Raw genomic sequence first — 112,748 nt, forward strand, 5'->3', positions numbered from 1 at the left:
ACTTCGGCCTGCGCTGGGAGGCCGCTGGCCCCGCCCCGCTGGGCGCCCGTCTGCGCCACGCGCAAGCCGCCGACCGCCGCGTGCAAGCCCTGCCCCGCGCCGAGCCGACGCTGCTGCTGGCCGTCGTCGGCGCCCATCTGCAAGGCCTGCCCCTGCATGGCCAGTTGCTGGCCCGCGGCGCCCGGCTGCAAGCCCGCACGCAGACCGCGCCGCGCTACCGCCTGCATGCCCTGCCCGGCACGGTGCCGCCCAAGCCCGGCCTGGCACGCGTGGCCGATGCGGCCAGCGGCCACGCCATCGAGGTCGAGGTCTACGAGCTGCCGCAGGCCAGCATCGGCTCGCTGCWGGCGCTGATCCCGCCGCCGCTCGGCCTGGGCAGCCTGGAGCTGGCCGACGGCCGCTGGGTCAAGGGCTTCATCTGCGAAGGCGCCGCGCTGCTAGGCGCGCCCGACATCAGCCACCACGGCGGCTGGCGTGCCTTCCTCGCGGCCTCCAAATGATGAACCCGCGCCACTTCGACGACCCGGCCGTGCTGGCCGAACTAGCCGCCGTGTTCGAGGTCTACGAGCAGGCGCTGATGAGCAACGACGTGGCCGCGCTCAATGCCTTCTTCTGGCAGGACGAGCGCACCACGCGGTACGGCATTGCCGACCGGCAATGGGGCATCGCCGAGCTGGCGGCCTACCGCGCCGCCACGCCCGCGCCCAATTTCACGCGGCGGCTGGAGCACCTGCGCCTGCACGCCTTCGGGCCCGACATGGCGGTGGCGCAGGTGGAGTTCGTGCGCAGCGACACGCCGCTGCGCGGCTTCCAGACGCAGACCTGGGTGCGCCTGCCCGAAGGCTGGCGCATCGTCTCGGCGCACGTCAGCATGATTCCTTTCCCCGTGGCGGCCCCGTGAGCAGCACCGCCGCGCCCGAGGCCGCCAGCCTGACCGACCAGGCCTATGCGCGGCTCAAGCAGATGATCTTCGACTTCCAGCTGATGCCCGGCGACCGCGTCTCCGAGACCGAGCTGGCGCAGCGCGTGGCCGTCAGCCGCACGCCGCTGCGCGCCGCGCTGCAGCGGCTGGAGCGCGAGGGCTTCCTGAACCTGCTGCCGCGCCTGGGCTGGCAGGTGGCACCGCTCGATTTCGACGTCATGGACGAGCTCTACGACCTGCGCACGCTGATCGAGTGCGAGGCCGCACGCCACCTGGCCGAAAGCGAACAGCGGCCCGAACTGGGCCCGCTGGCCGACACCTGGCTGCTGCCCCCGGCCGAGCGCCTCGATGACGCGGCCCAGGTGGGCCTGCTGGACGAGCGCTTTCACGCGCTGCTGGTGCTGGGCAGCGGCAACCGCGAGATGGCCCGCGTGCACAAGGAGATCACCGAGCGCATCCGCATCATCCGGCGCCTGGACTTCACCAAGCCGGCGCGCATAGACGCCACCTACGACGAGCACGCCCGCATCCTGCGCGCCATCACGCGGCGGCGCACCGACGAAGCCCAGCGCCTGCTGCGCGCCCACATCCAACAGAGCAAGCTGGAAGTGCGGCACATCACGCTGGACATGCTCTACCGCGCGCGAAGGGATGCCTGATGCAGACCCACCGCCCGGTGCCTCATTTCAAGAGTCTTCCCAACCATCCACAGAGGAACTTCACCATGAGAACGACCACGCGCCTGCTTTGCACCACCGTTGCCGCCCTCGCCACCGGCACAGCCTCAGCCGCCGACTGGAGCGACACCTCCATCGGCTACCGCTACGGCACCAAGTTCGGGGAGCCCTTCGGCACCAACGACATCCACAAGAGCATCGTGAACCTCAACCACGTCAGCGGCTACAGCTACGGCAGCAACTTCTTCAACGCCGACCTGCTGCTGTCCGACAAGAAGGACCCGTCCAGCCCCAACTCGGGCAGCGGCGCCAGCGAGGTCTACATCGTCTATCGCCACACGCTGGACCTGTCCAAGGTCACCGACAGCAAGTTCGCCTTCGGGCCGGTGCGCGGCATGGGCGTCACCCTCGGCTTCGATGCCAACGTCAAGGTCGACGCCGGCTACAACTCGCGCAAGCAGATGCTGGTGCTGGGCCCGACGTTCATGATGGACGTGCCCGGCTTCCTCAACGTCAGCCTGCTGCTGCTGAAGGAGAGCAACGCGCCCTACAACAAGTTCAGCAGCACCGCGACGCCGCGCTTCAACTACAAGACCCACATGATGCTGACGGCCGCCTGGGGCATCCCGCTGGGCAAGCTGCCGCTGGCCTTCGAGGGCTTTGCCAACTACATCGCCAGCAAAGGCACGAACGAGTTCGGTGGCTCGACCGGGCCCGAGTTCAACTTCGACGGCCAGGTCATGCTCGACGTCGGCGCCGCCACCGGCGCGACGCCGAACAAGTTCAAGGTGGGTCTGGAATATCAGTACTGGCGCAACAAGTTCGGCAATCCGTACAAGGGTCCGGCCGGTAGCGGCGCGTTTGCCAAGACGCCGATGATCAGAGCCGAATATCACTTCTAAACCCCTCGCCCAGTCTCGCCCCGCTGAACACGGGCGAGCCTGGTCGGTCCCCGAGGGGACGGCGATGTTTGCGGCATTGAGCCGCAAGCACATCGCCCTAGCGGGCCGGCTTGGGAGCGGCCCGGCGCTCGGCCCGAAGACCAACGATTGCCAACCGACGTATGTCCAGACTTGAGCTGATCGGCATCACGAAGCAGTACCCGGGCGTTCGCGCCAACGACGACATCCATCTCAAGGTGGCGCCGGGGCAGATCCACGCCATCCTGGGTGAGAACGGCGCGGGCAAGTCGACGCTGATGAAGATCATCTACGGCGCCACGCGGCCGGATGCCGGGCAGATGGCCTGGAACGGCCGCGAGGTCGCGGTGGCCAGCCCCGCGCAGGCGCGGGCGCTGGGCATCAGCATGGTCTACCAGCACTTCTCGCTGTTCGACACGCTGACCGCCGCCGAGAACATCTGGCTGGGGCTGGACAAGGCGCTGTCGCTGGCCGAGGTGGCCGAGCAGACGCGCGCGGTGTCGGCGGAGTACGGCCTGCCCGTGGACCCGTCGCGGCCGGTGCACACGCTCAGCGTCGGCGAGCGCCAGCGCGTCGAGATCGTGCGCGCGCTGCTGACGCGGCCGCAACTGCTGATCCTGGACGAGCCCACCTCGGTGCTGACGCCGCAGGCCGTGGAGCGACTGTTCGTGACGCTGCGCCAGCTCAGCAGCGAGGGCTGCGCCATCCTCTACATCAGCCACAAGCTGCACGAGATCCGCTCGCTGTGCCATCACTGCACAGTGCTGCGCGGCGGCCGCGTGGTGGGCGAGGTCGACCCGCGGCAGGAGAGCAATGCCAGCCTGTCGCGGCTGATGATCGGCGCCGACGCGCCGGTGCTGACGCAGCGCGAGGGCCGCCCCGGCGCGTCGGTGTTGCGCGTGGGCAGCCTGGGTCTGGCCCAGCTGGACCCCTTTGGCGTCACGCTGAAGAACATCGGCTTCGACGTCTGCGCGGGCGAGATCGTCGGCGTGGCCGGCGTGTCGGGGAACGGCCAGCAGGAGCTGCTCGCGGCGCTGTCGGGCGAGGACCCGCGCGCGGCGGCCGGCAGCATCCGCCTTTTCGATCGGGACATCGCCCAGGCCCCGCCGGCCCGGCGCCGAGCTGCGGGGCTGCACTTTGTGCCCGAGGAGAGGCTGGGCCGAGGCGCGGTGCCGACGCTGTCGCTGGCCATGAACACGCTGCTGACGCGCACCGAGGCGGTCGGCCGGGGTGGCTGGCTGCGCCTCGGCGACGCGCGCCGGCTGGCGGCGAAGTTGATCGAGGGCTTTCGCGTCAAGGCCTCGGGGCCGGACGCGATGGCGCGCACGCTGTCGGGCGGCAACCTGCAGAAGTTCATCGTCGGCCGTGAGATCGATGCGCAGCCCAAGCTGCTCATCATTGCCCAGCCGACCTGGGGTGTGGACGTGGGCGCGGCCGCGCAGATCCGCGGCGAGCTGCTGCGGCTGCGCAACCAGGGCTGCGCGCTGCTGGTGTTCAGCGAGGAGCTGGACGAGCTGTTCGAGATCTGCGACCGGCTGCTGGTCATCGCCGACGGCCGGCTGTCGCCCTCGGTGCCCATCGCTGCGGCCACGCGCGAGCAGATCGGCGAATGGATGTCGGGGCTGTGGCCCAGCGCCGATACCGCCCCGGAGGTCAGCGATGTTCAAGGTTGAGCCGCGCACGCAAACCTCCATGCTGCTGGCCGTGGCGGCGCCGCTGCTGGCGCTGGCCATCACGGTGCTGATCGGCGTCGTGCTGTTCACCGCGCTGGGCAAGGACCCGCTGCAGGCGCTGCGCCTGTTCTTCGTCGAGCCGCTGAAGAACGGCCGGGCGCTGTCGGAGCTGAGCGTCAAGGCCGTGCCACTGGCGCTGATCGCGCTGGGCCTGGCGGTGTGCTTTCGCGCCAACATCTGGAACATCGGTGCCGAGGGCCAGTTCGTGCTCGGCGCTCTGGGTGCTGGCTGGGTGGCCATGCAGGCGGGGCCGGACACGTCGGCCTGGTTCGTCGTGCCGGTGCTGCTGGGCGGCGTGGCCGGCGGCATGCTGTGGGCCGGCRTCGTSGCGCTGCTGCGCGACCGCTTCAACRCSAACGAGATCCTGGTCAGTCTGATGCTGGTCTACGTGGCCGGCTTGCTGCTGAACTACCTCGTCTACGGGCCCTGGAAGGACCCGAACGGCTACAACTTCCCGCAGACCCTGCTGTTCGCGCCGGGAACGCGCCTGCCGCGCCTGGTGGCGGGGCTGCGCATGAATGCGGGCGTCGTCATCGCGCTGGTCGCGGTCGTGGCCTTTGCGATCTTCCAGTTCCGCACCTACCGGGGCTATGCATTGACCGTGGGCGGCATCGCGCCGGCGGCCGCGCGCTATGCCGGCTTTTCGTCGCGCAGCGCGCTGTGGACGGCACTGCTGCTGTCCGGCGGCATGGCCGGCCTGGCGGGCGCCTTCGAGGTGGCCGGGCCGCTGGGGCAGCTGACGCCCTACGTGCCGGTGGGCTACGGCTTCGCGGCCATCATCGTTGCCTTCGTCGGCCGGCTGCACCCGGTGGGCATCGTCTTCTCGGCGGTGCTGATGAGCATGTTCTACATCGGCGGCGAGCTGGCGCAGAGCCGCATGGGTCTGCCCAAGGCGTTGACCAGCGTGTTCCAGGGCTTGCTGTTGTTCACGCTGCTGGCCTGCGACCACGGGCTGCAATACCGCATGCGCTGGGTGGCGGCATCCAAGGAAAAGGCCAAGGCGCGCGCGGGAGCACCGGCATGAACGAAATTGCCTTGCTCATTGCCGCAACGCTGAGCGCCGGCACGGTGCTTGCGATTGCCGGGTTAGGTCTCTTGATCAACGAGCGCGCCGGCATCGTCAACCTCGGCGCCGAGGGCCTGATGCTGGTGGCGGCCATCGCCGGCTACGCGACGGCGGTGCACAGCGGCTCGGACCTGCTCGGCTTTGCGGCCGGCATGGCGGCTGGCGTCGTGCTGGCGCTGTTCCTGGGCCTGCTGGTGATCTGGCTCAACACCAACCCCTATGCCACTGGGCTGGCGCTGAGCCTTTTTGGCGCCGGCTTCTCGGCCTTCGTGGGCATCGAGTACACGCAGCAGCGGCTCTCGGAGCGCGGGCACTGGGCCGTCCCGGGCCTGGCCGACCTGCCGGTGCTGGGCAAGGCGCTGTTCGAGCACCACCCGGTGGTCTACCTGGCCATGGCGCTGGCCGTGGCGCTGCACTTCTTCCTGTACCGCACGCGGGCCGGCCTGGTGCTGCGCGCGGTGGGTGAGTCGCCCGAGTCGGCCCATGCGCTGGGCTACCCGGTGCGCAAGATCCGCCTCGCGGCGGTGGCGGCCGGTGGCGCGCTGTGCGGCCTGGCGGGTGCCTATCTGTCGCTGGTCTACACACCGCTGTGGGTGGAGGGCATGGTGGCCGGCAAGGGCTGGATCGCGCTGGCGCTGACCACCTTCGCCACCTGGCGGCCGGCCCGCGTGCTGCTGGGCGCCTACCTGTTCGGCGGCGTCACGATGCTGCAGTTCCATCTGCAGAGCGAAGGCATAGACATCTCCAGCCACTGGCTCAGCATGCTGCCCTACCTGTCAACCATCGTCGTGCTGGTGCTGATCTCGCGCAACCCGGCGTGGATCAAGGCCAACATGCCCGCGTCACTCGGCAAGCCCTTCAAGCCCGGTCACTAACCCCACCCGTCCACCTCCAGGAGAACGCATGAAATCTCTCGCCAACCGCCGGACCTTCGCACTGGCCGCGCTCGCTGCGGCCGCCGCACTCACCGCCTGCTCGAAGAAGGAAGAGGCTCCCGCCGCCGCGCCGGCCGCCTCGGCCGCCGCCAAGCCCGAGCCGCTGAAGATCGCCTTCGCCTACGTCGGCCCGGTCGGTGACGGCGGCTGGACGTTCGCCCACGACAACGCCCGCAAGGCGCTGGAGAAGGAATTCGGCGACAAGATCGCGACCAGCTTCGTCGAGAAGGTGCCCGAGGCGGCCGACGCCGAGCGGGTCTTCAACGACATGGTGGGCCAGGGCAACAAGCTGGTCTTCGGCACCACCTTCGGCTACATGGAGCCCATGCTCAAGGTCGCCGCCGAACACAAGGACGTGAAGTTCGAGCACGCCACCGGCTACAAGACGGCCGAGAACCTGCGCACCTACGACAGCCGCACCTACGAGGGCGCCTACCTGGCCGGCGTCATCGCCGGGGCCATGACCAAGACCAACACCATCGGCGTGGTCGGCTCCATCCCCATCCCCGAAGTCATCCGCAACATCAACAGCTTCACGCTGGGCGCGCAGAGCGTGAACCCCAAGATCAAGACCAAGGTGGTCTGGGTCAACGAGTGGTTCGACCCGCCGAAGGAAACCGAGGCCGCCGTCGCGCTGATCAACGGTGGCGCCGACGTGCTGATGCAGAACACCGACTCCGCCGCCGTGCTCAAGACCGCCGAAGAAAAGGGCAAGCGCGCCTTCGGCTGGGACTCCGACATGAAGGCCTACGGCCCCAAGGCCCACCTGGGCTCGGCCGTCATCAACTGGGCGCCGTACTACATCAAGGCCACGCGCGACGCGCTGGACGGCAAGTGGGCCACCGGCAAGGCCTGGTGGGGCGTCAAGGAAGGCGCCATCGACCTGGTGTCCATCGCCGACGACGTGCCGGCCGAGACCAAGGCCAAGGTCGAGCAGATCAAGGCCGGGTTGAAGGACGGTAGCTTCGCTATCTGGAAGGGGCCACTGGTCGACAACACGGGCAAGGAAGTGCTGGCCAAGGACGCCATCGCCGATGACGGCTTCCTGGGCGGCATCAAGTTCTTCGTCAAGGGCGTCGAAGGAAAGGTCCCGGGAGCCAAGTGATGCTCTGACAGGGGAGACTGAGCGCATGACTGAAATTGCTTTTGATCGCATCGAGCGCTCAGCTCTCCCGGGCCTGCTCGCCCGCATGCCCAAGGCCGAGCTGCACATCCACATCGAGGGCTCCCTGGAGCCCGAGCTGATCTTCGCGCTGGCCGAGCGCAATGGCATCCCCCTGCCCTATGCCAGCGTCGAGGCGCTGCGGGCGGCCTATGCCTTCACCGACCTGCAGACCTTTCTCGACATCTACTACGCCGGGGCCAGCGTGCTGCTGCAGGAGCAGGACTTCTACGACATGGCCTGGGCCTACTTCGAGAAGGCGGCGCGCGACCACATCGTCCATGCCGAGCTGTTCTTCGACCCGCAGACGCACACCGCGCGCGGCGTGGCCATCGGCACCGTCATCCAGGGCCTGTCGCGTGCCTGCGCCGACGCGGGCGAAAAGCTCGGCATCAGCGGCGCATTGATCCTGTGCTTTCTGCGCCACCTCAGCGAGGAAGACGCCTTCACCACGCTGGAGGCAGCCCTGCCCTGGCGCGCCCACTTCATCGGCGTCGGGCTGGACAGCTCCGAGCGCGGCCACCCGCCCGCCAAGTTCGAGCGTGTGTTTGCGCGCTGCGCCGAACTGGGCCTGCACCGCGTGGCCCATGCCGGCGAGGAAGGGCCGCCCGCCTACATCGAGGAGGCGCTGGACCTGCTGAAGGTGGAGCGCATCGACCACGGTGTGCGCGCCATCGAGAGCCCGGCGCTGATGCAGCGCCTGGCTGCTGAGCGCATGCCGCTGACGGTCTGCCCGTTGTCCAACGTCAAGCTCTGCGTGGTGCCCAACCTGGCCGAGCACCCGCTGCCGCAGATGCTGGCCGCCGGCCTGGCCGTGACCATCAACTCGGACGACCCGGCCTACTTCGGCGGCTATCTGAACGAGAACCTGCTGGCGCTGTTCGAGGCCCAGCCGCGGTGGGGCGCGCGCGAGGCCTGGCAGCTCGCGCGCAACAGCCTGGACGCGAGCTTTGCGCCGCCGCAGGCCCGGGCCGCCTGGGTCGCGGCGCTGGATTCAGAGTTCCAGCGCGCAGCCTCGCAGTCAGCGTCGATGTAGGACCCAACCACGTCCTACGGGCGGCGGCGTCCGATGGCGCATGCCAACCAGAATTTCACACTCGCAGCATGCGCTTCGAGGACTACTACCAAGTCATGCAGTTGGACGCCGCTGCCGATGCCGCTGCGATCAAGCAGGCCTACCGGCGCCTGGTGCGCCTGCACCACCCGGATCTGAACGCGGCGCCAGAGGCCCACGCCGCGATGACCCAGGTCAACGAGGCCTACGAGGTGCTGTCCGACCCCAAGCGCCGGGCGGCCTATGACAACGTGCGCCGCCGCGAACTTGAACGACGCGCTGCCAGCCAAGCCAGTGCAGACCTGGCCAGCGACTGGAAGCAGGGTTTCGACTTCGACGGCGAGCCCACGCCGGGGCGCACGGGCGAGGCCTTCAGCGACTTCTTCACCCACATGTTCGGCCGTGCCGCCAAGCCCGACCCTGCCGACGCAAAGCCTGCGCGCGGCTCGGATGAGCACGTCAAACTGGTGATCGACGCTGCGGATGCGGTCGACGGCGCCGTGCGCGCCGTGACGGTGCGCACCCTGGCACCTGACGAGAAGGGGCACAGGGCCGTCACGCTGCGGCAGATCCAGGTGCAGATTCCCAAGGGCATACGCGCGGGCCAGCACCTGCGCTTGGCGGGCCAAGGCTCTGCCGGGCGCGGCGGCGCGGCCACCGGCGACCTCTATGTCGAGATCCAGTTCAAGCAGGCTGGCATCGGCCAGACGCCAAGCCGCGACGTGCATGAGCGCCTGCCGCTCGCTCCCTGGGAGGCGGCCCTGGGCGCCGAGGTGACCACCTCCACGCCCGCCGGCCAGGTGAGCGTGACCGTGCCGCCGGACACGCCGCATGRCAAGCGCCTGCGCCTGCGCGGGCAAGGGCTGAGCGGTGAGCCCGCTGGAGACATGGTGCTGCAGGTCGAGGTGGTGCTGCCACCGTCGACGCTGCCGGGTGCTCGCACGGCCTACCAGGCGATGGCCGAGATCGTCGGCAAGGCCTTCGAGCCGCGTAGCAGCGGGGCATGACCATGGCCGACGAACCCGTTCTGCTGGGCCTCGTGATCGACGAGCAGGGCTTGAGCCTGGAGGAGCTGGCCTGCGCCTGCGGTGTCGATGCGGATTGGCTGCAGCAGCGCCTGGATGCCGGGCTGCTGGTCCGCAGCGGCGGTGAGGCCGCCGAGCGCAGGTTCTCCAGCCCTCACTTGAGCCGCGCGCGGCGCATCCTGGCGGTGGAACGGGACTTCGACGCCAACCCTGAATTGGCGGCCTTCGTGGCGGACCTCATCGAAGAACTGCAGAAGCTCAGGTCGCAGCGCTAGAGACTCGCGCTGCCGGACTGTCCCAGGAATCGGCGCAGCGCAGGCAGGAAGACCTCTTCACCTTCGGCATGGGCCACATGGCCGGCGAAGGGAATGCCGAGGAAATGCGCGTCCTTGAGCGTCTCGCGCAGCTCGACCGCGTCTTGCAGAGCGGTGAGATGGTCGTCGTCGCCGCGTACCACCAGCACCGGCGCCGTGATGTCGGCCACGCGGTCGTCTGGGTGGCCGGACGGCGAATCGTCGAGCCAGCCCTGCACGAGCGCCTTCGTCAGCCGCTCGAAATCCGGCTCAGGATTGAGGCTCTGATAGGCGTCGTAGGTATCGGGGAACTTGTTGCGCCAACTCTCTGCGGTGACCTTCTGAAGGATCTCTCGGGACGACACCAGGTTCTTGTGGTGCCAGGTCGCGCCGATAACGACGATACGGTCCACCTTCACGCGGCGTGAAGCGCCCAACCGCAGCGCAACGATGCCGCCGTCGCTGAATCCCAGCAGTGTGCAGCGTTCGACACCCATCGCCAGCAGCACCTGCTCCACGTCCTCTTCGACGCGCTGATAGGTCCATGGCGACGAGCCCAGCGTCGATGCGCCGTGGCCGCGGCTGTCGATGCCAATGACCCGCCAGCCGTTGAGTGCAGGCAGCAAGGCGTTGAAGTCCTCGATGTTGCCGAACCCGCCGTGCAGCAGCACCAGCACAGGCGCGTCAGCGGGGCCGATGCTCTCTGCGTAGATGCGCGCACCGGCAACGTCGATGCGGCGGCCGCGTTGATGGCCGAAAGCCGTCATGCTCAGCCGGCCGGGCGCCCCAGGTGTCCGCGAACCTCGTCCGCTTCATCGCCCACCGCGGCCACCGCAATCCGCAGCTGCTCCTCTGTAACGCCGAGTGAGTCGCACCAGCTGCGCACGTCGTGCTCTTCGGTGATGCTGATGCGGTTGCAGGGCATCGTCAGTTCGTCGGGCATGGGAGTCCTCCGGGTCAAGCGGTGATGTTGAACACTGCCGGCAGATTGCCGTCGCAGCACCGCGGTCGTTGTAGGACGACGTGCTGGTTACAGCGCGTCATCGCTTTCTAGGGGGTTTTCTTGCAGGCTTGATGCGCAGCTCTGCCCACACCGGCGCGTGGTCGCTTGGCTCGTCCTTGCCGCGCTCCTCGCGGTCCACGCCGGCGGCCACCACCTCCAGCGCCGCGCTGGCGAGGATGTGGTCGATGCGCAGCCCCGCGTCGCGATCCCAGCGCCGGCGGCGGTAGTCCCAGAAGGTGAAAGGCGGCTTATGCGGATGTGTGGCCAGCAGCGCGTCCGCCCAACCCTGCGCCAGCACATCGGCAAAGGCCTGCCGCGCAGCGGGCTGCAGCAGCGCGTTGTCGCGCCAGGTGTCGGGCTTGTAGATATCGGCGTCGGTCGGCACGACGTTCCAGTCGCCCATCAACACGACCGGCGCGCCAGTGGCCCACAGCGCGGCGGCGCGCTGGCGCAGGCGCTCGAACCAGCGCAGCTTGTAATCGAACTTCGGCCCGGGCTGCGGGTTGCCATTGGGCAGGTAGAGGCCCGCGAAGAGCACGCCGCCGATGGCGGCTTCGACGTAGCGCGCCTCTTTGTCCCTGGCGTCGCCGGGCAGCACGGTTGCAACAGGCAGCATCGCCATGTCACGCGCCAGCAGCGCGACGCCATTCCAGGTCCTCTGCCCCACCACGAGCGACTCGTAGCCCGCCTTGCGCAGCACGTCGGCAGGGAAGGCCTCAGTGGTCGCCTTCAGTTCCTGAAGCGCAACAACGTCAGGCCGGGTGCGGCGCAGCCAGTCCACGAGCAGGTCGAGCCGCTTGACGACGTTGTTGATGTTCCAGGTGGCGACCTTCACCGCTCCAGCCTAGGCGGCTGGCGGCCTGCCGCCTGTCAGCCGGCAGGATGCAACGACGTCAGGCCGGCTCGCCCGAAAGCACGCGCTTGAGCGGCGCGCCGCTGACGGTCTCGTGCCCCAGCAGCATCTCGGCCAGCGTGCTCAGGCGGTCGCGCTTGTCTTCCAGCACGCGGCGGCATTCGGCCTGCGCGCTTTCCAGCAGCGCGCGGGCTTCGTCCAGCAGCGATTTCTGCACGTCGGGCCCGATCAGCTCGCGCGGCACGCCGGCCATGCTGAGCAGGCCGAAGGTCTTGCCGAAACCGTAAGAGCCGATCATGGACGTGGCCAGTTCGGAGGCGCGCTTGAGGTCGTCCGCCGCGCCGGAGGAGGCGTTGCCGAAGGCCATCATTTCGGCCTCGCGGCCGGCCAGCATCATGGCCAGGCGTGAACGCAGCTCGCGCTCGCCGTACAGCGGCTCCTCGTGGTTGCGCGCCACATAGGTCACACCCAAAGCCGGGCCGCGCGGCTCGATGCTGACGCGCTCGACGCTGCCGGCCTCCAGCACATGGGCCACCAGCGCGTGGCCGGACTCATGGAAGGCGATGCGGCGCAGCGTCTCGGGCGTGATCAGGTCCTTGGTGTTGGTCACCTCGCCGCCGAGCTGGTGGGTCTCCAGCGACTGGTAGACGCGCTCCTCGCTGACCACTGCCTCGCCGGCCTCGGCCGCGTAGGCGGCGGCGCGGTTCACACAGTTGGCGATGTCGGCGGGTGACATGCCCGAGGCGGTGCGGGCAATCGATGGCAAGTCCATGCCGGCGCCTGCCTTTACCTGGCCGAGGTAGAGGCCGAACAGCTGCTGGCGCTCGGGCGTGGTGGGCAGCGAGGTGCGCACGATGAGGTCGAAGCGGCCCGGGCGGCGCATGGCGATGTCGACGTTGTCGACATGGTTGGTGGCGCCGATGACGACGACGTTCTCCAGCGCCGAGAAGCCGTCCATCTCCACCAGCAGGCGGTTGATGATGCGGTTCTGCTCCTGCTCGCCGCCGCCGGGTGAGTCCTTGCCGCTGCTGCGGCGGCCGATGCCGTCGATCTCGTCGATGAAGATGATGCAGGGCGCGGCGTCGCGGGCGCGCTTGAAGAGCTCCTTCACCTTGCCGATGCCGGCGCCGTAGAACATGGAGCTGAAGTAGGAGCCGTCCACGCTGATGAAGCTGGCGCCGCATTCACCGGCCAGGGCCTTGGCGAGCAGGGTCTTGCCGGTGCCGGGCGGGCCGTCCAGCAGCACGCCGCGCGGGGCCTTGGCGCCGACGGCGGCGTATTGCTTGGGGTCCTTCATGAAGGCGGCCACGCGCTTGAGGGCCTTCTTGGCTTCGTCGGCACCGATGACGTCGTCGAAGCGGGTCTTGGGTTTGTCGGCCAGGCGCGTGCGCGGGCCGATGGGGCCGCGCATCTGCACGTAGAGCAGCAGGCCGACGATGAGCAGGATGCCCAGCAGCGGCGACGCCACCGTAGCCGCCTTGTCCAGCGACTGGCTCCAGCGCTGGCCGGTGGTGCGGGCGTCGACGTCGATGTCGGTCAGCGCAAAGCCCTGGGCCACGCTCAGCTCGCCCAGGCGGGACGCGATCTCGCTCTTGCAGGTGAGGCCGCAGTCGATGAGGTGGGTGGAGAAGTGGCGGCCACCGCGGTCGGTGTAGAGCACCAGGCGGCCCTCGATGCCGACGGCCGCGACCTCGCGGGCCTGCACGGCGCGCTCGAACTCCGACGCTTCGCGCGGGTTGGCCAGCCACTGCTCGGGCGCGCGCTCGAACACCTGGGCGGTGGCGCTGCGGCGCGCCTGCACCTCGGTGGCGGTGCGCGTCTGAAGCAGGTCCAGCGCGAGCAGCGCCAGCAGCAGCAGGGCGGCGAGGCCCGCGATGATGAGTTTCTGGCGCAGATCGGGGCGGGGGGTCTTGCTGGCGCTGTCCATGGGCGGTGGGCTGGGAGTCGGGAGTGCGTCCGGATCATTGATGGACGCGCCGCTCACGCCTAGTGCGAATGAAGCACTTGGGCCCGGTGCCGGGCCGTGCTTACAAGAAGCGCCGCCCTAGCGAGGAAAAATTCCGTGTGTCCTACTTCGGCGCCACGCGCCAGATCTCGCCCGTCACGTCGTCGTCCACCAGCAGAGAGCCGTCGTCCTGCACCACCACCGCGCTCGGGCGGCCCCAGACCTCCTGGTCGCTGACGACGAAGCCGGTCATGAAGTCCTGGTAGCGGCCCGTCGGCAAACCGTCCTTCATGAACACGCGCACGACCTTGGAGCCAGTGCGGGTGTGTCGGTTCCAGGAGCCGTGCAGCGCCAGGAACAGCTCGCCGTCGTAGGCCGCCGGGAAGGCCGCTCGCGCACCGGCCGGGGCGGCGTACATGACCATGCCGAGCGGCGCCGAGTGCGCGGTGATGAGCAGGTCGGGCGCCGTCACCTTGTCCTTGAGGTCGGGCCGCAGGCCCTTCAGGCGCGGGTCTTCGTTGGCGCCGATGTAGTACCAGGGCCAGCCGTAGAAGGCGCCGGGCTTCACGCGCGTGAGGTAGTCGGGCGGCAGGTTGTCGCCCAGCAGGTCGCGCTCGTTGACGCTGCAGATCAGGTCGCCCGTGCGCGGGTGCAGGTACATGCCGACGCAGTTGCGCAGGCCGGTGGCGAAGGTGCGCTTGTTCTTCCCGTCAGCGTCGAAGGCGATGACCAGCGCATGATCCAGCTCGTCGCCCCAGGCCGAGCCGACGCCCTGCTTCGCTTCCCACTGCGAGACGGGTTCGGGCGGCGCGGCCGGCATGCCGTCGGCGATGTTGGTGGCGGAGCCGATGGACAGGAACATCGTCTTGCCATCCGCCGAGAACACCAGCGTGCGGGACGAATGCGCGCCGACGGCGGCGGTCAGCTTGGGCACCACGACCTCGGGCTCGGCCGTGGCCACCAGGTCGCCGTTCTTGTACGGGTAGCGGACGATGGCGTTGACGAAGGCGACGTAGAGGTATTGCGGGTTGGGGCCTTGCGGCCAGAAGGCCATGCCGAAGGGCCGGTCCATGCCGGCGGCAAAGGTGCTGACCTCGGTGGCCGTCTCGCCGTTGGCCGAGCGGAACACCTTGACCAGGCGCTTGGGCGTGGACGAGATGAAGATGTCGCCGTTGGGTGCCTTGACCATCACTCGGCCACGGTCCGGGTCTTTGGCCCACAGATTGGCCTTGAAGCCCTCGGGGACGGCCGGCAGCTGGCCTTCCGGGCGCGGCACGGTGCGCGGGCCGTTGCTGGCGCTCTCCGTGGCGTAGGGCTTGTCCAGGTCCGCCGCCTTCAGCTCATGGATGCGGCCGGGCGCGTCCTCGGTCCAGCTGCCGGGTGCGCCACGCGTGTCGCTGGCGGCCGCAGCGGGCGCAACCGCCGCGCTCGGCTTGGCCTGGCCCGTCTGGGCGGCCAGGTAGCTGACCAGCGCCGCACGCTGCGTCTTGTCCGGCACGCTGATGGGCATGGAGGTGCCCGGTGCGAACAGGGCCGGGTCGCGCAGGAAGCGGTCCAGTTCGGCGGCAGTCCACACCTTGTTGGACGCCCCCAACTTCGCCAGCGCAGCGGTGTAGCCGAAGCCCGTTACGCCGCCGACCTTGCGGCCCAGCACGTTGAACAGGCCCGGCCCCATCAGCGCGCGCTGGTCCGGCGAGACCGTGTGGCACATCGCGCAATTGCTGTCGAAATAGCGCTTGCCGATGGCGGCCGTGTCGGCAATCGCCGGCAGCGCCGCGAAGGCAGGCAGGAGCAACGCAAGGGCGCGCAGTGAGAACGGCATGGGAATCCTGCTCCGAGAAAGGTCGGCGCAGTTTAGGAACGCCAAGGCCGCCCACGGCGGGGCGGCCCCGAACTCTCAGCAGGATGAGCGCTGGATCAGCGCGGCGCGACCGGCACGGTCGGTTCGGCTGCGGTCGCAACGACGGCGCCGGGTTGCGGCAGGGCCAGCCGGTTGTCCACGCCACGCACGCCCTGGGGTGCACCGGCCAGCACCGTGGCGCGGGCCTTGGCGGCGGCGTCGGGGGCGGGGCCGTCCAGGCGCACGATGCCGTCGTCGGTGTGCACCTCGATGCGCGCGGCGCTCAGGGCCGGGTCAACGGCCAGCGCGGCTTTCACCTTGGTGGTGATGCCGGCATCGGCAACGGCGGTGCCGACCCCGTTGACCGCGTTGCGCGAGGCGTCCGCGGCGGCGTTCTGCGAGTCGATGACGGTCTGTTCGGCCTGGGTGCCGGCGTCCTTGACATTGGCGACGGCATGGTCGAGCTGGGTGCCGACCGAGCGCGGGTCCTGCATCGCCACCACCGCCACCATGGCGATGGCCGCACCGGCGCCCAGCGTCAGCAGCCAGGGCAGCACGCGGCTCCTCGGCCTGGGTTCGACCACCACCACCTTGTGCGGCCGGGGCGCGGTGTCGGCCACGCGCAGGCTGCCATCCGGGTTCAGCAGCGAACGGGGGACAGGCTTCTTGGCAAAGATGTTCATGGCAATCTCCTCATGAGTCGAGCGCTCACGCGCGGGTCAGCCTTGTCGGTGGGGTGTGCTGTTCGACCAGTGCAGCGCTCCATCGAGATCTGTTGCTGCAACTCTCGCCGCGATGTGGCAATCGCCGCATCGGCTGCCGTGCTGCGCTTGTGTCGGACGGCGCCGACTCATTTCAATCACCATCCGCACAAATACAGACGGCCCCTTGCGGGGCCGTCAGCGGCGGGGCGGGACGTCTGGCTTAGCGACCGATGTTAAGCGGCGCCATCATTTGGGCGCGCGACTGGCTCGCGATGCGGCGCTCCAGGTCAGCGTGGTCAATGGCATCGGATAGGAAGCGCTCATCAGCTTCGGCGGCGGTGTCCGTCGTCAGCACGTTGCGCAGGGTGTGAATGAAGTTCTGGATCAAGCTCATGATCGGAGGGTTGGGCTCGTGGCCCGGTGTTTGGGGGTAAACCCTATTATCAGGGTAAATACCAATCAACCCAAGCTGCCGCGCTTTGCGGCTTGCGACTTCCCGCACGCAATCAGCGTTGCAGGTCACGGCGGAGGCCGGTCGTCGGCGGGCGGTTCAAACGCTCAGCTGTTTTCCAGCGCCAGCCCGGCCTGCGTCCAGGCGTCGACGCCGCCACGCAGCACCCGCGCCTGGTGGCCCCTCGCCTTCAGCCACTGCGCGGCGCGCGCGGCGGAGACGTCATTGGGGCAGGCRCAGTAGGTGACGAACTCGGCCTCGGCCGGCCACCCGGCCAGCGCGGCATCGTCCAGGGCGCCCAGGTCGAGATGGCGGGCGCCCGGGATGCGGCTGGCCGGAGGCCCGCCACGCACGTCGACGAAGACGATGTCGCAGCCCTGCTGCCGCAAGGCGATCACGTCGGCGGGGCCCAGGCGCTCCAGGCGGCCCAGTTCGCGACGGACCCGCGCGCGCCGCCACAGCCGCCAGGCCAGATAAGCGGCGACGGCCGCCACGCCCAGCGCGACGGCCGCACCGCCTAACCGGCTCAGTTCACGCAGCAGCGCGCCGATCTGCGCATGGAAGACCCGGCCCGCCGCCAGGCCTGCGGCGGCCCAGAGCGCCGAGCCGAGCAGGTTCCAGGTCAGGAAGCGCCCCGCCGTCATGCCCAGGGCGCCTGCCAGCGGCGGCGCCACCATGGACAGCCCCGGCACGAACTTGGCGATCAGCAGCGTCAGCGCGCCACGGCGGGCAAAGCTGATCTCGTTCTGGCGCACGCAGCTGTCCGGCGAGATGGAGATGCGGCACAGCGCCGCCAGCACGCGCCGCCCCAGGCGCCGGCCGGCCCAGAACCACATCACATTGGCCACCATCGCGGCGCCGGTCACGGCGGCAAAGGCGCGCAGCGCAAAGCCGTCCCGCGACGCCGACTCCGCGCCTAGCAGCAGCAGCAGCGGCGTGGACGGCAGCGGCGCGCCGAGCTGGTGCAGCAGCACGGCAGCGGCGACGGCGAACAGGCCGTGGCGGGTGAAGAGTTCGGTGAGTAGGTCCATGGCGATCAGGCACGCGAGGATAGTCGGCCAGCCTTGCCCTCGCTTCCGTCGGCCCATCGTGATGTAGTTGATTACATTACGCCTCCATGCCCGCCGATCTCTGGAGCCAGTTCGACGCCGCGCCGCTCACGCTGACGCTGCGCGTGGCCGCCGTCGCGACCTTGCTCGCGCTGCTGCTGGGCGTGGCCCTGGGCTGGGTGTTCGCCCGCACGCGGCTGCCGGGGCGCGGCCTGCTGGAGGCCGTCTGCATGCTGCCGCTGGTGCTGCCGCCCACGGTGCTGGGCTACGGCATCCTGGTGCTGATGGGCCGGCGCAGCGCCTTAGGAGCCTGGCTGCGCGAGCACTTCGATTACACGGTCATCTTCAACTGGCATGGCGCCGTCATCGCCTCCACGCTGGTGGCCCTGCCGCTGGTGCTGAAGGGCGCCAGCAGCGCGTTCAGCCAGGTGGACCGCAACCTGGAGGCCGCCGCGCGCACTCTGCGCCAGTCGCGCTGGAGCACCTTTGTGCGCGTGACGCTGCCGCTGGCCTGGCCCGGCATCCTGGCCGGCACGCTGCTGGCCTTTGCCCGCGCCATGGGCGAGTTCGGCGCCTCGCTGATGGTGGCCGGCTCGATTCCCGGGCAGACGCAGACCGCCTCCATGGCCATCTACGACGCGGTGCAAGCCGGCCGTGACGACCTGGCGCTGATGCTCGCCCTCATCGTCTCGGCCGTGTCGGTCGCCATCCTCGTGCTGTCCAACCGTTTTCTGCAACGCTCACCGCCATGAAACGCCTGCTGCTCGCGCTCTCCGTCGCCCTGCCCTTGCTGGCCTCTGCCCAGCAACTGACCGTTTCGGCCGCCGCCAGCCTGACGGACGCCTTCAAGGAAATCGGGCCGCGCTTCGAGGCCAGCAAGCCCGGGGCCACCGTGCGCTTCAACTTCGCCGCCTCGGGCGTGCTGCTGCAGCAGATCACCCAGGGCGCGCCGGTGGACGTGTTCGCCAGCGCCGACCAGGAAACGATGAATCGCGGCGCCGAACAGAAGCTCATCGCGGCCGACACGCGGCGCGACTTTGCGAGCAACACGCTGGTGCTGGTCACACCGCCCGGCAGCCCGGTCAAGAGCGTGCGCGACCTGGCGCTGGCGGACGTGAAGCGCATCGCCATCGGCAAGGTCGCCTCCGTGCCCGTGGGCCGCTACACCCAGCAGGCGCTGGAGAGCACGCAGCTGTGGGCGCCGCTGCAAGCCAAACTTGTCTTCGCCGACAACGTGCGCCAGGTGCTGGACTACGTGTCGCGCGGCGAGGTCGAGGCCGGCTTCGTCTACCGCACCGACGCCGAGCTGGCCAAGGGCAAGGTCGTCATCGCCATGACTGTGGGCGGGCACGCGCCGGTCACTTACCCGGCCGCCGTGGTGGCGGACAGCAGGCGGGCAGCCCTGGCGCGCGACTTCGTGAGCTTTCTCGGCAGCACCGAGGCGCAGACCATCCTCGCCAAGTACGGCTTCGCTAAACCTTGATCGACGTCTCACTACAACTCTCCGTTAGCGACGCCCGCAGTCGCTTCGACCTCGACATCGCCTTCGCCACCGACGCGCCCTTCGTCGCGCTCTACGGCCCGTCGGGCGCCGGCAAGTCGCTGACGCTGCAGGCCATGGCCGGGCTGCTGCCGGTGCGCGAGGGCCATGTGAGGCTGAACGGCCGGGCGCTGCTGGACACCGCCGCCGGCATCGACCTGCCACCCGAGGCGCGCGGTGTCGGCTATCTGTTTCAGCACTACGCCCTCTTCCCCCACCTCAGCGTGCGCGACAACATCGCCTTCGGGCTGACGAGCTGGCGCCGCCGACTCAAGGCCGACGACGCCGCGCGCGTGGATGAGGTGATCGAATCCTTCGGCCTGACCGCCATGGCGCGCAGCAAACCCGCCACGCTCTCGGGCGGCCAGCAGCAGCGCGTGGCTTTGGCGCGGGCCCTGGCCTGCAACCCGCAGGTGCTGCTGCTGGACGAGCCCTTCGCCGCGCTGCACAGCGCGCTGCGCCGCGAACTGCGCACCGAGCTGCAGCGCGTGCTGGCGCAATGGGGCATCCCGGCCGTCATGGTCAGCCACGATGCCGACGACGTGCTGGCGCTGGCCGACGAGGTCGTGTTGATCGACGGCGGCCAGGTCAGCCAGCAGCTGCGGGCCGACGCCCCCGAACTGCGCGCGCGGCTGACATGAGTAGTGCCGACCATCCGCTGCTGCAAGGCGAGCTGCGCCTGGCCGGCCGGCTGGACGGCCGCTTCTTCGACCTGCTGGCCGCGCTGGACCTGACCGGCTCGCTGCAAAAGGCCGCCAAGGCCGCCGGCTACAGCTACAAGGGCGCCTGGCTGGTGCTGGACGCGGCCACCGCGCTGACGCATGCGCCGCTGGTCGACAAGGCCACCGGCGGCAGCGGCGGCGGCGGCACGCGGCTGACGGCCGAGGGCGAGGCCTTGCTGGCTGCCTGGCGCGAGCTGGCGGCACGGCACGCCGCCTTCCTGCATGAACAGGCCGCCTGGCTGGCCACGCAACCGGCGCTCGATGCGCTGCTGAAAAGGATGAGCATGAAAACCACCGCCCGCAACCAGTTCCTCGGCCGCATCTCGACGATTAACCCCGGCCCGGCGACGACGACGGTGCGCGTCGCGCTGGACGGCGGCCAGGAGGTCACTGCCTCGCTGACGACCGAGGCCGCGCAGGAGCTCCAGGTGAAGACCGACCAGGAGGCGCTGGCCCTGGTGAAGTCCAGCGAGGTCGTGCTGGTGACGGACTTCGGCGGCTATCGGCTTTCGGCCCGCAACCAGCTGGCCGGCACGGTGTCGCGCGTGGAACGCGGCGCGGTGTCGTCGCTGATCGGGTTGACGTTGCCTGGGGGCACGGTCGTGACGGCCAGCGTGACGAACGATGCGGTCGACGGGCTGGGGCTTGCCGTGGGCCAGCAGGCCACTGCGACCTTCAAGGCCTACGCCGTCATGCTGGCCGTCAGAGATTGAGGTCGCTCAGGCTCGGATGGTCGTCCGGCCTTCGGCCCAGCGGCCAGAAAAACAGCCGCGCCGATTCGGCAATCGGCAGGTCGTTGATGCTCGCAAAGCGCCGCCGCATCAGGCCCTCGTCGGTGAACTCCCAGTTCTCATTGCCGTAGCTGCGGTACCAGTGGCCTGAGTCGTCGTGCCACTCGTAGGCGAAGCGCACGGCGATTCGATTGCCACCGAAAGCCCACAGCTCCTTGATGAGCCGGTAGTCCAGCTCACGCGCCCACTTGCGAGTGAGCAAGCCATGCACCTGCTCGCGGCCGACCGGGAACTCGGCGCGGTTGCGCCAGACCGTGTCGTCCGTGTAGACGCCAACGACGCGGTCCGGGTCGCGGCTGTTCCAGGCGTCTTCGGCCATGCGCACCTTCTGCACGGCGCTTTCGTGCGTGAACGGTGGAAGCGGCGGCTTCATGGTCAGTACGTCTTGTAGGGCAGGAACTTGCCGCTCATGACGATGCTGACGCGGTCGCCCATCGGGTTGGCCTCGCGCTGCAGGTCCATCTTGAAGTCGATGGCGCTCATGATGCCGTCGCCGAACTCTTCATGGATCAGCTCCTTGAAGGTCGTGCCGTAGACGCTGATCAGCTCGTAGAAGCGGTAGATCAGCGGGTCGGTCGGCACGCTGGTCGGCAGGCTGCCCTTGTAGGGCACGACCTTGAGCCACTGCGTCTCACACTCGGTCAGGTCGAAGAACTTGGCCAGCTTGGCGGCCTGCTCGTCGTTGAAGGTCATCTGGCCAAGACAGCCGGCGGTGACCCATTCCTTGCTGAGGCCGATGTCGGCGGCGATGTCGGCCCACTTGATGCCTTTGGCAACCTTGGTGGCAATGATCTTTTCGGTGACTTCGAGGCGGCTCATGCGGTGCTCCTGTGAATGGCGGGGTGGGTGTCGAGGGAAAGGATTTCGGCGGTCTGCGCGAGACCGGGCCGCACCTCCGGCGGGTGCTCGGGCGCGCGGCCGTGGGAGAGGGTTGCGCTGCGCTCGACGAGGAAGTCGACGAGGTGGTTGCGGATGCGGTAGTACTGCGGGTCGTGGTGCAGCGAAGCGCGTTGGCGGTCACGGCTCATGGTGTTGACGACGATCTCCGCCACGCGCGCCTGCGGGCCGTTGGCCATCAGCAGGATGCGGTCGGCCAGCAGGATGGCTTCGTCCACGTCGTGCGTGATCATGAAGACGGTCTGGCGCGTGGCGGCGCAGATCTTCAGCAGCTCGTCCTGGATGGTGCCGCGCGTCAACGCATCGAGCGCGCCGAAGGGCTCGTCCAGCAGCAGCATGCGCGGCTCGATGGCGAAGGCGCGGGCGATGCCCACGCGCTGCTTCATGCCGCCGGAGAGCTGGCTGGGCTTCTTGTCCAGCGCGGGCGTCAGGCCCACGAGGGCAACGTATTTCTCGACCTGCGCATCGACCTCGGCGCGGCCCCAGCTTGGCCACTTGCTGCGCACCGCGAAGGCGATGTTCTGCCGCACCGTCAGCCAGGGCATCAGCGCATGGCCCTGGAAGACGACACCGCGCTCCAGCCCCGGCGCATTCACCTCGCGCTGGGCCATGAAGACGTGACCGTCGCTGGCCTGCTCCAGCCCGGCCAGCACGTTGAGGATGGTCGTCTTGCCGCAGCCGCTGTGGCCGATGATGCAGACGAACTCGCCCTCGGTCAGCGTGAAGTTGACGTTATCGAAGACGGTCGCGTCGCCATAGCGCTTGCCCAGGCCCTGCACCTGGACGAGTTCAGTCGGCATAGGTCACCGCCTTTTGGGCGCGGGCAAACAGCAGGTCCAGCGCCATGCCCACGAGGCCGATGACGAGGATGGCGAAGATGACGTTGGGCAGGCTCAGGTTGTTCCACTCGTTCCAGACGAAGTAGCCAATGCCCGTGCCGCCCACCAGCATCTCGGCCGCGACGATGACCAGCCAGGCGATGCCCATGCTGATGCGCATGCCCGTCAGGATGGTGGGCGCCGCCGCCGGCAGGATGACCTCGAAGGCGCGGCGCAGCGGGCTCACTTCCAGCGTGCGCGCCACGTTCAGCCACTCGCGCCGCACGCCGGCCACACCGAAGGCCGTGTTGATCAACATGGGCCACAGGCTGCAGATGAAGATGACGAAGATGCCGCTCGCGGCCGAATCCTTGATCGTGTAGAGCGCCAGCGGCATCCAGGCCAGCGGCGAGATGGGCTTCAAGACCTGGATGAACGGGTCCAGCGCGCGGTGGATGAGCGGGCTCATGCCGATGACGAAGCCCAGCGGGATGGCCACCAGCGCCGCGAGCAGATATCCCAGGCCCACGCGGCCCAGCGAATAGGCCAGCTGCAGGCCGATGCCCTTGTCGTTGGGGCCACGGTCGTAGAAGGGTTCGGCCAGGTGATGCAGCACCGTGCGGCCCATCTGCGCCAGCGTCGGGAAGCCGCTCTTCGCGGCCACCGGCGTCGCGTCCACCGGCTTGCCCATCAGCTTGGCGTATTCGATCTGCTCGGGCGTCATGGCCGCCGTGGGTGCCGCGACCGGGCCGCTACCCAGCGTGGCGAGATGCCACAGGCCGAGCAGGCAGCCCAGCAGCAGCAGCGACAGCAGGCCGGCGCGGAAAGCGAGCGAGGGCTTCATGTGCGCTTGATGGCGAAGCTGTTGACGTAGGCATCCGCCTTGGCCGGGTCGAACTCCTTGCCCATGACTTTGAACTTCGGATAGCCGCCGGTCTTGTCCTCGGGCACGGCCTGGTCGAGCGCCTTCATCTGCTTGCGCGCATCGGTCAGCAGGAACACCTTCTCGGCGATCTGCTTGTAGTTCACGTCGCCCTTCAGATAGCCCCAGCGCTTCATCTGCGACAGGATCCACACCGCCATGCTCTGCCAGGGCATGGGGTCGAAGTCGGCGCGGTCGGGCACGACCTTGACGTTGCCCAGGCCGTCGGCGAACTTGCCCGTCAGCACCTGGGCAATGACGGTCTCGGGCTGGTTCAGATAGGCCTGCGGCGCGATGACCTTGGCGATCAGTTCGCGGTTCTTGGCTTCGCGCGCCATCGCCGCAGCGGTCAGCACCGCGCGGTAGAGGGCGATGAAGGTGTTGGGGTTCTTCTGGATGAACTCCGTGCTCGTGCCGAAGGCGCAGCAGGGGTGGCCGTTCCACAGCTCCTTGGTGAGCAGGTGGATGAAGCCCACTTCCTCGTAGACCGCGCGCTGGTTGAAGGGGTCGGGGCCGAGGAAGCCGTCGATGTTGCCGGCGCGCAGGTTGGCCACCATCTCGGGCGGCGGCACCACGCGGATCTGGATGTCGCGGTCCGGGTCCAGCCCTGCTTCCGCCACGTAGTAGCGCAGCAGGAAGTTGTGCATCGAATACTCGAAGGGCACGGCGAACTTGAAGCCCTTCCACGTCGCCGGGTCGCGCTTGTCCTTGTGCTTCACGCTCAGCGTGATGGCTTGGCCGTTGGTGTTCTGGATGGTGGCCACGTTCATGGCCGTGGCCGGTGCACCCAGGCCCAGGCTGATGGCCAGCGGCATCGGCGACAGGAAGTGCGTGGCGTCGTACTCCTTGTTGATCATCTTGTCGCGGATGAGCGCCCAGCCCGCCGTCTTGACGACCTCCACGTTCAGCCCCTGTTTGGCATAGAAGCCGAGCGGGTGGGCCATGATCAGCGGCGTGGCGCAGGTGATGGGGATGAAGCCGATCTTGAGGTCCTTCTTCTCCAGCGCGCCCTGGGTGCCCTGCGCCATCGCCTGCAGCGACGCGACCGGCAGCACGCTGGAGATGGCGGCCATCGCCGTGTTGCGGCCCACGGCCTTCAGGAAGCGGCGGCGCAGCGCGTCCTGCGGGAACAACGCCTTGACGAGCGCGGCCTCGACGAAGCTGGCCGACTCGGCCTCGAAGTCGGCGGTCTCGCTGCGGGTCCGCAGTTCGGCAGCGGCGTGGTCGGCCGCGCTGGCGTGCTGGCCGCAGGCGCAGTGCATCAGCAAAGGCCGGTCGGCGTCGTAGGGATCRTGGGTCATCGAGTGCTCCTCAGGATGGGAGCGACTCTAGGAACGCGCACGTCGTCGCGGAATCGTGGTGGGCGGCGAGTTTTTGTAGGGCTGGAACTACCAGGGAAAACCTGGGTCTGCAGCGGTTGGCGGCAGCGGGGCGAGAGCCAGCGCCGCTGGCATCATCAGCCGTCAACGGAAGGCGAAACGGGTGGCAGAGAACTTGTAAGTGCGCGCCGCCGGCACACGATTTAGGGCCAATGTCGCGCACTGGCAAGCTCGTCAAGCGTCATAGCCTCTTGCAGCCGGTGCCTAACCATTCATCGCAGCGGACGCCTTCGGCGCCCGCTGAATTCGTTGGCCGCAGAGGAGATACCAACCTTGGGGCTGAAATCCGACTTCGACGAAGTCCTATCTGTTTGGCGAACCGCCCCATGGAGAGTTCGCCTGTGGCTGGGCCTTTCCCTTTTCCTAGCCTCTGGTTCAATAGCCTCGCTATCGGAGACCGTCGCAAAATGGAAGGGATTTATCCTGTCTGGAGTCGAATTCTATAGAGCCATAGTTGTGAGCCCAATGATTGGATTTTTTCTAAAGTATATAAACTATCAGATACCGACACAGTTGGCAGATGCCTTTGTTCTGGCCTCTCTATTCTTGTCTGCAAACCTTAAGGTCGCGTTTCACAATGCTGGCAGTTCGAGAGGCAAAGCGGAAGCAATTGCGGGCACGATTGTGCTCGTTCTGATTTCTTTGGCGATTGCTCTTTGGTCTTCGGGCCCTAACACCGCCAGGCATCTGCTAACGCTCGTGATGTCTTTTATCGTGTTTTCGTCGCTAAGATTCAATAAAATTGGTGGAGCAACAAGAATACTTTGGTTCACCTATATTTTGAGTCCGCTACTACTAGTTGGGATTGCCGCGAGCATAAACGCGGGACTGAAATAAATCACCCACTGCGGCTAACCCCTCGCTCAAGGGGCCACCAGCGGCAGGCCACCAAGCCCGGGCCGGTGGTACGCTGTACATTTTTGCCGACCCAGGCCTAGCGTCCTGCCGCTGGCGGCCCCCTTAGCTCGAACGGCTAGGCCTCACGGGAAACCAATCTCCACACAAATCAACTATGGGTCTTAAAGCTGACGTAGATGAGGTAGTAAGCGCATGGGAGCGGGCCCCTTGGCGCGTGAGGCTCTATATCGGGATTTCGCTCTTGCTGGCGTCTACCTCGATTGCGTCCCTATCGGAATCCATTTTTAAGTGGAAGGGATTCATACTCGATGGAGTGAACCTCTACCGATCGTTCATCTCGATCCCATCCCAAGATTTGATTGCATTTCTCCTGGAACGGTCCCTCCCCCAACGCGTGGTCGATTTGCTGCTCCTTGCAGTGCTCTTGGCGGCGGCAAGCATTCGTGTCGCGTTGTTTCATCCGAAGGGCTCTAACGGTCGGAAGGCGGAAATCGCTGCGGTGGTATCGCTCGGCGGTGCCATGATCACGCTCATTGCGAGCAACGGGAATGGATTTGGCGTTTGGATGGCGGGAATTTTGCTCGCCGCATCATTTCTGATGAACGCCAGTTTTCATATTCGCCTTGGCGGCGCGCCGGCGCTTCTCTGGTTTGTGTATTTACTTGTGCCATTCGCGCTGGTCGGGGTTCTTGGGGCATTTCACGCTGGGCTTGCCCGCTAGTCGCAAGTGAGGCCAAACCGATCTCGATCGGACGTCCCTCGGCGAGCCTCGGTCCGCCGCACAGCTTCAACGTCAAGCATCCACGCCTCTGGACCGCGCGCTGTCCATGGGCGCAACGACCGGGCAGCTTCATTGCCTCGCAACTTGTCGACCCAGCGCTACCTCGTTCGTCGTGAAAGGGCCCGGCCGATGCGGCCGGTCAAACCCAGGAGCGCTGAATGACCCAGTACCTGATCTCCTTCAACGACGGCGCCATGAGCCACATCCCGGAAGCCGACTTCCCGGCCGTGGGCAAAGCCGCCGCCACTGCCGTGCTCGAAGCCATCGACGCCGGCGTCTTCATCTTCGGCGGCGGGCTGCTGGAGCCGCCCACCACGACCATCGTGGCGACCGACGGCCGCATCACCCAAGGCCCCAACCCGGCCTACCGGGACTTCATCGGCGGATTCACCATCGTTGACGTGCCCGACCGGGACGCCGCCCACCACTGGGCGGCGAAAATCGCCGCCGCCTGCCGCTGCGCGCAGGACGTGCGCGAGTTCATGCCGCTGCCGCCGGAGGTGGCGGCGCGCGTGAGCAAGGCTTGAACGCGCGCGCCCTCAGGGCGCCGCAATGCCGTCGATGCGGTCCAGGCGGACGACGATGCGGCCGTATTGCTGGTTGCGCAGTTCCACCCAGCGCCCCGGCTCGATGCGCGTCACGGCGCCCGAAATCGCCTGCCCGTTGACATAGAGCGTGATGCCGCGCTTGTCCTGCAGCGCCGCGTTGAGCGCCTGCTCGATGCCTTGCACGGCATCCGTCGCATGGGCCAGGCCCGAAGTGAAGGCGCAAGCGACGACGAGTGCGGCCAGCACGCGGCGGACGGAGGATGCGCTGAACGGAGGTGAAGGCATGACGACGATCTCCTGAATGAACGGCATCGCACTGTGCCCGCGACCCGTCACGCGGTGATTTCAGGCGGGAGAGCAATTTGTTTCGTTTGTTCATGCCGCCGCCGCAGGCGGGCCGAGCGACGCCGCGGCTATGCGCCACGCACTTGGGGCCGATCGGTCGACCCATATCCGCCGCTAACACAACCGTGAGGCGGCAAACGCGCTCCAGCGCTGCCAGCCCGGCAACTGCAGAACTATTCGACGCTGGCGCCACGACCGACAACGCTCTAGGTTGTCGGTTCCGGCTTGCCGGGCTACGCTGCGTTGGGCAGTACGCACTCGGACACAGGCACGGGGGAGTTCCACGCATGGACAAGACGACCGGTGGCACGCGCAGGCAGACGATTCTGGTGGTGGACGACACGCCGGACAACCTGGCCCTGATGTCGGGCCTGCTCAAGGACACCTACAGGGTGCGCCTGGCCAACAGCGGTGAGAAGGCACTGCAGTTCGCGCGCGACGCCGAGCCGCCGGACCTGATCCTGCTCGACATCATGATGCCGGTGATGGACGGCTATGCGGTCTGCCAGGAGCTGAAGGCCGACGCGGCATTGCGCGACATCCCGGTGATCTTCCTGACCGCGTTGAGCGAAACGGTGGACGAGGAGTTCGGCCTGCGGCTGGGCGCGGTGGACTTCATCACCAAGCCCGTCAACCCGCCCATTGTGCAGGCGCGCGTCGAGACTCATCTCAATCTCAAGCGCGCGGCTGATTTCCTCAAGGACAAGAATAGTTTCCTGGAGGAAGAGGTCGCCCGGCGCACGCGCGAGCTGACGGCCATCCAGGACGTGACCATCCTGGCCATGGCCTCGATGGCCGAGACGCGCGACAACGAGACCGGCAACCACATCCGCCGCACCCAGCACTATGTGAAGCTGCTGGCCGAGCAGCTGCGCAGCCATCCGCGTTTCGCCGCGGTGCTGACGGACAGCTTCATCGMCACGCTGTTCAAGTCGGCGCCGCTGCACGACATCGGCAAGGTCGGCATCCCCGACCGCATCCTGCTCAAGCCGGGCCGCTTCGAGCCGCATGAGTTCGAGATCATGAAGACCCACTGCAAGCTGGGCCGCGATGCCATCCAGCAGGCCGAGGACAGGCTGGGCCTGAAGGTGGACTTCCTGACGGTGGCCAAGGAGATCGCCTACAGCCACCAGGAGAAATGGGATGGCTCGGGCTACCCCGAAGGCTTGTCCGGCGAGGACATCCCGGTGTCCGCGCGGCTGATGGCCGTGGCCGACGTGTACGACGCGCTGATCAGCCGGCGCGTCTACAAGGAGGGCATGCCGCACGAGAAGGCCGTGCAGATCATCATCGACGGCCGCGGCCAGCATTTCGACCCGGACATGGTGGATGCCTTCCTGGCCGTGCTCGACAAGTTCCAGGCCGTGGCGCGGCGCTATTTCGATAGCGACGACGATCTGCATGCCAAGGCGCAGGTGCTCAGCCCCTTCCAGAGCCCCTAGCCCATGACGGCGCGGCCCGGCTTCAGCACGGATCGGTCACGGCATCTGGGCGTGCTGGCCGCCCTGCTGCTGCTGGCGCTGCTGGCGGGTTGGGCTGCCGCGTTTGTCGACGCGCGCGCCGGCGCGGACAGGCAGCTGACGCTGCTGCAGATCGAGGCCCGCCGCAAGAGCATCGAGGTCATGTCCGGCACGCTCAACGGCAACCTGATGGGGGCCATCACGCTGCTGGGGCTGACGGACCCGGGCATGAAGCGCGAAGCACGCAGCGTCGTCGTCGAGACGGACCCGTTCCTGCGCGCCGAGCTGGGCGAAGTGGGCCGCGCCTTCGGGGCCAACGGCGTCTTCGTGGTGGCGCAGGACGGCGTGATCCGCTCCTCCTGGGACTGGGGCAACAAGCCCTCGACCGGGCTGGACGTCAAGTTCCGGCCCTATTTCAAGACGGCGATGGCGGGCAGGACCAGCGTGTATGCCGCGGTCAGCGTGAGCCAGGGGGAGCGCTCGCTGTATTTCTCGGCACCCGTGACGGGCATGGACGCACCGACGCCGCTGGGCGTCGTCGTGGCCCGCACCGATCTCGCCCGTGTCGACGCGCTGCTGCAAGGCGAGTTCCAAGAGGCGCTGCTGCTGTCGCCCCAGCAGGTGGTGTTCGCCAGCAAGCGGTCGCAGTGGGTCGGCAGCCTGGCCGCAGAGGCGAGCCCGGAGCGCCTGACGGCCATTCGCGAACTCAAGCAGTTCGGCACGCTGTTCGACCGCCGCGATCCCAAGGTCTTGCCGCTTGCGACCAGCAATGGCTTCCAGACCTGGGAGCACCGGCGCCATGCGGTGGCCTCGGCCGAGGTCGACTGGAACGACCCCGCCGGCGCCTGGACCCTGGTGCTGATGGAGGACCTGGAAGCCGGCGCGCCGGCCTCGCGGGCCCTGGCCGTCGGCGCGCTCGTTGCTGCGCTGGTGCTGCTGCTGGGCTGGATGGGCTACCGCCTGTGGCGGGGCCGGCAAAAGCAGCTGCGGGCCAACGCCCAGCTGCGCGAGTTCGCGGCCCAGCAGGAGGCCACGGCGGCCTTCCGGGCCGAACTGTCCCGGCTGGCCGCACGCCTGCAGCGTTGCGAGCAGTTGCCCGAGCTGGCCTCGGTCTTCCTGCTGTCTGCGCGCGAGATGCTGGGGGCCATGCAGGGCGCCCTGTATGCCGCCAGCCTGGGCGAGTCGCCCCGCCTGCTGCTGCTGGGCTCCGCAGCCGCCGGCGAGGCGCCACCGCGGGCGCTGGAACTGGGCCAGGGGCTGCTGGGCCAATGCGCCCTGGACCGGCAGCGGCGCGTGCTGGACACGCCGCCACCGGGACCGTGGCGGCTGCGCTCGGGGCTGGGCAACACCCTGCCCGGCGCGCTGGTGCTGGCACCGCTGGTGCTGAACGACGAACTGGTGGGCGTGGTCGAGCTGGCGCTGCTGCAACCGCCCGACGAAGCGCTGCTGGCCCGGCTGGACGATGTGCTGGCCCTGCTGATCAACAGCCTGGAAATCCTGCGGCGCAGCAAGAATGCGTCGCCGACCCAGCCCGAAGATCGCGAGGGTCGCGAGACAACCGTGGAGGTGGGTGAGTGACGATTGGCTTGCAACTGTTGGAAGGCCGCACGCTGCGAGCCAAGCTGCTGCTCGGGTTCGCCGTGCTCATCGGCCTGGCACTGGCCCTGGGGTTGAGCGACCTGCTGACGCAGCGGGCGCTGCTGCGCCAGATCGACCAGCTCTACGAGCAGGACCTGCTGGGCGTGTCCAGCGCCAAAGATGCGCAGGCCGACTACATCACCATGGGCCGCGAGCTGCGCCAGGCGCTGATTGCCGAGACGCCCGAGGACCGCGACGCTGCGGTGCGCAATGTCGTCGAGCAGGACATCAAGCTGCGCCGCGAGGTGGCGGAGCTGCGCCCGCGCGTGTTCCGCACCGACAACCAGGCGCGCCTGAGCCGCTTCGAAGAGACCTACGCCATCTACAAGGGCAATGTGGACCAGGCCCTGGGCCTGCTCGGCCGCGGTGACGTGGCCAAGGCCAGGACCCTGGTCGCATCGCATGAGTTCCAGTCAGCGGGCGAAGCCGTGCGCACCCGCATGGACAGCGTCGTGCAGGCCCAGGAGCGCGGCGCCTACCTGAGCACCGAGGAGGCACGGCAGCTGGCCGCCAAGGCGCGCCAATACACGCTGGTGCTGCTGATCGGTGGCCTGGCGCTGGGCGGGGTGGTCTCCTGGCTGGTGGCGGCGTCCATCCGGCGCCCCAATCAGCGGGTGCGCCACGCAGTCGAGCAGTTGGCCCAGGGCAACCTGGCCATCGCTGTGCCGCATCAGGATTTCAGCAACGAGCTGGGCGAGCTGGCGCGCTCGGTGCAGGTGCTGCAGCAGGTGGCGCAGCAGATGGAAGGCCAGAACTGGCTGAAGAGTCATCTGGCCCAGATCTCCAATGCGCTGCAGACCGTGAGCGATTCCGCCGAGCTGTCACGCGTCTTCTTCAGCCGCATGGCGGACATTGCCGGCATCGGCCATGGCGCGATGTACGGGTGGGACGAGGAGAGCCGCCAGCTGCAGCTGCTGGGCAGCTACGCGCATCAAGAGCGCAAGTCGCTGGAGCAGCGTTTCGAGCTGGGCCAGGGCCTGGTGGGCCAATGCGCGCTGGAGCGCAGCCCCATCGTGCTGAAGCAGCCGCCGGCCGACTACATCAGCATCGCCTCCAGCCTGGGCGAGGCTGTTCCCACTGCCATCGCCCTCTTCCCGCTGCTGCGCGGCGACCGCCTGCTGGGCGTGCTGGAGCTGGCCACCTTCGAGCCCTTTGGTGCCCAGGAGCAGGCCCTGCTGGACGGGCTGACGCCGGTGCTGGCCATGAACCTCGAGATCCTCGAGCGCGCGGCCCGCTCCAACAAGCTGCTGGAGGAGACCCAGCGCCAGGCGCAGGCGCTGGAGCAGCAGGCCGGCGAACTGGCGGCGCAGAAGGCCGCCATCCAGGCCACCGAGCGCTGGTACCGCGCCATCATCGAGGCCGCACCGGACGGCCTGCTGGTGGCCAACCGGCAGGGCATCATCACAATGGCCAACCCGCGCCTGGCCGAGATCTTCGGCTACGAGGAGCGGGAGCTGATCGGCCAGGCCATCGAGTTGCTGGTGCCCATGGACCGCCGCCCGGGCCACCCGACGCTGCGCGACGGCTTCTTCACTGAGGGCGGGCGGCGCGAGATGGGCGGCACCCAAAGCTCGCTCAGGGGCCTGCGCAAGGATGGCTCGGAATTCCCGCTCGAGGTGGGCCTGTCGCTGCTGCCGGCCGTCGAGGGACGCGAGCCCAGCGTGTGCGCCTCGGTGCGCGACGTCACCGAGCGCAAGAAGGACCAGGAGGCCATGCGCGTGGCCAGTGCCGAGCAGGCCAGCATGTTCGAGGCCGCCACGCTGGGCATTGCCTTCATCAAGAACAAGGTCATCGTGCGTTGCAACAGCCAGCTCGACGAGCTGTTCGGCACCGGGCCAGGCGCGCAGATCGGGCAGTCTGCCCGGGCCTGGTACGACTCCGATGAGGTGTTCGGCGAGGCCCTCAAGGAGATCTACGAGCACCTGTCCAACGGCGGCAAGCATCAGCGCGAGGAAGAACTGGTGCGTGCCGACGGCACACGCTTCTGGTGCGAGCTCAGCGGCTCTGCCATCGACCCCCAGGACCTGAGCAAGGGCACGGTGTGGATGCTGCATGACATCACCTCGCGCAAGGTGGCGCAACGCGCGCTGGCCGAGGAACGCGGGCGCTTGCAGCAGATCCTGGAGAACAGCCCGGTCGGCGTTTCCATCAATTCGGAAGATGGCCTGCCCATCTTCGCGAATCAGCAGATGTCACGGCTGATGGGCCTGTCCAATGAGGAGCTGCTGGCACGCAACACCCAGTCGCTCTGGAAAAATCCGCAGAACCGCGAGCAGTTTGTCGAGGCCCTGCGGCGCGACGGCATCGTCAAGGACCATGAGGCGGAATTGGCGCGTGATGACGGCAGCGTCCGCTCCGTGCTGATCAGCACCACCCGGATGGCGCAGGGGGAGTCCAACCTGTTGGTCAGCTGGATCTATGACGTGACGCAACGCCAGCGGGACCAGCAGGCCATGCGCGTCGCCCACGCCGAGCAGACCGCCATGTTCGAGGCCACCACGCTGGGCATCGCCTTCATCAAGGACCGCGTCATCGTGCGCAGCAACAGCAAGCTCGATGCGCTGTTCGGCACCCGCGAAGGCGCTCAGATCGGCCATTCCACGCGTGCCTGGTACGCCAGCGACGAGGAGTACGAGTCGGGTGGCGGCGCGGTTTACGAGCAACTCGCGCGCGGTGAGATGCACCACCGCGAACAGGAGCTGGTGCGGGCCGACGGCTCACGTTTCTGGTGCCAGTTCAGCGGGGCGGCCATCGACCCCGGAGACCTCGACAAGGGCACCGTGTGGATGCTTCAGGACGTCACCGAGCGCAAGCGCATGGAGGCGCAGATCCAGCACACCAACTTCCTCGCCGACGTGGCGCTGGAGCTGACGGGCAGCGGCTACTGGTATGTGGACTACAGCGACCCTGACCACTACTTCCAGTCCGAGCGCGCGGCGCGCATCCTGGGCGAGCCCATCCACCCCGATGGGCGCTACCGCCTCGACAGCGAATGGTTCTCGCGGCTTCAGGAAGCCAACCCGGAAACGGCCGCCGCCACGGCGGAGCGCTACCAGGGCGCCATCGATGGCAAGTACGAGAAGTACGACTCCATCTACGCCTACAAGCGCCCCGCGGATGGTGAAGTCGTGTGGGTGCATGCTGCGGGCAAGCTGTTGCGCGAGCCCGCCACCAACAAGCTGCAGTTCATGTACGGCGCCTACCAGGACATCACGCAGCAGAAGCGGACAGAGGACGAGATCCGCCGGGCGCGCGAGACGGCCCTGGAGGCCACCCGGGCCAAGAGCGATTTCCTGGCCAACATGAGCCACGAGATCCGCACGCCGATGAACGCCATCATCGGCATGTCCCACCTCGTGATGCAGACCGCGCTGGACAAGAAGCAGCGCAACTACGTCGAGAAGGTGCACCGCTCGGCCGAGAACCTGCTGGGCATCATCAACGACATCCTCGACTTCTCCAAGATCGAGGCCGGCAAGATGGTCATGGAGACGGTGGACTTCCGCCTCGAGGACGTGATGGACAACCTCGCCAACCTCGTCGGCCTGAAGGCCGACGACAAGGGGCTGGAGCTGCTCTTCAATGTCGACGCCGAGGTACCCACCGCGCTGCGCGGCGACCCGCTGCGGCTGGGCCAGATCCTCGTCAACCTSGGCWACAACGCCGTCAAGTTCACCGAGMGCGGCGAGGTGGTGGTGGCTGTGGAGCCGGTCTCGCAGGGCGCCGACGACGTGGGCCTGCATTTCTGGGTGCGCGACACCGGCATCGGCATGACACCCGAGCAATGCGGCCGCCTGTTCGAGAGCTTCAGCCAGGCCGATGCCTCCACCACGCGCCGCTACGGCGGCACCGGCCTGGGCCTGGCCATCTCCAAGAACCTGGTGGAGATGATGCAGGGGCGCATCTGGGTGGAAAGCGTGCCCGGCCAGGGCTCGACCTTCCATTTCGAGGTGCGCTTCGGCGTGCAGCGGGACCCGCAGCCGCGGCGCATGTACCGGGCCGACGAGCTGCTGGGCACGCGTGTGCTGGTGGTGGACGACAACGCCTCTGCGCGCGAGATCCTGTCCAGCATGGCCAAGACCTTCGGCCTGGAGGTGGACGCGGCCCGCAACGGCGCCGAGGCGCTGCGCATGGCCGCCCAGGCCGACCAGAAGCAGCTCGGCTACGACGTGGTGCTGATGGACTGGAAGATGCCGGAGATGGACGGCGTCGAAGCCATGCGCCGCTTGAAGGCCGAGCAGCTGAGCCGCACGCCCACGGTCATCATGGTCACCGCCTACGGCCGCGAGGAGGCCCTCAGCGCCGCCCAGTACCAAGGCGTGGCGCCGGCCACCGTGCTGACCAAGCCAGTGACCTCGTCCACGCTGCTGGAGGCCGTGGCCGAGGCCCTGGGCAAGGGGCAGATGGTGGAGACGCGCGCCGTAGAGAAGGCCGACACCCATGCCCAGGCGCTGGCTCATCTGTCGGGTGCGCGGCTGCTGCTGGTCGAGGACAACGACCTCAACCAGGAGCTGGCCATGGACCTGCTGGCCGACGCCGGCATCGTTGTCGTCTGCGCCGAGAACGGCCAGCTGGCGCTGGACACGCTCGCCGCCGATGCCGACTTCGACGGCGTCCTGATGGACTGCCAGATGCCGGTGATGGACGGCTACACCGCCACGCAGATGATCCGCCGCAATCCCGCCTGGGACGCCATCCCCGTCATCGCCATGACCGCCAACGCGATGGCTGGCGACCGCGAGAAGGCGCTGGAGGCCGGCATGTGCGACCACGTGCCCAAGCCGCTGAACGTGGGCACGATGTTCAAGACCATTGCCCGCTGGGTCGACCCGGCGGCCCGCCGGCCCAAGGGCGCCGTTGCTGCCCGCGCTGACAAGCCCGCAGCCGAAGCCGGCTTCCCCGAGCTGCCCGGCATCGACATCGCCCGCGGCCTGGCCACGACGGCCAACAAACCGGCGCTGTACCGCCGCCTGCTGCTCAAGTTCAACGCCGGCCAGGCGCGGTTCGACGAGCAGTTCGCCGCGGCCCGCAGCGGCGCCGATCCCAGCGCCGCCCAGCGCCTGGCCCAYACGCTGAAGGGCACGGCCGRCAACATCGGCGCCGTCGAGCTGCAGGCCGCCGCCGGACGGCTGGAAGCGGCCTGCCAGCCGGGCCACGAGCCTGCGGAGGCTGACGAGCCCCTGGCCCAGGTGCTGCAGGCGCTGGCCCCCGTGCTGGCCGGGCTGGCCGCGCTGGAAGGCGACGCGCCTGCGGCCGACGCGGCGCCGACCAATGCCGCGCCCGACCCGGCGCTGCAGGCCGGGCTGGCGCGCCTGTCGCAGCTGGTGGCCCAGGGTGACGCCGATGCCGGCGACCTCGCCGACGAACTGCTAGCGCTGGCCGCGGGCAGGCCCGAGGCGCAGGCGCTGCGGCGCGTGTCCAAGGCCCTGGCTGATTTCGACTTCGACGCCGCCCTCGCCGCCCTCAAGCAACTGGAGCCAAGCCCATGAACCCATTCGCCAGCAAGGCCGCGGTGACGCTGGGCCCGCACACGCGCGTGCTGGTGGTGGACGACTTCGAGGCCATGTGCAAGGTGACCGTGAGCCAGCTGCGCCAGGTCGGTGTGGAGCGCATCATGACCGCCAAGGATGGCGCCGAGGCCCTGCGCTACCTGAAGGCCAACCCCTTCGACATCGTGCTGTCGGACTGGAACATGCCGGTGATGTCTGGGATCGAGCTGCTCAAGGCCATGCGCGCCGACCCCAAGCTGTCGGCCCTGCCCTTCGTGCTGATCACCGCCGAGGCCGAGCGGGAGAAAGTGCAGGAGGCCATCGCCAGCGGCGTGACCTCGATGCTGCTCAAGCCCTACACGCCGCAGCAGCTGCTGAACCGGGTCGAGAAGGCCATGCACTGGACGCCGCGCAAGCCGGTGCCGGTGGAGATGGTGGCCGCGGCCGCAGCGGCCCCGCGGCCGGCGGCCACCGGCGCGGATGGCACGCCCGAACGGCCCACCGTGTTGATCGTCGACGACACGCCCGACAACCTGCTGCTGCTGTCCGAACTGTTCCGCGGCGAGTACCGCGTGCGCCTGGCCCAGACCGGCGCCAAGGCGCTGGAGTTCGTCACCTCGGACAGGCCGCCCGACCTGGTGCTGCTGGACATCATGATGCCGGGCATCGACGGCTTCGAGGTGGCGCGCCGCATGCGCGAACACCCCAGCTCGCAGGCCATTCCCATCATCTTCATCACCACGCTGGACACCGCCGACGCGCGGCTGCAGGGGCTGGACCTGGGCGCGGTGGACTTCATCTCCAAGCCGGTCGACCCGGCCACGCTCAAGCCCCGGGTGCGCAACTTCATGCGCTATGTGCAACTGCGCAAGGACCTGCAGGCCCAGGTCGACGGCATGGTGGAAGCCGCCCAGCTGCGCGAGGACGTGGAGCGCATCACCCGGCACGACATCAAGGGCCCGCTGGCGGGCGCCCTGGGCGTGTTGCAGGCGCTGCTGGAGGACGACGACCTCGGCCGCAAGCAGACCGAACAGCTGCGCCTGGTGGAGGAGATCACGCTGCGTGTGCTGGGCATGATCAACCTGTCGGCGGAGCTCTACAAGATCGAGACCGGCCGCTTCGTGCTCAAGCCTGGGCCGGTCAAGATCGGCGAGCTGCTGCGCCGCATCGTCGAGACCGACCGTGTCACCTACGCCGAGAAATCCCTGGCCATCTCGGTGGACACCGACGCGCCGGTCGGCGCCGAGCCGCCGCTGGCGCTGGGCGACATCACGCTGTGCTTCTCGGCCTTCCAGAACCTGCTCAAGAACGCCTGCGAGGCCGCGCCCGCCCACAGCAAGGTGTCGGTGCGGCTGCTGGACCAATCGCCGCTGCGCATCGAGATCGAGAACAAGGGCGTGGTGCCGGAAGACATCCGCGAGCGCTTCTTCGACAAGTTCGTCACCGCGGGCAAGGCCGGCGGCAGCGGCCTGGGCACCTACTCGGCGCGCCTGCTGGTGCATGCCCAGCAGGGCGACATCGCGATGGAGACGTCCGACGACACCGGCCTCACCCGCATCACGGTGACCCTGCCCCGCGCTGTCGGCTGCTAGGGCGATCTCTTGGCTTGCGCCATGCACGGCGCAAACCCCGATCCCATTCAAAGCCCCAGGAAAACCCTGGTCTCGCGACTGCGCGACGCCGCAGTTGTCGATCCGGCACGCACTCGTTCGTCTTCAGGGTGAGACGGCAGAACCATTCCGCCGCACCACGCCCCAGGAGAACCGAGCATGAAGTTCCTTTCGATGATCCGCATCGACGAAGCCACCGCCCAGGCGCCCAGCGAGCAGCTGATGGCCGACATGGGCCAGCTCATCGAAGAGCTCACCCGCACCGGGCAACTGGTGAGCACGGCCGGGCTGCGACCGACCGCGGAAGGCGTGCGCGTGCGGCTCAGCCGCGGCGGCGAGATGTCCGTCATGGATGGCCCGTTCACGGAGGTCAAGGAGGTGATCGCCGGCTACGCCATCTTCGAGGCGCCCTCCCAGGCGGAAGCGCTCGAGTTGACGCGGCGATTCCTGGGGCTGCACGGCCCTGGATGGGACATCGAATGCGAGGTGCGGCAACTTGACGGGCCGGACTGCGGCAGCAAGCCTCGGTAAACGCCACCGCGTAAAGGACACGCCATGCCTTCCTTGACGAACGCTCTGCGCGAGCACTACCGCTGGGTCATCGTCGCCGCCGGCGGCCTGCTCGGCTGCGTGGCCATCGGCGCCCTCTTCTCGCTGCCCGTGCTGCTGCGGCCCATCGCGCTGGACACGGGCTGGTCCACCACCGGCATCTCCGCCGCGATGACCATCGCCTTCGCGGCGATGGCCGTCGGCAGCATGGCCTGGGGCGCGCTGTCGGACCGCGTCGGGCCGCGCATCGTCCTCATCGCAGGCTCGCTGCTGCTCACCGCGGGCCTGGCGCTGGCCAGCCTGGCGACGTCGCTGCTGGCCTTCCAGCTGCTGTTCGGCGCGGTCGTCGGCCTGGCCGCTGCGGCGATCTTTGCGCCGCTGATGGCCTGCGTGACCGGCTGGTTCGACACGCGGCGCAGCCTGGCCGTGTCGCTGGTGTCGGCGGGCATGGGCATGGCGCCGCTGACGATGTCGCCGCTGGCCGCCTGGCTGGTGCAGGCGCACGACTGGCGCAGCACGCTGCAGATCATCGCGGCGGTGGTGGCGGGCGTCATGCTGCCGGCGGCGCTGCTGGTGCGCCGCCCGCCGGCTCTGGCCCAGGCTGCTGCCGACACAGGCGCCGCGCAGGAGCCCGGCCCCTCCGTCGGCCAAGCCATCCGCTCGGCACCCTTCCTGATCCTGGTGCTGACGAGTTTCCTGACCTGCGCCACGCACTCGGGGCCGATCTTCCACACGGTGAGCTACGCCGTCACCTGCGGCATCCCGCTGATGGCGGCCGTGTCCATCTACAGCCTGGAGGGGCTGGCCGGCATGGGCGGGCGCCTGGTGTTCGGGCTGCTGGGCGACCGCTTCGGCGCCGCGCGCACGCTGGTGCTGGCGCTGCTGGCCCAGGCCATCGTCGTGCTGGGCTACGTGCAGGCGCGCGAGYTGGGGAGCTTCTACACGGTSGCSGCGCTGTTCGGCTTCACCTACGCGGGCGTGATGCCGCTGTTCGCGGTGATCGCACGCGACAACTTCCCGCTGCGCATGATGGGCACCGTGATCGGCGGCACGACGATGGCCAGCAGTGTCGGCATGGCGCTGGGGCCGGTGCTGGGCGGACTGATCTTTGATGCCACGTCCAGCTACACGTGGTTGTTCATAGGCGCGTTCGCGATGGGCATAGGTTCGTTCCTGTCTGCCCTGGCGTTCATGCGGCTGCCACGGCGGCTGTTGCCGGCAATGGCTTGAACGCAGCCTTGGCGGGCTGATCCGCAGAGTTGCCAGCGAGTTTCGGACGGCTCCGCAGGCAGGTATCAAATACGATGCCATCAAACAATAAAGCATTGCATACGATACTATCTAGGTCGTGAATGACTACGAATCCACCGTCAAGGCCATTGGCGCCAAGCTCAAGGAAATGCGCCAGGCACGCGGGCTGCGCCTGGTCGACGTCGCCGAGCGTGCCGGCATTCCCAGGCTGAAGGTGATCCACGTCGAAGCTGGCCGCACCGGCGTGGCGGTCTCGTCCTATGCCCGCGTGGCGGCGGCCCTCGGCGCGCAGTTCCAGCTGGTGCCGGCACAGCGGCCGACGCTGGAAGAGATCGGCGCCTTGATGGGCGATGAGCATGTCTGAGCGGGCGCCAGCGGTGCTGGTGCACACGCCACAAGGACTGGCCGGGCGCCTGCAGCGCGAAGGCGACTACGTCTTCGCCTTCGACCCGCAGGCCGGCGACCTGGCCGCGCCAGCGCTCGGGATGCCTCGCCGCGTCAAGCCCTATCTGCACAGTTCACTGCACCCGGTCTTCCAGATGAATCTGCCGGAAGGCTATGTGCTGGAGCAACTGCGCCAGCGTCTGGCCAAGACCACCGGCATGGACCCGCTGCTGCTGCTGACCGTCATCGGCTCTCAGGCGCCGATCGGGCGCCTGCGGTTCTCGGCTGAGGGCGCGGCGCCCGTGCCGGAGGCGCCGGGCGAGAACCTGGCGGACCTGCTGGCCAGCAAGGGCTCGAAGGATTTGTTCGCGCGGCTGGTGGACACCTACGTCATGCGCAGCGGCCTGAGCGGCGTGCAGCCCAAGGTCTTGGTGCCGGAGGCGCGGGCCGGCCTCCCCCCGGCCGAGTACAAGGCGTCGCTGGCCACCGCCGAGCTGATCGTGAAGTCGGGGCTGGGAGAGTTCCCCGGCATGGCCGTCAACGAGTTCTTCTGCATGAGCGTGGCCAAGCGCGCGGGCCTGCCGGTGCCGGAGTTCTACCTGTCGGAGGATGGCGAACTGTTCGTGATGCGCCGGTTCGATCGCCCTGCCGACGGCCGCATCCTCGGTTTCGAGGACATGCTGGTGCTAGCCGGGCGCGATGCCGACCAGAAGTACGTCGGCAGCTACTCCCAGGCGCTGAAGCTGCTGAGTCTCTACTGCAGCCCCGAGCACTGGGCCGCCGCGCGCGCGCAGCTGTTCGACATGGTGGCGCTGTCGTGCATCCTCGGCAATGGCGACGCCCACATGAAGAACTTCGGCGTGCTGTACGAGCAGGTGACGGGCGAGGTGCGCATGGCGCCGGCCTACGACATCGTCTGCACCAGGCTCTACATCCCCGAGGACACGCTGGCGCTGGAGCTGGTGGGCAACAAAAGCTTCTTTGCGGCGCGACAAGGGCTGCTGGACTTCGGCCATCGATGCGACATCCCGAAGGCGAAGGTGATTGCTCGCCTGGTCGCGCTTGCCGAGATCACGCTGCAGGCCCTGGATGAGCTGGCCCTGCTCGTCGAGCGGCTACCTGGGCTGGACGAAATCATTCGGCAAGAGGCGAAGCGGTATGTCGAAACGTTCCGCAGGTAGGCAGCGCTTCGCGACTCAGAGGTCAGTTCTCGTCCAACTCTCGAAGGGTCACTCCATCCTTCCTTCGCCAGGCGGTGAGGCCGTTAGCGTTTCCACCCTTAACGGTCGCCGCGGCGGCCGAGGGACTTGAGAACTCAGCGTCCTTTACGAACTTCAAGAGACTGCCCTCAGCCACAAGCGCGCCCTCATCAAGCAGTTGTTGTCGAAGGCCCCTAACCCATGACTGCGCTGAAGGCCTCTCATCTGCTACAGCCGTCGAGCCTCTGTAAACCACAAAGCCGTTCGGACTCCGCTGCCCCTGAGCTTCCGCATTCTTGATAGTGCAGAAAAGCAGACTGGGTGCCGAGACTGCTCGGGCGGGCTGCACGAGCGGTGTCAATATGTCTGACCCGAGAACCGGCAGCAACTGCTGAATCCTTCCCAAGAACACCTCCATGTCCTCGCGATCAGACTCCGGTAGCTTGGCACCTCCGGCTTGGTTTTGATCAAGAGCGTAGCGCCCGATCAATGTCGCCTCAGCGAGCAGGCGACTTTCCAGATAGCGGACATGCGCCTTTGTAAGGTTCTCATCCTTGCTTACAAAAGCGATGGCCGCGACCCAGAATTCTTTGGATCGATGCTGTTTTAGACGTTCCCGAAGCACCTCTGCCCCGCCGAAGTACGCGCGTGGAGCATTCGTTTCGGGGTCCGTTCCAAGCAAGATGTAGACGCCGGGTTTGTCGAGCTCTTCCCGCAAAAGCAGCTCGTCAAGCTCGATGCGTGGAGCGGCGATGGCCTTGCCGCTCCAGTTCGAGATTTCCGCAGTCCGCAAACTTTTCGCGTCACCGCGTGGAAGGAATAACTTAATAGTCGCTGACAACATCTTGTTCTTTCTTCGCCCGCCAAATGACTCTCGCCTGCAGATCCGAAAGTTGAAACAGGCTCGTCARCGCCACTAAATCCCTACGGCTACCGCCTTCGTGATCTGCACCTGAACTTCGCCGACGCCGGCGAACACGTGCCGCGACTGCTGACCGGCAAGGATGTCATGCACGCCGGTGATCATGCCGGTGGAGATGACGTCGCCCGCCTTCAGCGTCTGCCCCTGCTCGGCCCGCTTGTTCAGCGTGAACGCCAGCGCGCCGAGCGGGCCGGGCTTGATGCTGACCTTGCCGGTGCCGACGGACTGGCCGTCGATGAAGGTCTCGACATCGATGGTCTCCAGTTCGCGCCAGTTGGCGATCTCGGCGCCGACGACGACGCCCCAGTTGTTGCCGAAGTCGGAGATGACCGCGCCCGGGCCGATGTCGTTCAGCGTGGCCAGCGGGCTGCTCGCCACTTCCACCCCGATGTGCATGGACTTGACGAGCGGCAGCACTGAATCGGCCGTCCAGTCGGCCTTGCCCGCCGGCGAGTCCGCTGCGACGACGATGACGACTTCCGCCTCGACGGCCGCGAAGCCGCCTTCAAAAACCGGGCATGTCGGCGTGCCGCCCTGCTCGACCTGGTGCACGTTGGGGGCGAATGCGGGGCCGATCAGCCGCTCTTCGGGGAACTGCGCCGCGAAGGCGGGGTTCACGCGGGCGACCTTCCAGCCCTTGACCGCGTCGGGCCAGCGCGCAATGGCGGCGGCCTGGATCTCGTAGGCCTCGGCCAGCGTCGCGGGCGGCGTGCCGGGGTAGGCCGCGATGGCACGGCCGGCTGCGCGGGCGGTGGTGAAGGCTTCGGCGATTTGCTGGGTGGCGCTCATGGAATTCTTTCTGTGCGCCGGCCGGCGCGGTGAAACATGCGGCCGGCAATGTACCGCGCCAAAACGAAACGCGGTTTTACTTTTATGGAAGTAGCCCTATCCCACCTGATCCATCCGCACGGCGAACAGCGCCAGCTCCACGTCGTTGCGCACGCCAATCTTCTCCAGCACGCGGGTGCGGTAGGTCGACACGGTGTTGGGCGACAACACCAGCTGCTCGGCGATCTCGCCCACGCTGCGGCCGGCGGCCAGCAGCTGGAAAACCTGGTGCTCGCGGTGCGACAAGCGCTCGTGCAGGGGCTGCTCGTCGTCGGCCTTGCGCCCCCCTGCGCCCACCGCGCCGGCCAGCTGCTCGGCCACGCTGGGCGTGATGAAGAGCTTGCCGCGGGCGACGCTGCGCACCGCGTCGATCATCTGTTCGCTGTCGGCGCTCTTGTTGAGGTAGCCGGCGGCGCCGAGCTTCAAGCTGCGCACGGCGTACTGGCGGTCCGGGTAGGTGGACAGCATCAGCACCGGCAGGCGCGGGAACTCGGACTTCAGCGCCTTCAGGATGTCCAGGCCGTCACGCTGGGGCATGGCGATGTCCAGCAGCACGACGTCGACCCCGCCGGTGCGCACCTGCTGGATGGCGTCCGGCCCGTTGGCTGCCTCGCCGACGACGCGCAGGTCCTCGGCCTCGGCCAGCACCTGCTTGATGCCTTGGCGGACGATGAGGTGGTCGTCGCAGATGAGCACTCGAATCATTGCGCCTCCAAGGGCATGACAAGCCTGACGGTAGTGCCTCGCCCCGGGAAGCTCTCTATCCCCAGCCGCCCACCAAAGTGCCCCGCCCGCTCGCGCATGCCCAGCACGCCGTAGCTGCGCGCGTCGGTCAGCGCCTCGGGCGCCGCGCCCACGCCGTCGTCGCGCACCTGCAGGTAGAGCACCGGCCCCGGCGGCGCGTCCACGTCGATGCGAATGGCGACATGGCTGGCGCGCGCATGCCGGGCGATGTTGGACAGCACCTCCTGGAAGATGCGGAACACGGCGATGGCCAGGCCACCCTCGGGCGGCACCACGTCGGCGGCGATGTGCATCTTGAAGTCGACCTGGCGCTCGTCGCTGCCGGCGAGCTGGAACTCCTGGGCCTGCCACTCCAGCGCCGCCCACAGGCCCTGGTGGTCAAGGATGCTGGGGCGCAGGTCCGTGATGATGCGGCCGACCGCCTCGACGGCCGTGTCCACCAGCCCGCCCATGCGCTGGCATTTGCTCACCATGGGCTCGCGCTGCGCCGGGTCGCCCACGCGGCGGGCCAGCCAGTCCAGGTCCATCTTCAGCGCCACCAGCAGCGAGCCCAGCTCGTCGTGGATCTCGCGGGCGATGCGCTTGCGCTCGGTCTCGCGCACGGCCTCCAGGTGGTGGGCCAGCTCGCGCAGCTCGGCCGTGCGGCCGGCCACGCGCTGCTCCAGCTCGTCATGGCTGGCGCGCAGCAGCGCCTCGGCTCGGCGCCGCGCGGAGATGTCGACGAAGGTGACGACGGCGCCCTGCACCTGGCCATGCTCGATGACCGGGTAGCTCGAGTACTCGGCCGGGAAGGCGCTGCCGTCGGCCCGCCACAGCACCTCGTCGTCGATGCGGCAGGGATCGCCGCGGCGGAAGGCGTTGAAGATGGGGCAGTCGCACTCCGGGTAGTGGGCGCCGCTTTCGCGCGAATGGTGGATCAGCTCGTGCATGTTGCGGCCCAGCACCTGCTCCGTGCGCCAGCCCAGGGCCTCGCAGGCGGCGCGGTTGACGAAGGTGCAGCAGCCGGCCATGTCGATGCCGAAGATGCCTTCGCCCGTGCTTTCCAGCAGCAGCGAAGCGGTCGAGGGGTGGTCAAGGGCAAAGGGCATGCTCATGAGATTAGCAAGGGTTGCACCACGCATCGCCGGAGATCGAATAAGGAAATAAGGAAACTGTCGTTCCGCGAATAAGCGACTTCAGGCACCCTCGCGGCTTCGTTCATTCGACCGGCCCCGCCATGCCCACCTTCCTGCCCGCCCGCCGCACCTTGCTCGCGCTGATCGCTTCGGCCACCGCCCTGCCCGCCATGCCGGCGTTGGCCAATGATGCCGCGCTGCTCAATGTCTCCTACGACGTGGCCCGCGAGCTCTACAAGCAGATCAACCCCGCCTTCGTCGCCGCGCAGAAGGCCAAGGGCCAGGTCGTGACCGTCAACCAGAGCCATGGCGGCTCCAGCAAGCAGATCGGCGCTGTCATCAGCGGCCTGGAGGCCGACGTGGTGACGATGAACCAGGCCACCGACGTGGACCAGCTCGCCAGCAGCGGCCTGACGCCGGCCGACTGGCGCAGCCGTTTCCCCAACGGCGCGGCACCCTATTCGTCGACGATGACCTTCCTCGTGCGCAAGGGCAACCCCAAGGGCATCAAGGAATGGACCGACCTGGCCCGCCCGGGCGTGCAGGTCATCCTGCCCAACCCCAAGGTCACCGGCAACGGCCGCTACAGCTACCTGGCCATCTGGGGCAGCGTGCTGGCCACCGGCGGCACGGACGCCCAGGCCAAGGAGCTGGTCACCAAGGTGCTGACCAATGTGCCCGTGCTTGACGGCGGCGGCCGCGGCGCCACCACCACCTTCACGCAGCGCGGCATCGGTGACGTGCTCGTCACCTTCGAGGCCGAGGTGGAGCTGATCGAGAACGAGTTCGGCAAGGGCCAGTTCGAGCAGGTCAACCCCAGCATCTCCATCGAGACCGATGCGCCGGTGGCCATCGTCGACAAGGTCGCCACCAAGAAGGGCAACGCCGCGCTGGCCAAGGCCTACCTGGACTTCCACTGGACGCCCGAGGCGCAAGAGATCATCGCCAAGAACAACTTCCGCCCGCGCGATCCGGCCATCTTCAAGAAGCACGCACAGCGCTTCGCCAACATCAAGCTCTTCACCGTCGACCAGACGCTGGGCGGCTGGGCCAAGGTCAGCAAGACGCATTTCGCCGACGGCGGCACGTTCGATCAGGTGATGGCAGGGATCAAGCGTTGAGCACACCTGCCACCACGGCGCCGACCGCCGACCTGGCGCCGGTGCGGGCCGGCATCCGCCTGCCCTTCACTCGCCGCCGCGTGCTGCCGGGCTTTGCGCCCACGCTCGGCTTCACGCTGTTCTATCTGTCGCTGATCGTGCTGATCCCGCTGATCGCGGTGTTCCTGAAGTCATCGGGCCACGGCTTCGATGCCTTCTGGGYCGCGGCCACGTCGCCGCGCGTGATGGCTTCGTACAAGTTGAGCTTCGGTGCCTCGCTGATCGCCGCCTTCATCAACCTCTTCTTCGGCCTCATCCTGGCCTGGTGCATCGTGCGCTATGAGTTCCCGGGCAAGAAGCTGGTCGACGCCCTCATCGACCTGCCCTTCGCCCTGCCCACCGCCGTCGCCGGCATCGCGCTGACCGCCCTGTACGCGCCCAACGGCTGGGTCGGCTCGCTGTTCGCCCCGGGTGGCTCGCTGGCCTTCCTGTTCGGTGACGCCGGCCTCAAGATCGCTTTCACGCCGCTGGGCATCCTGCTGGCGCTGATCTTCATCGGCCTGCCCTTCATCGTGCGCACGGTGCAGCCGGTGCTGGAGGACATGGAGACCGAGCTTGAAGAAGCCGCCGCCTCATTGGGCGCGCAACGCTGGACGACCTTCCGCTACGTGGTGCTGCCCACGTTGCTGCCAGCCCTGCTGACCGGCTTCGCGCTGGCCTTTGCGCGCGCCGTCGGCGAGTACGGCTCTGTGATCTTCATCGCCGGCAACATCCCGATGGTGAGCGAGATCACGCCGCTGATGATCATCGCCAAGCTGGAGCAGTACGACTATGTCGGCGCCACCGCGATTGCGGCGGTGATGCTGATCGTCAGCTTCGTGCTGCTGCTCATCATCAACGGCCTGCAGGCCTGGAGTTCGCAGCGAGGTGGCCGCAAATGAGCGCCGCACTTCATCTGGCGCCCGCTCGCGCTCGCGCCAAGTACCAGGACAACCCGGCCACGCGCGAGTCCCCCGCTGTGCGCTTCACGCTGCTCGCGCTGGGCCTGACCTTCTTCGCCGTCTTCCTGCTGCTGCCTTTGGTGGCCGTGTTCACCGAAGCGCTGCGCAAGGGCTGGGCGATGTACTTCTCGTCGCTGGCCGACGAGGAGACCTTCTCGGCCATCAAGCTCACGCTGATCGCAGCAGCCGTGGCAGTGCCGCTGAACCTCGTGTTCGGCCTCAGCGCGTCCTGGCTGATCGCCAAGCACGACTTCCGCGGCAAGCAGTTGCTGATCACGTTCATCGACCTGCCCTTCTCGGTCTCACCCGTCGTGGCGGGCCTGATGTATGTGCTGATCTTCGGCGCGCAGGGCTGGTTCGGACCCTGGCTGCAGGCCCACGACGTGAAGATCATCTTCGCCGTGCCGGGCATCGTGCTGGCCACCGTGTTCGTGACCTTCCCCTTCGTCGCGCGTGAGCTGATCCCGCTGATGCAGGCCCAGGGCAAGGACGAGGAAGAGGCCGCCACGGTGCTGGGCGCCAGCGGTTGGCAGACCTTCCGCCGCGTCACGCTGCCCAACATCAAGTGGGGCCTGCTGTACGGCGTCATCCTCTGCAATGCACGCGCCATGGGCGAGTTCGGCGCGGTGTCGGTCGTGTCCGGCCACATCCGTGGCCTGACCAACACGCTGCCGCTGCACGTCGAGATTCTCTACAACGAGTACCAGTTCGCGGCCGCCTTCGCCGTCGCGTCGCTGCTGGCGCTGCTGGCGCTGGTGACGTTGGTGATCAAGCAATTCATCGAGTGGCAAGCCAGCCAGTCGCACGGGAACAAGTGATGGGTATCCAGGTTCAGAACATCCACAAGAGCTTCGGCAACTTCACCGCGTTGGGTGACGTCTCGCTGGACTTCCCGACCGGCGAACTCGTCGCCCTGCTCGGCCCCTCGGGCTGCGGCAAGACGACGCTGCTGCGCATCATTGCCGGCCTGGAGCAGGCCGACCGCGGCCGCGTGCTGCTTGATGGGCAAGATGCCTCCGACACCCATGTGCGCGAGCGCCAGGTCGGCTTCGTGTTCCAGCATTACGCGCTGTTCCGCCACATGACGGTGTTCGACAACGTCGCTTTCGGCCTGCGCGTGAAGCCACGCAAGCAGCGCCTGCCCGAGACCGAGATCAAGAAGCGCGTGACCGAGCTGCTCAAGCTGGTGCAGTTGGACTGGCTGGGCGACCGCTTCCCGCCGCAGCTGTCGGGTGGCCAGCGCCAGCGCATTGCCCTCGCCCGAGCCCTCGCGGTAGAGCCGCGCGTGTTGCTGCTGGACGAGCCCTTTGGCGCACTGGACGCCAAGGTCCGCAAGGAGCTGCGCCGCTGGCTGCGCCGCCTGCACGACGAGCTGCACATCACCAGCATCTTCGTCACGCACGACCAGGACGAAGCCCTGGAAGTGGCCGACCGCATCGTGCTGATGGACCACGGCCGCGTCGAGCAGGTCGGCACGCCGCAGGAGGTCTATGAGCGGCCGGCGACGCCTTTCGTGTATGGCTTCCTGGGTGCGGTGAACCGCTTCGTTGGCCAGGCGCGCGGCGGCGTGCTGCACATGGGCGAGCACCAGTTGCCGCATGCCGGCGCGCATGGGGATGGCGAGGTGCAGGCGTATGCGCGGCCGCACGAGTTGCAGATCCTGACGGATGAGTCGGCGCCGGGTCTTGCCGCCACCGTGGAGCGGGTGCTGTCGTTTGGGGCGAGTGCTCGGGTTGAGCTGATCGGGCCGGATGGGCAGCCGCTGGAAGCGGAGCTGACGCGGGAGCAGGCGGAGGCGTTGAGCTTGCGGGGGGGGCAGCGGGTGAAGTTGAGTGCTGCGAGGCTGAGTTTGTTTGAGGCTGGGGCGGGGATTTAGGGTCGTCTTCTGGCAAGGACTGGGTTGCTTTTGCGTGGGGCCTGTTCGACTCGGTGCATTGCCGGGAGTCCGTCCCGGCGGCCGGGTAACTTTCTTCTGCGGGGCCAGAAGAAAGTCACCAAAGAAGAGGCCCTGAACCGCACACGAGCACCACATGCACGAGCTGCGCCGTGCAACAGCCGGTGGGTGAGTGGGAAGACGCGAGCCGCTGCGCTCTCGCTGCTGTCCTTGTCACGAGCACCATCCATTGCCACAGCGGGCCGCCTAACGCGCGGCTGCACGCCGTGCTCACGAGTAATACCGAAGACAGCGTCGCTCGGGCGACGCGATCACTGCGCAGCATCCACGGGAGCGTCGCCCCAGCGACGTGGCATTTCCCGGTGAGCMCGGCGTGCAGCCGGCGTTAGGCGGCGTGAAGGGGCGCGCTATGGCACTCGTCACAAGGACAGCAGCGAGAGCGCAGCGGCTCGCGTCTGCCCGCAAACGCATCGGCTGTTTTCGCGCGCCGCTCATGGCGGCATCGCGCTCGTGTGCGGTTCAGGGCCTCTTCTTTGGTGACTTTCTTCTGGCCCCGCAGAAGAAAGTTACCCCGCCGCCGGGCGGGACTCCCGGCAATGCAGCGAGCAGCCACGCTGCTTCGCAGCGGCAAACAACAAAAGCCCCCCCTTCCTCGCCCTACGCATGCCCAGCTGCAAAACGCTTCGTTCCCTAACCCAACCACGCTAAGCACACTGAAGACTCCCCATCCAGGAGTCCCCATGAGCATCACTGCCATCAACGTGCGCAACCAGTTCCGCGGCACCGTCAAGGAAATCATCGAAGGCCCGGTCGTCTCCGAAGTCGACGTCCTCACCCGCAACGGCGACATCGTCACCTCCGTCATCACGACGCGCTCGGTCAAGGACCTGGGGCTGGAGGTCGGCCGTGAAGTCGTCGCCCTCGTCAAGTCCACCGAGGTGTCCATCGCGACGCTCTGACGAGGAGCCCACCATGCCCTACAGCCCGCCCCGCGTCCTCATCATCCCGGGCCTGCACGACAGCGGCCCCGCGCATTGGCAGACCTGGCTGCAGGGCCAGTACCGAGACGCCCGCCGCGTCACGCAGCGCGACCCCAGCCGACCCGAGCTGGAGCGCTGGGCCGAGCGCATCCAGCGCGTGCTGGAGGTCGCCGGCGAAGGCGAATGGCTGGCCGTCGCACACAGCTTCGGCTGCCTCGCCCTGGCAAAACACCTGGCCGATCACCCCGACTCGCCCATCCGCGAGGCCCTATTCGTGGCACCGGCCGAGCCCGACAAGTTCGGGCTGGCCGAAGCGCTGCCCCACCACCGCCTGCTGCGCCGCTCACGCCTGATGGCCAGCAGCAATGACCCCTGGATGAGCGCCGCCAGCGCCGCCCGTTGGGCCCACCGCTGGGGCGCCAGCTACAGCAACCTGGGCAACGTCGGCCACATCAATGCCGAGGCAGACTTCGGGCCGCTGCCGGCTGCCAAGAGCTGGGTCGAAGCCGCAAAGGCGCGTCATGCCGCCGAGCAGCGGCCCCGCCACGCGGAGTTCCGCGAGTGGGCCTTTGCTGTTTGAGGTCTACGCCAACGTTGCCTTGAACACGGCCAGCGTGCGCTCCCACGCCAGCTGGGCAGATGCGGGGTCGAAACGCGGCGTCGTGTCGTTGTTGAAGCCGTGCTGCGCGCCTGCATAGGTGAAGGCCTCGTAGCGCACACCGGCGGCCTTGAGCGCAGCCTCGTAGGCCGGCCAGCTGGCGTTCACGCGCTCGTCGTTGCCCGCGTAGTGCAGCAGCAGCCGCGCCTTGATGCGCGGCACGTCTTCCAGCGCCGGTGCACCGCCGTAGAAGGGCACGGCCACGGCCAGCTCGGGTACCTGCGTCGCCACGTGGTTGGCCAGCGAGCCACCCCAGCAGAAGCCAACGGCACCGACCTTGCCATTGGCGTCCGGCAAGGTGAGCAGGCCTCGCGCCGCGGCCACGATGTCGGCGCGGGCCTTGGCCGGGTCGAGCTTGCCGAAGAGTTCGCGCGCCTTGTCCTCGTCGCCTGGATAGCCGCCCAGCGGCGCCAGCGCGTCGGGTGCGAAGGCCACGTAGCCGGCCAAGGCCACGCGCCTGGCGATGTCCTCGATGTGCGGGTTCAGTCCGCGGTTCTCGTGGATGACCAGCACGGCCGGCAGCTTGCCGGTGGCACTGAACGGCTTCACCAGGTAGCCCTGGACCTGGCCGTTGCCGTCCGGTGAAGGGAACGCATGGCGGCGGGTGGCGAGGCGCGAGTCGTCGGGCTTGACCCGCTGCGCGGAAGCGAAGTTCGGGCTCAGCGCCGTCAACAGCGCGGCGGCGCCCGCAGGGCCGCCAGCAAAGACGGCCGCCTGATCCAGAAAACCGCGCCGGCTGAGGTCGCCATGCACGTAGCGGTCGAACAAGGCCCAGGCCTGGGCCGGGATGGCTTCTTTATGCATACGGTGCTCCTTTGGGGACAGCCAACTGTAGGTGCGTCAAAACCGCCCGACACCACCACGAAGTGCATAACGATATGGCGAATGGTTCGACGACAGAAGTGATCGCAGTTCGCAGAATCGCGCCGCATGAACTTCCAGCAACTCCGATCCGTCCGTGAGGCCCAGCGCCGCGGCTTCAACCTGACCGAAGTCGCTCAGGCCCTGCACACCTCGCAACCCGGCGTCAGCCGCCAGATCCGCGAGCTGGAGGATGAGCTGGGCATCGAACTCTTCGTGCGTGTGGGCAAGCGCCTCACCGGCCTGACCGAGCCCGGCGAGCAGGTGCTGCCCGTCATCGAGCGCCTGCTGCAGGAGGCCGAGAATCTCAAGCGCGCCGCCGACGACTTCGCCCAGGCCGGCAGCGGCCGCCTGCGCATTGCCGCCACGCATAGCCAGGCGCGCTACGCGCTGCCGCCTGCCGTGCGCGACTTCCGCGCCCATCACCCCGACGTCAGCCTGCATCTTCAACAGGGCTCGCCGCAACAGATCGCGCGCCTGCTGCTCGACGGCGAGGCCGACGTGGGCATCGCCACCGAGGCGCTGGCCCAATACCCCGAACTGGTCGCCCTGCCCTGCTACCGCTGGACGCACTCGGTCGTCGTGCCGCCCGACCACCCGCTGCTGGACGGCCCGCTGACGCTGGCCCGGCTGGCGCAGTTCCCCATCGTCACCTACGAGCCCGGCTACACCGGCCGCTCGCACATCGACGACGCCTTTGCCGCCGCGCAGCTCACGCCCCACATCGTGCTCAGCGCCATGGACGCGGACGTCATCAAGACCTATGTGGAGCTGGGCCTGGGCGTGGGCATCGTCGCGGCCATCGCCTTCGACGAGGAGCGCGACCGCTTCCTGCGCGCCATCGACGCTCGCCACCTGTTCGAGGACAACATGACCCGCCTGGCCGTGCGCCGCAGTGCCTATCTGCGCGACTACGTCTACGAGTTCATCCAGACCTTCGCCTCGCCGCTGCGGCGCGAGGTTGTGGACGCCGCCCGCCATGAGCTGCCCACTGTGGCCGCCGAGCCCGTGCTGGCGTGGTCGAAAGCCGCATGAGCTTGCGCCAACAACTTCTTTGCCCAGCCCATCTCTCATCCCTAGAGTGAACCGCTCCCTCCCTAACTCCAAAACCATGCGCCGCATCCTCACCGCCCTCACCTTCGCCCTCGCCGCCACCGGCGCCCTCGCACAGACCACGCTGCTCAACGTCTCGTACGACCCGACGCGCGAGCTGTACCAGGACTTCAACAAGGCCTTCGCCGCCAACTGGAAGGCCAAGACCGGCGAGACCATCAGCATCAAGGCCTCGCACGGCGGCTCCGGCAAGCAGGCCCGCGCGGTCATCGACGGTCTGGAAGCCGACGTCGTCACGCTGGCCCTGGCCTATGACATCGACGCTGTGGCCGACCACAAGCTGCTGCCGCTGGACTGGCAGAAGAAGCTGCCCAGCAATGCCAGCCCCTACACGTCGACCATCGTCTTCCTGGTGCGCAAGGGCAACCCGAAGAAGATCAACAACTGGCCCGACCTGGCCCGCAGCGGCGTCGAGGTCATCACGCCCAACCCCAAGACCAGCGGCGGTGCACGCTGGAACTATCTGGCCGCCTGGGGCTATGCGCTGAAGAACGGCGGCACGCCGGCTTCCGCCCAGGACTTCGTCAAGCGCATCTACGCCAACACCAAGGTGCTGGACTCGGGCGCGCGCGGCTCGACGACGACCTTCGTTGAACGCGGCATCGGCGACGTGCTGATCGCCTGGGAAAACGAAGCCTTCCTGGCCGTCAAGGAACTGGGCCCGGACAAGTTCGAGATCGTCACGCCCAGCGTGTCCATCCTGGCCGAACCGCCGGTGGCCATCGTCGACAAGGTCGTCGACAAGCGCGGCACGCGCAAGCAAGCCGAGGCTTACCTGAACTACCTGTACAGCCCTGAAGGCCAGGAAATCGCTGCGCAGAACTACTACCGCCCGCGTGACGCCAAGGTCGCGGCCAAGTACGCCAAGCAGTTCGGCGCGGTCAAGCTGTTCACGCTCGAGGAGTACTTCGGCACCTGGCGCCAGGCGCAGAAGGCTCACTTCGACGACGGCGGCGTGTTCGACCAGATCTACGCACCGGGTTCGAAGTAACGCGCCGACTGACTGGAACGACAAGATGTGAAGTCTTGTTGCTCCGGTCATCCCCGTCTCGACATCAGGCGTTGAGCGGCCTCATCATGAGGCCGCCATGAGAAACCTCGCACTCAGCACCGCACTACTCCTTAGCCTGCTTGGCTGCGCCACCGCGCCGCCACCGGCCACCCCCGCACACGGTCCAGCCCAAGACACGCTTTGGCTGGACCGTCTCACTTGGGGCGCCAGCAGTGCGGACCTGGCAGCCGTGCGCCGCCAAGGCCGGGCTGCCTGGCTGGACGCTCAGCTCCAGCCAGGCGCCTCCGTCACGCTGCCCGAGGCCGCACAGACGCAGATCCAGGCGCTCGCCATCCATGAACCGCTGCTGCCGCTGGTGCAGCGCATGGAAGCCCAGCGCAAGGCCGCCGACGCGCTGACCGACGACATGGCGAAGGCGGAAGCGCAGAAGAACTACCAGCAGGCGCTGACCAAGCTGGCCCGCGAGGCATCGGCCCGGCAGCTGCTGCAGGCGCTGTACTCGCCCCGCCAGGTGCAGGAGCAGATGACCTGGTTCTGGTTCAACCACTTCAACGTGCACCAGTTCAAGAGCAACCTGCGCGTCATGGTGAGCGACTACGAGCAAGGGCTGCGCGAGCGCTCGCTCGGCACGTTTCGCGACCTACTCGGCTACACGGCCCACCACCCGGCCATGCTGCGCTACCTCGACAACGAGCAGAACGCCACCAACCGCATCAACGAGAACTACGCCCGAGAGCTGCTGGAGCTGCACACCCTGGGCGTGGGCGGCGGCTACAGCCAGAAGGATGTGCAGGAGCTGGCCCGCGTGCTGACCGGCCTGGGCGTGAACCTGACCGACAACAAACCCAAGCTCAAGCCCGAGCAGGAGGCCCGCTACCGCCGCGACGGGCTGATGGAGTTCAACCCCGCACGTCATGACTTCGGCGACAAGCAGTTGCTGGGCATCACCGTCAAGGGCCAGGGTGAGGCCGAGCTGAACCAGGTGCTGGACCTGCTGGCCAAACACCCGAGCACGGCCCGCTTCGTGTCGCGCAAGCTGGCCCAGTATTTCGTCGCCGACGAGCCGCCGCCGGCGCTGGTGGAGCGCATGGCCGAGCGCTGGCAGCAGAGCGATGGCCGCATCGACGAGGTGCTGCGCGCCATGATCGGCTCGCCCGAGTTCGAGGCGTCGCTGGCCCGCAAGTTCAAGGACCCGACGCACTACGTCGTCTCCGCCGTGCGGCTGGCCTATGCCGACAAGGTGGTGCTGAACACGGGCCCGATGATCGGCTGGCTCTACCGCCTGGGCCAGGCGCCCTACAACCGCCAGACGCCCGACGGCTACCCGCTGGACGAGAACGCCTGGGCAGGGCCGGGCCAGATGACAACGCGCTTCGAGATCGCCCGCGCCATCGGCAGCGGCAGCGCCGGCCTCTTCAAGGTCGAGGGCGAGCCCAAGGACCGGCCTGCCTTCCCGCAGATCGCCCACCCGCTCTACTACGAAGGCATCGCGCCACGCCTGGCCGCGGCCACACAGCAGGCCCTCAACACCGCCACGTCGCCGCAGGAATGGAACACCTACCTGCTGGCCTCGCCCGATTTCATGCACAGGTGAACAAGATGGACCGACGTCTATTGCTGCAACTCGGCCTCGGCGCTGCTGCATTGCCCACGCGACTCTGGGCTGCAGCGCCGGACTCACCGCGCCTGCTCGTCGTCTTCCTGCGCGGCGCCTACGACGCGGCCAACCTGCTGGTGCCCACGTCGTCGAGCTTTTACTACGAGGCCCGGCCCAACATCGCCATCGCCAAGAAGGACGCGCTCCCGCTGGACGCCAACTGGGGCCTGGCGCCGGCCGTGGCCGACAGCATCCACCCGCTGTGGCTCAAGGGCCAGGCGGCCTTCGTGCCGTTTGCGGGCACCAACGATGCGTCGCGCAGCCATTTCGAGACGCAGGACCACATCGAGCTGGGCCAGGCCGACGAGGGGTCACGAGACTTTCGCAGTGGCTTCATGAACCGGCTGGCCGGCGTGCTTGGCGCGGGCTCAAGGCTCGAAGCCATGGCCTTCACCGACCAGGTGCCGCTGATCCTGCGCGGCGAGCTGCCCGTGGCCAACCAGGCGCTACGCGACCTGGGCAAGCCGGCCATCAACGCGGCCCAGGCGCAGACGATTGCCGGCATGTACGCCAACACGCGGCTGGCCAGCACGGTGACCGGCGGCTTCGAGGTGCGCGAGGAGGTCTCGCGCGAGATGGCCGGCGAGATGGAAGCCGCCAGCCGCGGCGCCATCGCCGCCAAGGGCTTTGCGCTGGAGGCGCGGCGCATTGCCCGCCTGATGCGCGAGCGCGTCACGCTCGGCTTCATCGACGTCGGCGGCTGGGACACGCATGTCGGCGAAGGCGGCGCCACAGGGCAACTGGCCACCAAGCTCGGCGAGCTGGGCCGCGGCCTGGCGCTGTTTGCCGACGAGATGGGGCCGCAGTGGGGCAACACCGTCGTCGTCGTCGTCAGCGAATTCGGCCGCACCTTCCGTGAGAACGGCAACCGCGGCACCGACCACGGCCACGGCAGCGCCTACTGGGTGCTGGGCGGCGGCGTGAAGGGCGGCCGCATAGCGGGCGAGCAGGTGGAGGTGAAGGCCGCCACGCTGTTCCAGAACCGCGATTACGCCGTGCTCAACGAGTACCGCGCGCTGTTCGGCGGCCTGTTCAAGCGCATGTACGGCCTGAACGACGCGCAGCTGGCCACGATCTTCCCCGGGGCCAGTGCGCGCGATCTGGGGCTGGTTTAACGCGAGAGGCGTGCGGCGACGGCCTTGATGCGCTCGCCGAAGGCCCTGGCCGTGGCGAAGTCGCCGTCCGCCATTTCGGCAGGCGCGGCGTCGCTCGGCGAGGTCGTCATCAGGCCGCCGAAGGAGGCCACGTAGTTGATGTCGTCACGCGTCGAGTTCTTCTTGTTGGCCGGCATCAGGCCGGTACCCACCCACAGCATCGAGTGCTGCTGGCTGAGCGTGAACAGGTAGTGCAGCGTCGACAGCTTGTCGCCGTTCATGGATGCGCTGTTCGTGAAGCCGGCGGCCAGCTTGTCCTTCCAGCCCTGGCCGAACCAGACCTTGCTGGAGGCGTCCGCAAACTTCTTGAACTGCCAGCTCACGCTGCCCATGTAGGTCGGGCTGCCGAAGACGATGGCATCGGCCGCAGCCAGGGCTTCCCAGTCCGCGTCGCTGACATTGCCCTCGGCGTCGACGGCGATCAGCTGCGCGCTGGCGCTCTCAGCCACGGTCTCGGCGATGCGCTTGGTGTGGCCGTAGCCGGAGTGGTAGACGACAACGATCTTGCTCATGGGGTGTTCCTCTGTGGTTGGTGAGATTCAGGCTGCCAGGTCGAAGACCAGCACCTCGGCATCATGGCCCGCGCTCAAAGCGAGGCGCGATGTTTGTCGAACTTGCAAGGCATCACCCGCCGTCAGGTCTTGCCCGTTTGCGGTAAGCGCGCCACGCACGACGTGAATGTAGGCAATGCGACCCGGTGCGAGGTCCAGTTCGGCAGCTTCAGCGCCATCGAACAGGCCGGCATACAGGCGCGCGTTGGCGTGGATCGTCACCGAGCCCTCCGCACCGTCGTTGGCCGCCACCAGGCGCAGCTTGCCGCGCTTGGAATCGGCGTCGAAGTGCTTCTGCTCGTAGCTGGGCGCAATGCCGCGCTGGTCGGGCTGGATCCAGATCTGCAGGAAATGCGTCGTCTCCTTCGCATGGTTGAACTCGCTGTGCATCACGCCGGTGCCGGCGCTCATGCGCTGCACGTCACCCGGGCGGATGACGCCCGCGTTGGCGCCGCCCGCCTCGCCATTGCCCATGCTGTCCTTGTGCGCCAGCTCACCGGAGAGCACGTAGCTGATGATCTCCATGTCGCGGTGGCCATGCGTGCCAAAGCCCTTGTCGGCGGCGACCTTGTCTTCGTTGATGACGCGCAGCGGGCCAAAGCCCATGCGTGCCGGGTCGTAGTAGTCGGCGAAGGAGAAGCTGTGGAAGGACTTCAGCCAGCCGTGGTCGGCGTAGCCGCGGTCACTGGACTTGATCAGTTGGGTGGTCATGCTGGGCTCCTTGGTTTGCTGTCGATGGAGTCAATGTAGGAGCCGCATGCCTGCTCATCGACAGCGCGGCTTGGCGACACCATTCAAATAGACTGAACAAATCCTAGATACGGCGGTTGACCGCTTCCCAGCGCTTGCACCTGATGACTCCCTCCCAGAACGTCTTACACGGCAACCACCGCACTTCGGCCTGCAGCGCTGCACACCCGATTGCGCCGCGCTGGCGTGCGCCTGCTGCGTTGCTCCTCCTCGCGGGCGCGAGCCCGCAGCGTCGTCGCGCCTTGCCGGCGCGCACCATCGCAGCCCACTCGGGCGCGCCCAACCGCCGCATCTAGGATGACCACCGCCCAAGAAAAGCGCCGCGCGCTGACCCCTGAAGCGCTGTCCATGATGGACACCATCGCCCGCACCGGCAGCTTTGCCGCCGCCGCCCGCGAGATGGGCCGGGTACCGTCGGCGCTGACCTATTCCGTGCGCCAACTGGAAGACGCGCTCGATGTGCTGCTCTTCGACCGCAGCTCGCGCCAGGCCGTGCTGACCGCCGCCGGCCAGGAACTGCTGGTGGAGGGCCGGCGCCTGCTGCAGGAACTGGACGCCGTGGCCAACCGCGTGCGCCGCATCGCCACCGGCTGGGAGAGCGAGCTGACGCTGGCCGTGGACGACGCCATCGCCCGCCGCGCCCTGTTCGACCTGACGGAGGCCTTTTACGCCGAGAAGATCGATGGCGGCGGCCCGCCCCCCACGCGGCTGAAGCTGCGCGTGGAGGTGCTGGCCGGCACCTGGGAGGCCTTGCTGCACGGCCAAGCCGACCTGGCCATCGGCGTGCCGGCGCAGCTGCAGAGCGCCAATATCCACTGCGAACCCAGCGGCGAGCTGGAGTTCGCCTTCTGCGTCGCGCCCCACCATCCGCTGGCCAACCTGCCAGAGCCGCTGACGGCCGGCCAGATCGCCGAACACCGCATCATTGCCGTGGCCGACAGCGCCCGGCTGCTGGCGCCCATCACCGTGGGCGTGCTGCCCGGGCAGGACGTGCTGACCGTGCCGTCGCTGGCCACCAAGCTCGAAGCCCTGCTGCGCGGCCTGGGCTGCGGCTCCCTGCCGGCGCCCATGGTGCGCCGGCATGTGGAGGCCGGTCGCCTCGTGCGCAAGGCCACCTACGAAGGCCGGCGCACGGGCCAGATGCACTACGCGTGGCGCGAGACGGGCCAGGCGCCGGGCAAGGCGCTGGCGTGGTGGCTGGACAGGCTGCGCAGCGAGACAACGCGCAAGGCGCTGTTGGAGCAGCACGAGGGGTTGTTGCTCTGATGACGTCGTACCGAGGCCGCTTCGCCCCCTCGCCCACCGGCCCGCTGCACGCGGGCTCGCTGGTCGCCGCGCTCGCAAGCTGGCTGGATGCGCGAGCGCAGGGCGGCCAGTGGCTGGTGCGCATCGAAGATGTCGACGGCCCGCGCTGCCCGCCGGGCATGGATGAGGTCATCCTCGGCCAGCTCGCGGCTCTTGGTTTGGTGGCCGATGAGCCACACGTCTGGCAGTCCCGCCGTGGCGACCTCTACCAGGCGGCGCTGGACCGGCTCATCGCCTCCGGCCACGCCTATGGCTGCGCCTGCACCCGCGCGGAGATCGCGGCGGCGGCGGGCCCACGCCCCAAGCACGGCGAGCTGATCTACCCCGGCACCTGCCGACCGGACAAGGGCGGCACGAACGGCCGACCCGTGCGCGCCTGGCGCTTTCGCGTCGAAGGGTCCATTGACTGGCATGACCGCCGCCTAGGCGCGCAGTCGCAAGACCTCGAAACCGAAGTCGGCGACTTCGTGCTGAAGCGCGCCGACGGCCTCTGGGCCTACCAGCTCGCCGTCGTCGTCGATGACGCCGAACAAGGCATCACCGACGTCGTCCGCGGCGAAGACCTGGCCGACAACACGCCCCGCCAGATCGCGCTGCAGCGGGCGCTGGGCTTCGTCACGCCGCGCTATCTGCACACGCCGCTGGTGCTGGCGGCGGATGGGCACAAGCTGTCCAAGCAAAACGGGGCGGCGGCGGTTGATCTTGCCGACCCCGCCGCACGGTTGCGCGAGGCCTGCATGCGACTGGGCCTGCACGTCGACACGCGGCTGATGCCACTCGGCGACCTGCTGGTGCAAGCCATCGAACGATGGCGGGCCATCAGCGCGGCGATTTCGGATTGACCCTCATTGCAGCCAGCCACGAACACCATGGGTTACCAATGCAATGTCCGGCGATCCGGTGTGAGTCGCAGGGCACAGTCTGCCCGGCGACAATCCCCGCCTTTCTCCGGCAACTCAAGGATTCCCCCATGAACACCACCCCCAGCGGCCTGCAGTTTGAAGACACCGCCGAAGGCGACGGCAAGCAGGCGCTGGCCGGCCAGGACGTCACCGTGCACTACACCGGCTGGCTCTGGGTCGACGGCGCCAAGACCACCAAGTTCGACTCCAGCCTGGACCGCAGCGACCCCTTCGAGTTCGAGCTGGGCGCCGGCATGGTCATCAAGGGCTGGGACGAAGGCGTGCAGGGCATGAAGATCGGCGGCAAGCGCACGCTGATCATCCCGGCGGCCATGGGCTATGGCGCACGCGGCGCCGGTGGCGTGATCCCGCCGAACGCGACGCTGTGCTTCGAGGTGGAACTGCTCGGCCTGGCCGGCGGCCCCGAGGCCATCGAGCTCAACCTGCACACGGCCTCCAGCGGCCTGCAATATGAAGACCGTGTCGTCGGCGACGGCGCCGAGGCGGCCAAGGGCCAGCGCGTGTCGGTGCACTACACCGGCTGGCTCTACAAGGACGGCATGCGCGGCAAGAAGTTCGACTCCAGCAAGGACCGCGGCCAGCCCTTCAAGTTCCGCCTCGGCGGCGGCGAGGTCATCCAGGGCTGGGACGAAGGCGTGCAAGGCATGAAGGTCGGCGGCACGCGCATGCTGGTGCTGCCGCCCGAACTGGGCTACGGCGAACACGGCGCGGGCGGTGTGATCCCGCCGAATGCAACGCTGCTGTTCGAAGTCGATCTGCTCGCGGTATAACGGGCCCTAAGGCTTCACCCGAAGCCAAATCAGGCGATGACAGTACCGCTGACAAGCGCCTGTCATTCGCCGATGCTGTGATCCGACCCGTCAACTCCGAGCGCCTCACACCATGTCGATAGACCAACGCCGTTCCCCCCGCGTCGAGTTCTTCCTCGTGCCCGACGAACACGAGCAGTTGCCGGTCTGGGTCATCAAGCCCGAAAGCCTGGCCCAGGCGCGTGGCGGCGTCGTCGTCAACCTCAGCGAGGAGGGTCTGCAGGTCCTCACCTCGGCCGACCCGGCGCTGGACGCGCAGCACTACGAGTTGCGCCTGCTGCTGGGCGAGGACGAGGGCGTGCCCCTCTTCAGCGCCTCGGTGCGGCGCGTCTGGAGCCGGCCGTTGAGCCGCATCGTGCAGCTTTGCGGCTTCGAGTTCGAGTCGCCCAACTCGCAGGCCGAGGAGTTCCTGCGCACCCAGACAGCGCAGATCACCGCGCGCAAGTGGGTGCGCTGCGTGCTGGTGGAGCGGATGACGGCGCTGGCCTGAGGCCAGCGCGCTTTCAGCGGCGGCGAGCGCGCAGGCCGAGTCCGGCCAGGCCCGCCAGCATCAGCGCCCAGACGCCTGGCTCGGGCACGGCGGCGGCGATTTCGCCGTCACGCACGGCAATGGCCGAATAGGTCAGCGACTTCGACGCCACGTCCTGGTTGCCGTAGTAGGCATAGAAGTAGAACGCCTTGTCCGGCTGGCCCGGCAGCGTCGTGCCCGACCAGAAGACGAAGGTCGTCAGGCCCGTGAAGGGGCCGAAGTTCTTGACCGTCGGCGACCAGCCCGGCTGCGTGTCGCAGGCGTCGTTGCCCAATGCGGTGGGCGTGCACAGGCCCTTGTTGCCCAGCGTCACGTAGTACAGGTGGCCCATCTCCGAGGCCGTGCCCCAGCCCGTGCCCGTCGCGGCCACACCGACGTCCGTCGTGCCGTTGTTCTTGTTGCCCAGTTGGAAGCTGCTGCCGTTGACCGGCGCGACCGTCGGCAGGCGCCAGCCGTCCAGCCCGTAGAGGTGCTGCTGGTTCAGGCCGGCGATCCAGCTCTGGGCGTCGTTCCAGCTCAGGCGGGCATCGGCGTCAAAGCTAGAGACGCGACCGAAGTCGGTCAGCCAGGTGATGTTGAGCGCGGTGTCGTAGTAAGCCTCGAAGCCCGCAGTGGCGGTGTCGAGGTCGCGGCCTTGCAGCTCGGCGTGGGCGCTGGGCGCGAACAGGGCGGCGGCCGCGAGCAGCGGCGCGATGGCGAATTTCATGAATCTCCCTCGATCATTCTTGTCGTCGGCGGCCTGCGTGGGCCGAGCGAGATTCTAGGGATGCGAGGCACCTCCCCACCCCCTCATTCGCGCGCCTGGCGAGGCGCGGCCTTCCCTCTGGCGGCCCTTGACCGACTGGGTTAGCGTGGACTCGGGGCACGGTCGCCCTGCCTCCGCCGCACACGCCCAATGCTCGAAGCCGACCACCTGCTGCGCTACTGGACCGACAGCCAATGGGCCGCCAACGTGTTGATGCTGATGCATCTCGTGGGCGCCATGGTGCTGGGCCTGCTGCTCGGTTATGAGCGGGCCTACCACGGCCGCGCGGCGGGCATGCGCACCTATGCGCTGGTCTGCATGGCGTCCTGCGCCGTGACCATCCTCGTCGGCTACCCGGAGCAATGGTTCGGCGGCCACATGGCGGGCGGTTCGCTGCCGCAGTTCACCGACCCGACGCGCGTGATCCAGGGCGTGGTGACGGGCATAGGCTTCCTGTGCGCCGGCGTCATCATGCGCGAGGGCATGAACATCTCGGGGCTGACGACGGCGGCCTCCATGTGGGCCGCGTCGGCCATCGGCATCGTGCTGGGCATGGGCTTCTACTTCGCGGCAATAGCGCTCACGCTGCTGTGCGCCACGCTGATGATGTGGGGCGCCAGGCTGGAGAGCCGCCTGCCCTCCCACCCGGCAATAGCCGTGACGCTGCGCGGCGAGCCGGGCCGGCGCTTCACGCAGGCCGAGCTGGCCGAGTTTGCCGACGGCCTGGGCTACCGCTTCGCACCCGGCTCGCTGAGCATCGAAAAACAGGGCGACCACGAAGAGTGGCGCTTCGTCTGCACGGCCAAGCAGAACTTCAAGGGCCAGACGCTGTGCCGCTTCACCGGCCGGCTGCACGAGCTGCCCGGCGTGGCGGGCTACCGCGTCACGCATGCGCGCAACTAGCTCTGTTATTGAGTAGCCCGACGGCAGTCAAGTTCAGCAACGAGTCACTTGCGCCAGCATCGAAGCCATGTACATCAAGACAGAAACCGGCTTTGGAGATTCCGATCTCGCCAACCTGGAAGCCTTGTTTGTCCTCATCGACAGGGAGCTATCGGCGATGAACGCTCTGGCCAAACGAAGCTCAGACCCTGACGCAGATGGCCTGTTCGATAGGAGTGAGTATCTTCTCGGGATCGCGCTGACAGCAATCCAGCAGTACCTGGTCTCGACATACGCGCAGTTCAAGATCAATCGATCAGAAGCTCTCCAACTTCCACCCAACGTTAACGCCGATCTCACCTTTGTCGCTGCCCTTAATGCGGGCGCCAACTTCTGGAAGCATCGCGATGAATGGGGACTCGGGATCAATGTTCGACGTGACAGCGATTCGCTCAAGCCTCAAGCACGACAGACCATCGAGGCCATTGAGATGCTGACGGCATGGGACGACTACACGCTGAGCAATCTCGTCTCCTGCCTTACTCCGTCAGGCGAATTACGACTGGCCGAGTTGATCCCCCCGCTCACTCAATGGCGAGACGCCGTCGACTCGCTGAACAGAGAAATCAGCTGAGCCTCTTCGACTCTGGGATGCGCTCCCCTGCCCTTCGATTCGGGCCGGTCAGTCGATGGACGGATATTCCCCCAACCCATCCGGCCACGGCGTCAGGATCTCGAAGCCGTCCTTGGTCACGGTGACCATGTGCTCCCACTGCGCCGACAGCGACTTGTCGCGCGTCACCACCGTCCAGCCGTCGTTGAGCTCGCGGATGCCGGCGGCGCCCGCGTTGATCATGGGCTCGATCGTGAAGATCATGCCCTCCTGCAACCGCAGGCCCTCGCCCGGGCGGCCGAAGTGGTTCACATGCGGCTCATCGTGATAAACGTCGCCGATGCCATGGCCGCCGTACTCGCGCACGACGCTGAAACCGGCCGCGTGCGCGACCTTCTGGATGGCGTGGCCCACGTCGCCTAACGTCGCACCCGGGCGCACCTGGCGGATGCCGGCGCGCAAGGCCTCGTAGGTCGTCGTCACCAGCCGGCGCGCTAGCACATTGGTGTCGCCGACGATGAACATGCGGCTGCTGTCGCCGAACCAGCCGTCCTTCGTGAGCGTCACGTCCACGTTGACGATGTCGCCCTTCTTCAGCGTCTTGTCCTTGCTCGGGATGCCGTGGCAGACGACGTGGTTGGGCGAGATGCAGGCCGTCTTCGGGAAGCCGTGATAGCCGACGTTGGACGGGATGCACTTCAGCTCGTTGACGATGTAGTCCCGGCAGAGGTCGTCCAGCTCCTCGGTCGTCACGCCGGGCACGACATGCGGCTTGAGCATGGCCAACACCTCGGCGATCAGATGGCCGGCCTCGCGGGCCTTGGCCACCTGCTCAGGTGTGCGCAGCTTGAGGCTCTTCATGCCCGCGCGCCTTTCGCTTTGGCCTTGGCCGGCTGAGCCCAGCCCGCCAGGCGCGCCAGGTCCAGCCCGCCCTCCTGCTCGGCACGGATCAGCAGCTGGCAGATCTCGCTGTGCGACAGCTGCGGATGCAGTTCGGCCAGCATGCCGATGCGCATCCAGTGCTCGGCCTGGGCGTTGATGGAGCGCGACAAGGCCTGGCTCGCAACGCGCAGGCTCTCATGCATGGCTTCGGAGATTTTGACGATTCCCATGCGGCGAACTATATACGATTCATATACGAAACGTATATTCAAACCTTGGGAGTCAGCGCGCCTTCGTAGATGCTCAGGAACTCCGCCGGCATGCGTCGCGGCTGGCTGCTGCTGATCGCTATGCAGACCAGCAGCCAGCGCCCGCGCACCAACGTCTGGCCGTCACTGGCACGACGCAACTGGAAGCGCCGCTCCATCGTCAGCTTGCCGTCGCTGGCCGTCAGCCAGGTGCCCAACACCAGGGCCTCGCCTTCGAAGGACGGCAGCAGATAGTCGTAGTGGCCCTCGCGGATGGCCATGGCCCGGTCGAGGCGCCGGTAGTCGTCGAGGGACAGGCCCAGCGCCTCGGAGTGCGCCCAGCCCGCCTGCTCGCACCACTGCACGTAGACGGCGTTGTTCGTATGGCCCAGCCCGTCGATGTCCGCAGCCGCGGGCGACAACGCCAGCGTGAACGGCGACGGGCGGTCCCAGTCAGTCATAGACCGAGGTTTCGGGCCGGCGCGCCAGCACGGCGATAGGCGGTGCCCAGCGTTCTCCACGCGGCTTCTTGCTCGTGACCAGCGTGATCTCGCTGGGCTCGAAGACCTCGACGTTGTGCGTGATCGGTGTCGTCAGCAGGTATTGCGCACGCGTGCTGCGCAGGAAGTGGCCGACGAGCTGGATGTTGCGCACGTCGAGGTGGGCGAAGGGCTCGTCGATGAAGACGAAACCGCCAGGCGTCTCGTCGTCCTTCATCAGGCCCACCAGCAGGATCAGGCTCTTCAGCACCTGCTGGCCGCCCGAGGCCTCGCCGTCGTTGAGCCCGACCTCGCCCTTGCCGTCGAAGTTGAACTTCACTTGCAGGCCGGCTTGGGCGAGCACGGTGTCGTCGTTGTCCAGGTGCGGCAGCACGGCCTCGGCGGTCACGCCGGCCAGCTCGCCCAGCTCGGCCACGTTCTTCTTGTAGCGGCGCACGGTGGCACGCATCACGTCGATGTAGCGCTCGCGGGCGTTGAAGGCGGCGATGCGGGCCAGCTCGTTGCTGGCGCGACGGTCGCTGAGCTGGGTGTCCTGCTCATGCACCTGGGCGGACATGCGCGCGTGGCGGTCAACGACGCTGGCGTCCACCTCCCAGTGGCCGCCCTGCAGCTCCTGGTCGACGTGATGGGCGCGGATCTCGGCCTGGCGGGCGTTCTCGAATTCATCGCGCAGCGCGGCCAGCGCGATCGGCGTGACCCAGGACTTGGGGAACTGGCCTTTTTGCGTGCGCGACTGGCGCGATGCCGCACGAAGCGCCTCCCGCTTGGCCTCGTGTTCGCGCAGGCGGCCGGAGGCCGAGCCCTCGCCGTCGCGCAGCGCGATCTGCGCGCCTTCGTAGGCCTGCTCGCTGCGCGTGGACTCGCGCACGACGCGGTCGTGTTCGCTGTCCAGCGTGCTCATGCGGGTGGACGCTTCGGCGCGCGCCTGGCGCAGCACCGGCAGGCGCGCGCGGGCTTCGGCGAATTCGTCCGAGCGCTCGCTCAACTCCTGCGCCGCCTTGTGGCCGACGGCCGCGCGCTGCACGTCCTTGAACTGGCGTTCGACCTCCGCCTGCGCCTTGGCGATGCGGCTCAGTTCGCCGTCCCAGCGGGACAGCTCGGCCTCCAGCGCAGCACGGCGCGAATCGACGGCGGACGCGCCGAACTGGTGGTCGCGCGGTTCGACAAACACGCTGCGGCCGCCGCGGCCGTCGCGGTAGTAGGCGTCGGTCGTGATCCATTCGCCGCCGGCCTTTGCGCCCTCTTCCGTGGACGTGACGCAGCGGATGCCGCCCAGCTGGCGCACCAGCCAGGTCGGCAGCGGCGCGCTGACGTTCAGCGCGGCCAGCAGCGAACCGGCCGGCGCCTGGCCTGCGGCCTGCGTGTCGGCGACGACGTAGTGGCGGTAGCGCTGCTTGGCGGCGATGTCGAAGGCGCGGCCTTCGTCGCTGCGGTGTTTCAGCACGACGACCCAGCGCGATGGGCGCAGCAGGCCTTCGGCGGCGGCACGCCAGGTCTCGTCGGCGATATCGATGCTGTCGGCAACCAGGTGGTGGGCAATGCCGGCGTCGTCCAGCGCGCGCTTCATCGGCGCGACCTCGGACGGCGGCGGCGGCAGGCGCTTGCCGCTCAGCTCGCCGAGCGCGGTCTGCGCGCGGGCGGCCTTGTCGCTGGCGCGGGTGTAGTCGGCGCGCAGGCGCTCGCGCTCACCGGCCAGCTCCTGCATGCGCGCGGTCAGCGCGGCGGCATCGGCCTCCACGTCGGCCAGCGCCTTCAGCTCGTCCTCGCGCTTGACCAAGGCCTCGGCGGGCCGCTCAGCTTCACGCGCCGAGTCGAACGCGGCGCGGGCCTCGCGGCGTTCGCCGTCCAACGCCTTCAATCGTTCCTTGGCCGCTTCCTGCGCCGTGAACAGGCTGTGCAAGGCCGCGCGCTTCTCGCTCAGCGCCTTCACGTCGCCCGACGCGAACAGGCGCTGGCGGTGCAGCTCGCGCGCATCGCGGGTAATGCGCTCGCGCGCTTCGCTCCAGCGCAGCACCGGCAGCACCTCGGTGGCCAGGCGCTCGCGCTCCTGAACCTTCAGCTGGTACTGGCGGTGGCTGTTGACGCGGTTGGCCAGGTCGCTCAACTGCGCCTGCGTATGCGCCAGCTCGGCGCCGGCTTGCTCCACTTCCTTGCCCAGGTGCTGCTGATGGCTGCGCGCCTGCTCGTAGCGGTCCAGCACCTCCTGGTCGCCGAACACCTCGAAGACGAGGCGCAGCAGCTCCTTGGCGCTCAGTTCGCACAGCCGGTCGGTCTGGCCCTGCTCCAGCGCCAGCACGCGGCCGATGGCGCGTGTGAGGCCGGCGGCTTCGAGCCGCTTCTTCCAGGCCTCAATGCCCAGCCAGTCGCGGTCGCCCTTCTCGGCGAGCTGCTCGATCTCGTGCACACCGTCGAGGATGGTGTAGCGGCGCACCCAGTCGCCGCCGTGGCGCTCGATGCGGCAGGCCAGCGTCACCTGGTCGGCATACAGCAGTGACGACGCGAACGGCCGGCTGCTGTTCTGGCGCGAACGCGGGCGGTTGTCCACCAGCGCGCGCAGCCAGGCCGTCTCGGCGTTGGCGTGGCGGGCGTAGGTCTTGTACGTGCGGCCACCGGAGCATTCGAGCCCCAGCAGCGTGCGCATCGCGTCCAGCAGCGTGGTCTTGCCCGAGCCGTTGGGCCCGGCAATGGTGATGATGGCGCCGTCCAGCGGCAGCGTGACGCGCTGGCAGTAGTCCCAGTGCAGCAGTTCAAGCGATTGCAGGTGGAACATCAGTCGTCGATATCTTGTTGTTCAACTTCTTCGGGGCGCGGCAGCGGGTGGCCGGCGCGGGCCAGCACGTCGCCCAGGGCGCCGTCAAGGATTCGCGGCGCGAGCAGGTCGTAGTCGATCAGCAGGTCCAAGAGCGGCCCTTCGGCAATGTCCTCGCCACGGCGCGTGACGAAGCCGTGGCGCTCCAGCAGCTTGAGGTTGGTGTCCAGCCGCAGCTTCTTGCCGAGCTGGTCGCCGAAGTCGGCCAGCAGGCTGCGGTAGCTGATCAGCGGCGCGACGCTCGCGGCCTGCGGCATGGGCTTGTCGGTGGCGAAGAACTCGCCCTGGCCAGCGTGGATGGCATCACTGCGGGCCACCTGGCGTTGCCGCTTGGGCAACACGATGAGGCTCCACAGCACGACCAGCAGCGCAACGCCGTCGCGCGGCAGGTCGAGGTTGTTGTTGGCGGCCAGGCCCGCTTCGCCGAACACGGCGCTTTCAGCCGGGCGCAGCAGCGCCACCCCGATGTGGTCGGCATGCACGTTGTCCACCAGTTGCAGGCCCACGCCGGCCAAGCGGGCGCCGAGCTGATTCCACAGCTCCGTGTCGATGAGCGCGCGCTTCACGAGGGGATGGCTGCGCGGCAGCCAGCGGCGGGCCAGCAGTTGCGCGGCGAGTTGCTGGGAGTCGTCGAGTGGGCTCATGTGGCAGGAGATTCAGGGGTGAGGACGCCGCGGCTCATCCATTTGACGAACTCGTCGTCCACGGGGCCTTGCTCGGCGGACCAGCGCACCGACCACGGCTGGCGGGCCATGTCGCCGGTGGCGCCCTTCAGGTGGCGAGCCTGGGCGTCGCCCAGCAGCGGCAGCAACTGGGCACGGTAGGCGGCGCGGGCATAGCTGTCGCCCAGCACGGCTGGCGCCAGGTCGCGCTCGACGGGCTCGGCGGCCCAGGCAGTCAGCAAGACCTGCATCTGGTCCATGTCGGGCGGCAGCTGCATGACGGCCAGCTCGCCGGTCGGCGCCGCCTGGCCTTGCGGCAATGCAGCGATCTCGGCCGGCTTGGGTCGGTCACGTTCGAACTCTGCCTCGGCGGTGTCGACGAGATCGCGCTGAGCCACCAGCACCGGATGCACCGGCCGCTCCCAGGCGCCGTTGATGAGCGAGGCCAGGTCGCCCTGGCTTTGCAGCCAGCGGCGCACGTCGGTCGTCGTGATGCCGGTGGAGCCCAGCGTCACGCGCTGACGGTCGGCCTGCTGTAACGCGCGGTTGAACTGGCTGGCCATCGCCAGCAGCCGCGCCTGCGCCAGGCCCAGCTCACGGGCCAGGCGCTCAAGCCTCGCGTCACCGGCCGCTTCGGCCTGCGCAATGATGGCGCACAGCGCCTCGCCGGCACGGTCCACCAGCGTCAGCGCCTTCTCGAACCGGGTGCGCGCGCGGCGCAGCGCGAACTCGCTGCCGCTCGCGATGGCGTCGGCAAACTCGTCGTACAGCCGTGACAGCTGGGCCAGCAAGTGCTGCAACTGCGCCGGCTGCAAGGTGCCCAGCTGATGGGCGCCGGCCACGCCGGCCAGCAGCGAGGCCAGGTCGCCGTCGGGCGCCGCTTCCTGCGTCAGCGGCTGCAGCAGGCCGACGACCTGCTGGGCCAGCGGCGTGACGGCATAGGTCTGCGCGGTAGCGTCCCAGGCCAGCAGGTCGGCCTCGCGGAAGCGCTTGAGCACACCGTCCAGCGCCTCGTCACGCAGCACGTGGAAGGCCTGATTCAGCGCCTCGCGGGTCAGGCGCGACTCGCGCAGCGCCATCAGTTCGAAGAACACCCACAGCCGCAGCCGCGTCAACGCCGCCGAACCCTGGAACAGGGCGCGCAAGGCCGCCTGCATGGCGTCCTGGCGCTCCAGTTGCCACCACAGCAGCGCCTCGGCCGGCGCCGTGCCGTCGCGGAAGTAGTCCTCCACGCGCAGGGCGTCGTCGCTCTCTGGCAGAGAAGTGGGCAATGGCGTGGGTTGGGACATGGGGCGCGGATTATCGTCGGCCATGTTCAATGGCTTTGAGCGGTGCCAGCGGCCGGCTTGAACTCCGGACCTGGGACGCCCGCCTAAGCTGAAGCCATCATGAAGCAACCCACCTTCTTCCTCTCCCACGGCGGCGGTCCCTGGCCGTTCATGGACGGCGACTACCGCCGCGCGCATGCCCAGCTGGAGGCATCGTTGCAGGAACTGCCCGCCACGCTGCCCGAGAAGCCCAAGGCCATCCTGATGATCTCGGCCCACTGGGAAGAGGCCGCCTTCACGGTCATGACCTCACCCGCGCCCGGCATGCTCTACGACTACGGCGGCTTCCCGGCGCACACCTACGAGGTGGTCTACCCGGCGCCGGGCGACCCGGTGCTGGCCGAGCGCGTCGTCGCGCTGATCGAGGCGGCAGGCCTGCCCGCCGCGCGGGACGCCAAGCGCGGCTACGACCACGGCGCCTTCTGCACGCTGGTGCCCATGTATTCGAACGCAGACGTGCCGGTGGTGCAGCTGTCGCTCAAGCGCGGCCTGAACCCGGCAGACCACCTCGCGCTGGGCCGGGCCCTGGCGCCGCTGCGCGACGAAGGCGTGCTCATCCTGGGCAGCGGCTTCAGCTTTCACAACCTGCGGCTATACGGCTTGTCGGGCCGCGAGCCGTCGGCGGCTTTCGACGGCTGGCTGCAGTCCGCCCTGCCCTCGCCTGCGGGCCGCAACGACCGCCTTCAAGCCTGGGCGCTAGCGCCGGCTGCCCGCATCGCCCACCCGCGCGAGGAGCACCTGCTGCCACTGATGGTGGCCGCCGGCGCGGCCGAGGGCGATGCTGCGAGCTGCAACTATCACGAGACCGCCTTCATGGGCGGGGTGACGGCGTCGAGCTTCAGATTTGGATAAATGCGAGGCTCAACGTTGAAGTTCACCTGCGGACTGAGGCTTGCTGAAGGACGTCAGGTGGAAAAACCGGTTAGGTCATATCGCTCAAGAACGGCCGAGGCCCAACCACTCGAAGATTAATTACGACCGATCCCGGTTTGAGGTACATCCATCCAGCCTCTTCGCGAAACACGAGCCCCGCAGTCGGAACACAAAATTCAAGTCGCAGAGGGCCAGTGCCATTGGGTTTTGGTATGCCGGGTTCCGCGACCGGCATCCAACCATTGTCGACTCGTAAGCCCACAGGGACGGAACCTGCGTCTGTTTCCCAGCGCTCAGCCTCGCCGGCACAAACCCATCGAGTGACTCTCTGGAACTCCGCGGGCAGAACAATCTCTGGCATCGCAAACAACACAGCTTCTTCTTCGATTAACGACGGTGTCACAGTGAGACCTAACGCGTTGCAGGTCGATCGTTAACGATTTCTGCCGGACATTTGAGCGCGACCCTGACTGAAAACGCCCCTTGCCCGGATGACGGCCTCCTACCGGCTCAAACCTGATGCGCCGCCACGATCCGCCGCTCGCCGATCAGGAAGGCATCGGCCACCAGCTGGAATGGCCGCCAGTCGACCTCGGACTGGCCCGCCGCGCACAGTTCGGCGAAGCGCGCGTACAGCCGTGGGTATTCGCCCGCCAAGGCCGCATCGCCCGCCACCGGCTGGCCATCGATTTCCAGCGCGCCGCCGCCATGGGACAGGCGCAGGCGGCCGGTCGTCGTGACCAGCTCGATGTCCCAGGTCTGCTCGCCCTTCTGGCGGAAGTCGAACTCCGCGTTCACCGTGACGCCGGACTCGGTGAGCAGGTCCAGGTGGGCCGCGATGGGCGCCTGCTGGTTGGCCGGGAACTCAAGGACAGCCTTGTGCACGAAGGCCTCCTCGGACAGCACCTCGGTCAGCACCGACAAGGCATTGATGCCGGGATCGAACACGCCCAGGCCGCCCGCGTCGAAGATCCATTGCTGGCCGGGGTGCCAGTGGTGCACGTCTTCCTTCCAGGTGATGGTGCCGCCGGTCAGGGTGCGGCCGCGCAGCCAGTCGCGTGCCGCATCCACGCCCGCGGCGAAGCGCGAGTGCCAGGTCTGGAACAAAGTGCGGCCATGCCGCGCCGCCTCGGCCTGCAGCAGGTCGATCTGCCGCGTTGTGGCGGCAGGCGGCTTTTCCAGCATGACGTGCTTGCCGGCGCGCAGCGCGGCGAGAGCCGCCTCGAAATGCACGTTGGGCGGCGTGCAGATGGAGATGGCGTCCAGCTCCGGCACCGCGGCCAGCATGGCCTCGACGCTGGTGAAACTGGCAACGCCGTCCACGCTGGCGTTGCGGCTGGCCGTGGCCACCAGCTCGAAACGCGGGTCGGCGGCGAGCGCCGGAATGTGTTGATCGCGGGCGATCTTGCCAATGCCTACCAAGCCCAACTTCAGTGCCATGCTGTTCCCGGAAAATGGTGTCGCGCGCGCCGTGCGCCGCAGTGTTGACGTTGCTCGCGGGCCAACGGCCCGAGGCGCTTTCATCTTACGGTCCGGTCATCCGGCAACCCACTCACGCTCATGATCGAAGCTCTCATCCAGGCCCTCGCTACCTGCCACCGCGACGGCACCCGCCTGCGCGCTGCCGACTGGACCGACGCCGTGCGTGACGAGGCCGACGCCTATGCCGTGCAGGAGGGCGTGGCCGCCGCGCTGGGGTGGCCGTTGGACCGCTGGAAGTCCGGCGGTGCCAGCGCGCAGGGACCGTTCAGCCACTCGCCGGTGAACCCGGTGGCGGGCACGGTGCTGCTGGGCGTGGAGGCCGAGGTGGCGCTGCGCGTGGGCGCGGATGGCCTGCCAGACGCGATGTGCATCGCCGTCGAACTGGTCGCCTCGCGCTGGGTCGAGGGCATGGACGCGCCGGCGCTGCTGCGCATGGCTGACTTCCAGAGCAACGCCGGCCTGCTGCTGGGCGACTGGCAGCCGTATCGCGCGTTGGACTGGGCTCAGCTCGAATGGCGCCTGGCGCTGCCCGGCCAGCCGGACATCGTCCGCACGGGCGGCCATTCGCTGGCCGACCCGGCCGGCGTGCTGCCGGCGTGGTTGAAGCACGCCACGCGCCATGGCCGCGCGCTGCCGGCCACCACCGTCGTGACGACGGGCGCCTGGGTCGGCCTGCACCCCACCCCTGAAGCCCACGGCCGGCTGAGCATCGCGGGCCTGGGCGAGTTCAGCTTTTGAGGTTTCTGAGCAAAGGCGTGAAGACGGCGACAAAGGCGGCGATGTTGACCACCACCGTCAGCCAGTAGAGGCGCCGGAACGAGGCMTTGGCGCTCTTGTGGCGCAGCACCTGCTGGGCCAGCAGCGCGCCCGGCCAGCCGCAGGCCAGGGACAGCACATGCAGCGTGCCCTCGGCCACACGCCATTCGCCGCGTGTGGCGGCGCGCTTGTCCAGCCAGTAGACGATGAAGGTCGCCATGCTCATGGCCGAGTAGGCGCCCCAGAACCAGTTCGGCACGCCCCACATCAGGTGGCAGGTGAGCACGAAGCCGGCAAACGCCGGGATCAGCAGCAGCACCCGGCCACGGTCGCGCGGCTCCGGTGATGGCGGTGCGGCGCGCGGCTCCAGGCTTTGCACGTCGACGGCGCGGCGCTTGCCTTGCCCGTCCTGGCCTTCGCGGTAGCTCAGGCGCTCGCCGACGAAGGGCCGGTGCGGCCTCAGGCCAAACGCCTTGACGTGGACGAAGACCTTGGCGCCGCCGCCGTCGGGCGTGATGAAGCCGTAGCCCTTGGCGTCGTCCCACTGGCTGAGGCGGCCACTGGCCCGCGCGGATGCTGTGTTCATGCTGGGCCGGACTGTGCCAGAGGCCCCGGCAGCCCCGGCGCCGGCCATCCGCCGGCTACTGGGCCTTACTGGACGGCCGGAGAGATCCTGAACATCAGCACGCCGTGCGGCGCCACGGTGCCGCCATGGCGGCCGGCAACGCCCTTGGTCTTCTTGCCCGACCACAGGTCGTGCACATCGGCCTTCAGCTTGGCCGGCAGGTCGATCTGCTCCCAGGCCACGGCCATCTCGGCCGGCTTCTCGCTGCGGTTGAACAGCACGGCGGCGCGGTCGCCACCGGCCAGCGTGCGCACCCAGATCTCCAGGTCGCCCTGGCGCCAGATGCGGCGGCCCTGGCGGCCCAACGCGTCCTGGTCGACCTTGATGACCTCGGCATTGGTCAGGATGCGCTTGGTGTCGGCGCTCATCTTGCTCATGTCGTTGCCGGCGATCAGCGGCGCGGCCAGCATGGCCCAGATGGAGAAGTGGCTCTCGTACTCGGTCGTCGTCATGCCGCCGTTGCCGACTTCCAGCATGTCGGGGTCGTTCCAGCCGTTGGGGGCGGACTCGCTCCACAGGTCGGCGTTCATGTCGATGATGTCCAGCAGGCCGTGCGACCACTCCTTCTTGCCCTTCCAGGCGTCCCAGATGTCGCCCGTGGTGCGCCACAGGTGGCCGACCGGATGGGCCCAGCGGCCGGGGCGGCTGTTGCCCCACTCGCACATCGACAGCACGATGTCGCGGCCCGATTCGCGCAGCGCCTTGGCCATGATGGTGTAGGCAGCCTCGGCGTTGCGTGTGCCGGTGTGACACCAGTCGTACTTGAGGTAGTCGACGCCCCATTTGGCGTACTGGCGCGCGTCCTGGAACTCGTGGCCGGCGCTGCCCGGGCGGCCGCCGCAGGTCAGGGAGCCGGCGTCAGAGTAGAGGCCAAACTTGAGGCCCTTGCCGTGGACGTAGTCGGCCAGTGCCTTGATGCCCGACGGGAAGCGATCCGGGTCGGCCTGGATGTTGCCGTCGGCATCGCGACTTTTCTGCCAGCAGTCGTCGATGACGATGTACTGGTAGCCGGCCGCCTTCATGCCGGAGGCCGCCATGGCGTCGGCCTGCTGGCGGATCAGCTGCTCGCTGACATTGCAGGCGAACTTGTTCCACGAGTTCCAGCCCATCGGCGGCGTGGGTGCGAGATTGGGCTTGGGAGCATCGAGTTTGAGCGTTTCGTGCCCGGTGTTCTGGGCCTGCGCAGCGGTGGCGAGGATGCAGGTGAACACAGCCAGCAGCACTCGGCGCAGCCAGGTTGAGGTCATGACAAAACTCCGTTGGGGGGTTTGGAGAGAAAAGCTCAGACGGTGCCGCGGCGGGCTTCCAGCTCGGCGCGGATCTCATGCATGCGCTTCTCGGTCAGGAAATAGCGCGACACGACGTAGAGCGCGATCAGCAGGCCGCAGATCGGGATGCCCGACAGGCAGACGCGGATCAGGAACAGGGCCTCCTCGCCCTGCGCCGGCAGCTTGGCGTTGAAGCCGGTGAACATCAGCACCCAGCCCGATGCGCCGTTGCCCAACGCCAGGCCGACCTTGGATATCCACGAGCCACAGGCCGCGAACGAACCTTCGCGGCGTTGGCCGCTGGAGAGTTCATCGTGGTCGATGACGTCTGCCATGGCCGAGCCGTAGATCGTCCAGAAGCCCGCGCCGATGAAGGCCACGCCGCCGCTGGCAAACAGCTGCAGCCAGGGCATTTGCGGGTTGTAGAAGAACCAGTCGCCGATGAAGGCGAGGATGCCCAGCACCAGCACCGTCATCAGCGCGTTGCGCTTGCCCCAGTGCTTGGCCACCCAGCCGGCGAAGAATATGCCGCCGAGGCCGCAGACCAGGCCGGCGACGCCCATCATGGAGTTCCACTTCGTCGCTTCCACGACGTTGCCGGCGCAGACGTAATAGACGGTCGCGTAGTAGCCCAGCAGGCCCACCATGGACGTCGCCATGTTGTAGACCAGCATGGTGCCCAGCATCTGGCGGAAGGGCCGGTTCTTCAGCGTGCGGTAGAGCGTGTCCTTGAAGGGCACGCGCTGCTTGGCCTGCGCCACCACCTTGCCGTAATAGCGCTCGCGCGTCAGCAGGAAGATGGCGATGGAGGCGACGATCATGATGCCGCCGAGGAGGGTCGTGTAGACCTGGGCGCCCTTCAGGATGTCAGGCTTGCCGCTGGCGTCGTTGAAGATCGCCAGCGTTGTGAACTGCGCGGCGACGAACATCGCCAGTTCGGGCACCTTTTGGATCGCGTTCTTCCACGACATGACGCGTGTGCGCTCGTGATAGTCGGGCGTCATCTCCGCGCCCAGGCTGTTCCACGGCATGACGAAGCAGCTCATCGCCGGCACGTAGAGGCAGGTCGACACCAGCATGAAGATGAAGTACTCGGTGTCCGTCCAGCCGCGGCCGACGGCGAACAGCAGCGGCAGGCCGATGCCGGCCAGGATGCCACCGACCAGGATGAAGGGCCGGCGGCGACCCCAGCGCGTGCGGGTGTTGTCGGACAGCCAGCCGAACAGCGCGTCCGAGACGCCATCGACGGCGATCTTCAGTAGCAGGACTGTCGAGATCAGCCCCGGCGCGACGCCGAGGAAGACGTTGAAGACGTGGAAGACCAGCGAGTTGTAGAGCCAGTGGCCCCACATGTCGAGGAAGGAGCCAAGGCCGAAGCCGATCTTCTGCGAGGCCGGCACGCGGTCGGCGGCGGACGTCGTGTTCGAAGCGGCGGGCGCCCCGGGGCGCTGCGTCACCGGCGCTGCGGCGCCATCACTGTCGGCAATCACGTTCTCTGTCTCCTCGGCCGCTGAGCGGCACGTTTTAGTAAACAGAGTTATTTTCGTTCGACAGATGGACTAATGGAAAGCGGGTAAGACCTAGGGCAAATCGGCAATCGCCGATGTCAGCGCTGCTCGGCGGTGGCCGGATGGCGCCTGGCCTTGCGTGCGGGCGCCGCTGCAGCTGCGACGGGCGTGGCGACGCGCGAGCTCTCGCGCACCACCAGTTCCACCGGCAGCGAGGCCTCGCTGGGCGCCACGTCGCCCTCGATGAGGGCCCGGGCCGCCATGGTGCCCAGCGCTTCCTTGTCCATCTTCACCGTTGACAGCGGCGGCTTGCAGTGCACGGCCGCCTCGATGTCGTCATAGCCGATGAAGCGCACGTCCTCGGGCACGCGCAGGCCGCGCTCCTGGCACAGCTCGATGGCATACATGGCCGTCGAGTCGTTGTAGGCAAACACGGCGTCGGGCGGCTCGGGCAGGGCCAGCAGGCGGCGCATCGCGTCGCGGCCGGATTCGCGATAGTCCATGACCGGGTCCAGCGTGACCTCGTAGTCGGGGTCGAACAGGCGGCCGGCCTCGTAGAGCGCGCGGCGAAAGCCCTTGGCCCGCAGCGACACCGAGTAGTGCGTCGGCGGGCCGAAGATGGCGGCCACGCGCTGCGAGCCTTCTTCCAGCAGATGGCGCGTGGCCAGCCAGGCGCCCAGCTGGTTGTCGTCGTTGATGCAGCGCACACCGGGGTAGAAGTGATCGACCAGCACCAGCGGCAGCTCGCAGCGGCGCACGGCCTCCATGGTCTCGGGGTCGAAATAACCTGCGCCCAGCAGCGCGTCGGCCTCGTGGCGGCGCACCTGGCCGGCGATGTCATCGCCCGCCACCACCGACATGATGCTCAGCGGCACACCCGCCTCGCGGCAGGCCGTTTCGGCGCCGTGCAGCACATAGGAATAGAAGGGGTTGATGGCCAGCGAGCCCAGGTGGCGGCTGTAGATGAACAGCATGCGGCGCGGCTTGCCGGTGCGCAGCTTGCCGACGTCGTAGCCGAGTTGCTGGGCCACCTCGAGCACCTGCGTGCGCGTTTGTTCCGACAGACCCGGCTGACCCTTCAGCGCGCGCGAGACGGTGCCGATGGACACCCCCGCCGCCTGGGCCAATTCCCGAATCGTCACCCCCCGTTTGTCGGCCATGCCGCGAACTCCGCTGTTGTTTAGTGCCTCGAAAAGCGCCGCGATTGTGGCATTGCCGCCAGGACGACGCCCAGCAGCGCCCGTTACACAGGCCACCCACCGACTTGGGCGGTGGTGATACGGGATCGCCCGCGTTGCCGATTGTTCACTAAACAATTATTGTTGCCTAGAATATTTCTTTCCCTTCCCGCGCAGCCGATGCCTCTCTGTTCCATTGCCGTCCTGGGCGAAGCCCTGGTGGACGAATTCCATGACGGCCCCGTGGCCGGCGGCGCGCCCTTCAACGTCGCGCGCTCGCTCGCCACGCTGGGCGCCACGGCCCTGTTCATCAGCCGCATCGGCGCTGACGACGACAACGGCCGCCTCGTGCTGCAAAGCGCCGGCCGCTACGCACTGGGCGAGCAGGGCCTGCAGCGCGACCCGGCGCGCGCGACCGGCCGCGTCAGCGTGCACGAGCGCGTGGGTGGCAGCCACAGCTTCGAGATCCACGGCAACGCCGCCTGGGACTACCTGGACTTCGAGGCAGCCCGCGCAGAGCTGGCCGTCGCGCAGGCGGCCATCCTCTACTTTGGCAGCCTGGCCCAGCGCCACGCCGTGTCGCGCACCACCATTCGCGCGCTTGCCAAGTCCTTCAACGGCCTGCGCTTCCTGGACCTGAATCTGCGCCCTGGCATCGACAACCCGCAGTTCGCCGCCGAGTCGCTGATGCTGGCCGACTGGGTCAAGGTCAATGACGAGGAGTTGGCGCGGCTGGCTCACTGGTTTGGCGCACCTGGCGCTGAAGCGACTCAAGTGGCCACGCTGATGGACCGCTTCGCGCTGCAGCGCATCGTGCTGACCTGCGGCGCCGACGGCTGGCGCTTCTACGGCCCCCGAGGCGCGCTGCTGGCCCAGGGCCCGGGCGAGCCGCAGCCGAACGTCGTCGACACCGTCGGCGCGGGCGATGCCTTCACGGCCCTGCTGCTGGCCGGCCTGGCACTTGAGCGCGACCTGGCCGCAACGCTGGCCCTGGCCAACCGCTTCGCCTCCTTCATCTGCGGCTTGCGTGGGCCACTGCCGGCCCACCCGCAAGCCCTGACCCCGTGGCACGACGCCCTGCAGGCGCTGCCGTCCTCTTCCTGACCCAGACTCGCACGACATGGACCTGACCCAGCCCGCCCTCGCCTCGTTCGCCGACCTCATCGCCCCGCCGGCGGACTCGCTGATGCGGCGCCCCGGCTTCATCTTCGGCGCCGGCACCTCGTCCTATCAGATCGAAGGCGCGGCCCACGCCGACGGCCGGCTCGAATCCATCTGGGACCGCTTCTGCAACACGCCCGGCAAGGTGCTGCGCGGCGAGAACGGCGACGTGGCCTGCGACCACTACAACCGTCTGGACGAAGACCTGGACATCCTGAAGCGCCTGGGTGTCGACGCCTACCGCTTCTCCATCGCCTGGCCGCGCGTCATGGACGAGGCCGGCAAGCCCAACGCCAAGGGCATCGATTTCTACAAGCGCCTGCTCGATGGCCTGGGCCAGCGCGGCATCAAGGCCTTCGTCACCCTCTACCACTGGGACCTGCCCCAGCATCTGGAAGACAAGGGCGGCTGGCTGAACCGCGAGACGGCCTACCGCTTTGCCGAGTACGCCGACCTGATGAGCCGCGAGCTCGCCGGCCACGGCGATGTGGCAGCCTGGACGACGCACAACGAGCCCTGGTGCTCGGCCTATCTCGGCTATGGCGACGGCCACCACGCGCCGGGTCTCAAGAGCAACCGCTGGGCCGCCCAGGCCATGCATCACCTGCTGCTGGGCCACGGCCTGGCCCTGCCCATCCTGCGCGCCAACGCGCCGCAGGCCCTGCACGGCATCGTCGTCAACTGCGCGCCGGGCTATGCCGACAAGGACACGGCCGAGGACCGCGACGCCGCATCGCTGTTCGAGACCTTTCAGAACCGCTGGGCGCTGGACCCGCTGCTCAAGGGCGAATACCCGGCCGACCTGTGGCGGCTGTGGAAGGGCTGCGAGCCGCTGGTGCTGGACGGCGACATGGACATCATCAAGCGCCCCATCGACTACCTTGGCATCAACTTCTACAGCCGCGCCGTGCTCGCCTCCAAGGGCCCCGACACCATCGACTGGGTGCGCCACGAGGGCGTCGAGCGCACGACGATGGACTGGGAGGTCTACCCGCAGGGCATGCAGGACCTGCTCGAAGCCTTCAAGCGCGACTACCCCAACCTGCCGCCGCTCTACATCACCGAGAACGGCATGTCGAGCCACGACACGGTCGAAGGCGACGATGTCAACGACCAGCAGCGCCAGGCCTATCTGAAGAGCCATTTCGCGGCCTGCTCGCGGGCCATGGCGAACGGCGTCGACATGCGCGGCTACTTTGTGTGGTCGCTGATGGACAACTTCGAGTGGGCCTTCGGCTACGAGCGCCGCTTCGGCCTCGTGCATGTGGACTTCGAGACGCAGAAGCGCACGCTCAAGCGCAGCGCGCTGGCTTACGCGGACTTCCTCGCCGAGCGGGCCTCGGCCACCTGAGAACCCGACAATAGGCGGATGAACCAGCCACCACGCATCGTCATCCTCGGCGGGGGCTCGGCCGGCTGGATGTCGGCTGCCGCCCTTGTCACCGGCCTGCGTGGTGCCCGTGTCGAGCTGGTCGAGTCCGAGGAGATCGGCACCATCGGCGTCGGCGAGGCCACATTCCCGTCGATCCGCCAGTTCAACGACATCCTCGGCATTGACGAAGCCGACTTCCTCGCAGCCACGCGCGGCAGCTACAAGCTCGGCATCCAGTTCTGCGACTGGAAGCAGCGCGGCGAGCACTACTTCCACACCTTCGGTGACTTCGGCCAGCTCGACGGCCCCATGGCGCTGTGGGGCCAGCTCAAGCGCCTGCAGGCCGGCCCCGGCACGCCGCTGGGCGAGTTCTGCCTGCCCACCGTCATGGCCAGCCAGGGTCGCTTCTGCCGCCCTGCAGACGGCGATCAAGGCCTGGCCTCGCGCTACACCTACGCCTACCACTTCGACGCAACGCTCTACGCCACGTTCCTGCGCCGCCTGGCCGAAAGCCGCGGCGCCCGACGCACGGAGGGCCGCGTCGTCGGCGTAGACCGCCACGAGGACGGCCGCGTGCGGGCACTGCGCCTGGCCGACGGGCGCGAGGTCGAGGGCGATCTCTTCATCGATTGTTCGGGCCTCGCCTCCCTGCTGATCGGCGAGACGCTGGAGCAGCGCTTCGTCGACTACGGCCACTGGCTGCCGGTCGACCGCGCCTGGGCCGTGCCCACGGCACGGGCTTCGGCCGAGCTGACGCCCTTCACGCGCTCGACGGCGCTGGAGGCCGGCTGGGCCTGGCGCATCCCGCTGCAGGACCGGACCGGCAACGGCCATGTGTTCAGCAGCCGCCATATCGACGAGGGCCGCGCCCGCGAACAGCTGCTGGCCCAGCTCGATGCGCCCATGCTGGCCGAGCCGCGTCTGCTGCGCTTTCGCACCGGCCACCGCGAGCGCTTCTGGGTGAAGAACGTCGTCGCCATCGGCCTGGCCGCGGGCTTCCTGGAGCCTCTGGAGTCCACCGCCATCTTCATGGTGCACAACGCACTGGGCCGGCTCATCCCGCTGCTCGGCGAAGCTGACCACGCGCAGGCTGCGGTCGGCTTCAACGTGCAGCAGTTGCGCCAGTACCAGCGCATCCGCGACTTCATCATCCTGCACTACACCTTGAGCGAGCGTCGCGACAGCGAGTTCTGGCGCACGCTGACGAGCATGGAACTGCCCGAATCTCTGGCCTACAAGCTGCACGCCTGGCGCGAGACCGGCACCCTGCATGCCTACGACAACGAGGCCTTCGACACGTCGAGCTGGCTGGCCATCCACGCCGGCATGGGCGACTGGCCACGGCGGCGCAGCCCCTGGCCGGACGAGATGCCGGCCGAGCTGGCGGCCCGCTATCTGGCCGAGCGCCACCAGGCCATCGCGGCGCTGGCGGCCCGCATGCCCGACCATGACAGTTTCCTGCGTGCACGGCTCGGCGGCGCTGCGGGATAGCGACCATGCCGAACAAGCGCGCGCGTCCCTAGACTCGCTCGCAACAGATAAACGGGGACATTGGATGCAGAACCGCGCAAAGCCGCTGCAAAAGGTCGTGATCGTGGGCGGCGGCGCCGCGGGCTGGATGTCGGCGGCGGCCTTGAGTGCCGTGCTGAAGCCGCCCTACGAGATCCGCCTGGTCGAGTCCGACGAGATCGGCATCATCGGCGTCGGCGAGGCGACGATCCCGCTGATCCAGATGTTCAACGGCCTGGCCAAGATCGACGAGGCCACGTTCCTCAAGGCCACCCAGGGCACCTTCAAGCTCGGCATCGAGTTCGTCAACTGGGGCCGCCAGGGCGACCGCTATTTCCACGGCTTCGGCCGGGTCGGCAAGGAGCCGCTGTGGCCGGTGGACTTCACCCAGTACTGGCTGCGCCTGCGCGCCCTGGGACGTGCGCAGCCGATCGACGCCTACGTCATCTCCAGCATGGCCGCCAAGGCCAACCGCTTCATGCTGCCGCGACCGGAGATGCAGAACTCGCCGCTGGCGGAGGTGCGCTATGCCTACCACTTCGACGCCTCGCTGTACGCCAAGCACCTGCGCACCCTGAGCGAGCAGCGCGGCGTGCGCCGCACCGAGGGCAAGGTCGTGCGCGTGCTGCTCAACGAAGAACCCGGGCCGACCGCCGGCCATGTGCGCGCCGTGCAGCTGCAAAGCGGCGAACTGGTCGAAGGCGACCTCTTCCTCGACTGCTCTGGCTTTGCCAGCCTGCTGATCGAGAAGACGCTGAACACCGGCTTCGAGGACTGGAGCCACTGGCTGCCCTGCGACCGAGCGGTGGCAGTGCCCAGCGAAAGCACGGCCCCGCTGCTGCCCTACACCTGCGCGACCGCGCACCGGGCCGGCTGGCAATGGCGCATCCCGCTGCAGCACCGCGTCGGCAACGGCCATGTCTATTCGAGCCAGCACGTCAGCGACGACGAGGCCGCCGGGACCTTGCTTGCCAACCTCGACGGCAAGCCGCTGGCCGACCCACGGCTGATCAAGTTCCGCACCGGCATGCGCCAGCAGGCCTGGAACCGCAACGTCGTGGCCATCGGCATGTCGGCGGGCTTCGTCGAACCGCTGGAATCGACGGCGCTGCATCTCATCCAGATGGGCGTTGCCAAGCTCATCGAGGCCTTCCCGCACAGCGGCTTCGACGCGCAGGAGATCGCCGAGTACAACCGCCAGAGCCGCGAGCGCTACGAGTCCGTGCGCGATTTCATCGTGCTGCATTACCACCTGAACCAGCGGGCGGACGGCGGCTTCTGGCAGGCATGCGCCAACATGGCCATCCCCGACGGCCTGCGTTGGCGCATGGACCTCTATGCCGCCAGCGGGCGGCTGGTCTTCGTCGAAACCGACCTGTTCCGCGAGCCGAGCTGGTTCGAGGTCATGGAGGGCCAGAACCTGCGCCCTAAAGGCTGGCTGGCCCTGGCCGAGCTGCAGGGCGTGGAAGAAACGGTGGGCTACCTCAAGGGCGTGTCCGACACCATTGCGCAATGCGTGGCCGTGATGCCCGAGCATGCGGAGTTCATCCGCCACTACTGCCAGGCCGCCAAGATGTAGCCGATCTGGGCTCAGAAAAGCAAAAGGGCACCGCAAGCGGTGCCCTTTCTTCATGGAGCCGACAAGGCCGGCAAGGCCGACAGAGCGGCCTTGCCTGGCTCTGAACTCAGAAGTTGTACTGCGCGTTGATCTTGTAGACCCGACCTGACGTGAAGTAGTTGTGGCCGATCATGCCGATGTGCTGCTGCATGATCTGCTTGTAGTTCTTGTTCAGCAGGTTGCTGGCTTCCAGGCCGATGGACATGTCGCTACCGATCTTCAGGTGAATGCCGGCATCCAGCTGACCGTAACCATCAGCCCACAGCGGCAGACCAACCGGCAGGTTGTGCTGACCATAGGTCGCACTCCCCGGATTGGTGTCCATCGCGTTGGTCTGGTTCGGGCCGGTGTTGTCGGAGTTCAACGCCACGCCGTAGAGGTATTTGCCGCGCCAGTTGTAGGCAAGGCGGGCAGAGACCGGGCCACGGTCGTACAGCAGCGCGATGTTGAAGGTGTTGCGCGACAGGTTGTCGAGCGGCATGTCTCCAAAGGAACGGCCATCGGTGTCGCAACCGTTGATGTACAGGTTGAAGTTCTCCTGGCCTGCGCCCGGAGAGCAGAAGCCCGTGAACACCGAGTTGTAGCGCTTGACCTTGCTGTCCACGAACGTGTAGTTCGCCTGCAGACCCAGGCCTTGCAACAGGCCCGGGAGCCCGTCGAAGTACTGCTGATAGGCCAGCTCCACGCCACGCGCATAACCCTTGGCTCCATTGACCGGGCCGTTGAGCACGAAGGTCACGGGCTTGCCGTCGTTGTCCTTGATCGTGCGGTTGAAGGCCTGGTTGACGATGATGTTCTTCAGGTTCTTGTTGAAGACCGCCGTCGTCAGGGAGCCGTTCTTCGAGAAGTACCACTCGGCCGTCAGGTCCTCCTGGGTGGATTCGATCGGCTTCAGATATGGGTTGCCGTTGGCCGAGCCGCTCAGGTTGACCTTCTTTACGTTAGGCGGCGTGGGCGGCACGGTCTGAGGGTTTTGCGTTTCCACCTCGAGGCCTTGGGTCATCTGGATGTAACCCTGCATCTGGTTGAACTGCGGGCGCGCCAGGGCACGCGACACAGCCAGGCGGAACTGCAGCGCGTCGGTGGCCTTGTACTTCAGGTTCAGGCTGGGCAGGTAGTCCGTGAAGCTCTGGGAGTAGATCTCCTGCTTCGAGTACGGCGTCAGATTGGGCACGGGCAAGCCGGTGGCACCGGGCGCCGCGGCTTGCGTCCTGAGGATGGTGTAGCCATCCGCATCATTCTTGGTCTTGACCACCCGCAAACCGACGTTGCCGTCGAGCGGAAGGCCATGATCCTCGAAGGAGAACCGCAGTTGCCCGTAGCCGGCCGTCGTGGTTTCAGACTGCGTGTTGCGACCGGCCGGGTCGGTACCGAAGGTCGCAACATTCCAGGCGCCACCGCCCTGGATGCTGCTGGCTTGCTGAGCGCAGCCTGCGCCGTCCCAGCCGGCCGTGGCCGCGAACCTCGCGCACTCGTTCAGGTAGAGCTGGTGCAGCTTGTTGTAGCTGTCGGGCCAGCCAAAGGCCACCGACGCCGCGGGGAAGTACAGGTTCGGAGGCTGGACCTTGCCGTTCATGAAACCGTTGTAGGTGTTCTTGAACGTCGGCAGATCAGACTTGTTGATATAGGCGAGATCGCCGATGTTCCAGCCCACCTGCCATGCGTGGGTGATGGTCGCCCAGTTGTAGTTGGGATTGCTGTTGACGGTCTCGGCATCGCGCTTGGCGAGACGGACGCCGACAGTCAGGTCCTGGAGGATGGAGTTGTCGCTGAAGGTCCAGCGGGCATCACCCTTCCATGCCTTCTGAGTGCCCTTGCCCTTGTCCAGGTGGTCCATCATCATGGCCCAGTAGTACTTGGACGGGTCATTCATGATCGCCATGTCGGCCTGGTCGAAGACCAGCCGCGGCATGGAACCTGTGAGGTCCACGGTCTGCTTGGGCAGTTGAACGCCGGTACCCACCGTCGAATCGAAATTCGACGTCCTGGATTTGACGTACTGGAAGTCCGAGGTCAAGGTCAGTTGATCGGTGACCTTGCCTGCAATCTTCCAGGCCCACTCGTCGGTCTGGGACTCACGCTTCGAGAAGCGGGTCTGGTTCTCGACCTCGAGACCGGTGTAGTTCCCGTTTGCGTCCTTCTTGCCGGTCAGCACACCCTTGGTCATCACGCCGTTGGCGTCATAGCTGCCGTCCAACACCACCACGTTGTAGGGGTCGTTCTGTGCGCTGACGTTGTATTCGTTCCAGTCGAACTTGTACTTGGAGCGGAAGAAGGTCAGCGAGGACTCAATGTTGTCCTTCTTCCACTGCGCCGCGCCGTAGAGGCCGTCACGCGTGCGGTTGTAGAACTGCTGCTTCCAGGACATGGCCTTCGGGATCCAGGTCGTGCTGGTCGGCGTGGCCTTGTAGAAGGGGTCCAGCACCAAGCCGTCAGTACGGCTGGCGCCAAGCGAATGCGTCGCGTCRATCAGCAGGCCAACCTTGCCCACCGGCGTGTTCCATGTGTTGGAAAGCAGGCCCGAGAAGCTGGGCTTGGTCTTGGCGGCCAGGCTGCCGCGGGTGATGTCGAGCGAGACAGCACCCTTGAAGCCGGGGAAGTCGAACGGCATGGCCGTGCGCAGATTCACCAGGCCGCCGATGGCGCCTTCGATCTGAGCGGCGGACGGGTTCTTGTAAACGTCCACACCGGCCATCAGTTCCGGCGGCACGTCTTCAAAACCAAGAGTCCGGCCTTGATTGGCACTGAACGTCTCGCGACCGTTCAACGTCGAGCTGACGTAGGTCAGGCCGCGAATGTTGACGCCGGAGCCTTCGACCGAGAAGTGCACCGGGTCGTTGGAGGCCGAGACCCGGGACATCGTGGCACCGACGATGCGTTGCAACACCTCGGATACAGAGCGATCCGGCAGTTTGCCGATTTCCTCGGCAACGACCGAGTCGACGATTTCGTCGGAGTCCTGTTTGATCTTCTGCGCGTTGGCCAATGCGGCCCGTCGCCCGGAGACGACCACAGTCTCCAGTTGCTGCGAGCCCGAGCCCGACGCGGAAGCTGCGGACGCCGGGGGCGCCGCAGTCTGAGCCATCGCTGGCATGGCCATGACCATCAAGGCCTGGGCCGCCGCTAGCGACAGCGTGGTTTGCTTGAAATGTCTCATCCTCGTTTGCTCCTCTTTGGTGGGAAACATTCGGCCCCAAGGGGCCTGTGCCTCAGCTGCTGGTGCAACTGCGGCGATTTGGTAACGTTAACAACTGCCCTGCACAACGGCATCGGGACAATCAGGGACAGGGGATTCACTCATTCCGCCTGCGTTGCGCCTCCCCTATCAAACAATGCGATCTGGTGGCTCGCATGATCGACCGAAGCGGCATAAATCGACATTGGTAGCGCTATCTCGGACCTAATTCGGCGCGGCGCACCAGGAACGAGATCGATGAAGTTGTCCGCCAGCGCCAAGCCGTTGCCGGCGAGCCACAAACCCTTCACCGGCCTGTCGCTGCTCAGCAGCAAAGCCTGGCCGTCGGCGGCGATGCTGATGCGGGCGCCGCCGAGGTTGTAGAACTTGAAGGGCTCGGTCCAGGCGCAGTCGCGGGCCAGCTCCAAGCCGTCGCCATCCAAGGCGCACAGCTCGGCGACAACGGGCTCGGCAAAGCTCGGCAGCGGCTGCGTGGCCTCAATGCAGGACACGGCCGGCACGTCGTGGGCAACGCGGGCGCTGGCCAGTTCGCGGCCGTCCATTGCGAAGACGCGCAATTGCAGCGCCAGCGCCCGGCCTTCCAGGCTGCCGTTCATGACGGCCAGCCGTGCCTGGCCGGCCTCGAGCCTCACGGCCACGGCCAGCGGCGCCAACGCGCGGCGCACCGCGTGCCAGGCCGGCTTGACGGTGCCCGACGAGTCGATCAGCGCCCAGCTCGTCACGGGCCAGCAGTCGTTGAGCTGCCAGACCAGCGCGCCGCTGACGGCACGCGCGCCGGGCTTCTGCCAGCGGCGGCGGAAGTCTTGATAAGCCACGCGCATGGCCTCGGCCTGCACGAACTGCGTGGCGTAGACATGCTCGGCCAGCGTCGGGCCGACGCGCAGGTTGTCGGCCAGGTAGACGGCCAGGCGGCGGTGGCCATCCGGCCCGCTCGCCGAGCCCGCCTTGTTGTGCCACTGCACGGTGCGACTCTCGGGGAAGCGCTCTTCCTCGGGCAGCACCGACTCAAACAAGGCCAGCGACGGGTTGGACTGCATGCCGAACTCGCTGACGAAACGGGCCTGCACCTCGCCGTAGTTCTGGTAGGGCAGCATCTGCTGATGCCATACCTCCCAGCTGTGGCGGTCGCCCACGGTCACGTCAGATGACTTCACGTCAGCGCCTGGCGTGAAGGGGCTGCCGGGCCAGTAGGCGCGGTCCGGGTCCAGCGCCGCGCAGACCTCGGGCAGCAGCTGCTCGTAAATGACTCGCGCCTCGAAGCGCTCCGCCGGGATGCCGGGGCCGGCCAAGCCCTGGGACTCGGCAATCATGTAGTCCTCGTTGTTGCCGCACCAGAGCGCCATGCAGGCGTGGTGGCGCAGCCGCTTCACTGCCGCCTCGGCCTCGGCGCGCACGCTGGCCTGGAACTCGGCGTTGGCCGGGTAGATGCCACAGGCGAATAAAAAGTCCTGCCAGACCAGGATGCCCAACTCGTCGCAGGCCTCGTAGAAGGCCTCGTGCTCGTAGATGCCGCCGCCCCAGACGCGCAGCATGTTCATGTTGGCCGCGGCGGCCTGCGCCACGCGTTCGCGGTAGCGCGCCGGCGTTATGCGCTCGAGCAGGTTGTCGTCGGGAATCCAGTTCGCGCCGCCGGCAAAGACGTCGTGGCCGTTGACCTCGAAATGGAAGCTCAGGCCCGCCTCGCCCTCGACGGGCGCTTGCACCAGGCGCAGGTGGCGCAGGCCGATGCGGCGGCTGTCCTCGGCCAGCACCTGGCCGTTGTCGTCCTGCAGCCGGGCGACCAGCGTGTAGAGCGGCTGCGCACCCAGGCCAAGCGGCCACCAGAGCTGGGCGTCGGTGACCGACAGCGTCGCGCCCACGGCCTTGGCCGCCGGCACAGCGCGCGAGGCCACGCAACGGCCTTGCGGGTCCAGCAGTTCAAAGCTGCAGCGCGTGCCGGCGCCTTGCAGCTGCGCCGCGACCTGCAGCGTCGCCGTGCGGCGCACGGCATCGATCTCGCTGCGGCAATGCAGGTCGGCAATGCGCGCCGAGCCGCTGTCCCGGCGCACCGGCCGCCACGGGCCACAGGTGACCAGCTCCGGGCCCCAGTCCCAGCCGAAGTGGTACTGCGCCTTGCGGGCATGCAGGCGGGCGCTGTCGCCGTTCCAGAGCGCACGCTTGCCATGCACCGCCTCGACCTTGCGGGCCTCGGCCAGTGCCGGCTCGAAACACAGCAGCAACTCGTTGCGGCCCGGCTTCAGGCGCGAGCGCACGTCCACCCGCTGCGGCACGAACATGTTGTCGGACTGCAGCAGCCGCTCGCCGTTCAGCCAGACGGTGCAATAGGTGTCCAGGCCCTCGAAGACCAGCTCTTCCCGCGCCGCAAGCTCACCCACCTCGAACGCCAGGCGCCAGACCCAGCGGCGCTCCGCCACCCAGCGCACGTCCAGCTCGTTGCGGCCGTAGAAGGGGTCGGGGATGCGCCCTGCCGCGAGCAGCGCGCCATGCGCCGTGCCGGGCACTGTGGCGGGCAGCCAGGCATCGGCTGGCAACGCTGTGAATGCGGCGGCGTCCAGGCCGTCCATGCCCACGGGGGCTTCGGCCAGCAGCCAGCCTTCATGCAGGTCAATCAATCGTTGGGATGTCACGTCGTGTCAGTCGTCAAGTCACGCAGCCGGCCTGCAGCGGAAGACGACGGCCGGCCGGTCAAGCCGGTCAGCCCATGCGCCGCGCCAGAGTGGCTGCGGCTCGTCTCCTGCTCCGCCGGGATGGCAAAGCTAAACATTGTTTTGTTGCGCATTCTGTTTCTCTATTTTTGAGACCGCACTCGGGGATAGTCCCGATGTTTTACGGAGGAGACAGCCGACGCAGGCCACAAACTTGCGCCCATAATCTCCGTCGTTTAGTAAACAATAACGAGACAACGTGACCCTAACGGCCACGCTTTTGCGCCTGCCATGAAAGCCCAGTTCGCCCGAGCCGTGCTGGCGCTCGGGTTCCTCGCCGCAGCGCCACTGGCCGAAGCCGCGCGCCTGGTCATCTGGATGGTCGGTGACGACAAGACGCCGCAGGTCATGCAGCCCGCCGTCGCGGCCTACCGCGCCCGTCATCCCGGCGTGGCCGTCGAGGTGCGCGACGTGCCCTGGGCCGACGCGATGACCAAGTACTCCGCAGCCCTGGCCAGTCGGCGCGGGCCCGACCTCATCACCGGCAGTGCCTCCTATGCCGTCGCGCTGGGGGCCAAGGGCGCCCTCGTCGACTTGAACGCGGCTGCACCCGACCTGGCGCGCCAGCTTGAACAGCATGCCAACCCCGGCGCGCTGCGTGCCATCCGCAGCGCCGACGGTCGGCTGTTCGGCGCGCCCTTCGACATGCATGTCCAGCTGCAGTACTACCGCAGCGACCTAATTAACGAGGCGCCTGGAGACTGGGCCAGCTTCATCACCGCCGCCAATAAGCTGCGCGCCCATGGTCACGGCTTTGCGCAGCAGTGGGGCAACACGAGCTGGCTGGGCTTCTACCCTTATCTGCGCCAGGCCGGCGGCGCTGTCTATGACGCGAGCTGCACCAAGGCCCTCATCGACAGCCCCGAGGCCGTGCGCGCACTGACCTACTACGCCCGCCTCTACCGCGAGCTGCAAGCCCCCACCGACGGCTGGCCCGATGCCGACGGCGGCCTGGAGAGCGGCGCCTATGGGCTGATGCAGTCGGGCACCTGGCTGCTGTCGCGCATGGACATGGTCCACAAGGGCCTGGTGGGCAAGTGGGCCGCCGCGCCGCTGCCCACCGGGCCGACGGGCAAGCGCACCGCGGTGCTGGGCGGCACCGTGCTGGCCATCATGCGCTTCTCGCCCAACCGCGAACTGGCGCTGGACTACATGCGCACCGTCTACCAGCCCGACGTCACGCGCCGCATGGCCGAGGCCGCGCTTCAGCACGGTGGCATGTGGCTGCCCTCGGGCCGGCAGGACCAGATCGCCGCCCTGCCCCTGCCCCACCGCGACGCGCTGCTCGTCCAGCTCGCCGACGCCGAAGGCCCACCGCCCTGCCCGGCCTGGATACGCCAGGACTACATCGTCACCCGCGCCGTGCAGCGCGTGGTGCTGGCCGGTGGCGACCCGCAGACCGAGCTGAGCCGCGCCGCCGCCGTCATGAACCGCGCTTTGGAGGCCACTCAATGATCTGGCGCCGCCATGGGCGCGACATGCTCCTCGTCGCGCCTTTCTTCGCCCTGTTCGCGCTGTTCGGCGTCTGGCCCGTGCTGCGCTCGGCCTGGCTGAGCTTCACGGATTACCACGCCACCGATGACCCCGTCTTCATCGGCCTGCGCAACTACGCCGAACTCTTCGCCGACGAGCGCTTCTGGACGGCGCTGGCCAACACCGCCGCCTACATGGCCTCGGTGTCCGTCATCGCCGTGGTGCTGGGCCTGGTGCTGGCGCTGAACTTCGGCAGCAACTCGCGCCTGCACCAGTGGGTGCGCGTCGCCTTCTTCCTGCCCGCCGTGGCCGGCGGCGTGGGTGCCATCTCGGCCTGGAAATGGCTGGCCAACTCCGAGGCCTACGGTCTGTTCAACAGCATCCGCGCCGCCTTCGGCCTGGAGCCGGCGCGCTTCCTGGGCGACCCGGCGTGGACGCTGCCGGTGCTGGTGCTCGTCGGCGTCTGGTCGGTGCTGGGCTACAACCTGGTCATCTTCGTGGCCGGGCTGCGCGCCATTCCCGAAGACCTCTACCAGGCCGCGCGGCTGGACGGCGCCTCGCGCTGGCAACAGCTGCTGCACATCACGCTGCCCAACCTGCGGCCCACGCTGGTCTACGTCAGCGTGACCGGCATGATCGCCAGCTTCCAGGTCTTCTACGAGCCCTATCTGCTCTACGGCGCGGTCGAGACGCTCGGCGGCCCGCTGGACTCGGCGCTGATGCTGGTGACCTATCTGTTTGACCGGGGCTTTCGCCATCTCGACCTGGGCCTGGCCTCGGCGGCCGCCTGGGTGCTGACCGTGCTGCTCTTCGGCCTGACGTGGCTGAACCTCAAGTTGATCGGCAGGGAGGGCCAGCGATGAAATGGTCAGCCCTGCTCAAGGCGCCGCTGTGGCTGCTGGTGCCCGCCATGCTGCTGCCCTATTACTGGATGGCCATGGGTGCGTTCAAGAGCGTGGCCGAACTGCTGCGTCAGCCGCCCACGCTGTGGCCCGCAAGCGCGACCGCGCGCAACTTCTTCAACCCCGACTGGGCCGGCACCACGGCCGACCCCGACAAGCTGGCCGGCATGCTGCAGGTCAGCGTGGAAGGCCACGGTTTCCTGCGCTTTTATGCCAACAGCTTGGCTGTCACCATCGTCGTCACGGTCGTCAGCCTGCTGGCCGCGTCGCTGGTCGCCTTCGTGCTGACCAAGCGGCCCTTCCCGGGCAGCCGCTGGCTGTTCCGCGCGTTGCTGGTGTCGATGATGCTGCCCTGGGAGGTCACCATCGTCCCCAACTTCGTGACGGTGGCACAGCTGGGCTGGATCAACAGCTACGCCGCGCTGCTGGTGCCGGGGCTTGCCAAGGCCTTTGTCGTCTTCTACTTCCGCCAGGCCATGCTCAGCGTGCCCGATGAGCTGGTGAACGCCGCCACGCTGGACGGCGCCGGCACGCTGCGCATCTGGTGGAGCGTGGTGCTGCCCATGCTGCGGCCGGCGCTCGCCGCCATCGCCATCCCCGTGGCGGTGGGCGAATGGAACAACTTCCTGTGGCCGCTGCTGGTCGTCAACGACGCGGCCACGCTGACCCTGCCGCTGCAACTCGGCAAGATGGCCGGCGACCTGAGCTTCAACCCGCAGTCGGCCGCCGTGCTGATGGCGGGCTCGCTGCTCGCGTCGCTGCCGGCCGTCGTGCTCTTCCTGATTTTTCAAAAGCAGTTCGTTGCCGGGCTGCAAGCGGGCGCTACCAAAGGTTGATATGAACTGGTTGAAAGGATTTGCGTTGGCTTTGTCTTTGACGCTCCCGGCCGTGAGCCATGCAGATGCACGATTGACCGCCGTCATGCAGCGGCTGGAGGCCGGCGAGCCCATCACCCTCGCCACCCTCGGCGGCTCCATCACCACCGGCTATGCCGCCCAGCCCCCGCGCGAGAAGGGCTGGGCTGCGCTGCTGGCCCGGTCGCTGGGCCCCAAGGTCAAGTTGGTCAATGCCGGCGTCAGCGGCACGGACTCGGCCGCCGGCGTGCAGCGGCTGCAAAGCCAGGTGCTGGATGCACAGCCTGACCTCGTCATCGTCGAGTTCGGCGTCAACGACCAATGGCTGGACCCCGCCGTGCGCGGCAGCAGCTACGAGGCCATCCTGCGCAAGCTGCTGGGTGCAAAGAAGCCGCCCGCCGTCGTCGTGCTGGGGCTGACGCAGCAGGGCAACCAGCCGCGCGACGCGACCGATATTCAGTTGAAGCTGGCCGCGCACTACGGCTTGGCCGCACTGGACTTCGGCCGCTGGATGCAGGCCCGCGTGGATGCCGGGCAAGACCGCTGGGCGGCGCTCTACGACGAGCCCGTGCATCCCAATGCGACCGGCCACCAGCGCATTGCCCAGGCGCTGGCCGAGACGCTGCGCGCCAACCGCGCAGCCGCCGCCGCCAGGCTCCTGCCCGAGCCGCTGTTCGGCCGTGCCCACGAGTTCACGCGGCTGCTGATGGGCGACACGCTCAAGCCCTATCAGTCGCGCAACTTCGAGCGCGGCGGCGAGGTGCACCCGGAGTGGACCGGCCAGCTGCCCGGCTGGGTCAGCAAGGCCGACGACGCCGAGGCCCGCTTCCTCGTCTACGGCAGCGAGATCGCCGTCTTCCATGCCGAGAGCGAGCACTATCGCAACCTCGAAGCCCGTGTGGACGACGGCCCCTGGGTCACGCTGCAAGGCCATGTGCCCGACCGCAAGGGCTATCTCGGCTGGCACTACAAGGTGGTCGGCCGCGACCTCGAACCCACTGCCCACCTGCTGCTGGTGCGCGTGCGGCGCGACGAATGGGAAGGCAGTGGCCACCCGGCGAGCTTCCTGGCCGTGATGTCCGCCGGCATCCTGCCGCCCGCGCTGCGCGCCAGCGACTTCGTGCGCGAGGCGCCGACGAACCGCATGGGCCTCATCCCCGCCAACGACCCCAAGCTGCGCTGGGTCGGCCGCATCGGCCCGGGCCCGCTGCCCTCGTCCAAGCTGCTGGCCTGGAGCGGCAGCGAACTGCGCGCCCGCTTTACCGGCCGCGAGCTAAGCCTGGAGTTCTCGTCCACGCACTGGGGCACCAGCCACTTCAGCGTCGAGATCGACGGCAAGGTGCGTCCGCTGGCCGTGCCGGGCAACGGCTGGACCATCTGGCGGCTGCGCGAGCCGCTGGCCGACGGTGAACATGCGCTGCGCCTCATCAAGCGCACCGAGGGCTCGATGGCCGAGGTGTCCTTGCACGGCCTGCGCCTGGCCGACGGCGGCAAGCTGCTGGACCCGCCGCCGGCCCGCCCGCTGAAGCTGGAGTTCTACGGCGACTCCATCACCGCCGGCGCCTGCAACGGCGACGTTGCCGACGACCAGTACGAAGACCTCTACCCCCACGACGGCACGCGGGCCTATGGCGCGGTGACGGCCGAGCGCCTGGGCGCGGACTACGTCGGCATCGCCATCAGCGGCATCGGCATCACGGCCACCTGGCACGACCTGCTGATGCCGCAGATCTGGGATCGCGATGCCCCGCGCAAGGACGCCGCAGTCGCCCCACCCGACCCGCGCGCACCGGATGTCGTGCTTCTGAATCTCGGCCAGAACGACCACGGCTTCCCGGCCTCCAAGGGACAGGCCATAGCCGCCGACTTCGGTCCGCGCTACCTGGCCTTCGTGCGCCAGCTGCGCGGCCGCTACCCCAACGCCAAGATCGTGCTGCTGATGGGCGGTATGTCGGCGCCGCAGGAGCAACCGGCCATCCCGCGCGCCGTGCAGCAGGCCGTGCAGACGCTGCAAAGCGAAGGCGACCGCAAGGTCTGGTCCTACCGCTTCCAGGCCTTCGCCTGGGCCCATCCGCGCATCGACGTCCACGCGCAGATGGCTGACGAGCTGACCCGCTTCCTGAAAACCGAGGTGCTGAAGTGAACATCCCCGATCTACGCAAGCCCGAGGCGCTGTGGGCCCACATGCGCCACACGCTGGCCTTCTACGCGCCGCGCGTGAAGGATCCAACCGGTGGCTGTTTCCAGTTCTTCAAGGACGACGGCACGGTCTACGACCGCCGCACCCGCCACCTGGTGAGCAGCACACGCTTCGTCTTCAACCATGCGCTGGCCTGGCGCTGGTTCGGCGGGCCTGTGGACGACGTGGCCCACGCATTGGCCTTCGTCAACCAAGCCCACGCTCAACCCCAGGGCGGCTACGCCTGGGTGCTGGACTGGCAGGACGGCCGCGCCAGCGTCACCGATGGCACCAACCACTGCTACGGCCTGGCCTTCGTGCTGCTGGCCAACTCGCACGCGGCCGAGGCCGGAGTGCCCGGCGCACGCGAAGGCATTAGCGCCACCTTCGAGCTGATGGAGCAGCGCTTCTGGGAGCCGTCTCACGGGCTCTACGCCGATGAGGCAACGCCCGATTGGCAGGTCGGCAGCTACCGCGGCCAGAACGCCAACATGCACGCCTGCGAAGCCATGCTGGCCGCCCACGCTGCTACCAGCGAGGCACGCTACCTCGACCGTGCGTTGACGCTGGCCACCTCCATCGCGCAACGTCAAGCCGCCTTGGCCGACGGCCTGGTCTGGGAACACTACAAGACCGACTGGACGCCCGACTGGGACTACAACCGCGACGACAAGACCAACATCTTCCGGCCCTGGGGCTTCCAGACTGGCCACCTCACCGAGTGGGCCAAGTTGCTGCTGATGCTGGAGCGCCGCCTCAGTGACGCCGCGCCAGACTGGCTCTACCCGACCGCCCGCCGCTTCTTCGACACCGCCATGAAGCATGGTTGGGACGAGGTCAACGGCGGCCTCGTCTACGGCTTCGCCCCCGGCGGCGAAGTCTGCGACGGCGACAAGTATTTCTGGGTGCAGGCCGAAAGCCTCGCCGCCGCCGCATGGCTGGCCGTGCGCTCTAACGACGAGACCTACTGGCAGTGGTACGACCGGATCTGGGCCTATGCCTGGCAGCACTTCGTCGACCACGAGCACGGCGCCTGGTACCGCATCCTGAAGCCCGACAACGCCAAGCTCACCGACGAGAAAAGCCCCGCCGGCAAAACCGATTACCACACCATGGGCGCCTGCCAGGACGTGCTCGCCGCCCTCGGCGTGCAGCCGCCCGCCAAGGAACCCGCATGAAAAAAACGCTGATCTGCACCGCCCTGCTCGCCGCCGCTGCGGTCGCCCAAGCCGCCCCGCTGGAATGGCGCGGCATCAGCCTGTCCAGCGCCGAATGGGGCGAGAAGCTGCCCTTCCCCGGCGTCTACGGCAAGGACTACGTCTACCCGAGCGTGGCCAGCACGGCCTACTACCAGGCCAAGGGCATGAACGTCATGCGCATCGGCTTCCGCTGGGAACGCCTGCAGCCCACGCTGAGCGGTGAGCTCGACGCAGCCGAGCTGGCCCGCCTGCGCGAGTTCGTCGACGGCACGACCGCACGGGGCCTCTACGTGCTGCTGGACCCGCACAACTACGCCGCCTACAAGGAGGTGCACGTCGGCAAGCCCGAGGTGCCCTTCGCCGCCTTCGCCGACTTCTGGCGCCGCCTGGCCCTGCAGTTCAAGGCCAATCCCAAGGTGCAGTTCGGCCTGGTCAACGAGCCGCGCAACATGCCCACCGAAACCTGGGGCCAGGCCGCGCAAGCCGCCGTCGACGCGATCCGGGCGACGGGCGCGACCAACCTCATCACCCTGCCCGGCAACGGCTACACGGGTGCCTGGAGCTGGTTCGAGAGCAAGTGGTACGGCACACCCAACGCCGAGGTCATGGGCAAGGTGCGCGACCCGCTGGACAACATGGTGTTTGAGGTGCACCAGTACTTCGACAAGGACGGTTCGGGCACCAGCGCCGAATGCGTCAGCCCCGAGATCGGCGTCGAGCGGCTGCAGCGCTTCACCGCCTGGCTGAAGGCAAACAAGAAGCGCGCCATCCTGGGCGAGCTGGGCGGCGGCGCCAATGCCGTCTGCGAGCAGGCCGTGAACGGCGCGCTCAAGCATCTGCAGGCCAACGCCGACGTCTGGGCCGGCTGGCTGTGGTGGGCGGGCGGCCCGACCTGGGGCGACTACTTCCYGTCGCTCGAGCCGGGCGCTGCGGCCAAGGACAAACCGCAGATACGCTGGCTGGAGCCGTACCTGAAATAAAAAAAGCGGGCCGAGGCCCGCTTTTCGTTTTCAGTCTCTCGACTTAACGGCCGAAGCCGCCCTTGCGCGGGCCGCCGAAGCCAGGCTTGGGGCCGCCGAAGGAAGGCTTGCCACCGGGTGTGAACGGACGGTCACCACGCGGCGCGAAACCACGGTCGTCGCGGGGCTGGAAGCCACGGTCGTCCTGGCGCGGTGCGAAGCTGCGCTCGTCACGCGGCTGGAAGCCTTGCTCGGCACGGGGTGCAAAGCCACGGTTGTCGCCCTGGGGCTGGAAGCCACGGTCGTCGCGCGGAGCAAAGCCCTCGCGGCGCGGCTCGCCACTGAAAGGCGGGCGGCCGCCACCGGCGTTGAAGTTGCCACGAGGGCCATCTTCACGACGGAAAGGCTTGTTGCCGAAGCCGGGACGGCCACCGCCGCCACCGAAATGGCCGCGCGGGCCACGGTCGTCGAAGGAGCCAGCCGGGCGCGGCGGGAAGATGCGCGGCTCTTGCGTCTTGGGTTCCAGGCCAGCGATCTGCTGCACGGGAATCGTCTGCGTCGTGAACTGCTGGATGCGGCGGATCATGGACACGTCGTCACGCAGGCCCAGCGTGATCGCCAGACCCTGGCGGCCGGCACGTCCGGTGCGGCCGATGCGGTGGACATAGTCCTCGGCCTTCATCGGCAGGCCGTAGTTGATGACGTGGCTGATGGTCGGCACGTCGATGCCGCGGGCGGCAACGTCGGTGGCCACCAGCACGCGCACCTGCTTGTTGCGCAGGGCTTGCAGCACGCGGTTGCGCTTGCCTTGGGGCATGGCGCCGTGCAGCGGGGCGACCGAGTGGCCGATTTCGGCCAGGCGCTCGGCCAGCCAGTCGGCGTCACGCTGGGTGCTGGTGAAGACGACGGCCTGCTCCATCTCCGGCAGGGCCAGGATGGATTCCAGCAGCTGGTCCTTGTGGTGGGGGTTGTCGGCCCAGTGCAGGCGCTGCTCGATGTTCTCGTGCGTGTCGGTGTGGTTGGCGACCTCGATGCGCTGCGGATCCTTCAGCAGGTTCTGCGCCAGGCGGCCGACGTGGCCGGCGAACGTGGCGCTGAACATCACCGTCTGGCGCTCGGGCGGGGTGTTGCCGGCGATCATCGTGATGTCGTCGATGAAGCCCATGTCCAGCATGCGGTCGGCTTCGTCCAGCACCAGCATCTCGACATTGCCCAGCACGCACTTGCCGGAGTTGATGTGGTCGATCAGGCGGCCAGGCGTGGCGATCAGGATGTCCAGGGGGCCCATCAGCTGGCGGATCTGCAGCGGGTAGGGCATGCCGCCCAGCACCGTCGCAACCTTCAGGCCGGGGATGAAGCGGCCGTAGGTCTGTGCGGCCTTGGCGACCTGCATGGCCAGCTCACGGGTGGGGGCCAGCACCAGGATCTTGGGGCCGTAGATCTTGCCCTTTTCGCGCTTCTTGCTGTCGTCGGCACGCGCGGCCAGGATCTTCTCCAGCGCCGGCAGGATGAAGGCAGCGGTCTTGCCCGAGCCGGTGCGCGCCGAGACCATCAGGTCCTTGTTGGCGATGGCAGCGGGGATGGCGAGCGTCTGCACGTCGGTGGCGTTCTCGTAGCCGGAATCTTTCACGGCCTTCAGCACAACTTCGTTCAGGCCCAGGGTATCGAAACTCATCTCGTTCTTTCGTGGTCATTCACGCCGCGCAGGCAAAAGCGCAGCGCCGAGGGGCAGTAGGTGCCCTTCGGAATCATCATCAAGTCGCTGGGAGATAGATCAGCTCGCGTCGTGCGGCTCGGGCTTGTTACAGCAACCCGGGTGCGGCGCGGGGGAACAGTCAGTCAAAGCGACGGCTTCATCGCCGCCGACCGATCCGTGTTCGGAGTTCGATGCCGGCTTGAATGCGCTGATCGAACGAGGTCAGAGGAGACGTGGAACACCTGGAGTTTGCCTCCAGGCGAAGCCGCGACTGTAGCACAGCTCAGGGTTTTTACTCAAGCACTTTGAATAAGTGCCGCAGTGAGCCAGCCGCGCAGGCTGTTGAAAAATGCCAATCCTGAAGCGCGGGCCAGGTCATCGCGGGTCAGGCGGGACTCCTTGATGCGCCCTTGCGCCAGCAGTTCGGCGCGCAGCACACCCGGCAGCAGGCCGGCGGCCAGCGGCGGCGTCAGCCATTGGCCGTCGAGTTGCAGGGCGAGGTTGCCGAAGCTGCACTCGGTCAGCTCGCCGGCCTCATTCCACAGGATCACGTCGAAGGCCTCGGCCGGCTTGGCGAAGGCATACAGCTCGCGGCGGGTCGTCTTGTGGGCGAGGAACTCGGCGCGGGGGCCGAGCGTCGAGACGGGGCTGTCGGCCAGCGCCAGGCGCACGGATTCGGCCGTGGGCGTGAAGGCGGCCAGCGTGTGGGCGAGGCGGCCTTCGGCGTCGCAGGTCAGGCGCAGGCGCCAACTGCCTTGCAGGTGGGTCGCGGCCACGGCCTTCAGGTGAGCGCGCGCCTCGGCCAGCGAGAAGCGCAGTCCGAAGTGGCGTGCCGTGCGCTGCATGCGGGCCAGATGCGCATCCCCACGCTGGGCTACACCGTCCTCCAGCCGCAGCGTCTCAAGCGCCTCGACGGGCGCCTCGGCGCGCGCGAGGAAACGCGACTTGGCCCGCCACTCAGCGATCTCGGCGGCGGGCTCGCTGTCCAGCGTGATGGCGCTGCCGATGCCGCAGGTGAGTTGGTCATCGCCGAACTCGACGGTGCGTATGGGCACGTTGAAGGTCGCGACACCGCCCGGCTGGATCAACCCCAGCGCGCCGCAGTACCAGCCGCGCGCCGAGGGCTCCAGCTCGCGGATGACCTGCATCGCCCGCACCTTGGGCGCGCCGGTCACCGAGCCGCAGGGGAACAGCGCCGCGAACGCATCCGCCAGCGTCAACCCGGCTCGGCTGACCGCCGTGACGGTGGACGTCATCTGCCAGACCGTCGGCAGCGCGTGCAGCTCGAACAGGCGCGGCACGCGCACGGTGCCCAGCTGCGCGACGCGGCTCAGGTCGTTGCGCAGCAGGTCCACGATCATCAGGTTCTCGGCGCGCTCCTTCTCGCTGGTGCGCAGGTGCTGCTGTGCGGCCTCGTCGTCAACGCGGTCACGGCCGCGCGGCGCGGTGCCCTTCATCGGCTGGGCGGCCAGCAGCCAGCTCGCCTTGGCGCCGGGCACGGGGCGCCAGTCGAAGAACAGCTCGGGCGACACGCTGGCCGCGCCGGCCTCGCGCAGGAACAGGCTGAAGCCGCCCGGCTGGCTGGCGTGCAGCGCGAGGAAGAGTTGCTCGGGGTCGAGCGCGCCGGCCGCCGCGCGCAGCCGCGTCGTCAGGTTGACTTGGTAGCAGTCGCCGGCGCGGATGTAGTCGCGGATGCGCTCGATGGCAGTGGTCGCGTCGGGCTCGGCGTCGTTCCAGCCGAGGAAACCGGTGTGCGCAGCGGCCTCCTCGGCCCAAGGCTCTGGTGCCGTGTCGTAGACGGCGAACTCGGCCAGCGGCGCGGTGGCCGCGTGGGTCGCCAGCACCTTGTCGAACGCCGCAGCCGCTTCGTAACGCAAGCCGCCCAGAACCCACGCGCCGGCTCGCGCGGCGGCCTCCGCCTCGGCGATGACGCCGCACACTTCGTCCAGCCGCGCCGCACGCAGCCAGCGCGCCGGTGGCGTGCGCCAGGCACCGCGCAGCCGCTCGCCATCCTCGCGAGCCAGCGGATGGCGGGGGAAGTCGAAGGCGGCGTGCAGCACGCGCGCTGAAGGGATCAGGCCAGGTTCAGGAAGTGGGTGCGGTAGTGCACCAGCTCCTCGATGGACTCCTGGATGTCGGCCAGCGCCGTGTGCGCCTGGGCCTTCTTGAAGCCCTCCAGCGCCGACGGCTTCCAGCGCTTGGCCAGCTCCTTCAGCGTCGACACGTCCAGGTTGCGGTAGTGGAAGAAGCTCTCCAGCTCCGGCATGTAGTTGGCGAGGAAGCGCCGGTCCTGGCAGATGCTGTTGCCGCACATCGGGCTCTTGCCCTTGGGCACGTATTGCTTCAGGAAAGCGATGGTCTGAGTGGCGGCATCGGCTTCGGAGACGGTGGAAGCCTTCACGCGGTCGATGAGGCCGCTGCGGCCGTGCGTGCCCTTGTTCCAGGCGTCCATCGCGTCCAGCGTCGCGTCGCTCTGGTGGACGGCGAACACAGGGCCCTGGACGCGGTTCTCCAGATTGGCATCGGTGACGACGACGGCGATCTCGATGATGCGGTCGGTGTCGGGATACAGCCCCGTCATCTCGAGGTCGATCCAGATCAGGTTGTTTTCGCTGAGGGCAAGGGTGTCGGACATGGTGGGCTCACTCTGGGGAGGCAGAATTCTCGCAGCCTAAACTCGCGAGCTATGTCTCCCACGCTGTTGTCACTCGCGTTCGCGGTCGCGCTCGCGGCTTCCCTGCTCGTCAAGTTCTGGCTGTCCTCACGCCAAATCCGCCATGTGGCCGCCCACCGCGGCCAGGTGCCGGCGGCGTTTGCCGGCAGCGTGACGCTCGCCGCCCACCAGAAGGCGGCCGACTACACCATCGCCCGCTCCCGCTTCGGCCTGCTGGCCCTGGCGTTCAACGCCGCCGTGCTGCTGGGCTGGACGCTGCTGGGCGGACTGGACGCGCTGAACGGCTGGGTACTGCAAGCCAGCCGCGCACTGCCTGAAGGCTGGCAGGCGATGGGCTACCAACTCGGCCTGGTCGCGGCCTTCGCGCTGATCGGCTCACTGCTGGACCTGCCCTGGGAGCTGTGGTCCACCTTCAGGATCGAGCAGGCTTTCGGCTTCAACCGCATGACGCTGGGCCTCTACATTGCCGACATGCTCAAGGGCCTGGCCGTGGGCGTGCTGCTGGGCCTGCCCATCCTCGCGCTCATCCTGTGGCTGATGGGCACGGCCGGGCCGCGCTGGTGGCTGTGGGCCTGGGCCGTGTGGATGGGCTTCCAGCTGCTCGTCATGGTGCTCTACCCGACCGTCATTGCGCCGCTGTTCAACAAGTTCGAGCCGCTGACCGACGTGGCGCTGAAGGCGCGCGTCGAACAGCTGATGGCGCGCTGCGGCTTTGCCGCCAAGGGCCTGTTCGTCATGGACGGCAGCAAGCGCTCGGCCCACGGCAATGCCTATTTCAGCGGCTTCGGCCCTGCCAAGCGCGTCGTCTTCTTCGACACGCTGTTAGCCAAGCTCAACGGCGGCGAGGTGGAGGCCGTGCTGGCGCACGAGCTGGGCCACTTCAAGCACAAGCACATCACCAAGCGCATCGCGCTGGCCTTCGCGATGAGCCTGGCCGGCTTTGCGCTGCTGGGCTGGCTGGCGCAGCAGCCGGCCTTCTACCTGGGCCTGGGTGTGCAGCCCAACTTAAGCGCGCCGAACGATGCGCTGGCGCTGATGCTCTTCCTGCTCGCCGGCCCGGTGTTTGGCTTCTTCGTCACGCCGCTGGCCAGCCACTTCTCGCGCCGCGACGAGTTCCAGGCCGACGCCTATGCCCGCGCGCAAGCCAGCGGTGCCGACCTGTCATCCGCGCTGCTCAAACTGCACGAGGACAACGCCGGCACGCTGACGCCGGACCCGGTCTACGCCCGCTTCTATTACTCCCACCCACCCGCTGCCGAACGTCTTGCAGCCCTCGCCTCATGAACGATCTGCTGCTTGCCCAATGTGACCCCAAAGCGCCGCTACTGGACGCCGACACGCGCACGCGCGTGCTGGCCGCCCTGCCCGGCTGGCTGCCCGACCCAGAGGCCAAGCTGATCGGCCGGCGCTTCGGCTTCGCGAACTTCTACCAGGTGATGGCCTTCGTCGACGGGGTCGCCGAGATCGCTCATGCGCAGGACCATCACCCCGAGATGCTCGTCAGCTACGACGCCTGCACCATCAGCTGGACAACCCATTCGCGCGGCGGCTTGACGCTGAACGACGCCATCTGTGCGGCACAAGTGAGCGCGTTGCCCGAAGCGACCGGTACATGAGCAAATTCCAGGCACTGGACCTGGGACTTGTCGTGCGCGGCCACGGCCGCCACTACATCGTCGAGGACGCCGACGGCAAGCGCTTCGTCTGCCACCCGCGCGGCAAGAAGAGCGAGGCGGTCGTGGGCGACCAGGTGCGCTTTGCCGACTCCGGTGACGAAGGCGTCATCGAGGCCGTCGAGCCGCGGCGCAACCTGCTGTTCCGCCAGGACGAGTGGAAGACCAAGAGCTTCGCGGCCAACCTGGACCAGCTCCTCGTGCTCGTCGCCGTCGAGCCGGTGTTCAGCGAATCGCAGCTGACGCGCTCGCTGATTGCCGCCGAGTCGGCCGGCATCCGCATGGCCATCGCGTTGAACAAGACCGACCTGCCCGGCACCGATTCAGCCCGCGAACGCCTGGCGCCTTATCACGCGATGGGGCTGAAGATGTTCGAGGTCGCGCTCAAGGCCGACCCCGAGGGTTCGCGCGCCACGCTGGACCCGTGGCTGAAGGACCAGCGCACCTTCGTGCTCGGCCCCAGCGGCACGGGCAAGAGCACGCTGATCAACCTGCTTGTGAAAGATGCGAAGGCCCAGATCGGCGAGATCTCGCAAGCGCTCAACTCGGGCCGCCACACGACGACGACGACACAGTGGTACTGGACCGACGAGACGCGCACGACGGCACTCATCGACTCGCCCGGCTTCCAGGAGTTCGGCCTGCGCCAGATCAACGCCGCCGAGCTGTGGCGCTGGATGCCTGACCTGCGCGAGCACGCCAACTGCCGCTTCGCCAACTGTTCACATATTCACGAACCCGACTGCGGCGTGCGGGCGGCGGTCGATGCGGGCTTGATCAGTGCGGGCCGATACCGCATATATGGCGAGATCCTCGAAGAACTCCAACGCAAGACCTGGTGAAGCCCGCTCTCCTGACGCTTTGCGCCGCCGCGCTGCTGGCCGGCTGCGCCTCTGCCCCCGTTGCTCCGCCGCCTGCCTCTGAAGGCTGGCAGGCACTGCACTTGCCCGGCAAGACCGCCACCCGCTACAACTGGACCGAGAAGGATGGCCGCCCGGCGCTGGAGGCCGCGTCCGACCGCTCGGCCAGCATCTGGCGCAAGCGCCTGCAACCGTCGCTGGCGCAGATCGGCGAGGTCAGCTTCTCGTGGTGGGTGCAGGCCCTGATGCCCAATGCCAGCGTCGCCGACATCGACCGCGAGGACGCCGTGGCGCGCGTCATCTTCGGCTTCGGGGGCGACACCGACAAACTGCCGCTGCGCACGCGCATGAAGTTCGAGCTCGCCCAGGCGCTGACCGGCGAGCTGCCGCCCTACGCCACGTTGATGTATGTGTGGGACAGCAAGCTGCCCATCGGCACGGTCGTCGTCAACCCGCGCAGCGACCGCATCCGCAAGATCGTCGTCGACTCCGGCCCGGGCGAGCTGCGCCGCTGGCGCGACCACCGGCGCGACCTGGCCGCCGACTTCCGGCTGGCCTTCGGCGAGGAGCCGGGGGCACTGATGTCCATGGCCGTCATGACCGACAGCGACAACAGCCGCGCGTCGGCCAGGACCTGGTACGGGACGGTGGAGCTGACAGCGCCGCCGGTCAGCGCTGGGGCGGCTGCAGGGGTGGCTGCAGGGGTAAGGGCACCGGGTCCTTGACCTCACGAGCCTCGATGTCGACGACATCGCGCGCCGCAGGCGCCTGTGGCCGCCGCGGCGCCCAGGGGTTCTGGTTCATGCGGAACTGCACAATGGGCTTGCGGCCGGTCAGCAGACTGACGAGCAGGAAGACCACGAAGGCCACGACCGCAAACAGGAAGAGGCCGAGGCCGATGACGGCGCCGAGGATCAAGACGGCGCAGCGGAAAAGTAGACGAAACAAGGGCATGGCGGAATTGTGAAGGCAGGCGTTCAACATCGCCGGCCAGAGCATGCTCACAGCAGCCGTCTCAGGAAAGAGGTCATGGTGGCGGCGCTTGCTGCCGGGGCCGCCTGCAGCAGCCCGTGCTGCCCCGGCAGGCACGTGACGATGGTCTGCGGTCTCAGCAGCTGAATATCCGCGGCCGCGGCCGGTGGCACGATACGGTCCTGAGCGGCCTGGAGATAGAGAAGCGGCGCACGCACGGTGCCAAGCTCGCCCGTGACGTCGACCGTCATCACCATCCGCAATCGCGCCCGCAGCACGGCGGCAGGCAGGCTGGCCAGCGCCGTCGCCAGCAAGGCCTTGGACTCGACAGGCGGGTTGCTGCCGAGCAAGGCCTGCGCCGTGAGGCTCGATGGCAGCACAGCGGGAGACGGCAGCCAGGCTATCAGGCCGCCCAACCGCGCCAGGCCCGGGCGCGGGTTGCGCGCGAAGCTGCAGCACAGCACCAGTGCCTTGAGCCGCGCGCCCAAGAGGGCGGCGAGCCGGATCGCAATCGGGCCGGAGAAGGATTCGCCCAGCACGACGACAGGGCCGTCGGCCGGCAGGGCCTGGGCAGCCAAACGGGTCAACGCGTCGTAGCCGGCGTCTGCGTCCATCGGGTAGGCGAAGACGAGCGGCCGCCATTCCTCTGGCAGTTCGCGCAGAAACGGCTGGAACAGCGTGCCCGTGCCATCCAGGCCGGGCAGCAGCACCAGCGTCGTCATGCGCCGGTGAGGCTCAACCGCGCCCGACGAAAGGCATCTGCGTGGCCATCACGGTGATGGACTGCACATTGGCCGACAGCGGCAGGCCGGCCATGTAGACGACGGCACGGGCGACGTCCTGGACGTCCATGCGCGGCTCCACGGCGATCTGGCCGTTGGCCTGAGGCACGCCGCGCAGCATCTTCTCGGTCATCTCGGTGGCGGCGTTGCCGATGTCGATCTGGCCAGCCGCAATGTCGAAGGCGCGGCCGTCCAGGCTGAGCGACTTGGTCAGGCCGCTGATTGCGTGCTTGGTGCTCGTGTAGGGCGCCGTGTTGGGCCGCGGCGAGTAGGCCGAGATGGAGCCGTTGTTGATGATGCGACCGCCGCGCGGGTCCTGCGACTTCATCAGCGCGAAGGCGGCGCGGGCGCAGAGGAAGCTGCCGGTGAGGTTGGTGTCCACCACGGCGCGCCACTGGGCCACGGTCAGCTCGTCAATGGGCACGGCCGGCGCGCCCATGCCGGCGTTGTTGAAGAGCAGGTCGAGGCGGCCGAAGCGGTCGCGCAGCGTGGCGAAGGCGGCGTCGACCTGCACCTCGTCAGTGACGTCGGTGGGCAGCACCAACGCGTCTTCGAGCGTCTCGCGCAGCGCCGCCTCGCGGCGGCCCATCAGCGCGAGCGTCCAGCCCTCGGCGGCCAGTGCACGGGCCACGGCCCGGCCTATGCCCGAACCGGCGCCGGTGACGAGGGCGACCTTCATCAGTTCCCCAGCGGCGTGACCAGCGAGCGCTGCACCCAGCCGGTGAAGTTGGCCGAATCGACCTTGACGAAGCCGTCCTTGACCTCGCCGGTGGCGACCAGTTCGTCGCTGCGGTTCAGCGTGGCCACGACCTTGCCGTCGCGCGACGGCGTGGCGTAGGCCTTCACGTTGGAGATCTTGGGCGCCAGCATCTGGCCGGCATTGATGGGTGCGCCGGCCTGCGTGGAGGCGGCCGCGTTGGCGTCGCCGGCAGCGCTGCCGCCGCGCACGAGGCTGGCCTGGTCGCGGATGGTCAGCACGATCTTGTTGTAGTTGTCCAGGAAGCTGGCCGCGATGAGCTTGCCTTCCGCCGTGCTGGTGTAGCCGCCCGCGCCAGCGACGCCGCCGCCGCCGAAGCCCCAGCCGCCGATGGAGAAGTCGGTCTTGCTGGCCTTGCCCTCGGCTGCGGCGACCTGGATGCTGGAGCGCACGTCGGCAATCAGCAGGCTGGTGGAGGCGTCCTTGAACTTCAGGCCGCCGGCGATGGCGCCGATGATGCCCAGCTTCCCGCCCAGGAAGCCGCCGAGGCCGCCACTGGTGTTGGCGCCGATCTGCACATTGGGCGTCATGACGAAATCGGCCGCCTGCATCTGGCCCTTGCCGACGTTGGACTCCTGGCGCATTTCACCGGCCGCGGYGAGCGAGCGCTCCTGCTGCAGGTTCTGCATCGCCTGGCCGCGCTCGACAACGTCGAAGCAGCCGGACTGCTGGATCATCATGCGCAGCAGCGCCGAGGGCGAACCCAGGCCGTACTGGGAGATGTGGTTCCAGCCGTGCTGCGGTTCGGCCACGGCGATGACGCCCAGCTTCTTCGTGCACTTCTCGACGCTGGAACCAGCTTCTTGTGCCTGCGCAGCCGTCGACAGGCCAGCCAGCATCAGGGCATACAGGGTCGTCTTGTTCATGTCGCTCCTCTTGGTCACTTTGAGAACCGGTGATTGTGCCCAGGGGGCACGGCCGCGATCATCCTCAGCCCAAAGGGGCCGTGTCGCCTGGATCAGGGGCGCAGCACCAGGCGATGCGCCGGCTCACCGGGCAGGAAGGGCAGCGCCTCGCCGGCCAGCCAGGTGGCGTGGTCGGCACGGTAGAAGGGTGACATGGGGTGGCCGCTCTGGCCACCCGGGATGACCAGCAGGCCCTTCTCCTCATGGCCGGGCGAGACCACCATGCGCTCGCTCTGGCCGTGGCCGTGGTTGTGCACGCGCGGCATGTGGGCGTCGCCGGCCATGCCTTGGGAGGCCTGGTCCAGCCAGCGCGACAGGGCAGGCACAGCCAGGCTGAGCGGGTGGCGCATGCTGGTGCCGTTGTCGGCGCCCCAGGTGGCGTTGGCCAGGCTGCCATGCTTGGCCAGCAGCTCCTTGCGGCTGTCCAGCACGGCGCGCTGGAGCAGCTCGGGCCAGCTCTTGAAGGCGCCGGGCAGGGTGTCAGGCCGCGCGGCCTGGATGAGGGCCCAACCAGGCGTCTCGGGCACCATCTTCAGATCGCGCGGCTTCATGCCCTGGGCCTCCATCAGCCCGGCAAGCGGCCCGAAGATGTGCATCAGCGCCTGTTCGCGGAAGTCGCGCACGAGCAGGTAACCGACCGCGTCGGGCCGCGCCGCATCGGCACTTTTTTCGACCTCGGCGCGGTAGTCGGCCAGGCCGTTGGCGGCCACGAAATCGGGCGTCAGCACCTGGCTCAGCAGCAGCTGGCGCCAGCGTTGCAGGAAGAGCGCCCGGTGGTCGAGCTGGATGGCGTGCAGGCCGGCCTCGTCGAACTTGTCCTGAGCGCGCAGGCCGTCGCGGATCTGCTGGCCACGGGCGCCCAGATCCCAGCCGCCGTTGGCGACGATCTTCATGGCCTCGCCGCCCACCATGCGCGAGTTGGCCGTCCACAGCCGCCCGTCGGCCGGATCGACGATGCTGGGCTGCTCGGCCGCCGTCAGATACCCCTGCCAGCGCGGGCGGCCGTCGCTCCAGTCCTGCGGGCGGTCGATGTCGTCGCTGGCGACGCGCCTGGGGATGGCGCCGATGACGGTCCAGGCGATGCGGCCGGTGGCATCGGCCACCAGCAGGTTCTGGTGCGGCACGCCGGTGCCGGCGGCGATGCGCAATGCCTCGTCGACGCTGGCGGCCGTCTCCATCTGCATCAGGCGCAGGTTCATGCCCTCCACGTCATGCGCGACCCAGCGCAGCGCATGGGCCTGGCCCTTGGGCGCCGGCAGCGGCATCACGGGCCCCCACTCGCTCTCCAGCACTTCGTGGTCGACCGGCGGCTGGCCGGCAATCTCGATGCGCTCGATGCTGCGCCTCAGCGGCTTCTCCACGCCGCCGGCCAGGTAATGGGTGCCGGCTGCGTTGAGCCTGAGCGTGACCACATCAGCCCAGTCCGAGGTCGTGTTCGTGAAGCCCCAGGCCACGCGGCCGTTGCTGCCGACGATGAGCAGCGGCGTGCCGGGCAGCGTGGCACCGGCGATGTCGTGGGCGCCGGCAGCGTCCTTCCACTTCATGCGTGCCTTGAACCAGGTGCCGGGCGAGCGCAGGCCCAGATGCATGTCGTCCGCGACGATGGCCCGCCCGTCGGCGCCATGGGCGGCGGCCACGGCGAAGTTGTTGCTGCCGAGGTCGCGCGAGTCCTGCAGGCGGCAGTCGCTGCACGCCGTCTTGGCCACGCGCAGCGCCTCGGGCAGCGGGCCGGCGGGCAGCGGCACGGCGGCCACGCGGCTGTCGTCCATGGCGGCCTGCCAATCGGCGCTGTGCTGCGTCAGGAAGGCATACCAGTCGGCGGGCACGGCGTCATGCAGCAGGCCCGTGGCGACATCGTCGCGGCCTTGCGAGCTCTGCAGGTCGAGGTACATGCCGTAGGCGACCAGCACCGTGTCGGCGGCCAGCCAGGACCTGGGCTGCTGGCGCAGCAGCAGGTACTCGGGCGGGCGGCCGCCGAGTGCGCCCAGGCCGGCGTTGACGCCGCTCACATAGGCGTCCAGCAGCGCGCGTTCCTCGACCGGCAGCGCGGCAATGCCTGCTTCAGCGCGGTGGCGGAAGCGGTGCACGCGGCGCGCCTTGTCCAGTGGCAAGGCCTTGGCGCCCACCAGCGCCGACAGCTCGCCGGCCGCGTTGCGCCGCATCAGGTCCATCTGGAAGAAGCGCTCCTGCGCATGCACGAAGCCGAGTGCGCGTGCCACGTCCAGGCGGTTCTCGGCCGTGACGGTGGCGTAGCCGCGCGCATCGCGCTGCGCTTCGGCCGGTGCGCTGAGGGCCGGCACGGTGCGCTCGCCGTCAAGCTGGGCTAGGCTGGAACGCAGAGTCAGCCACAACGCCAACCCAACCAGCACGATGAGCAGCAGCAGGCCCGCGAGGATGCGTTTCAGCCACCGCATCAGAAGGTGCCCGGGTAGCTGCCCCCGTCGAGCAGGATGTTCTGCCCCGTCAGGTAGCCGGCATGGGCGCTGCACAGCATGGCGCAGATGGCGCCGAACTCGGCCGCCGTGCCGAAGCGCTGCGCGGGGATGGCCGCGCGGCGTTTGGCAGCGAGCTCATCCACGCTGATGCCGGCCTTGGCCGCACCGGACTTGAAGCCGTTTTTCAATCGGTCGGTATTGAAGGCGCCGGGCAGCAGGTTGTTGATGGTCACGTTGGCGCCGGCCAGGCGCGGCTGGCGGGCCACGCCGGCGACGAAACCCGTCAGCCCCGAGCGAGCGCCGTTGGACAGGCCCAGCGTGTCGATGGGCGCCTTCACGGCGCCGGAGGTGATGTTGACGATGCGGCCGAAACCGCGCGCCGCCATCGCATCGACCGTGGCCTTGATGAGGTCGATGGGCGTCAGCATGTTGGCTTCCAGCGCCGCCAGCCACTGCTCGCGGCCCCAGTCGCGGAAGTCCCCGGGCGGCGGGCCGCCGGCGTTGTTGATGAGGATGTCGACCTGCGGACAGGCCGCCAGTGCGGCAGCGCGGCCCTCGGTCGTGGCGATGTCGCCGGCCACGGTGCGCACCTCGACGGCCGGGTTCAGCGCCCGCAGCGCCTGCGCCGTGGCGAGCAGATCTGCCTCGCCGCGCGCCGTGATGACGACGTTGACGCCCTCGCCCACCAGTGCCTCGGCGCAGCCGCGGCCAAGGCCCTTGCTCGCCGCGCAGACCAGCGCCCAGCGGCCATTCAATCCCAGATCCATGTCAGCTCCCCGGCCGCAGCAGGCGGCCTCAGCAGGCCTGCATCATCGCGCGGTCAGGCGCTGCGCGCCCTGGTCAGCGTTTGAACTTGCCGTCTTCCGAGACGATGGACACGTCGGTGTATTCCAGGCCGCTGTGCTCCTTCTCGGTGTAGTGCACCTGCAGGCCGCCCAGGTCGATGCGGGCACCGTCCAGCGCCTTGACGAAGCCGTCGCGGGTGGTGTCCTTGCCGGCGCGCTTGAGCGTCTCGACCACCAGCTTGGCAGCGGCAAAGCCTTCGATGTGAGCCGGCGTCAGCTCGTTGCGGCCGGAGGACTTGGCCAGGCTCAGGGCCTCGCGCACCATCAGGTTGGCGGTGGAACGCTCGTAGGGGAAGAGCTGGGTCACAACGACGCCGCGGCCATGCTCGCCCAGCGCCTTCACGAAGTCGGCCGAGGCGTTGTTGGACAGCGTCGCGACATGGGCCGTCGAGCCGGCCGCACGTAGCGCCTGCACGCCCTCGACGACGGCATAGGACGGGCCGATCAGCACGACGGCCTCGATGCCGGCCTTGGCGATGGCCTGCATGGTTGGCGTGAGGTCGGGCTTGTTGCGATCGAAGCGCAGGTTGGACAGGGCGCGCAACTTGAGGTCGTCCAGGCCCTTGATCGCGCCCTTGCCGGCATCGTTGCCGAAGGGGTCGTTGACCTGCACGATGGTGATGCGCTTGACGCCGATGCCGGCCAGATGCTTGACGGCGCGCTCGGCCTCCTTCTGGTAGCTGGCGCGCAGGTGGAAGACATAGGGCTGCACCGGTTCGTGCAGGCTGATGGCACCGGTGGCCGGCGCCACAAGGGCAAGCCTGTTCTCCTTCAGCACCGGCAGCAGGGCCTCCGTGGGGCCGGTGCCGCGGCTAAGCATCAGCGCCAGCACGCCCTGGCTGGCCAGCGACTTGGCCTGGGCCACGGCCGTGGCGGGGTCGTACTTGTCGTCCATGGTGACGAGTTCGATGTTCTGGCCCTTGATGCCGCCCTGGGCATTGACCGAATCGAAGTACAGGCGCGCGCCATCGGCGCTCTCCTGGACGACGCCGGCCACGGGGCCGGAGAAGCCCGCCACCATGCCGATGCGCAACACGCTTTGCGCAAACGCGCTTCCCATCCCGATGCAGGCCACAAGCCCCACCGCCAAGCCGACCCAACGCTTCACTTTTGTTCTCCATAGCAGCGCCGCTAAGACGCGCTGGCGGCGCATTGTGGGGCCAGCCCCCCTAGGCGCTGCAGCCCCTTCCCCCCAGGAAAAACCCGAGCCTTTGGCACTCCGCATGCGCATTTCGGCCGGATTTCGCAGGCCTACACTCCGGCGGCCTGCCGTGCCCCCTGCGCGGGCCCACCATGCAGGACCGCCCCGCCCCCGCCCCGCACCGCCGCCCATGCCCTTGCCCCCGCCAACGCCGCACCTGTTCGGTTGGCAGCGCAACTCGCTGACCTTCGCCGTCGTCCTGGCCCTGCTGCTGGGCTTGTTGCTGCCCACGACGGCCGTGCTGCTCTACGACGTGCAGGCGGCCCGCGAGACGGCCATGGAGGACTTGAAGCGTGACCTCGCCCGCACCAGCGAGGTCATGTCGCTGTCGCTGGCCGAGCCGGTCTGGCAGGTCTCGCCCGATCTCGCCGAGCCCATGGTCAAGGCCCAGGTGGACGACCCGCGCTTCGTGGCCGTCAAGGTGGTAGAGCCGGCATCGTCGGCGCCCTTCCTGTCGTTTGAGCGCCGCCAGGAGGCCGACGACCCCTCGCTGACGCTGAGCCAGACCCGCGCCATCCAGCGCGATGGCCGCGAGATCGCCCGGCTCACCATCACCATGACCGCAGCGCCGCTGCTGCAGGCCAAGCGGGCAGAGGGCTGGCGCACCGTCTGGCGCAGCGGACTGACGCTGACGCTGTCCCTGGTGCTGATGCTGTGGGTGCTGCAGCGCTACGTGCTGCGCCCCATGACCGAGCTGACCAGCGCGGCCGAGGCCCTGGCGGCGGGGCGGCTGGAGCAGCCGCTGCGGGTCAGCGGCGCGGACGAGATCGCACGCGTGGGCGGGGCCATGGACCGCATGCGCCAGGCCCTGCTGTCGGCCTTCGAGGCGCTGCGCCAGCACAATCTCAACCTGGAAGAGACCGTCACCCAGCGCACGGCCGAGCTGACGGCCAGCAACGCGGAGTTGTCCGAGGCGCTGGAAACGCTGCAGACGGCGCAGCGCGAGCTGGTCGAATCGGAGAAGCTGGCGTCGCTGGGCCGGCTGGTGGCGGGCGTGGCGCATGAACTGAACACGCCGCTGGGCAATGCGCTGACCGTCGTGTCGGCGCTGGACGACCGCTACAAGCAGCTGGAATCCATGCTGGTCGGCAACGTGCCCATGCGCCGCAGCGTGCTGGAAGAGTTGGCGCGCGACACGCGGCGCGGCCAGGACATCCTGCAGCGAAATGTGCAGAAGGCCGCCGATCTGGTGCGCGACTTCAAGCAGGTGGCCATCGACCAGACCAACGACATGCGGCGCGACTTCGACCTGGGCAAGGTGGTGGAGGACGTGCTGGTGATGGTGGAGCCCAGCTTCAAGCACACGCCCTTCGTCATTACCACCGAGCTCTGCCACGGCCTGATGATGAACAGCTACCCCGGCGCCCTGGGCCAGGTGCTGACCAACCTGCTGATGAATGCGCTGCTGCACGGTTTCGACAACAGCGAGCAGGGCCGTGTGACGGTGCACTGTGCGCCGCTGAACGAGTCCGAGGCAAGCTTGAGCGTCATCGACGACGGCCGCGGCATGGACGAGTCTGTGCGGCGGCGCATCTTCGACCCCTTCTTCACGACCAAGCTCGGCACCGGCGGCTCCGGCCTGGGCATGCACATCGTGCACAGCATCGTGACGAATGTGCTGGGCGGCCAGATCGAGGTGAAGTCCACGCCCGGCCAGGGCACGCAGATGCTGATACGCCTGCCGCTCAACGCGCCTCAGCGCGCCGGCGGCGAGGGTTCAGGGATTCATTGAGACGCGGCGGA

At 68.0% G+C, this 112,748-nt stretch carries 104 protein-coding genes and 1 pseudogene (1 of these 105 running past the window's edge); 59 read left to right on the top strand and 46 right to left on the bottom strand.

The features are described 5' to 3' along the window. From ACXRVZ_RS08840 to ACXRVZ_RS08890, 11 genes are all read left to right on the top strand, one after another. The coding region (locus tag ACXRVZ_RS08840) for an allophanate hydrolase-related protein (protein WP_458232304.1) at positions 1-500 on the top strand (500 nt) is incomplete at its 5' end. Further along, positions 500-901 carry an oxalurate catabolism protein HpxZ gene (hpxZ, locus tag ACXRVZ_RS08845; protein WP_457425505.1) on the top strand — a complete coding sequence of 134 codons (402 nt, stop codon included), beginning with the start codon at positions 500-502 and terminating at the stop codon, positions 899-901. The genes ACXRVZ_RS08840 and hpxZ, both read left to right, overlap by 1 nt. Further along, a complete protein-coding gene (locus tag ACXRVZ_RS08850; RefSeq protein ID WP_457425507.1) occupies positions 898-1,581 on the top strand; it encodes a GntR family transcriptional regulator in 684 nt (227 codons plus the stop codon). The genes hpxZ and ACXRVZ_RS08850 overlap by 4 nt, the downstream gene beginning before the upstream one ends. 65 nt (positions 1,582-1,646) lie before the next feature. After that, positions 1,647-2,501 carry an outer envelope protein gene (locus tag ACXRVZ_RS08855; protein ID WP_457425509.1) on the top strand — a complete coding sequence of 285 codons (855 nt, stop codon included), beginning with the start codon at positions 1,647-1,649 and terminating at the stop codon, positions 2,499-2,501. Positions 2,502-2,662: 161 nt separating this feature from the next. Then, entirely contained in the window at positions 2,663-4,192 is a 1,530-nt protein-coding gene (locus ACXRVZ_RS08860) for an ABC transporter ATP-binding protein (RefSeq protein ID WP_457425511.1), read from the top strand. After that, complete coding sequence (locus ACXRVZ_RS08865) at positions 4,179-5,276, top strand: ABC transporter permease (RefSeq protein WP_458232305.1); 1,098 nt, start codon at positions 4,179-4,181, stop codon at positions 5,274-5,276. Before ACXRVZ_RS08860 ends, ACXRVZ_RS08865 begins: the two co-directional genes overlap by 14 nt. Beyond that, entirely contained in the window at positions 5,273-6,193 is a 921-nt protein-coding gene (locus ACXRVZ_RS08870) for an ABC transporter permease (protein ID WP_458232306.1), read from the top strand. The genes ACXRVZ_RS08865 and ACXRVZ_RS08870 overlap by 4 nt, the downstream gene beginning before the upstream one ends. Before the next feature lie 28 nt (positions 6,194-6,221). After that, complete coding sequence (locus ACXRVZ_RS08875; protein ID WP_457425517.1) at positions 6,222-7,358, top strand: BMP family ABC transporter substrate-binding protein; 1,137 nt, start codon at positions 6,222-6,224, stop codon at positions 7,356-7,358. 25 nt (positions 7,359-7,383) lie between these two features. Then, positions 7,384-8,451 carry an adenosine deaminase gene (locus tag ACXRVZ_RS08880; protein ID WP_457425519.1) on the top strand — a complete coding sequence of 356 codons (1,068 nt, stop codon included), beginning with the start codon at positions 7,384-7,386 and terminating at the stop codon, positions 8,449-8,451. Positions 8,452-8,519: 68 nt separating this feature from the next. Further along, positions 8,520-9,476 (top strand): DnaJ C-terminal domain-containing protein, encoded by a 957-nt coding sequence (locus tag ACXRVZ_RS08885; protein WP_458232307.1) that lies wholly within the window; start codon positions 8,520-8,522, stop codon positions 9,474-9,476. After that, positions 9,473-9,769: a MerR family transcriptional regulator gene (locus ACXRVZ_RS08890; RefSeq protein ID WP_457425523.1), complete on the top strand. Its 297-nt coding sequence runs from the start codon at positions 9,473-9,475 to the stop codon at positions 9,767-9,769. The genes ACXRVZ_RS08885 and ACXRVZ_RS08890 overlap by 4 nt, the downstream gene beginning before the upstream one ends. Here ACXRVZ_RS08890 and ACXRVZ_RS08895 read toward each other — a convergent pair. From ACXRVZ_RS08895 to ACXRVZ_RS08930, 8 genes are all read right to left on the bottom strand, one after another. After that, positions 9,766-10,554: an alpha/beta fold hydrolase gene (locus ACXRVZ_RS08895; protein WP_457425525.1), complete on the bottom strand. Its 789-nt coding sequence runs from the start codon at positions 10,552-10,554 to the stop codon at positions 9,766-9,768. The genes ACXRVZ_RS08890 and ACXRVZ_RS08895 overlap by 4 nt on opposite strands. Positions 10,555-10,556: 2 nt before the next feature. Continuing rightward, the gene (locus tag ACXRVZ_RS08900; RefSeq protein ID WP_457425527.1) at positions 10,557-10,730 is read right to left on the bottom strand and encodes a DUF3606 domain-containing protein; all 174 of its coding nucleotides are present in this window, start codon (positions 10,728-10,730) and stop codon (positions 10,557-10,559) included. Positions 10,731-10,827: 97 nt separating this feature from the next. Further along, positions 10,828-11,625, bottom strand: a complete 798-nt coding sequence (locus tag ACXRVZ_RS08905; RefSeq protein ID WP_457425529.1) for an exodeoxyribonuclease III — start codon at positions 11,623-11,625, stop codon at positions 10,828-10,830. Between the two features lie 58 nt (positions 11,626-11,683). Then, entirely contained in the window at positions 11,684-13,570 is a 1,887-nt protein-coding gene (locus ACXRVZ_RS08910; protein ID WP_457425531.1) for an AAA family ATPase, read from the bottom strand. A 142-nt stretch (positions 13,571-13,712) separates the two neighbouring features. Beyond that, the gene (locus ACXRVZ_RS08915; RefSeq protein ID WP_457425533.1) at positions 13,713-15,410 is read right to left on the bottom strand and encodes a PQQ-dependent sugar dehydrogenase; all 1,698 of its coding nucleotides are present in this window, start codon (positions 15,408-15,410) and stop codon (positions 13,713-13,715) included. Positions 15,411-15,505: 95 nt separating this feature from the next. Then, positions 15,506-16,111, bottom strand: a complete 606-nt coding sequence (locus ACXRVZ_RS08920; RefSeq protein WP_457425535.1) for a BON domain-containing protein — start codon at positions 16,109-16,111, stop codon at positions 15,506-15,508. A gap of 241 nt (positions 16,112-16,352) precedes the next feature. Further along, entirely contained in the window at positions 16,353-16,526 is a 174-nt protein-coding gene (locus ACXRVZ_RS08925; RefSeq protein ID WP_458232308.1) for a hypothetical protein, read from the bottom strand. Positions 16,527-16,690: 164 nt separating this feature from the next. Then, positions 16,691-17,614 carry a VTT domain-containing protein gene (locus ACXRVZ_RS08930; RefSeq protein WP_457425539.1) on the bottom strand — a complete coding sequence of 308 codons (924 nt, stop codon included), beginning with the start codon at positions 17,612-17,614 and terminating at the stop codon, positions 16,691-16,693. Between the two features lie 86 nt (positions 17,615-17,700). Here ACXRVZ_RS08930 and modB point away from each other — a divergent pair, with 86 nt between their 5' ends. The 4 genes from modB to ACXRVZ_RS08950 are packed head-to-tail and all read left to right on the top strand — an operon-like array spanning position 17,701 to position 20,607. After that, the gene (modB, locus tag ACXRVZ_RS08935; protein WP_457425541.1) at positions 17,701-18,384 is read left to right on the top strand and encodes a molybdate ABC transporter permease subunit; all 684 of its coding nucleotides are present in this window, start codon (positions 17,701-17,703) and stop codon (positions 18,382-18,384) included. Continuing rightward, entirely contained in the window at positions 18,381-19,115 is a 735-nt protein-coding gene (gene modA, locus ACXRVZ_RS08940; RefSeq protein WP_458232309.1) for a molybdate ABC transporter substrate-binding protein, read from the top strand. The genes modB and modA overlap by 4 nt, the downstream gene beginning before the upstream one ends. Next, on the top strand, positions 19,112-19,813 hold the full coding sequence (locus ACXRVZ_RS08945; protein WP_457425545.1) for an ABC transporter ATP-binding protein: 702 nt from the start codon (positions 19,112-19,114) through the stop codon (positions 19,811-19,813). The genes modA and ACXRVZ_RS08945 overlap by 4 nt, the downstream gene beginning before the upstream one ends. Beyond that, positions 19,810-20,607: a TOBE domain-containing protein gene (locus ACXRVZ_RS08950; protein ID WP_457425547.1), complete on the top strand. Its 798-nt coding sequence runs from the start codon at positions 19,810-19,812 to the stop codon at positions 20,605-20,607. The genes ACXRVZ_RS08945 and ACXRVZ_RS08950 overlap by 4 nt, the downstream gene beginning before the upstream one ends. Here the strand turns inward: ACXRVZ_RS08950 and ACXRVZ_RS08955 are convergent. From ACXRVZ_RS08955 to ACXRVZ_RS08975, 5 genes are read right to left on the bottom strand one after another with little or no spacing between them, the layout of a single operon-like run. After that, on the bottom strand, positions 20,597-21,064 hold the full coding sequence (locus ACXRVZ_RS08955; protein WP_458232335.1) for a nuclear transport factor 2 family protein: 468 nt from the start codon (positions 21,062-21,064) through the stop codon (positions 20,597-20,599). The genes ACXRVZ_RS08950 and ACXRVZ_RS08955 overlap by 11 nt on opposite strands. Beyond that, positions 21,061-21,504 carry a cyanase gene (gene cynS / locus ACXRVZ_RS08960; RefSeq protein WP_458232310.1) on the bottom strand — a complete coding sequence of 148 codons (444 nt, stop codon included), beginning with the start codon at positions 21,502-21,504 and terminating at the stop codon, positions 21,061-21,063. Before cynS ends, ACXRVZ_RS08955 begins: the two co-directional genes overlap by 4 nt. Further along, positions 21,501-22,382, bottom strand: coding sequence for an ABC transporter ATP-binding protein (locus ACXRVZ_RS08965; protein ID WP_457425551.1), 882 nt, complete (start codon positions 22,380-22,382; stop codon positions 21,501-21,503). The genes cynS and ACXRVZ_RS08965 overlap by 4 nt, the downstream gene beginning before the upstream one ends. Beyond that, complete coding sequence (gene ntrB / locus ACXRVZ_RS08970; protein WP_457425553.1) at positions 22,372-23,244, bottom strand: nitrate ABC transporter permease; 873 nt, start codon at positions 23,242-23,244, stop codon at positions 22,372-22,374. The genes ACXRVZ_RS08965 and ntrB overlap by 11 nt, the downstream gene beginning before the upstream one ends. Next, positions 23,241-24,623 carry a CmpA/NrtA family ABC transporter substrate-binding protein gene (locus ACXRVZ_RS08975; RefSeq protein WP_457425555.1) on the bottom strand — a complete coding sequence of 461 codons (1,383 nt, stop codon included), beginning with the start codon at positions 24,621-24,623 and terminating at the stop codon, positions 23,241-23,243. The genes ntrB and ACXRVZ_RS08975 overlap by 4 nt, the downstream gene beginning before the upstream one ends. A gap of 1,249 nt (positions 24,624-25,872) precedes the next feature. Here ACXRVZ_RS08975 and ACXRVZ_RS08980 point away from each other — a divergent pair. Continuing rightward, entirely contained in the window at positions 25,873-26,280 is a 408-nt protein-coding gene (locus ACXRVZ_RS08980) for a hypothetical protein (RefSeq protein ID WP_457425557.1), read from the top strand. A 218-nt stretch (positions 26,281-26,498) separates the two neighbouring features. Continuing rightward, positions 26,499-26,867 (top strand): YciI family protein, encoded by a 369-nt coding sequence (locus tag ACXRVZ_RS08985; protein ID WP_457425559.1) that lies wholly within the window; start codon positions 26,499-26,501, stop codon positions 26,865-26,867. Between the two features lie 12 nt (positions 26,868-26,879). Here ACXRVZ_RS08985 and ACXRVZ_RS08990 read toward each other — a convergent pair whose 3' ends face one another. Then, the gene (locus ACXRVZ_RS08990) at positions 26,880-27,173 is read right to left on the bottom strand and encodes a hypothetical protein (RefSeq protein ID WP_457425561.1); all 294 of its coding nucleotides are present in this window, start codon (positions 27,171-27,173) and stop codon (positions 26,880-26,882) included. A gap of 347 nt (positions 27,174-27,520) precedes the next feature. Between ACXRVZ_RS08990 and ACXRVZ_RS08995 the strand changes: the two genes are divergently transcribed. The 8 genes from ACXRVZ_RS08995 (at position 27,521) to ACXRVZ_RS09030 (ending at position 40,795) form a co-directional block, all read left to right on the top strand. After that, positions 27,521-28,675, top strand: a complete 1,155-nt coding sequence (locus tag ACXRVZ_RS08995; RefSeq protein WP_458232311.1) for an HD-GYP domain-containing protein — start codon at positions 27,521-27,523, stop codon at positions 28,673-28,675. Between the two features lie 3 nt (positions 28,676-28,678). After that, positions 28,679-30,271: a GAF domain-containing protein gene (locus tag ACXRVZ_RS09000; RefSeq protein ID WP_457425565.1), complete on the top strand. Its 1,593-nt coding sequence runs from the start codon at positions 28,679-28,681 to the stop codon at positions 30,269-30,271. Then, entirely contained in the window at positions 30,268-35,820 is a 5,553-nt protein-coding gene (locus ACXRVZ_RS09005; protein WP_458232312.1) for a PAS domain S-box protein, read from the top strand. Before ACXRVZ_RS09000 ends, ACXRVZ_RS09005 begins: the two co-directional genes overlap by 4 nt. After that, positions 35,817-37,412 (top strand): ATP-binding response regulator, encoded by a 1,596-nt coding sequence (locus ACXRVZ_RS09010; protein ID WP_457425569.1) that lies wholly within the window; start codon positions 35,817-35,819, stop codon positions 37,410-37,412. The genes ACXRVZ_RS09005 and ACXRVZ_RS09010 overlap by 4 nt, the downstream gene beginning before the upstream one ends. Positions 37,413-37,589: 177 nt before the next feature. After that, positions 37,590-37,961, top strand: a complete 372-nt coding sequence (locus ACXRVZ_RS09015; RefSeq protein ID WP_457425571.1) for a YciI family protein — start codon at positions 37,590-37,592, stop codon at positions 37,959-37,961. 24 nt (positions 37,962-37,985) lie between these two features. Then, complete coding sequence (locus ACXRVZ_RS09020) at positions 37,986-39,209, top strand: MFS transporter (RefSeq protein WP_457425573.1); 1,224 nt, start codon at positions 37,986-37,988, stop codon at positions 39,207-39,209. 118 nt (positions 39,210-39,327) lie between these two features. Beyond that, on the top strand, positions 39,328-39,594 hold the full coding sequence (locus ACXRVZ_RS09025) for a helix-turn-helix domain-containing protein (protein ID WP_457425575.1): 267 nt from the start codon (positions 39,328-39,330) through the stop codon (positions 39,592-39,594). Next, positions 39,581-40,795, top strand: a complete 1,215-nt coding sequence (locus ACXRVZ_RS09030) for a type II toxin-antitoxin system HipA family toxin (RefSeq protein WP_458232313.1) — start codon at positions 39,581-39,583, stop codon at positions 40,793-40,795. The genes ACXRVZ_RS09025 and ACXRVZ_RS09030 overlap by 14 nt, the downstream gene beginning before the upstream one ends. A gap of 22 nt (positions 40,796-40,817) precedes the next feature. Here ACXRVZ_RS09030 and ACXRVZ_RS09035 read toward each other — a convergent pair whose 3' ends face one another. The 4 genes from ACXRVZ_RS09035 to ACXRVZ_RS09050 form a co-directional block, all read right to left on the bottom strand. Then, a complete protein-coding gene (locus ACXRVZ_RS09035) occupies positions 40,818-41,657 on the bottom strand; it encodes a GIY-YIG nuclease family protein (protein ID WP_457427953.1) in 840 nt (279 codons plus the stop codon). Positions 41,658-41,729: 72 nt separating this feature from the next. After that, complete coding sequence (locus ACXRVZ_RS09040; protein WP_458232314.1) at positions 41,730-42,524, bottom strand: 2-keto-4-pentenoate hydratase; 795 nt, start codon at positions 42,522-42,524, stop codon at positions 41,730-41,732. 96 nt (positions 42,525-42,620) lie between these two features. Next, positions 42,621-43,268, bottom strand: a complete 648-nt coding sequence (locus ACXRVZ_RS09045; RefSeq protein WP_458232315.1) for a response regulator — start codon at positions 43,266-43,268, stop codon at positions 42,621-42,623. After that, on the bottom strand, positions 43,265-44,401 hold the full coding sequence (locus ACXRVZ_RS09050) for a PAS domain S-box protein (RefSeq protein WP_458232316.1): 1,137 nt from the start codon (positions 44,399-44,401) through the stop codon (positions 43,265-43,267). The genes ACXRVZ_RS09045 and ACXRVZ_RS09050 overlap by 4 nt, the downstream gene beginning before the upstream one ends. A 122-nt stretch (positions 44,402-44,523) precedes the next feature. Here ACXRVZ_RS09050 and ACXRVZ_RS09055 point away from each other — a divergent pair, with 122 nt between their 5' ends. From ACXRVZ_RS09055 to ACXRVZ_RS09080, 6 genes are all read left to right on the top strand, one after another. Then, a complete protein-coding gene (locus ACXRVZ_RS09055) occupies positions 44,524-45,543 on the top strand; it encodes a sulfate ABC transporter substrate-binding protein (protein ID WP_458232317.1) in 1,020 nt (339 codons plus the stop codon). 32 nt (positions 45,544-45,575) lie between these two features. Further along, entirely contained in the window at positions 45,576-46,463 is an 888-nt protein-coding gene (gene cysT, locus ACXRVZ_RS09060) for a sulfate ABC transporter permease subunit CysT (protein ID WP_458232336.1), read from the top strand. Then, a complete protein-coding gene (cysW, locus tag ACXRVZ_RS09065; RefSeq protein WP_457427963.1) occupies positions 46,460-47,341 on the top strand; it encodes a sulfate ABC transporter permease subunit CysW in 882 nt (293 codons plus the stop codon). Before cysT ends, cysW begins: the two co-directional genes overlap by 4 nt. Then, positions 47,341-48,399 (top strand): sulfate/molybdate ABC transporter ATP-binding protein, encoded by a 1,059-nt coding sequence (locus tag ACXRVZ_RS09070; RefSeq protein WP_458232318.1) that lies wholly within the window; start codon positions 47,341-47,343, stop codon positions 48,397-48,399. The genes cysW and ACXRVZ_RS09070 overlap by 1 nt, the downstream gene beginning before the upstream one ends. A 758-nt stretch (positions 48,400-49,157) precedes the next feature. Continuing rightward, positions 49,158-49,376, top strand: coding sequence for a TOBE domain-containing protein (locus ACXRVZ_RS09075; protein ID WP_457427967.1), 219 nt, complete (start codon positions 49,158-49,160; stop codon positions 49,374-49,376). Positions 49,377-49,389: 13 nt separating this feature from the next. Continuing rightward, positions 49,390-49,977: an RBBP9/YdeN family alpha/beta hydrolase gene (locus ACXRVZ_RS09080; RefSeq protein WP_457427969.1), complete on the top strand. Its 588-nt coding sequence runs from the start codon at positions 49,390-49,392 to the stop codon at positions 49,975-49,977. Positions 49,978-49,980: 3 nt separating this feature from the next. Here ACXRVZ_RS09080 and ACXRVZ_RS09085 read toward each other — a convergent pair whose 3' ends face one another. Next, positions 49,981-50,859: a dienelactone hydrolase family protein gene (locus ACXRVZ_RS09085; protein WP_457427971.1), complete on the bottom strand. Its 879-nt coding sequence runs from the start codon at positions 50,857-50,859 to the stop codon at positions 49,981-49,983. Between the two features lie 126 nt (positions 50,860-50,985). Between ACXRVZ_RS09085 and ACXRVZ_RS09090 the strand changes: the two genes are divergently transcribed. The 4 genes from ACXRVZ_RS09090 to ACXRVZ_RS09105 all read left to right on the top strand — a co-directional run bounded on the left by ACXRVZ_RS09090 (position 50,986) and on the right by ACXRVZ_RS09105 (position 55,813). After that, positions 50,986-51,951 (top strand): CysB family HTH-type transcriptional regulator, encoded by a 966-nt coding sequence (locus ACXRVZ_RS09090; protein WP_457427973.1) that lies wholly within the window; start codon positions 50,986-50,988, stop codon positions 51,949-51,951. 76 nt (positions 51,952-52,027) lie between these two features. Further along, complete coding sequence (locus ACXRVZ_RS09095; protein ID WP_457427975.1) at positions 52,028-53,020, top strand: sulfate ABC transporter substrate-binding protein; 993 nt, start codon at positions 52,028-52,030, stop codon at positions 53,018-53,020. A gap of 97 nt (positions 53,021-53,117) precedes the next feature. Next, positions 53,118-54,635, top strand: coding sequence for a DUF1800 domain-containing protein (locus ACXRVZ_RS09100; protein ID WP_458232319.1), 1,518 nt, complete (start codon positions 53,118-53,120; stop codon positions 54,633-54,635). Between the two features lie 5 nt (positions 54,636-54,640). Beyond that, a complete protein-coding gene (locus ACXRVZ_RS09105; protein ID WP_457426654.1) occupies positions 54,641-55,813 on the top strand; it encodes a DUF1501 domain-containing protein in 1,173 nt (390 codons plus the stop codon). Here the strand turns inward: ACXRVZ_RS09105 and ACXRVZ_RS09110 are convergent. Both ACXRVZ_RS09110 and ACXRVZ_RS09115 read right to left on the bottom strand, forming a co-directional pair. Further along, entirely contained in the window at positions 55,810-56,364 is a 555-nt protein-coding gene (locus ACXRVZ_RS09110) for a flavodoxin family protein (RefSeq protein ID WP_457426652.1), read from the bottom strand. The genes ACXRVZ_RS09105 and ACXRVZ_RS09110 overlap by 4 nt on opposite strands. A gap of 27 nt (positions 56,365-56,391) precedes the next feature. Then, positions 56,392-57,114 (bottom strand): pirin family protein, encoded by a 723-nt coding sequence (locus ACXRVZ_RS09115; protein WP_457426650.1) that lies wholly within the window; start codon positions 57,112-57,114, stop codon positions 56,392-56,394. Positions 57,115-57,450: 336 nt separating this feature from the next. Between ACXRVZ_RS09115 and ACXRVZ_RS09120 the strand changes: the two genes are divergently transcribed. The 5 genes and pseudogenes from ACXRVZ_RS09120 to ACXRVZ_RS09140 all read left to right on the top strand — a co-directional run bounded on the left by ACXRVZ_RS09120 (position 57,451) and on the right by ACXRVZ_RS09140 (position 60,680). After that, complete coding sequence (locus ACXRVZ_RS09120) at positions 57,451-58,419, top strand: LysR family transcriptional regulator (protein WP_457426648.1); 969 nt, start codon at positions 57,451-57,453, stop codon at positions 58,417-58,419. Next, positions 58,419-59,300, top strand: a complete 882-nt coding sequence (gluQRS, locus tag ACXRVZ_RS09125) for a tRNA glutamyl-Q(34) synthetase GluQRS (protein ID WP_457426646.1) — start codon at positions 58,419-58,421, stop codon at positions 59,298-59,300. Before ACXRVZ_RS09120 ends, gluQRS begins: the two co-directional genes overlap by 1 nt. A gap of 128 nt (positions 59,301-59,428) precedes the next feature. Next, positions 59,429-59,773, top strand: a pseudogene (locus tag ACXRVZ_RS09130) (FKBP-type peptidyl-prolyl cis-trans isomerase); the annotation flags it as partial. A gap of 30 nt (positions 59,774-59,803) precedes the next feature. Then, positions 59,804-60,151 (top strand): FKBP-type peptidyl-prolyl cis-trans isomerase, encoded by a 348-nt coding sequence (locus ACXRVZ_RS09135; RefSeq protein WP_457426658.1) that lies wholly within the window; start codon positions 59,804-59,806, stop codon positions 60,149-60,151. 112 nt (positions 60,152-60,263) lie between these two features. After that, positions 60,264-60,680, top strand: coding sequence for a PilZ domain-containing protein (locus ACXRVZ_RS09140; protein ID WP_457426644.1), 417 nt, complete (start codon positions 60,264-60,266; stop codon positions 60,678-60,680). Positions 60,681-60,693: 13 nt separating this feature from the next. Here ACXRVZ_RS09140 and ACXRVZ_RS09145 read toward each other — a convergent pair whose 3' ends face one another. Continuing rightward, positions 60,694-61,425 carry a PEP-CTERM sorting domain-containing protein gene (locus ACXRVZ_RS09145; protein WP_457426642.1) on the bottom strand — a complete coding sequence of 244 codons (732 nt, stop codon included), beginning with the start codon at positions 61,423-61,425 and terminating at the stop codon, positions 60,694-60,696. A gap of 189 nt (positions 61,426-61,614) precedes the next feature. On the opposite strand from ACXRVZ_RS09145, the gene ACXRVZ_RS09150 reads away from it, so the two are divergent. Further along, positions 61,615-62,367, top strand: coding sequence for an MgtC/SapB family protein (locus tag ACXRVZ_RS09150; protein ID WP_457426641.1), 753 nt, complete (start codon positions 61,615-61,617; stop codon positions 62,365-62,367). Positions 62,368-62,434: 67 nt separating this feature from the next. Next, positions 62,435-62,980, top strand: a complete 546-nt coding sequence (locus ACXRVZ_RS09155; protein ID WP_457426639.1) for a hypothetical protein — start codon at positions 62,435-62,437, stop codon at positions 62,978-62,980. A 48-nt stretch (positions 62,981-63,028) separates the two neighbouring features. Here ACXRVZ_RS09155 and map read toward each other — a convergent pair whose 3' ends face one another. The 6 genes from map to ACXRVZ_RS09185 are packed head-to-tail and all read right to left on the bottom strand — an operon-like array spanning position 63,029 to position 69,349. Further along, positions 63,029-63,820 carry a type I methionyl aminopeptidase gene (map, locus tag ACXRVZ_RS09160; protein WP_458232320.1) on the bottom strand — a complete coding sequence of 264 codons (792 nt, stop codon included), beginning with the start codon at positions 63,818-63,820 and terminating at the stop codon, positions 63,029-63,031. After that, positions 63,817-64,071 carry a ParD-like family protein gene (locus tag ACXRVZ_RS09165; RefSeq protein ID WP_457426635.1) on the bottom strand — a complete coding sequence of 85 codons (255 nt, stop codon included), beginning with the start codon at positions 64,069-64,071 and terminating at the stop codon, positions 63,817-63,819. The genes map and ACXRVZ_RS09165 overlap by 4 nt, the downstream gene beginning before the upstream one ends. A gap of 38 nt (positions 64,072-64,109) precedes the next feature. Next, a complete protein-coding gene (locus ACXRVZ_RS09170) occupies positions 64,110-64,550 on the bottom strand; it encodes an acyl-CoA thioesterase (RefSeq protein ID WP_457426633.1) in 441 nt (146 codons plus the stop codon). Then, positions 64,543-67,359, bottom strand: coding sequence for an ATP-binding protein (locus tag ACXRVZ_RS09175; protein WP_457426631.1), 2,817 nt, complete (start codon positions 67,357-67,359; stop codon positions 64,543-64,545). The genes ACXRVZ_RS09170 and ACXRVZ_RS09175 overlap by 8 nt, the downstream gene beginning before the upstream one ends. Beyond that, positions 67,359-68,042 carry a hypothetical protein gene (locus tag ACXRVZ_RS09180; protein ID WP_457426629.1) on the bottom strand — a complete coding sequence of 228 codons (684 nt, stop codon included), beginning with the start codon at positions 68,040-68,042 and terminating at the stop codon, positions 67,359-67,361. Before ACXRVZ_RS09180 ends, ACXRVZ_RS09175 begins: the two co-directional genes overlap by 1 nt. Beyond that, positions 68,039-69,349 carry a hypothetical protein gene (locus ACXRVZ_RS09185; RefSeq protein ID WP_457426627.1) on the bottom strand — a complete coding sequence of 437 codons (1,311 nt, stop codon included), beginning with the start codon at positions 69,347-69,349 and terminating at the stop codon, positions 68,039-68,041. The genes ACXRVZ_RS09180 and ACXRVZ_RS09185 overlap by 4 nt, the downstream gene beginning before the upstream one ends. A 99-nt stretch (positions 69,350-69,448) precedes the next feature. Between ACXRVZ_RS09185 and ACXRVZ_RS09190 the strand changes: the two genes are divergently transcribed. Beyond that, positions 69,449-70,240 (top strand): DODA-type extradiol aromatic ring-opening family dioxygenase, encoded by a 792-nt coding sequence (locus ACXRVZ_RS09190; RefSeq protein WP_457426625.1) that lies wholly within the window; start codon positions 69,449-69,451, stop codon positions 70,238-70,240. A gap of 531 nt (positions 70,241-70,771) precedes the next feature. On the opposite strand, the gene ACXRVZ_RS09195 is transcribed toward ACXRVZ_RS09190, so the two are convergent. Next, the gene (locus tag ACXRVZ_RS09195) at positions 70,772-71,701 is read right to left on the bottom strand and encodes a Gfo/Idh/MocA family protein (RefSeq protein ID WP_458232321.1); all 930 of its coding nucleotides are present in this window, start codon (positions 71,699-71,701) and stop codon (positions 70,772-70,774) included. 120 nt (positions 71,702-71,821) lie between these two features. On the opposite strand from ACXRVZ_RS09195, the gene ACXRVZ_RS09200 reads away from it, so the two are divergent. Continuing rightward, entirely contained in the window at positions 71,822-72,481 is a 660-nt protein-coding gene (locus tag ACXRVZ_RS09200) for a 2-keto-4-pentenoate hydratase (protein WP_457426621.1), read from the top strand. Here the strand turns inward: ACXRVZ_RS09200 and ACXRVZ_RS09205 are convergent. The 4 genes from ACXRVZ_RS09205 to ACXRVZ_RS09220 all read right to left on the bottom strand — a co-directional run bounded on the left by ACXRVZ_RS09205 (position 72,471) and on the right by ACXRVZ_RS09220 (position 77,060). Beyond that, entirely contained in the window at positions 72,471-73,085 is a 615-nt protein-coding gene (locus ACXRVZ_RS09205; RefSeq protein WP_458232322.1) for a DUF1294 domain-containing protein, read from the bottom strand. The genes ACXRVZ_RS09200 and ACXRVZ_RS09205 overlap by 11 nt on opposite strands. A 65-nt stretch (positions 73,086-73,150) precedes the next feature. Further along, the gene (locus ACXRVZ_RS09210) at positions 73,151-74,371 is read right to left on the bottom strand and encodes a glycoside hydrolase family 27 protein (RefSeq protein WP_458232323.1); all 1,221 of its coding nucleotides are present in this window, start codon (positions 74,369-74,371) and stop codon (positions 73,151-73,153) included. Positions 74,372-74,406: 35 nt separating this feature from the next. Beyond that, positions 74,407-75,882, bottom strand: coding sequence for an MFS transporter (locus ACXRVZ_RS09215; protein ID WP_457426615.1), 1,476 nt, complete (start codon positions 75,880-75,882; stop codon positions 74,407-74,409). Between the two features lie 116 nt (positions 75,883-75,998). Continuing rightward, positions 75,999-77,060, bottom strand: coding sequence for a LacI family DNA-binding transcriptional regulator (locus ACXRVZ_RS09220; protein ID WP_457426613.1), 1,062 nt, complete (start codon positions 77,058-77,060; stop codon positions 75,999-76,001). A gap of 198 nt (positions 77,061-77,258) precedes the next feature. Between ACXRVZ_RS09220 and ACXRVZ_RS09225 the strand changes: the two genes are divergently transcribed. The 4 genes from ACXRVZ_RS09225 to ACXRVZ_RS09240 all read left to right on the top strand — a co-directional run bounded on the left by ACXRVZ_RS09225 (position 77,259) and on the right by ACXRVZ_RS09240 (position 82,699). Further along, complete coding sequence (locus ACXRVZ_RS09225; RefSeq protein ID WP_457426611.1) at positions 77,259-78,182, top strand: PfkB family carbohydrate kinase; 924 nt, start codon at positions 77,259-77,261, stop codon at positions 78,180-78,182. A 16-nt stretch (positions 78,183-78,198) separates the two neighbouring features. Then, entirely contained in the window at positions 78,199-79,590 is a 1,392-nt protein-coding gene (locus ACXRVZ_RS09230) for a GH1 family beta-glucosidase (RefSeq protein ID WP_457426609.1), read from the top strand. Positions 79,591-79,608: 18 nt separating this feature from the next. Then, on the top strand, positions 79,609-81,102 hold the full coding sequence (locus tag ACXRVZ_RS09235) for a tryptophan halogenase family protein (protein ID WP_457426607.1): 1,494 nt from the start codon (positions 79,609-79,611) through the stop codon (positions 81,100-81,102). A 64-nt stretch (positions 81,103-81,166) separates the two neighbouring features. After that, positions 81,167-82,699 (top strand): tryptophan halogenase family protein, encoded by a 1,533-nt coding sequence (locus ACXRVZ_RS09240; protein WP_457426605.1) that lies wholly within the window; start codon positions 81,167-81,169, stop codon positions 82,697-82,699. 106 nt (positions 82,700-82,805) lie between these two features. Here the strand turns inward: ACXRVZ_RS09240 and ACXRVZ_RS09245 are convergent, their stop codons facing one another. Together ACXRVZ_RS09245 and ACXRVZ_RS09250 are read right to left on the bottom strand one after the other, a co-directional pair. Beyond that, positions 82,806-85,895 (bottom strand): TonB-dependent receptor, encoded by a 3,090-nt coding sequence (locus ACXRVZ_RS09245; RefSeq protein WP_457426603.1) that lies wholly within the window; start codon positions 85,893-85,895, stop codon positions 82,806-82,808. A gap of 140 nt (positions 85,896-86,035) precedes the next feature. Beyond that, on the bottom strand, positions 86,036-88,561 hold the full coding sequence (locus ACXRVZ_RS09250) for a glycosyl hydrolase 2 galactose-binding domain-containing protein (RefSeq protein WP_458232324.1): 2,526 nt from the start codon (positions 88,559-88,561) through the stop codon (positions 86,036-86,038). Between the two features lie 309 nt (positions 88,562-88,870). Here ACXRVZ_RS09250 and ACXRVZ_RS09255 point away from each other — a divergent pair, with 309 nt between their 5' ends. Genes ACXRVZ_RS09255 through ACXRVZ_RS09280 form a run of 6 tightly spaced genes read left to right on the top strand, consistent with a single transcriptional unit; the run spans position 88,871 to position 96,226 of the window. Further along, on the top strand, positions 88,871-90,094 hold the full coding sequence (locus ACXRVZ_RS09255; RefSeq protein WP_457426599.1) for an extracellular solute-binding protein: 1,224 nt from the start codon (positions 88,871-88,873) through the stop codon (positions 90,092-90,094). Next, positions 90,091-90,975 (top strand): carbohydrate ABC transporter permease, encoded by an 885-nt coding sequence (locus ACXRVZ_RS09260; protein WP_458232325.1) that lies wholly within the window; start codon positions 90,091-90,093, stop codon positions 90,973-90,975. The genes ACXRVZ_RS09255 and ACXRVZ_RS09260 overlap by 4 nt, the downstream gene beginning before the upstream one ends. Then, on the top strand, positions 90,972-91,850 hold the full coding sequence (locus tag ACXRVZ_RS09265; RefSeq protein ID WP_457424835.1) for a carbohydrate ABC transporter permease: 879 nt from the start codon (positions 90,972-90,974) through the stop codon (positions 91,848-91,850). The genes ACXRVZ_RS09260 and ACXRVZ_RS09265 overlap by 4 nt, the downstream gene beginning before the upstream one ends. A 52-nt stretch (positions 91,851-91,902) precedes the next feature. Next, positions 91,903-94,011: a GDSL-type esterase/lipase family protein gene (locus ACXRVZ_RS09270; RefSeq protein WP_458232326.1), complete on the top strand. Its 2,109-nt coding sequence runs from the start codon at positions 91,903-91,905 to the stop codon at positions 94,009-94,011. A gap of 41 nt (positions 94,012-94,052) precedes the next feature. Continuing rightward, a complete protein-coding gene (locus tag ACXRVZ_RS09275) occupies positions 94,053-95,225 on the top strand; it encodes an AGE family epimerase/isomerase (RefSeq protein ID WP_457424927.1) in 1,173 nt (390 codons plus the stop codon). Then, positions 95,222-96,226, top strand: a complete 1,005-nt coding sequence (locus ACXRVZ_RS09280; protein WP_458232327.1) for a glycoside hydrolase family 5 protein — start codon at positions 95,222-95,224, stop codon at positions 96,224-96,226. Before ACXRVZ_RS09275 ends, ACXRVZ_RS09280 begins: the two co-directional genes overlap by 4 nt. Before the next feature lie 43 nt (positions 96,227-96,269). On the opposite strand, the gene ACXRVZ_RS09285 is transcribed toward ACXRVZ_RS09280, so the two are convergent. The 3 genes from ACXRVZ_RS09285 to orn form a co-directional block, all read right to left on the bottom strand. Further along, a complete protein-coding gene (locus ACXRVZ_RS09285; protein WP_458232328.1) occupies positions 96,270-97,880 on the bottom strand; it encodes a DEAD/DEAH box helicase in 1,611 nt (536 codons plus the stop codon). Positions 97,881-98,197: 317 nt separating this feature from the next. Then, positions 98,198-99,961, bottom strand: a complete 1,764-nt coding sequence (locus tag ACXRVZ_RS09290) for a chorismate-binding protein (RefSeq protein WP_457424842.1) — start codon at positions 99,959-99,961, stop codon at positions 98,198-98,200. A 14-nt stretch (positions 99,962-99,975) separates the two neighbouring features. Beyond that, entirely contained in the window at positions 99,976-100,536 is a 561-nt protein-coding gene (gene orn / locus ACXRVZ_RS09295; protein WP_457424844.1) for an oligoribonuclease, read from the bottom strand. 51 nt (positions 100,537-100,587) lie between these two features. On the opposite strand from orn, the gene ACXRVZ_RS09300 reads away from it, so the two are divergent. Genes ACXRVZ_RS09300 through ACXRVZ_RS09315 form a run of 4 tightly spaced genes read left to right on the top strand, consistent with a single transcriptional unit; the run spans position 100,588 to position 103,833 of the window. Next, positions 100,588-101,859 carry a M48 family metallopeptidase gene (locus ACXRVZ_RS09300; RefSeq protein ID WP_457424846.1) on the top strand — a complete coding sequence of 424 codons (1,272 nt, stop codon included), beginning with the start codon at positions 100,588-100,590 and terminating at the stop codon, positions 101,857-101,859. After that, the gene (locus ACXRVZ_RS09305; protein ID WP_457424848.1) at positions 101,856-102,191 is read left to right on the top strand and encodes a 4a-hydroxytetrahydrobiopterin dehydratase; all 336 of its coding nucleotides are present in this window, start codon (positions 101,856-101,858) and stop codon (positions 102,189-102,191) included. Before ACXRVZ_RS09300 ends, ACXRVZ_RS09305 begins: the two co-directional genes overlap by 4 nt. After that, positions 102,188-103,090, top strand: a complete 903-nt coding sequence (rsgA, locus tag ACXRVZ_RS09310) for a ribosome small subunit-dependent GTPase A (RefSeq protein ID WP_457424850.1) — start codon at positions 102,188-102,190, stop codon at positions 103,088-103,090. Before ACXRVZ_RS09305 ends, rsgA begins: the two co-directional genes overlap by 4 nt. After that, complete coding sequence (locus tag ACXRVZ_RS09315) at positions 103,087-103,833, top strand: DUF3047 domain-containing protein (RefSeq protein WP_457424852.1); 747 nt, start codon at positions 103,087-103,089, stop codon at positions 103,831-103,833. The genes rsgA and ACXRVZ_RS09315 overlap by 4 nt, the downstream gene beginning before the upstream one ends. Here the strand turns inward: ACXRVZ_RS09315 and ACXRVZ_RS09320 are convergent. The 7 genes from ACXRVZ_RS09320 to ACXRVZ_RS09350 form a co-directional block, all read right to left on the bottom strand. After that, positions 103,778-104,062, bottom strand: coding sequence for a hypothetical protein (locus ACXRVZ_RS09320; RefSeq protein ID WP_457424854.1), 285 nt, complete (start codon positions 104,060-104,062; stop codon positions 103,778-103,780). The two genes, ACXRVZ_RS09315 and ACXRVZ_RS09320, sit on opposite strands and share 56 nt — an antisense overlap. Positions 104,063-104,109: 47 nt before the next feature. Continuing rightward, entirely contained in the window at positions 104,110-104,802 is a 693-nt protein-coding gene (locus tag ACXRVZ_RS09325) for an alpha/beta fold hydrolase (RefSeq protein ID WP_457424856.1), read from the bottom strand. A gap of 13 nt (positions 104,803-104,815) precedes the next feature. Then, positions 104,816-105,541, bottom strand: coding sequence for an SDR family oxidoreductase (locus ACXRVZ_RS09330; RefSeq protein ID WP_457424858.1), 726 nt, complete (start codon positions 105,539-105,541; stop codon positions 104,816-104,818). Then, a complete protein-coding gene (locus ACXRVZ_RS09335) occupies positions 105,541-106,485 on the bottom strand; it encodes a CsgG/HfaB family protein (RefSeq protein ID WP_458232329.1) in 945 nt (314 codons plus the stop codon). The genes ACXRVZ_RS09330 and ACXRVZ_RS09335 overlap by 1 nt, the downstream gene beginning before the upstream one ends. Before the next feature lie 92 nt (positions 106,486-106,577). Beyond that, the gene (locus tag ACXRVZ_RS09340; RefSeq protein ID WP_457424862.1) at positions 106,578-108,938 is read right to left on the bottom strand and encodes a penicillin acylase family protein; all 2,361 of its coding nucleotides are present in this window, start codon (positions 108,936-108,938) and stop codon (positions 106,578-106,580) included. Further along, positions 108,938-109,726 carry an SDR family oxidoreductase gene (locus tag ACXRVZ_RS09345; protein ID WP_457424864.1) on the bottom strand — a complete coding sequence of 263 codons (789 nt, stop codon included), beginning with the start codon at positions 109,724-109,726 and terminating at the stop codon, positions 108,938-108,940. The genes ACXRVZ_RS09340 and ACXRVZ_RS09345 overlap by 1 nt, the downstream gene beginning before the upstream one ends. 73 nt (positions 109,727-109,799) lie before the next feature. Continuing rightward, complete coding sequence (locus ACXRVZ_RS09350; protein WP_458232330.1) at positions 109,800-110,864, bottom strand: ABC transporter substrate-binding protein; 1,065 nt, start codon at positions 110,862-110,864, stop codon at positions 109,800-109,802. A 271-nt stretch (positions 110,865-111,135) separates the two neighbouring features. Between ACXRVZ_RS09350 and ACXRVZ_RS09355 the strand changes: the two genes are divergently transcribed. Further along, positions 111,136-112,737 (top strand): sensor histidine kinase, encoded by a 1,602-nt coding sequence (locus ACXRVZ_RS09355; RefSeq protein WP_457424868.1) that lies wholly within the window; start codon positions 111,136-111,138, stop codon positions 112,735-112,737. Here the strand turns inward: ACXRVZ_RS09355 and ACXRVZ_RS09360 are convergent. Next, positions 112,731-112,748, bottom strand: partial view of a hypothetical protein gene (locus tag ACXRVZ_RS09360; protein WP_457424870.1) — the end only. It continues 186 nt past the right edge of the window; 18 of the gene's 204 nt are visible here — the last part of the coding sequence; its start codon lies beyond the right edge, outside the window; the stop codon is at positions 112,731-112,733. The genes ACXRVZ_RS09355 and ACXRVZ_RS09360 overlap by 7 nt on opposite strands.

The sequence above is a fragment of the Roseateles sp. P5_E8 genome (genome assembly GCF_054177665.1).

Bases quoted from the DNA above. Each gene is read 5' to 3' on its own strand.
- hpxZ (WP_457425505.1), top strand. From the start codon at position 500: ATGAACCCGCGCCACTTCGACGACCCGGCCGTGCTGGCCGAACTAGCC.
- ACXRVZ_RS08855 (WP_457425509.1), top strand. From the start codon at position 1,647: ATGAGAACGACCACGCGCCTGCTTTGCACCACCGTTGCCGCCCTCGCC.
- ACXRVZ_RS08860 (WP_457425511.1), top strand. From the start codon at position 2,663: ATGTCCAGACTTGAGCTGATCGGCATCACGAAGCAGTACCCGGGCGTT.
- ACXRVZ_RS08870 (WP_458232306.1), top strand. From the start codon at position 5,273: ATGAACGAAATTGCCTTGCTCATTGCCGCAACGCTGAGCGCCGGCACG.
- ACXRVZ_RS08875 (WP_457425517.1), top strand. From the start codon at position 6,222: ATGAAATCTCTCGCCAACCGCCGGACCTTCGCACTGGCCGCGCTCGCT.
- ACXRVZ_RS08880 (WP_457425519.1), top strand. From the start codon at position 7,384: ATGACTGAAATTGCTTTTGATCGCATCGAGCGCTCAGCTCTCCCGGGC.
- ACXRVZ_RS08890 (WP_457425523.1), top strand. From the start codon at position 9,473: ATGACCATGGCCGACGAACCCGTTCTGCTGGGCCTCGTGATCGACGAG.
- ACXRVZ_RS08895 (WP_457425525.1), bottom strand. From the start codon at position 10,554: ATGACGGCTTTCGGCCATCAACGCGGCCGCCGCATCGACGTTGCCGGT.
- ACXRVZ_RS08900 (WP_457425527.1), bottom strand. From the start codon at position 10,730: ATGCCCGACGAACTGACGATGCCCTGCAACCGCATCAGCATCACCGAA.
- ACXRVZ_RS08910 (WP_457425531.1), bottom strand. From the start codon at position 13,570: ATGGACAGCGCCAGCAAGACCCCCCGCCCCGATCTGCGCCAGAAACTC.
- ACXRVZ_RS08915 (WP_457425533.1), bottom strand. From the start codon at position 15,410: ATGCCGTTCTCACTGCGCGCCCTTGCGTTGCTCCTGCCTGCCTTCGCG.
- ACXRVZ_RS08920 (WP_457425535.1), bottom strand. From the start codon at position 16,111: ATGAACATCTTTGCCAAGAAGCCTGTCCCCCGTTCGCTGCTGAACCCG.
- ACXRVZ_RS08925 (WP_458232308.1), bottom strand. From the start codon at position 16,526: ATGAGCTTGATCCAGAACTTCATTCACACCCTGCGCAACGTGCTGACG.
- modB (WP_457425541.1), top strand. From the start codon at position 17,701: ATGCCCGCCGATCTCTGGAGCCAGTTCGACGCCGCGCCGCTCACGCTG.
- modA (WP_458232309.1), top strand. From the start codon at position 18,381: ATGAAACGCCTGCTGCTCGCGCTCTCCGTCGCCCTGCCCTTGCTGGCC.
- ACXRVZ_RS08950 (WP_457425547.1), top strand. From the start codon at position 19,810: ATGAGTAGTGCCGACCATCCGCTGCTGCAAGGCGAGCTGCGCCTGGCC.
- cynS (WP_458232310.1), bottom strand. From the start codon at position 21,504: ATGAGCCGCCTCGAAGTCACCGAAAAGATCATTGCCACCAAGGTTGCC.
- ACXRVZ_RS08965 (WP_457425551.1), bottom strand. From the start codon at position 22,382: ATGCCGACTGAACTCGTCCAGGTGCAGGGCCTGGGCAAGCGCTATGGC.
- ntrB (WP_457425553.1), bottom strand. From the start codon at position 23,244: ATGAAGCCCTCGCTCGCTTTCCGCGCCGGCCTGCTGTCGCTGCTGCTG.
- ACXRVZ_RS08985 (WP_457425559.1), top strand. From the start codon at position 26,499: ATGACCCAGTACCTGATCTCCTTCAACGACGGCGCCATGAGCCACATC.
- ACXRVZ_RS08990 (WP_457425561.1), bottom strand. From the start codon at position 27,173: ATGCCTTCACCTCCGTTCAGCGCATCCTCCGTCCGCCGCGTGCTGGCC.
- ACXRVZ_RS09000 (WP_457425565.1), top strand. From the start codon at position 28,679: ATGACGGCGCGGCCCGGCTTCAGCACGGATCGGTCACGGCATCTGGGC.
- ACXRVZ_RS09010 (WP_457425569.1), top strand. From the start codon at position 35,817: ATGAACCCATTCGCCAGCAAGGCCGCGGTGACGCTGGGCCCGCACACG.
- ACXRVZ_RS09015 (WP_457425571.1), top strand. From the start codon at position 37,590: ATGAAGTTCCTTTCGATGATCCGCATCGACGAAGCCACCGCCCAGGCG.
- ACXRVZ_RS09030 (WP_458232313.1), top strand. From the start codon at position 39,581: ATGAGCATGTCTGAGCGGGCGCCAGCGGTGCTGGTGCACACGCCACAA.
- ACXRVZ_RS09035 (WP_457427953.1), bottom strand. From the start codon at position 41,657: ATGTTGTCAGCGACTATTAAGTTATTCCTTCCACGCGGTGACGCGAAA.
- ACXRVZ_RS09040 (WP_458232314.1), bottom strand. From the start codon at position 42,524: ATGAGCGCCACCCAGCAAATCGCCGAAGCCTTCACCACCGCCCGCGCA.
- ACXRVZ_RS09045 (WP_458232315.1), bottom strand. From the start codon at position 43,268: ATGATTCGAGTGCTCATCTGCGACGACCACCTCATCGTCCGCCAAGGC.
- ACXRVZ_RS09050 (WP_458232316.1), bottom strand. From the start codon at position 44,401: ATGAGCATGCCCTTTGCCCTTGACCACCCCTCGACCGCTTCGCTGCTG.
- ACXRVZ_RS09055 (WP_458232317.1), top strand. From the start codon at position 44,524: ATGCCCACCTTCCTGCCCGCCCGCCGCACCTTGCTCGCGCTGATCGCT.
- cysW (WP_457427963.1), top strand. From the start codon at position 46,460: ATGAGCGCCGCACTTCATCTGGCGCCCGCTCGCGCTCGCGCCAAGTAC.
- ACXRVZ_RS09070 (WP_458232318.1), top strand. From the start codon at position 47,341: ATGGGTATCCAGGTTCAGAACATCCACAAGAGCTTCGGCAACTTCACC.
- ACXRVZ_RS09075 (WP_457427967.1), top strand. From the start codon at position 49,158: ATGAGCATCACTGCCATCAACGTGCGCAACCAGTTCCGCGGCACCGTC.
- ACXRVZ_RS09080 (WP_457427969.1), top strand. From the start codon at position 49,390: ATGCCCTACAGCCCGCCCCGCGTCCTCATCATCCCGGGCCTGCACGAC.
- ACXRVZ_RS09085 (WP_457427971.1), bottom strand. From the start codon at position 50,859: ATGCATAAAGAAGCCATCCCGGCCCAGGCCTGGGCCTTGTTCGACCGC.
- ACXRVZ_RS09090 (WP_457427973.1), top strand. From the start codon at position 50,986: ATGAACTTCCAGCAACTCCGATCCGTCCGTGAGGCCCAGCGCCGCGGC.
- ACXRVZ_RS09095 (WP_457427975.1), top strand. From the start codon at position 52,028: ATGCGCCGCATCCTCACCGCCCTCACCTTCGCCCTCGCCGCCACCGGC.
- ACXRVZ_RS09100 (WP_458232319.1), top strand. From the start codon at position 53,118: ATGAGAAACCTCGCACTCAGCACCGCACTACTCCTTAGCCTGCTTGGC.
- ACXRVZ_RS09105 (WP_457426654.1), top strand. From the start codon at position 54,641: ATGGACCGACGTCTATTGCTGCAACTCGGCCTCGGCGCTGCTGCATTG.
- ACXRVZ_RS09110 (WP_457426652.1), bottom strand. From the start codon at position 56,364: ATGAGCAAGATCGTTGTCGTCTACCACTCCGGCTACGGCCACACCAAG.
- ACXRVZ_RS09115 (WP_457426650.1), bottom strand. From the start codon at position 57,114: ATGACCACCCAACTGATCAAGTCCAGTGACCGCGGCTACGCCGACCAC.
- ACXRVZ_RS09120 (WP_457426648.1), top strand. From the start codon at position 57,451: ATGACCACCGCCCAAGAAAAGCGCCGCGCGCTGACCCCTGAAGCGCTG.
- gluQRS (WP_457426646.1), top strand. From the start codon at position 58,419: ATGACGTCGTACCGAGGCCGCTTCGCCCCCTCGCCCACCGGCCCGCTG.
- ACXRVZ_RS09140 (WP_457426644.1), top strand. From the start codon at position 60,264: ATGTCGATAGACCAACGCCGTTCCCCCCGCGTCGAGTTCTTCCTCGTG.
- ACXRVZ_RS09145 (WP_457426642.1), bottom strand. From the start codon at position 61,425: ATGAAATTCGCCATCGCGCCGCTGCTCGCGGCCGCCGCCCTGTTCGCG.
- ACXRVZ_RS09150 (WP_457426641.1), top strand. From the start codon at position 61,615: ATGCTCGAAGCCGACCACCTGCTGCGCTACTGGACCGACAGCCAATGG.
- ACXRVZ_RS09155 (WP_457426639.1), top strand. From the start codon at position 62,435: ATGTACATCAAGACAGAAACCGGCTTTGGAGATTCCGATCTCGCCAAC.
- map (WP_458232320.1), bottom strand. From the start codon at position 63,820: ATGAAGAGCCTCAAGCTGCGCACACCTGAGCAGGTGGCCAAGGCCCGC.
- ACXRVZ_RS09165 (WP_457426635.1), bottom strand. From the start codon at position 64,071: ATGGGAATCGTCAAAATCTCCGAAGCCATGCATGAGAGCCTGCGCGTT.
- ACXRVZ_RS09170 (WP_457426633.1), bottom strand. From the start codon at position 64,550: ATGACTGACTGGGACCGCCCGTCGCCGTTCACGCTGGCGTTGTCGCCC.
- ACXRVZ_RS09175 (WP_457426631.1), bottom strand. From the start codon at position 67,359: ATGTTCCACCTGCAATCGCTTGAACTGCTGCACTGGGACTACTGCCAG.
- ACXRVZ_RS09180 (WP_457426629.1), bottom strand. From the start codon at position 68,042: ATGAGCCCACTCGACGACTCCCAGCAACTCGCCGCGCAACTGCTGGCC.
- ACXRVZ_RS09185 (WP_457426627.1), bottom strand. From the start codon at position 69,349: ATGTCCCAACCCACGCCATTGCCCACTTCTCTGCCAGAGAGCGACGAC.
- ACXRVZ_RS09190 (WP_457426625.1), top strand. From the start codon at position 69,449: ATGAAGCAACCCACCTTCTTCCTCTCCCACGGCGGCGGTCCCTGGCCG.
- ACXRVZ_RS09195 (WP_458232321.1), bottom strand. From the start codon at position 71,701: ATGGCACTGAAGTTGGGCTTGGTAGGCATTGGCAAGATCGCCCGCGAT.
- ACXRVZ_RS09200 (WP_457426621.1), top strand. From the start codon at position 71,822: ATGATCGAAGCTCTCATCCAGGCCCTCGCTACCTGCCACCGCGACGGC.
- ACXRVZ_RS09210 (WP_458232323.1), bottom strand. From the start codon at position 74,371: ATGACCTCAACCTGGCTGCGCCGAGTGCTGCTGGCTGTGTTCACCTGC.
- ACXRVZ_RS09220 (WP_457426613.1), bottom strand. From the start codon at position 77,060: ATGGCCGACAAACGGGGGGTGACGATTCGGGAATTGGCCCAGGCGGCG.
- ACXRVZ_RS09225 (WP_457426611.1), top strand. From the start codon at position 77,259: ATGCCTCTCTGTTCCATTGCCGTCCTGGGCGAAGCCCTGGTGGACGAA.
- ACXRVZ_RS09230 (WP_457426609.1), top strand. From the start codon at position 78,199: ATGGACCTGACCCAGCCCGCCCTCGCCTCGTTCGCCGACCTCATCGCC.
- ACXRVZ_RS09235 (WP_457426607.1), top strand. From the start codon at position 79,609: ATGAACCAGCCACCACGCATCGTCATCCTCGGCGGGGGCTCGGCCGGC.
- ACXRVZ_RS09240 (WP_457426605.1), top strand. From the start codon at position 81,167: ATGCAGAACCGCGCAAAGCCGCTGCAAAAGGTCGTGATCGTGGGCGGC.
- ACXRVZ_RS09255 (WP_457426599.1), top strand. From the start codon at position 88,871: ATGAAAGCCCAGTTCGCCCGAGCCGTGCTGGCGCTCGGGTTCCTCGCC.
- ACXRVZ_RS09260 (WP_458232325.1), top strand. From the start codon at position 90,091: ATGATCTGGCGCCGCCATGGGCGCGACATGCTCCTCGTCGCGCCTTTC.
- ACXRVZ_RS09265 (WP_457424835.1), top strand. From the start codon at position 90,972: ATGAAATGGTCAGCCCTGCTCAAGGCGCCGCTGTGGCTGCTGGTGCCC.
- ACXRVZ_RS09275 (WP_457424927.1), top strand. From the start codon at position 94,053: ATGCGCCACACGCTGGCCTTCTACGCGCCGCGCGTGAAGGATCCAACC.
- ACXRVZ_RS09285 (WP_458232328.1), bottom strand. From the start codon at position 97,880: ATGAGTTTCGATACCCTGGGCCTGAACGAAGTTGTGCTGAAGGCCGTG.
- orn (WP_457424844.1), bottom strand. From the start codon at position 100,536: ATGTCCGACACCCTTGCCCTCAGCGAAAACAACCTGATCTGGATCGAC.
- ACXRVZ_RS09300 (WP_457424846.1), top strand. From the start codon at position 100,588: ATGTCTCCCACGCTGTTGTCACTCGCGTTCGCGGTCGCGCTCGCGGCT.
- ACXRVZ_RS09305 (WP_457424848.1), top strand. From the start codon at position 101,856: ATGAACGATCTGCTGCTTGCCCAATGTGACCCCAAAGCGCCGCTACTG.
- rsgA (WP_457424850.1), top strand. From the start codon at position 102,188: ATGAGCAAATTCCAGGCACTGGACCTGGGACTTGTCGTGCGCGGCCAC.
- ACXRVZ_RS09320 (WP_457424854.1), bottom strand. From the start codon at position 104,062: ATGCCCTTGTTTCGTCTACTTTTCCGCTGCGCCGTCTTGATCCTCGGC.
- ACXRVZ_RS09325 (WP_457424856.1), bottom strand. From the start codon at position 104,802: ATGACGACGCTGGTGCTGCTGCCCGGCCTGGATGGCACGGGCACGCTG.
- ACXRVZ_RS09330 (WP_457424858.1), bottom strand. From the start codon at position 105,541: ATGAAGGTCGCCCTCGTCACCGGCGCCGGTTCGGGCATAGGCCGGGCC.
- ACXRVZ_RS09340 (WP_457424862.1), bottom strand. From the start codon at position 108,938: ATGCGGTGGCTGAAACGCATCCTCGCGGGCCTGCTGCTGCTCATCGTG.
- ACXRVZ_RS09345 (WP_457424864.1), bottom strand. From the start codon at position 109,726: ATGGATCTGGGATTGAATGGCCGCTGGGCGCTGGTCTGCGCGGCGAGC.
- ACXRVZ_RS09350 (WP_458232330.1), bottom strand. From the start codon at position 110,864: ATGGGAAGCGCGTTTGCGCAAAGCGTGTTGCGCATCGGCATGGTGGCG.
- ACXRVZ_RS09355 (WP_457424868.1), top strand. From the start codon at position 111,136: ATGCCCTTGCCCCCGCCAACGCCGCACCTGTTCGGTTGGCAGCGCAAC.